The 115,343-nt window shown below is 41.1% G+C and carries 98 protein-coding genes (1 of these 98 running past the window's edge); 40 read left to right on the top strand and 58 right to left on the bottom strand.

The genetic code is table 11. The features are described from left to right. The 7 genes from murA to KSO91_RS00450 all read right to left on the bottom strand — a co-directional run. A protein-coding gene (gene murA, locus KSO91_RS00480; RefSeq protein WP_238740235.1) for a UDP-N-acetylglucosamine 1-carboxyvinyltransferase crosses the window boundary here: on the bottom strand, window positions 1-552 show its 5' portion. 708 nt of this gene lie to the left of the window's left edge; 552 of the gene's 1,260 nt are visible here — the first part of the coding sequence; its start codon is at window positions 550-552; the stop codon falls past the left edge of the window. Window positions 553-572: 20 nt separating this feature from the next. Beyond that, complete coding sequence (locus tag KSO91_RS00475; RefSeq protein WP_238740233.1) at window positions 573-821, bottom strand: BolA family protein; 249 nt, start codon at window positions 819-821, stop codon at window positions 573-575. An 8-nt stretch (window positions 822-829) separates the two neighbouring features. Beyond that, complete coding sequence (locus KSO91_RS00470; protein ID WP_238740231.1) at window positions 830-1,096, bottom strand: hypothetical protein; 267 nt, start codon at window positions 1,094-1,096, stop codon at window positions 830-832. Then, a complete protein-coding gene (locus KSO91_RS00465; RefSeq protein WP_238740229.1) occupies window positions 1,093-1,707 on the bottom strand; it encodes an MlaC/ttg2D family ABC transporter substrate-binding protein in 615 nt (204 codons plus the stop codon). Before KSO91_RS00465 ends, KSO91_RS00470 begins: the two co-directional genes overlap by 4 nt. Window positions 1,708-1,709: 2 nt before the next feature. Beyond that, on the bottom strand, window positions 1,710-2,177 hold the full coding sequence (gene mlaD / locus KSO91_RS00460; RefSeq protein WP_238740227.1) for an outer membrane lipid asymmetry maintenance protein MlaD: 468 nt from the start codon (window positions 2,175-2,177) through the stop codon (window positions 1,710-1,712). Window positions 2,178-2,257: 80 nt separating this feature from the next. After that, window positions 2,258-3,037, bottom strand: coding sequence for a lipid asymmetry maintenance ABC transporter permease subunit MlaE (mlaE, locus tag KSO91_RS00455; RefSeq protein WP_238740225.1), 780 nt, complete (start codon window positions 3,035-3,037; stop codon window positions 2,258-2,260). Beyond that, complete coding sequence (locus tag KSO91_RS00450) at window positions 3,034-3,843, bottom strand: ATP-binding cassette domain-containing protein (protein ID WP_238740223.1); 810 nt, start codon at window positions 3,841-3,843, stop codon at window positions 3,034-3,036. The genes mlaE and KSO91_RS00450 overlap by 4 nt, the downstream gene beginning before the upstream one ends. A 303-nt stretch (window positions 3,844-4,146) precedes the next feature. Here KSO91_RS00450 and kdsC point away from each other — a divergent pair, with 303 nt between their 5' ends. From kdsC to mgtE, 9 genes are all read left to right on the top strand, one after another. Beyond that, entirely contained in the window at window positions 4,147-4,695 is a 549-nt protein-coding gene (gene kdsC, locus KSO91_RS00445; protein ID WP_238740221.1) for a 3-deoxy-manno-octulosonate-8-phosphatase KdsC, read from the top strand. Continuing rightward, entirely contained in the window at window positions 4,696-5,259 is a 564-nt protein-coding gene (gene lptC, locus KSO91_RS00440) for an LPS export ABC transporter periplasmic protein LptC (RefSeq protein ID WP_238740219.1), read from the top strand. Further along, window positions 5,246-5,812 carry a lipopolysaccharide transport periplasmic protein LptA gene (gene lptA / locus KSO91_RS00435; RefSeq protein ID WP_238740217.1) on the top strand — a complete coding sequence of 189 codons (567 nt, stop codon included), beginning with the start codon at window positions 5,246-5,248 and terminating at the stop codon, window positions 5,810-5,812. Before lptC ends, lptA begins: the two co-directional genes overlap by 14 nt. A gap of 1 nt (window position 5,813) precedes the next feature. Next, entirely contained in the window at window positions 5,814-6,539 is a 726-nt protein-coding gene (gene lptB / locus KSO91_RS00430) for an LPS export ABC transporter ATP-binding protein (protein ID WP_238740214.1), read from the top strand. Window positions 6,540-6,597: 58 nt separating this feature from the next. Then, entirely contained in the window at window positions 6,598-8,043 is a 1,446-nt protein-coding gene (locus tag KSO91_RS00425) for an RNA polymerase factor sigma-54 (RefSeq protein WP_238740212.1), read from the top strand. Between the two features lie 101 nt (window positions 8,044-8,144). Then, window positions 8,145-8,591, top strand: coding sequence for a PTS sugar transporter subunit IIA (locus KSO91_RS00420; protein ID WP_238740210.1), 447 nt, complete (start codon window positions 8,145-8,147; stop codon window positions 8,589-8,591). 19 nt (window positions 8,592-8,610) lie between these two features. After that, entirely contained in the window at window positions 8,611-9,453 is an 843-nt protein-coding gene (rapZ, locus tag KSO91_RS00415) for an RNase adapter RapZ (protein WP_238740208.1), read from the top strand. A gap of 7 nt (window positions 9,454-9,460) precedes the next feature. Next, on the top strand, window positions 9,461-9,733 hold the full coding sequence (locus KSO91_RS00410; RefSeq protein WP_238740206.1) for an HPr family phosphocarrier protein: 273 nt from the start codon (window positions 9,461-9,463) through the stop codon (window positions 9,731-9,733). Between the two features lie 44 nt (window positions 9,734-9,777). Further along, complete coding sequence (gene mgtE, locus KSO91_RS00405) at window positions 9,778-11,142, top strand: magnesium transporter (protein WP_238740205.1); 1,365 nt, start codon at window positions 9,778-9,780, stop codon at window positions 11,140-11,142. 9 nt (window positions 11,143-11,151) lie between these two features. Here mgtE and KSO91_RS00400 read toward each other — a convergent pair whose 3' ends face one another. From KSO91_RS00400 to KSO91_RS17580, 5 genes are all read right to left on the bottom strand, one after another. After that, window positions 11,152-11,520, bottom strand: a complete 369-nt coding sequence (locus KSO91_RS00400; RefSeq protein ID WP_238740202.1) for a YacL family protein — start codon at window positions 11,518-11,520, stop codon at window positions 11,152-11,154. A 306-nt stretch (window positions 11,521-11,826) separates the two neighbouring features. Further along, on the bottom strand, window positions 11,827-13,923 hold the full coding sequence (locus tag KSO91_RS00395) for a GGDEF domain-containing protein (RefSeq protein WP_238740200.1): 2,097 nt from the start codon (window positions 13,921-13,923) through the stop codon (window positions 11,827-11,829). A 41-nt stretch (window positions 13,924-13,964) separates the two neighbouring features. After that, window positions 13,965-15,179: a sugar ABC transporter substrate-binding protein gene (locus tag KSO91_RS00390; RefSeq protein WP_238740198.1), complete on the bottom strand. Its 1,215-nt coding sequence runs from the start codon at window positions 15,177-15,179 to the stop codon at window positions 13,965-13,967. A 591-nt stretch (window positions 15,180-15,770) separates the two neighbouring features. Continuing rightward, on the bottom strand, window positions 15,771-16,118 hold the full coding sequence (locus tag KSO91_RS00385; protein ID WP_238740196.1) for a putative quinol monooxygenase: 348 nt from the start codon (window positions 16,116-16,118) through the stop codon (window positions 15,771-15,773). Between the two features lie 1,350 nt (window positions 16,119-17,468). Next, the gene (locus tag KSO91_RS17580; RefSeq protein WP_275113856.1) at window positions 17,469-17,594 is read right to left on the bottom strand and encodes a hypothetical protein; all 126 of its coding nucleotides are present in this window, start codon (window positions 17,592-17,594) and stop codon (window positions 17,469-17,471) included. Window positions 17,595-17,782: 188 nt separating this feature from the next. On the opposite strand from KSO91_RS17580, the gene KSO91_RS00380 reads away from it, so the two are divergent. From KSO91_RS00380 to KSO91_RS00370, 3 genes are all read left to right on the top strand, one after another. Beyond that, window positions 17,783-18,814, top strand: a complete 1,032-nt coding sequence (locus tag KSO91_RS00380; RefSeq protein WP_238740194.1) for a DUF21 domain-containing protein — start codon at window positions 17,783-17,785, stop codon at window positions 18,812-18,814. A gap of 208 nt (window positions 18,815-19,022) precedes the next feature. Next, a complete protein-coding gene (locus KSO91_RS00375; protein ID WP_238740192.1) occupies window positions 19,023-19,853 on the top strand; it encodes a transglutaminase-like domain-containing protein in 831 nt (276 codons plus the stop codon). A gap of 231 nt (window positions 19,854-20,084) precedes the next feature. Continuing rightward, window positions 20,085-20,750 carry a hypothetical protein gene (locus KSO91_RS00370; protein WP_238740190.1) on the top strand — a complete coding sequence of 222 codons (666 nt, stop codon included), beginning with the start codon at window positions 20,085-20,087 and terminating at the stop codon, window positions 20,748-20,750. 814 nt (window positions 20,751-21,564) lie between these two features. On the opposite strand, the gene KSO91_RS00365 is transcribed toward KSO91_RS00370, so the two are convergent. From KSO91_RS00365 to KSO91_RS00330, 8 genes are all read right to left on the bottom strand, one after another. Continuing rightward, window positions 21,565-25,071, bottom strand: a complete 3,507-nt coding sequence (locus KSO91_RS00365) for an alpha-amylase family glycosyl hydrolase (RefSeq protein WP_238740188.1) — start codon at window positions 25,069-25,071, stop codon at window positions 21,565-21,567. Between the two features lie 961 nt (window positions 25,072-26,032). After that, on the bottom strand, window positions 26,033-27,460 hold the full coding sequence (gene lpdA, locus KSO91_RS00360) for a dihydrolipoyl dehydrogenase (protein ID WP_238740186.1): 1,428 nt from the start codon (window positions 27,458-27,460) through the stop codon (window positions 26,033-26,035). A 103-nt stretch (window positions 27,461-27,563) separates the two neighbouring features. Further along, a complete protein-coding gene (gene aceF, locus KSO91_RS00355) occupies window positions 27,564-29,252 on the bottom strand; it encodes a dihydrolipoyllysine-residue acetyltransferase (protein WP_238740184.1) in 1,689 nt (562 codons plus the stop codon). Window positions 29,253-29,320: 68 nt separating this feature from the next. After that, a complete protein-coding gene (gene aceE, locus KSO91_RS00350; RefSeq protein WP_238740182.1) occupies window positions 29,321-31,984 on the bottom strand; it encodes a pyruvate dehydrogenase (acetyl-transferring), homodimeric type in 2,664 nt (887 codons plus the stop codon). A gap of 150 nt (window positions 31,985-32,134) precedes the next feature. Continuing rightward, a complete protein-coding gene (gene pdhR, locus KSO91_RS00345) occupies window positions 32,135-32,884 on the bottom strand; it encodes a pyruvate dehydrogenase complex transcriptional repressor PdhR (RefSeq protein ID WP_238740180.1) in 750 nt (249 codons plus the stop codon). Between the two features lie 545 nt (window positions 32,885-33,429). Continuing rightward, on the bottom strand, window positions 33,430-34,812 hold the full coding sequence (locus tag KSO91_RS00340) for a carbohydrate porin (protein WP_238740178.1): 1,383 nt from the start codon (window positions 34,810-34,812) through the stop codon (window positions 33,430-33,432). A gap of 159 nt (window positions 34,813-34,971) precedes the next feature. After that, the gene (locus KSO91_RS00335; protein ID WP_238740175.1) at window positions 34,972-36,618 is read right to left on the bottom strand and encodes a glycoside hydrolase family 32 protein; all 1,647 of its coding nucleotides are present in this window, start codon (window positions 36,616-36,618) and stop codon (window positions 34,972-34,974) included. A 161-nt stretch (window positions 36,619-36,779) separates the two neighbouring features. Beyond that, entirely contained in the window at window positions 36,780-37,769 is a 990-nt protein-coding gene (locus KSO91_RS00330) for a LacI family DNA-binding transcriptional regulator (RefSeq protein WP_238740173.1), read from the bottom strand. Between the two features lie 231 nt (window positions 37,770-38,000). On the opposite strand from KSO91_RS00330, the gene KSO91_RS00325 reads away from it, so the two are divergent. From KSO91_RS00325 to KSO91_RS00315, 3 genes are all read left to right on the top strand, one after another. Next, window positions 38,001-39,458 (top strand): sucrose-specific PTS transporter subunit IIBC, encoded by a 1,458-nt coding sequence (locus tag KSO91_RS00325; protein WP_238740171.1) that lies wholly within the window; start codon window positions 38,001-38,003, stop codon window positions 39,456-39,458. An 80-nt stretch (window positions 39,459-39,538) separates the two neighbouring features. After that, entirely contained in the window at window positions 39,539-40,471 is a 933-nt protein-coding gene (locus tag KSO91_RS00320; RefSeq protein WP_238740169.1) for an aminoimidazole riboside kinase, read from the top strand. Between the two features lie 42 nt (window positions 40,472-40,513). After that, complete coding sequence (locus tag KSO91_RS00315) at window positions 40,514-41,173, top strand: DUF4328 domain-containing protein (RefSeq protein WP_238740167.1); 660 nt, start codon at window positions 40,514-40,516, stop codon at window positions 41,171-41,173. Window positions 41,174-41,194: 21 nt separating this feature from the next. On the opposite strand, the gene ampD is transcribed toward KSO91_RS00315, so the two are convergent. The 3 genes from ampD to guaB form a co-directional block, all read right to left on the bottom strand. Continuing rightward, window positions 41,195-41,740 (bottom strand): 1,6-anhydro-N-acetylmuramyl-L-alanine amidase AmpD, encoded by a 546-nt coding sequence (ampD, locus tag KSO91_RS00310; RefSeq protein WP_238740165.1) that lies wholly within the window; start codon window positions 41,738-41,740, stop codon window positions 41,195-41,197. Between the two features lie 123 nt (window positions 41,741-41,863). Further along, window positions 41,864-43,444 carry a glutamine-hydrolyzing GMP synthase gene (gene guaA / locus KSO91_RS00305; RefSeq protein WP_238740163.1) on the bottom strand — a complete coding sequence of 527 codons (1,581 nt, stop codon included), beginning with the start codon at window positions 43,442-43,444 and terminating at the stop codon, window positions 41,864-41,866. A gap of 94 nt (window positions 43,445-43,538) precedes the next feature. Next, window positions 43,539-44,999, bottom strand: coding sequence for an IMP dehydrogenase (gene guaB, locus KSO91_RS00300; RefSeq protein ID WP_238740161.1), 1,461 nt, complete (start codon window positions 44,997-44,999; stop codon window positions 43,539-43,541). A gap of 197 nt (window positions 45,000-45,196) precedes the next feature. Between guaB and xseA the strand changes: the two genes are divergently transcribed. Together xseA and KSO91_RS00290 are read left to right on the top strand one after the other, a co-directional pair. Next, window positions 45,197-46,525 (top strand): exodeoxyribonuclease VII large subunit, encoded by a 1,329-nt coding sequence (xseA, locus tag KSO91_RS00295; RefSeq protein WP_238740159.1) that lies wholly within the window; start codon window positions 45,197-45,199, stop codon window positions 46,523-46,525. A gap of 157 nt (window positions 46,526-46,682) precedes the next feature. Continuing rightward, on the top strand, window positions 46,683-50,711 hold the full coding sequence (locus tag KSO91_RS00290; protein WP_238740157.1) for a DUF6701 domain-containing protein: 4,029 nt from the start codon (window positions 46,683-46,685) through the stop codon (window positions 50,709-50,711). Window positions 50,712-50,871: 160 nt separating this feature from the next. On the opposite strand, the gene KSO91_RS00285 is transcribed toward KSO91_RS00290, so the two are convergent. The 11 genes from KSO91_RS00285 to frsA form a co-directional block, all read right to left on the bottom strand. Then, on the bottom strand, window positions 50,872-51,351 hold the full coding sequence (locus tag KSO91_RS00285) for a hypothetical protein (protein ID WP_238740155.1): 480 nt from the start codon (window positions 51,349-51,351) through the stop codon (window positions 50,872-50,874). Beyond that, window positions 51,317-52,105: a PulJ/GspJ family protein gene (locus tag KSO91_RS00280; protein ID WP_238740153.1), complete on the bottom strand. Its 789-nt coding sequence runs from the start codon at window positions 52,103-52,105 to the stop codon at window positions 51,317-51,319. The genes KSO91_RS00285 and KSO91_RS00280 overlap by 35 nt, the downstream gene beginning before the upstream one ends. Then, window positions 52,105-52,668 (bottom strand): type IV pilus modification PilV family protein, encoded by a 564-nt coding sequence (locus KSO91_RS00275; RefSeq protein WP_238740151.1) that lies wholly within the window; start codon window positions 52,666-52,668, stop codon window positions 52,105-52,107. Before KSO91_RS00275 ends, KSO91_RS00280 begins: the two co-directional genes overlap by 1 nt. Beyond that, complete coding sequence (locus tag KSO91_RS00270; protein ID WP_238740353.1) at window positions 52,661-53,188, bottom strand: type II secretion system protein; 528 nt, start codon at window positions 53,186-53,188, stop codon at window positions 52,661-52,663. Before KSO91_RS00270 ends, KSO91_RS00275 begins: the two co-directional genes overlap by 8 nt. Window positions 53,189-53,209: 21 nt before the next feature. After that, a complete protein-coding gene (locus KSO91_RS00265) occupies window positions 53,210-53,740 on the bottom strand; it encodes a type II secretion system protein (RefSeq protein WP_238740149.1) in 531 nt (176 codons plus the stop codon). An 89-nt stretch (window positions 53,741-53,829) separates the two neighbouring features. Further along, complete coding sequence (locus tag KSO91_RS17575) at window positions 53,830-54,264, bottom strand: prepilin-type N-terminal cleavage/methylation domain-containing protein (RefSeq protein WP_275113854.1); 435 nt, start codon at window positions 54,262-54,264, stop codon at window positions 53,830-53,832. A 242-nt stretch (window positions 54,265-54,506) separates the two neighbouring features. After that, entirely contained in the window at window positions 54,507-54,959 is a 453-nt protein-coding gene (locus KSO91_RS17570) for a prepilin-type N-terminal cleavage/methylation domain-containing protein (RefSeq protein ID WP_275113853.1), read from the bottom strand. A 271-nt stretch (window positions 54,960-55,230) separates the two neighbouring features. Beyond that, window positions 55,231-56,478: a glutamate-5-semialdehyde dehydrogenase gene (locus KSO91_RS00250; protein ID WP_238740147.1), complete on the bottom strand. Its 1,248-nt coding sequence runs from the start codon at window positions 56,476-56,478 to the stop codon at window positions 55,231-55,233. A gap of 62 nt (window positions 56,479-56,540) precedes the next feature. Next, window positions 56,541-57,650, bottom strand: coding sequence for a glutamate 5-kinase (gene proB, locus KSO91_RS00245; protein ID WP_238740145.1), 1,110 nt, complete (start codon window positions 57,648-57,650; stop codon window positions 56,541-56,543). A gap of 230 nt (window positions 57,651-57,880) precedes the next feature. Then, on the bottom strand, window positions 57,881-58,276 hold the full coding sequence (crl, locus tag KSO91_RS00240) for a sigma factor-binding protein Crl (protein WP_238740143.1): 396 nt from the start codon (window positions 58,274-58,276) through the stop codon (window positions 57,881-57,883). Window positions 58,277-58,324: 48 nt separating this feature from the next. Next, the gene (frsA, locus tag KSO91_RS00235) at window positions 58,325-59,584 is read right to left on the bottom strand and encodes an esterase FrsA (protein ID WP_238740141.1); all 1,260 of its coding nucleotides are present in this window, start codon (window positions 59,582-59,584) and stop codon (window positions 58,325-58,327) included. A gap of 60 nt (window positions 59,585-59,644) precedes the next feature. On the opposite strand from frsA, the gene KSO91_RS00230 reads away from it, so the two are divergent. Together KSO91_RS00230 and KSO91_RS00225 are read left to right on the top strand one after the other, a co-directional pair. After that, a complete protein-coding gene (locus KSO91_RS00230; RefSeq protein ID WP_238740139.1) occupies window positions 59,645-59,821 on the top strand; it encodes an NnrS family protein in 177 nt (58 codons plus the stop codon). A gap of 432 nt (window positions 59,822-60,253) precedes the next feature. Then, a complete protein-coding gene (locus tag KSO91_RS00225; RefSeq protein ID WP_238740137.1) occupies window positions 60,254-61,198 on the top strand; it encodes a GGDEF domain-containing protein in 945 nt (314 codons plus the stop codon). Between the two features lie 96 nt (window positions 61,199-61,294). Here KSO91_RS00225 and KSO91_RS00220 read toward each other — a convergent pair whose 3' ends face one another. Together KSO91_RS00220 and KSO91_RS00215 are read right to left on the bottom strand one after the other, a co-directional pair. Continuing rightward, window positions 61,295-63,724 (bottom strand): ABC transporter permease, encoded by a 2,430-nt coding sequence (locus tag KSO91_RS00220; protein WP_238740135.1) that lies wholly within the window; start codon window positions 63,722-63,724, stop codon window positions 61,295-61,297. Next, window positions 63,724-64,398 carry an ABC transporter ATP-binding protein gene (locus KSO91_RS00215; protein WP_238740133.1) on the bottom strand — a complete coding sequence of 225 codons (675 nt, stop codon included), beginning with the start codon at window positions 64,396-64,398 and terminating at the stop codon, window positions 63,724-63,726. Before KSO91_RS00215 ends, KSO91_RS00220 begins: the two co-directional genes overlap by 1 nt. Here KSO91_RS00215 and KSO91_RS00210 point away from each other — a divergent pair. Beyond that, window positions 64,397-65,002 (top strand): arylesterase, encoded by a 606-nt coding sequence (locus KSO91_RS00210; RefSeq protein ID WP_238740131.1) that lies wholly within the window; start codon window positions 64,397-64,399, stop codon window positions 65,000-65,002. The two genes, KSO91_RS00215 and KSO91_RS00210, sit on opposite strands and share 2 nt — an antisense overlap. Before the next feature lie 55 nt (window positions 65,003-65,057). Here KSO91_RS00210 and tilS read toward each other — a convergent pair whose 3' ends face one another. From tilS to KSO91_RS00120, 18 genes are all read right to left on the bottom strand, one after another. After that, window positions 65,058-66,422 (bottom strand): tRNA lysidine(34) synthetase TilS, encoded by a 1,365-nt coding sequence (gene tilS / locus KSO91_RS00205; RefSeq protein ID WP_238740130.1) that lies wholly within the window; start codon window positions 66,420-66,422, stop codon window positions 65,058-65,060. A gap of 63 nt (window positions 66,423-66,485) precedes the next feature. Then, window positions 66,486-69,995: a DNA polymerase III subunit alpha gene (gene dnaE, locus KSO91_RS00200; protein WP_238740351.1), complete on the bottom strand. Its 3,510-nt coding sequence runs from the start codon at window positions 69,993-69,995 to the stop codon at window positions 66,486-66,488. A 70-nt stretch (window positions 69,996-70,065) separates the two neighbouring features. Further along, on the bottom strand, window positions 70,066-70,680 hold the full coding sequence (gene rnhB / locus KSO91_RS00195; protein ID WP_238740128.1) for a ribonuclease HII: 615 nt from the start codon (window positions 70,678-70,680) through the stop codon (window positions 70,066-70,068). 14 nt (window positions 70,681-70,694) lie between these two features. Then, window positions 70,695-71,837 (bottom strand): lipid-A-disaccharide synthase, encoded by a 1,143-nt coding sequence (gene lpxB / locus KSO91_RS00190; RefSeq protein WP_238740126.1) that lies wholly within the window; start codon window positions 71,835-71,837, stop codon window positions 70,695-70,697. A gap of 76 nt (window positions 71,838-71,913) precedes the next feature. Further along, entirely contained in the window at window positions 71,914-72,702 is a 789-nt protein-coding gene (lpxA, locus tag KSO91_RS00185) for an acyl-ACP--UDP-N-acetylglucosamine O-acyltransferase (protein WP_238740124.1), read from the bottom strand. Further along, on the bottom strand, window positions 72,702-73,154 hold the full coding sequence (gene fabZ / locus KSO91_RS00180; protein ID WP_238740122.1) for a 3-hydroxyacyl-ACP dehydratase FabZ: 453 nt from the start codon (window positions 73,152-73,154) through the stop codon (window positions 72,702-72,704). Before fabZ ends, lpxA begins: the two co-directional genes overlap by 1 nt. 15 nt (window positions 73,155-73,169) lie before the next feature. Then, window positions 73,170-74,186 (bottom strand): UDP-3-O-(3-hydroxymyristoyl)glucosamine N-acyltransferase, encoded by a 1,017-nt coding sequence (lpxD, locus tag KSO91_RS00175; RefSeq protein WP_238740120.1) that lies wholly within the window; start codon window positions 74,184-74,186, stop codon window positions 73,170-73,172. 8 nt (window positions 74,187-74,194) lie between these two features. After that, on the bottom strand, window positions 74,195-74,707 hold the full coding sequence (locus tag KSO91_RS00170; RefSeq protein WP_238740118.1) for an OmpH/Skp family outer membrane protein: 513 nt from the start codon (window positions 74,705-74,707) through the stop codon (window positions 74,195-74,197). 108 nt (window positions 74,708-74,815) lie between these two features. Beyond that, on the bottom strand, window positions 74,816-77,233 hold the full coding sequence (gene bamA / locus KSO91_RS00165) for an outer membrane protein assembly factor BamA (RefSeq protein ID WP_238740116.1): 2,418 nt from the start codon (window positions 77,231-77,233) through the stop codon (window positions 74,816-74,818). Window positions 77,234-77,437: 204 nt separating this feature from the next. Beyond that, complete coding sequence (gene rseP / locus KSO91_RS00160) at window positions 77,438-78,814, bottom strand: sigma E protease regulator RseP (protein WP_238740114.1); 1,377 nt, start codon at window positions 78,812-78,814, stop codon at window positions 77,438-77,440. Beyond that, window positions 78,808-80,007 carry a 1-deoxy-D-xylulose-5-phosphate reductoisomerase gene (gene ispC, locus KSO91_RS00155; RefSeq protein WP_238740112.1) on the bottom strand — a complete coding sequence of 400 codons (1,200 nt, stop codon included), beginning with the start codon at window positions 80,005-80,007 and terminating at the stop codon, window positions 78,808-78,810. The genes rseP and ispC overlap by 7 nt, the downstream gene beginning before the upstream one ends. 3 nt (window positions 80,008-80,010) lie before the next feature. After that, complete coding sequence (locus KSO91_RS00150) at window positions 80,011-80,862, bottom strand: phosphatidate cytidylyltransferase (RefSeq protein WP_238740109.1); 852 nt, start codon at window positions 80,860-80,862, stop codon at window positions 80,011-80,013. A gap of 31 nt (window positions 80,863-80,893) precedes the next feature. After that, window positions 80,894-81,649 carry a polyprenyl diphosphate synthase gene (gene uppS, locus KSO91_RS00145; protein ID WP_238740107.1) on the bottom strand — a complete coding sequence of 252 codons (756 nt, stop codon included), beginning with the start codon at window positions 81,647-81,649 and terminating at the stop codon, window positions 80,894-80,896. A gap of 79 nt (window positions 81,650-81,728) precedes the next feature. Next, window positions 81,729-82,286: a ribosome recycling factor gene (frr, locus tag KSO91_RS00140; RefSeq protein WP_238740105.1), complete on the bottom strand. Its 558-nt coding sequence runs from the start codon at window positions 82,284-82,286 to the stop codon at window positions 81,729-81,731. 38 nt (window positions 82,287-82,324) lie between these two features. Continuing rightward, a complete protein-coding gene (gene pyrH, locus KSO91_RS00135; RefSeq protein WP_238740103.1) occupies window positions 82,325-83,068 on the bottom strand; it encodes a UMP kinase in 744 nt (247 codons plus the stop codon). Between the two features lie 166 nt (window positions 83,069-83,234). Continuing rightward, the gene (gene tsf / locus KSO91_RS00130) at window positions 83,235-84,110 is read right to left on the bottom strand and encodes a translation elongation factor Ts (RefSeq protein WP_238740349.1); all 876 of its coding nucleotides are present in this window, start codon (window positions 84,108-84,110) and stop codon (window positions 83,235-83,237) included. Window positions 84,111-84,217: 107 nt separating this feature from the next. Continuing rightward, on the bottom strand, window positions 84,218-84,952 hold the full coding sequence (gene rpsB, locus KSO91_RS00125) for a 30S ribosomal protein S2 (protein ID WP_238740101.1): 735 nt from the start codon (window positions 84,950-84,952) through the stop codon (window positions 84,218-84,220). Between the two features lie 948 nt (window positions 84,953-85,900). Beyond that, window positions 85,901-88,147: an alkaline phosphatase gene (locus KSO91_RS00120; RefSeq protein ID WP_238740098.1), complete on the bottom strand. Its 2,247-nt coding sequence runs from the start codon at window positions 88,145-88,147 to the stop codon at window positions 85,901-85,903. Between the two features lie 639 nt (window positions 88,148-88,786). Between KSO91_RS00120 and KSO91_RS00115 the strand changes: the two genes are divergently transcribed. Beyond that, window positions 88,787-89,155, top strand: a complete 369-nt coding sequence (locus tag KSO91_RS00115; RefSeq protein WP_238740096.1) for a hypothetical protein — start codon at window positions 88,787-88,789, stop codon at window positions 89,153-89,155. Here the strand turns inward: KSO91_RS00115 and KSO91_RS00110 are convergent. Both KSO91_RS00110 and KSO91_RS00105 read right to left on the bottom strand, forming a co-directional pair. Further along, window positions 89,127-90,014, bottom strand: a complete 888-nt coding sequence (locus KSO91_RS00110) for a response regulator transcription factor (protein ID WP_238740095.1) — start codon at window positions 90,012-90,014, stop codon at window positions 89,127-89,129. The genes KSO91_RS00115 and KSO91_RS00110 overlap by 29 nt on opposite strands. Beyond that, the gene (locus KSO91_RS00105; RefSeq protein WP_238740093.1) at window positions 90,004-93,369 is read right to left on the bottom strand and encodes an ATP-binding protein; all 3,366 of its coding nucleotides are present in this window, start codon (window positions 93,367-93,369) and stop codon (window positions 90,004-90,006) included. Before KSO91_RS00105 ends, KSO91_RS00110 begins: the two co-directional genes overlap by 11 nt. Window positions 93,370-93,614: 245 nt before the next feature. On the opposite strand from KSO91_RS00105, the gene urtA reads away from it, so the two are divergent. The 14 genes from urtA to KSO91_RS00035 all read left to right on the top strand — a co-directional run bounded on the left by urtA (window position 93,615) and on the right by KSO91_RS00035 (window position 106,641). Beyond that, on the top strand, window positions 93,615-94,892 hold the full coding sequence (urtA, locus tag KSO91_RS00100) for an urea ABC transporter substrate-binding protein (protein ID WP_238740091.1): 1,278 nt from the start codon (window positions 93,615-93,617) through the stop codon (window positions 94,890-94,892). Between the two features lie 62 nt (window positions 94,893-94,954). Then, window positions 94,955-95,533 (top strand): HupE/UreJ family protein, encoded by a 579-nt coding sequence (locus tag KSO91_RS00095; RefSeq protein WP_238740089.1) that lies wholly within the window; start codon window positions 94,955-94,957, stop codon window positions 95,531-95,533. Window positions 95,534-95,619: 86 nt separating this feature from the next. Continuing rightward, window positions 95,620-97,260: an urea ABC transporter permease subunit UrtB gene (urtB, locus tag KSO91_RS00090; RefSeq protein ID WP_238740087.1), complete on the top strand. Its 1,641-nt coding sequence runs from the start codon at window positions 95,620-95,622 to the stop codon at window positions 97,258-97,260. Beyond that, window positions 97,260-98,417 (top strand): urea ABC transporter permease subunit UrtC, encoded by a 1,158-nt coding sequence (urtC, locus tag KSO91_RS00085; RefSeq protein ID WP_238740085.1) that lies wholly within the window; start codon window positions 97,260-97,262, stop codon window positions 98,415-98,417. Before urtB ends, urtC begins: the two co-directional genes overlap by 1 nt. Next, on the top strand, window positions 98,417-99,223 hold the full coding sequence (gene urtD / locus KSO91_RS00080) for an urea ABC transporter ATP-binding protein UrtD (protein ID WP_238740083.1): 807 nt from the start codon (window positions 98,417-98,419) through the stop codon (window positions 99,221-99,223). Before urtC ends, urtD begins: the two co-directional genes overlap by 1 nt. Continuing rightward, entirely contained in the window at window positions 99,220-99,915 is a 696-nt protein-coding gene (gene urtE, locus KSO91_RS00075) for an urea ABC transporter ATP-binding subunit UrtE (protein WP_238740081.1), read from the top strand. Before urtD ends, urtE begins: the two co-directional genes overlap by 4 nt. Window positions 99,916-99,919: 4 nt before the next feature. Continuing rightward, the gene (locus tag KSO91_RS00070; protein WP_238740079.1) at window positions 99,920-100,840 is read left to right on the top strand and encodes an urease accessory protein UreD; all 921 of its coding nucleotides are present in this window, start codon (window positions 99,920-99,922) and stop codon (window positions 100,838-100,840) included. 12 nt (window positions 100,841-100,852) lie between these two features. Then, on the top strand, window positions 100,853-101,155 hold the full coding sequence (locus KSO91_RS00065; protein ID WP_238740077.1) for an urease subunit gamma: 303 nt from the start codon (window positions 100,853-100,855) through the stop codon (window positions 101,153-101,155). Between the two features lie 11 nt (window positions 101,156-101,166). Beyond that, window positions 101,167-101,472 carry an urease subunit beta gene (locus KSO91_RS00060; RefSeq protein WP_238740075.1) on the top strand — a complete coding sequence of 102 codons (306 nt, stop codon included), beginning with the start codon at window positions 101,167-101,169 and terminating at the stop codon, window positions 101,470-101,472. Window positions 101,473-101,474: 2 nt separating this feature from the next. Beyond that, window positions 101,475-103,178 (top strand): urease subunit alpha, encoded by a 1,704-nt coding sequence (ureC, locus tag KSO91_RS00055; RefSeq protein ID WP_238740073.1) that lies wholly within the window; start codon window positions 101,475-101,477, stop codon window positions 103,176-103,178. Window positions 103,179-103,196: 18 nt separating this feature from the next. Next, window positions 103,197-103,649 carry an urease accessory protein UreE gene (locus KSO91_RS00050; RefSeq protein ID WP_238740071.1) on the top strand — a complete coding sequence of 151 codons (453 nt, stop codon included), beginning with the start codon at window positions 103,197-103,199 and terminating at the stop codon, window positions 103,647-103,649. Further along, on the top strand, window positions 103,612-104,334 hold the full coding sequence (locus KSO91_RS00045; RefSeq protein ID WP_238740069.1) for an urease accessory protein UreF: 723 nt from the start codon (window positions 103,612-103,614) through the stop codon (window positions 104,332-104,334). Before KSO91_RS00050 ends, KSO91_RS00045 begins: the two co-directional genes overlap by 38 nt. A gap of 57 nt (window positions 104,335-104,391) precedes the next feature. Then, the gene (ureG, locus tag KSO91_RS00040) at window positions 104,392-105,012 is read left to right on the top strand and encodes an urease accessory protein UreG (protein WP_238740067.1); all 621 of its coding nucleotides are present in this window, start codon (window positions 104,392-104,394) and stop codon (window positions 105,010-105,012) included. Window positions 105,013-105,495: 483 nt separating this feature from the next. Beyond that, window positions 105,496-106,641, top strand: coding sequence for a conjugal transfer protein TraF (locus KSO91_RS00035; protein WP_238740065.1), 1,146 nt, complete (start codon window positions 105,496-105,498; stop codon window positions 106,639-106,641). A 119-nt stretch (window positions 106,642-106,760) separates the two neighbouring features. Here the strand turns inward: KSO91_RS00035 and KSO91_RS00030 are convergent, their stop codons facing one another. Further along, the gene (locus KSO91_RS00030) at window positions 106,761-107,063 is read right to left on the bottom strand and encodes a hypothetical protein (RefSeq protein ID WP_238740063.1); all 303 of its coding nucleotides are present in this window, start codon (window positions 107,061-107,063) and stop codon (window positions 106,761-106,763) included. Window positions 107,064-107,602: 539 nt separating this feature from the next. On the opposite strand from KSO91_RS00030, the gene KSO91_RS00025 reads away from it, so the two are divergent. From KSO91_RS00025 to KSO91_RS00010, 4 genes are all read left to right on the top strand, one after another. Then, window positions 107,603-108,487, top strand: coding sequence for a kinase (locus KSO91_RS00025; protein WP_238740061.1), 885 nt, complete (start codon window positions 107,603-107,605; stop codon window positions 108,485-108,487). 2 nt (window positions 108,488-108,489) lie between these two features. After that, on the top strand, window positions 108,490-109,326 hold the full coding sequence (locus KSO91_RS00020) for an HAD-IIB family hydrolase (protein ID WP_238740059.1): 837 nt from the start codon (window positions 108,490-108,492) through the stop codon (window positions 109,324-109,326). Window positions 109,327-109,339: 13 nt separating this feature from the next. Then, window positions 109,340-110,563, top strand: a complete 1,224-nt coding sequence (locus KSO91_RS00015; protein ID WP_238740057.1) for a glycosyltransferase family protein — start codon at window positions 109,340-109,342, stop codon at window positions 110,561-110,563. A gap of 92 nt (window positions 110,564-110,655) precedes the next feature. After that, window positions 110,656-112,464 (top strand): sugar phosphorylase, encoded by a 1,809-nt coding sequence (locus KSO91_RS00010; protein ID WP_238740055.1) that lies wholly within the window; start codon window positions 110,656-110,658, stop codon window positions 112,462-112,464. 76 nt (window positions 112,465-112,540) lie between these two features. Here KSO91_RS00010 and KSO91_RS18040 read toward each other — a convergent pair whose 3' ends face one another. Then, the gene (locus KSO91_RS18040; RefSeq protein WP_476705447.1) at window positions 112,541-112,678 is read right to left on the bottom strand and encodes a DUF3316 domain-containing protein; all 138 of its coding nucleotides are present in this window, start codon (window positions 112,676-112,678) and stop codon (window positions 112,541-112,543) included. A 233-nt stretch (window positions 112,679-112,911) separates the two neighbouring features. Between KSO91_RS18040 and KSO91_RS00005 the strand changes: the two genes are divergently transcribed. Continuing rightward, a complete protein-coding gene (locus KSO91_RS00005) occupies window positions 112,912-114,810 on the top strand; it encodes a YfaP family protein (protein ID WP_238740053.1) in 1,899 nt (632 codons plus the stop codon). The last annotated feature ends 533 nt before the right edge of the window (window positions 114,811-115,343 follow it).

The raw sequence follows: 115,343 nt of genomic DNA, 5'->3' as shown, positions 1-115,343 counted from the left end.
TTCGATAACGGTGATACCTTCAGCAAGTGCAGCCGCCATCATCAAGTTTCCAGTCCCCGTCACACTAACGAGATCCATATAAAGATGAGCACCTTTTAAACGGCCATCAACACGCGCTTTAATAAAGCCGTCTTCAACTTTAATGGTTGCTCCCATCTGCTCCAATCCACTGATATGTAAATTTACCGGGCGTGCGCCAATAGCACATCCTCCAGGCAATGAAATATCAGCTTCACCAAATCGGGCAACTAACGGTCCTAATGCTAAAATAGAAGCGCGCATACTACGTACCAACTCATAGGACGCAGTATAATTTTTCACGCCAGAAGCATTAATAAACACCTCATGGCCTTTCTGTGACGCCTGCGCGCCCAACTCTTTTAAAAGCTCTAGTGTTGTTGATATATCTTTAAGTAGGGGAACATTAGTTAAATGAACATCACCTTTTGATAATATCGTTGCAAACAGAATTGGTAATGCCGCATTTTTGGCGCCGGAAATGCTGACTTCCCCTTTTAACTGGCAACCACCTTGTATTAAAAACTGACCCATCTAACTATCCTTTCCACTTACTAAATAAAATGTTTTTGCTTTTGCCATTCATCTGGCGTTAATGCTTTAATCGTCAATGCATGAATGGCATTGCTTGCTATATCTTCGGTTAACGGAGCGTAAATAATTTGCTGCTTTTTCACTCGACTTAAACCGCAAAAAACATCGCCAACGACAATTACTTGGAAACTGCCACTTTCCCCTCTCACGATACACTCATCGAGCACCAATGCTTGTTGTAATTTTTCTTTGATTATATCAATATTCATTGAGCACCTTAGGACTTAAAAATAAAACTTACCCCGTATAAATGGGATAAGACTAATGTTTTTTTTGAGACGCCTGTAAAACGTAAATCTGAATAATTACTTTTAATTTGCACTAAATAGGCGAGACCAGCCGAGTCTATATTTATTAATTGCTGTAAATCAACAGTATTAATATTACAATAACGACTGATATCATAAAAACATTTAGCCGATAATTCACTCAACTGTAAGCGACCAGTTAATGCTATTGTCTCGTTATTTACACTGTTAGTCACGAGGAAAACTCACTGTTTTTCTGTTCTAATAATTTAATAACGTGATCAATCCCTTTTTTATGAATCATTTCATTCAGTTCAGACTGCTTAGTACTGAGCATGCTGATCCCCTCTGCTATCACATCAAAGACTTTCCACTCTTCTGTTTTTGAGTTTTTACGCAACTTAAACACTAATTGGGTTAACTTATTATTATGATCGTGGATGTTAACCGAAATTGAGATAATTTTCTTATCTTGAAAATCCTTGTTATCTAATATATCTATCTCTTGCTGTTTATATTCAAGCAATATGTGTCCATAGGCATTTATTAAATACGCTTTAAATGCCTCTACAAATTCATTACGCTGTGCCGCCGACGTTTCTCCTAAATAACGCCCCATCACCATATACGCAGCATACTTATAATCCAAATAGGGAATCAACTCTTCCTCCATGACTACCTTGATATAATCGGGTTCACTTTGTAGGCGAGTCTGATCCGCTTTGATACGCGCAAAGGTATTAATTGAAACAGTATGCATAACTTGATTAGGATCGCTCATATTAATAGTCGCGTTCAAAGTAAAACTAACAAATAGCAGCGTGATAGCGGTAAGTAAAGTACGCATACTTATTCCTTATTGATTGAATAGATAAATTGCCCGATAAGATCTTCAAGTACCAGCGCTGACTTCGTATCTTCAACACGGTCACCATCTGCTAACATGCCGATATCATCATCAATAAAACCAGGTTTAATACCAATATATTGCTCTCCCAATAGACCTGAAGTTAAAATAGCCAATGAAGAGGTCTCGGGATAAAAGCCTTTATTCTCAAACATCGCCAAACGGACACGGGGTGTATAGTTTTTTACATCCAAGGTAATCTCTTCTACTCGCCCGACCACGACACCACCTAGCTTAACAGGAGATCTCTCTTTTAAACCGCCAACATTTGCAAAACTGGCATAAAGTGTATAACTACGCCCTTCTCCACGTAAAGAAAGCCCGGAAACACTAAAAGCTAATATTGCGAAAGCAAGCATTGCAGCGATAACAAATAATCCCACCCATAATTCCAATTTTTTCTGTGACATATTACATTCCAAACATAAAAACAGTTAAAATAAAGTTGACGGTTAAACAATACTAGTCCAGTCATAACAGACTGAAAAAGTTAGCCACCAAACATTAAAACAGTTAAAACAAAATCCATTGCCAATACCAATAAAGATGATACAACAACCGTTTGTGTCGTTGATTGACTGATGCCCTGTGCATTCGGAACCACATAATAACCATTATAAAGTGCAATCCAAGTTATCAAGATGGCAAAAACGACACTTTTAATCACGCCATTAAACACATCTGGCAAATACTCCACACTGCCCTGCATCACCGACCAGTATGCGCCGCCATCAACGCCCTTCCAAGTGACGCCAATAATATACCCACCCCAAATTGCAATCACATTGAATAATAACGTAAGCATAGGCAAAGTAATAATACCGGCAAACAGGCGAGGGGCAATTACCCTTTTGTATGGAGAGACAGCCATCATTTCCATACCAGCAAGTTGCTCTGTGCTTTGCATCAAACCAATTTCAGCGGTTAAGGCCGAGCCAGCACGTCCAGCAAAAAGAAGCGCTGCAACAACCGGCCCTAATTCTCGTAATAAGGATAGTGCAACCATGCTACCTAAGCTATCCTCTGCAGCATAATCAACTAATACATAATACCCCTGCAGACTTAACACCATACCGATAAACAGACCTGCGGTTAAGATAATAGGCAAGGATAATATACCTAGCTGAAAAATTTGCTCAGCAATCAGGGATAACAACTTAGCATGCGGCTTACCCCAGATCGTACGCCAAAGCATCAAGCAGCAGCGACCAATAATGGCCAACAATCGCAAATTAAATTGCCCAACAGAACGCACGTAAGCGCTAATCATTTATTCACCTTTTGTAAGTCCACCGTAAAATCTTCAGCTTGAAAATGAAAAGGCACGGGGCCATCACTTCGACCATGTAGAAACTGCTGCAGTAATGGATTATCCGTTTGTTGCAATAGTAAATCAGCAGGACCCTGCGCTATTATCTTTTTATCGGCTAAAACATAAACATTGTCAGCAATTGATAATACTTCATTAACATCATGAGAAACGATAATAGAAGTCAAACCAAGCGTTTGATTAAGTTGCTTAACTAAATTAAGTAACACATTCATAGAGATAGGATCTTGCCCCGTAAAAGGCTCATCATATAATACCATTTCCGGATCCAATGCGATCGCGCGAGCCAAGGCTACACGCCTTGCCATCCCCCCTGAGAGTTCATTTGGTTTTAAATCCTTAGCGCCGCGCAGCCCCACCGCCTCTAATTTCATTAACACCAAAATGGTAAGCAAAGACTCATCAAGTTGGCTGTGCTCGCGCAGCGGAAACGCTACATTTTCAAAAACTGATAGGTTATTAAACAGTGCGCCGCTTTGGAATAACATGCCCATTTTTTTACGCGCAGCGTATAATTCCTTATTAGAGCAGTTATTAATAACGAGCCCATTAAAGACAATCTCGCCACTATCGGCCGGAAGTTGTCCACCAATTAGCTTCAACAACGTTGTTTTACCGATGCCGCTAGGACCTAAAATAGCAGTTATTTTTCCACGCTCAAACTCAAAAGACAAATTATCAAATAATAATCGATTATTTCTAGCAAAGCTGAGGTTTTTGATCACGAGATGTTCTGATTTTTTCATCAATAATAATTTCTTAATATTGCAAATAAGAACAACAGTGTAAAGTTATGGCCTTTTTTATACAATTTTTTAATAACAGAACAGCCAACTAAATTGACAAAAAGTGAAATATTTACACTTTTTTCTACCAATTGCTTAAAATTCACCCACTACAGTCGGTTAACTCTTTATTTTTTAACGGAGAACCGAGACAATAGATAAACTGACAATCTTAGCTCGCGTTACAGACTGCATTTTGCTATTTTGCCTTACAAACAGTTAACATTTCTAGATTCGCGCCACCCTATTTTGTTAGGAAATAAAATGATCACAACACCTTATGGTGAAATTAGCGCAGAAAACTATCAACGCGCAGAAAAAATAAAATTACTCATTTGCGATGTAGATGGCGTATTTTCAGATGGGCGCATCTATTTAGGAAACCAAGGCGAAGAACTAAAAGCGTTTCACACTAAAGACGGCTTTGGTATTAAAGCCGTTTTAACTCTAGGTCTTGATGTTGCCATTATCACGGGCCGTCAATCAAAGATTGTCGAAAACAGAATGAAAGTGTTGGGTGTTACTCATATTTTTCAAGGCCAAGAAGATAAACTAAGCGTATACCAATCTCTGTTAGCGGCGCTTAAATTAAACGCTCAAGAAGTCGCCTATATCGGCGACGATGTGGTTGACTTGCCCGTTATAGAAGCATGTGGTTTAGGTATAGCAGTAAACGATGCGCATCCTTTGGTTTTACAAAGCGCGGATTTAATCACTCGCACGAAAGGTGGTTTTGGTGCAGTACGCGAAATTTGCGATCTTTTTTTACAATCTCGCCAGCAGCTTAATAACACTCAGGGTAAAAGTGAATAAATGAATAAGCGCCAAACGATCCCATTTATTTTATTACTATGCGCTTTTTTGCTGTGGTTATATTTTAAACCAGCAGTGGTTTTACCTGAATTAGAAAAACAGCAGCCAAATTATATAGCTTATAACGTGAGCAGTACCCATTTTGATGAGATGGGTGCCATTGGACATGAGTTGTTTGCCGACAAAACCACTCACTTTACTGAAAAAGGTATTACTCTTTTTGAAAATCCCAAAGTGATTATTTATATCGAAGATCGACAAACCAAAAGATCGACAACGTGGCAAATAAGCAGTAAAGAGGGGATCCTTTATGAGCAAAACAGATTAATATTAGCCAATGAGGTCCAGGTGAAAAACCTCAGTCTAGATCAGCTTGTACAAACAATGTCGACAGAAAAACTAACCATACTACTGGATAAAAAAGAGATCAGCAGTGACCAATTGGTTACTTGGCAGGGTCCACAAATGCAACAACAAGGGGTTGGTATGTGGGCTTCTCTAATCACAGAAGAATTAATTGTAAAAAATCAAATTAACGCGGTATATCATAATGAAGAAAACTAAAACCAAAATAACACTACTATTCAGCTTATTACTTTTTTCATTTTCAAGTGTTGCGCTTGAGTCTGATTATGACAAACCCATTCACGTGAGTTCAGTCAGCCAGAACGCACAAATGAAAAAGAATACAGTGGTATTTCTAAGCGATGTGTTACTAACACAGGGCTCTATTAAAATAACGGCCGACAAACTTACCGTTATTCGTCAGAAATTACCAAATCATGAAATAATGATAGCGGAAGGGACAGAAGGACGTATTGCCGCCTTTTATCAGACTCAAGATGATGGCAAACCTTTTGATGCACAAGCAGATAATATTAATTATGATATTGGCAAAGGGAAAATAACACTAACAGGTAATGCACAAGTCAAGCAGCTTGATAGCCAAATTAACGGTTCTGTCATTATTTACCTTCTAGACAGTAAAGAGTTGATTGTCAGTACTGGGGACGATGAAGGCGGACGAGTTAATACTGTTTTTTTACCAGCTCAATTTGAAAAAGACAAAACGGAGACGACTCAAAATAATAGCTCCGAAATAAAGAAGAATAATTAAAATGGCTGAATTAATAGCAAAAGATTTAGTAAAAAGCTACAAAGGTCGCACGGTCGTTAATGGTGTCAATTTAACGGTTAAGACAGGCGAAATTGTTGGTTTACTGGGGCCTAATGGGGCAGGTAAAACCACCTCTTTTTACATGGTAGTCGGTTTAGTTAAGCAAGATGAAGGGTCGATTGTTATTGACGGTGAAGATATTTCTCATCATCCAATGCATATTCGCGCGCAAAAAGGAATCGGTTATTTACCACAAGAAGCCTCTATCTTTCGCCGTTTAACGGTCACTGAAAATATCATGGCTATTTTGCAAATTCGCAAGGAATTAACGACTGCACAACGTAATGAAAAATTAGAATCTTTACTTGAAGAGTTCCATATTACTCACATCCGTAATAATAAAGGCATGAGCCTATCCGGTGGAGAACGGCGCCGCGTCGAAATTGCGCGCGCACTTGCAACCGAGCCTAAGTTTATCCTCTTAGATGAACCTTTTGCAGGCGTTGATCCTATCTCTGTTATTGATATTAAAAATATTATTCAGCAACTGCGTGATCGTGGGTTAGGCGTCTTAATTACAGATCACAATGTACGCGAAACATTAGATGTGTGTCAGCATTCCTATATAGTTAACCATGGCGAAATTATTGCAATTGGGACGCAAGACGAAATATTAGCAAACGCTCATGTAAAACAAGTTTATCTAGGTGAAGAATTTAAGTTATAGCGTATAGTTAACCACTTAACATAGTGGCATTGCTTAGCATGAGGAAGAAAGTGTTTTGATGAAACAAGGCTTACAGTTGAAGATGGGTCAGCAACTTTCAATGACCCCACAATTACAACAAGCAATTAGGTTATTGCAACTTTCGACTATTGAATTGCAGCAAGAAATCCAAAATGCACTCGATGAAAACCCATTGCTTGAGCAGGGTGATGACAACACAATGGAAGCTGTTACCACAGAGCAGGATAGCAGCCAAATAGATATCTCTGAAGCGATTACAAAACAAGAATTTTCCGATAATTTGCCCGATGAAAGCAGCTGGGAAGAGTCCTATACTCCACCTCCAACGACCACTATATCCTCAGGTCGCTCTAGTTATGATGGAGAGGACACTGTTTACCAAGGCGAATCTTCAAACACGCTACAAGATCACCTAATTTGGCAAATGCAACTAACCCCCTTTTCGGAAACTGATATACTGATTGCGACTGCTATCATCGACTCAATTGATGAATCGGGTTATTTAACTACGAGCTGTGACTCTATTTTAGAAAGCCTATCCCCTGAAGTCGATGATCTTGAATTAGATGAAATTCTCGTTGTATTAAAGCGCATTCAACATTTTGATCCTGTTGGTATCGCAGCACGTTCAACACAAGAGTGCCTGCAAATTCAGCTTCGCCAATTGCCTCCACAGACGCCTTGGTTAAATGAGGCATTAATGGTACTTGAACTGCATATGGATCTGCTAGGTAATCGTGATTACCGCACATTGGCACGAAAAACCAAGCTAAAAGAAACGCAATTAGCCGAGGTGATGCGGCTAATTCAAAGCATGGAACCTCGCCCAGGCAACCAAATTGAAGATAGCCAAGCACAATATATAATACCCGATGTGTACGTTAAAAAAATTTCAGGGCAATGGCGTGTCTCCTTAAATCCCGATTGCGATCCTAACCTTTCAGTTAATCAGCACTATGCCGATATGTGCAAAAGTAAAATAAGTAAAACTGATTCACAATTTATTAAAGGCCATTTGCAAGAAGCAAAGTGGTTTATTAAAAGCCTGGAGAGCCGTAACGAAACCTTATTAAAAGTATCAAACTGTATCGTGCAGCAGCAACAAGCCTTTTTTGAATATGGTGATGAAGCGATGAAACCGATGGTTTTAAATGATGTTGCATTTGAAGTGGAAATGCATGAATCCACTATTTCTCGGGTCACCACACAAAAATTTATGCATACCCCCCGGGGTATTTATGAACTTAAATTTTTCTTTTCCAGCCATGTTGCTACAGAGAGTGGTGGCGAATGCTCATCGACAGCAATTCGAGCCTTGATTAAAAAACTCGTCAATGCAGAGGTGGCGACAAAACCCTTAAGTGACAATAAGATAACCCTATTACTTGAGGAGCAAGGGATTCAAGTTGCGCGCCGAACTATTGCCAAATACCGCGAGTCATTAGGTATCCCACCATCAAATCAACGTAAACAGTTGCTTTAATATTTGATTAACATTAAGAAATAGTGATTTCTTGATAGTTATTCACGAGCAAACTGCTACACTCGCGCGATTCTTTTACACTGACTTAAATAGAATAAAATATGAAAATATCGACTTTATTAACTCAAGACTCTGTTTTTAGCAAAGTTAATTGCACCAGTAAAAAAGGCGCATTAGAAAAAATAAGCCATATTGCAGGTGAAAAATTAAATATTGATCCTCAGATTTTATTTACTAATTTAATCGCACGTGAAAAAATAGGCTCTACAGGGGTAGGTGCAGGTATTGCTATCCCGCATGTAAAAATTGATAGTAGCTTACCCGCTACCGCTGTTTTTATTCAATGTGAGACTGCGATTGATTACGATTCATATGATGGTAACAAAGTAGATCTATTATTCGCTATTTTTGTGCCTGAAGACCTTTGTCAGCAATATCTTGTCGCGCTGTCGGAGATCAGTAAAAAACTATTAGATAAACCTTTTTTACGTCAATTAAGAAACGCGGAAAGTGATCTCGCTCTTTTTAAGTTATTACAGGCTGAATAGAACATCAATTGGAATTGCAATGAAATTAATCATCATTAGTGGACGCTCTGGATCGGGAAAAACAATCGCGCTGCACGTGCTTGAAGATTTAGGTTATAACTGCATTGATGGTGTCCCTTTCCAGCTACTTGAAGAACTGATAGATACCGTTGATGCTAAGCATAATAAAGTAGCAATCAGTTTAGATATCCGTAATCTACCGACCAAATCTGCTGATATTGAGCAACTGCTGAGTGACATAAAGCGTAAAGTTGAGATTGAAATCATTTATCTGGATGCAATTAGCAGCGAATTAATCCGCCGCTATAGCGAAACAAGACGACTTCACCCCCTCTCCAAACAGAAATTATCTTTATCTCAAGCGCTTGAACTTGAAAATGAACTACTGCAACCAATCCGTGACTGTGCAGCGCTAACCATAGACACAACAACACTTTCAATTCATAACTTAAATGAACGTTTAAAAATACATCTACAAGGGTCAACAAAAAGCAACTTACTGATTATATTTCAATCTTTTGGGTTTAAATATGCACATCCAGAGGATGCTGATTATATTTTCGATGTGCGCTTTTTACCTAATCCACATTGGGTGGCAGAGCTACAGCCCTATACAGGTTTAGATCAGCCAGTAAAAGAGTACCTCGATTCACACCACTTAGTGAAGCAGACAATTAGCCAAATTGAATACCTTTTCCAGTCTTGGTTACCTCACCTTGAAACCAATAACCGCAACTATGTTACTATTGCAATTGGTTGTACTGGAGGTAAACACCGCTCGGTTTATGTCACAGAACAGCTAGCAGCACGCTTTAAGGCTAAATACCAAGTGCAGATTGAACATAAGTGTTTAAAAAGGTAACAAACAGATGGATATCATCAAACAAACAATTACAATACAGAACAAATTAGGGTTGCATACACGTGCAACGATTAAGCTTGTTGAATTGGTAAACTCTTTTGATGCAACGATTACAATACGTCACCAAAATAAACAAGCAGATGCCGATAGTGTGCTCGGTTTGCTGGTTTTAGAAACCTGTTTTGGCCAAGAAATTGAAATACTAGCAAAGGGTAATGAGGCTCAGAAAGCGATGTCTGCCGTCACTAAACTGATAGAAGATAAATTCTTTGAAGAGTAACTTTTAAAATAGCACTATTAAAATAGAACCAAGGGAGTCACCCTATGCTGGAAAATACCGATCTGCAAAATGCCCAGCAACGCCTCCAAGAAGTCAATAAAGCCCTATCAAGTGGACTGTTTGTTCGTGCTCGTAGTATTCTTGAAAAAATGCCTGCTTGTGATGTTGCCCTGCTGCTGGAATCATCCCCCCCTGCTAATCGTAAAGTCCTATGGAATTTAACCGATCACGATCAGCAAGGAGAAATTCTTGAAGAACTAAATGAAGATGCAAAAGATGGCATCATCAACTTAATGGGGGCAGCAAATTTAGTCGCCGCTACAGAAGGAATGGATACCGATGATCTTGCCTATATTTTACGTGGTATTCCAGATAGTCTTTATCAAGCCGCGCTACAACAAATGGATGAGCAAGATAGACATCGTGTAGAGCAAGCACTCGCTTATCCCGAAAACACCGCTGGCTCGATGATGAATACCGACACCATCACCCTACGCCCAGATGTCTCTATCGATGTTGTACTGCGTTACTTACGTTTAAAAGGTGAGTTACCAGAAGCAACCGATACCCTGTATGTGCTCAATGAAAATGATCAATTAATTGGTGATGTTCCCCTTGCAACACTGCTAACGGTTGATCCATCACTGTCCATTGAGCAGGTAATGAATAATAGGACAGAAACCCTACGCGCTGAAATGGACGAAGGTGAAATAGCCAAATTATTTGAACGCCATGATTGGATCTCTGCGCCTGTCGTTGATGAAAACAACCATCTACTAGGGCGGATAACCATTGATGATGCGGTTGATATTATACGTGAAAATGCCGAACACTCGATGATGGGTATGGCAGGTATGGATGATGATGAAGATACTTTTGCCCCTATCCTACCGAGTGCCAAACGCCGTACTGTTTGGCTGTCAATAAATTTAATTGCGGCATTTATTGCCGCATCTGTGACTAATATGTTTGAGGCCACATTAGATCAAATGGCGACATTGGCGGTGCTCATGACCATCGTACCAAGCATGGGCGGCATTGCAGGCAATCAAACACTCGCGCTGGTTATTCGAGGCCTTGCGGTTGGCCACATAGGCAGCAGTAATACGAAATGGTTAATCGGCAAAGAAGCTGCCATCGGTGTATTGAACGGTTTAGTTTGGGCACTGTTGGTGGCAACCGCTGTTACCCTATGGAAGGGTGATATAACTGTTGGTTACATTATCGCTGGGGCGATGTTTATCAATCTCTCTGCAGCAGGGATAGCGGGTGTTACCATCCCGCTAATTATGCATAAATATAAAATAGATCCCGCGCTGGCCGGTGGTATGGCATTAACCACCGTCACTGATGTCATTGGTTTATTTTCTTTCTTGGGGATGGCAACACTCGTATTACGCTTAGAGTAGCGCGCAAAATTAACTTTGTATAAAGGCTAACCAAGACTCAATGAGATTCAAAAAATCTTCTAATCCGCAAGATGCTTGAATCTCTAAGTCATAAAACTGTAAATCACCTTGCAAATCGATGTCATCCTGATTATTGAGCAAGCTGTGGTTCATCACCTGCGCTTCCTCCTGATTAATTAACAGTGAAAACTCACTGCCGACCAATCGACGTTCCATAATGCTCCGTTGTTGCAGTAACCCAATGGTGTCAAGCAAGGCCTCTATGGATGCGACAGACTGCCCCTCTTGTTCCAACCAGGTCGCAAATGCCTCATGCCCCATCGATAGCTTAGCCGTTGCTTGGTCGCTAATAAAATCTTTTCTAAATTCAAATTCCATAGTTGCTCAAAATAAGTAATAAAATTAACAGCTCAAATTAAGGTTTAGTATATACCCGTTATCATTAAAGATGCAAAATCACCTTGAGGCCTCATGGCAATAAATACATGTAACCTTGGCTCGAGCTAAGCAAATTGATACTGTGCAACTAGTTCCAAAAATTCTGTGTGGTGAATTGCTAGCATGCGACTTAGTTTTTCCCTCGTTAAAGAAGGTAGTGAAGCAAGAGCGAAGTTTGCAGCGTTCTCCGCTTAGCCATGCTCTTCGGTGAAGAAGAGAAAACCAGCTATTTGCGCTTTCTAGATTTTACCGATCCCCCTTCCTTCTTCGGTAATGATTTCCTTTATCTATATACATTTTACTGTCAGCCGATTTATAAAGCATAGAAAAAGCGCATTCTGCAGTTGACGCATAACCAAATGAGAAGCTTACTTTCGCCTCGTTGCGCTGAGCCGCAAGCTGCTGCTGGGTTAAGTTATCGGTCAGTTTATCTATAAAAGCAAACTTATCTTCAGTGACGATTATTGCAAATTCATCACCACCAATGCGGAAAACCTGCTGGCTAATGTCTTGCGCACATCTATTTAATACGCTAGCAGCCTCTTTGATTAAGATGTCCCCCTGTTCATGGCCTTGCTCGTCATTTACAGCTTTCAAACCATTAATGTCAATAATATATAAGGCAACATTTGAACCTGATTGGGTTTCCAACTTAGCCAATAAGTAATCAAAAGCTTTACGGTTTTTCAACTCAGTTAAGGAATCAGTATTCGCTAACATATCGAGATCTTCATTTAATGTGCGCATCATAAAATAACTGCGGAGCTCGGTGATAAAAAGCATTAGCCAACTGTTATTTTCTGATTCATCAGCTTGGTTTTTTATCATCAGCCAACCAGATTGATCAATTCCCACACTAAAACAGGTCACATATGCAGGCTTTCCGTCGATAATTATTTTTTTATCCTCGATAGCCTTATTTTTACAAGAAATAAGTTGTTCATTCACGGCTGAAAAGTCTATCTGTTGCATATTATAACAATTTGAGATACTTCGGTGCTTAAGTTGCTTAGGAAGAAACACGGCCATCGAACCCCCAGGTAAGCAGACGTCAATGCTATTAAATATCGTTTCAGCAACCGCTCTGTTACCAGCGCAAGACTCGAGCAGCCTGCGGAATAAGATTAATTGCTCAAAAACAAAATGGCTGTGTTCAACCTTACTCAAAGTATTTGCCAATTCACTCGTACGTAACTGCACCTGCTGCTCAAGCCCAGCATTAAGGTCTCTCACTTCTGCCAAATATTTTTCTCGGAGTAGATTGACACGAAGCAACTCGCCATTTTTATCCTCTAATACACGCATCTGCTGGTTAATCGTTTTTTGCAAACGACGTAACAGGCTATTTACATTCTTGAATTCCAATATAAAAAAGGGCTTAGAAGAGATTATTGCACCAAGCTCAAAGCGGCGCAGGAGCCTATTTAATTGATTAAAAGCATTAGAAAAAAGATGCGCAATAACAATCGCAACCAAGATTAAAACCACTAAGATAAATGCCCCCGTGGAGAGTACTGGTGACATTGCGTTATGGATGCTTGTTATTATTGCTTTTCTTGATTGCGCAACATTCAAATCTAACCATAATATATTTCTATATTTACTACTGCTAAAGCCGATTCGGCTACTTTTAATAACAGCATCATCATCACTACTCATCAGATCGCCGGCAATCACTTTGCCTTGCACTGAAAAATTAACTCTTTCCTGATCTGTTTTTACTTTCGCGGCTAATGCAACCATTTTAGAGACCGGCATAATCGCCAACAGGTAGCCATGTACCTCAACAGCACTCAACTTTACGGCAGAAGCAATTGGAACCACAAAAGCAATACCGTGAGCATCATTTTTAAGTAAATCAGGATTTTCGAAATATTTAATCCAAGGATTAGCCACAAACGTTTGCAACGCCTGTTTATTTGAGTAGTACAAGGAGCGGTTATCGGGTTCCAGCTTAATCAATGGCGACGCTTCTAAGGCTAAAATATTACCAGCGTAAGACTCCACAACAAAGCCGTCATTAGAGATCAGGTAAAGCGATTCGATCAATGGGTTATTTTCCCCAAAATTATTTAAGATACTCAATATCTGCTCAGAATAGAGCAAATTATCAATACCTAAACGCATCAGCTTTTGCTCAGATAACAGATTAAGGCCCGTTGTTAGCAACTCAACTTGGTGTAAAACATCGCTATTTATCTGTTTAGCAACTCTTTCTAATTTTTGCTCAACCGCCATTTCAACTAGCTGATATACTTTTTGATAAATAACCAATGAAAGTATCAAACTTGGAACTAGAGCAATAGTTGTTAATAAAATAAAGCTTAAAGTTCGTAAACGCAAAGCAATCTCCCCCGTATTAATGTCAGTTAATTTATCGATATTTATTTATCGCTCGGATTGGAAACCTTTTTACGTCGTTTTACTTCCCTATCGGCCACTCGCTGCATGAGTTGCACACTTTGCTGAACAGTATAATTATGATCCATTAGGCGGTTAAAACCTTTACTCATAGCTGACCATGCGATACTCATATTGGGACTGGTAGGCATCGTTTTAGTTGAGCGCATCTGCTTTATCACTACTTTGTTATTCTCAGTTGTTGCCCGTGCATCTTGCGTCAACGCTTGATTGTTCACTGGCATCAATCCACCTTGATCGCGGATTATCTCTTGAGCCTGCTTGCTCTGAGCAAACTGCGTAAATTTCTTAAGCATCTCAAATTTAAGACTGTCTTTAGATAAGTTTGGATATGCCAACACATAGCTACTAAACATAGGACGCATAACTTTATCCCCTATTTTAGGCAGCATTGCTATGCCAAGTTTATCCCCCATCGCTTTTTCAAGATCGCGAATAACCCAATCTCCATTTATCATATAAACTGACTTGCCTGCTTTAAACCGCTCGACACTGCAATCATGATCACAGTTAGTATCGACCACGTTGTCATTAGCGAGGGCTTTATAAAAAGTCAGTGCCTGTTGCATTTGTGGCGTATCAAGCGTTATTTTATCCCCCTCTAATGGCCACGATCCAAATGCAGACATAAATGGCACCAGCCAGTACATCTCTCTATAGTTCCAAGTAATAGGGTATTGCATATCAGCAGGAAAATCTTTCATTTGAGTTTTTAATTCCCCCCAAGTCGCTATCGGTTTTTCTACCAGTGAGCGATTGTAGAAGAGCATCAGATGATTCCCTTGAAATAAGGGCACACCATAATAGTTACCATCCACTTTACCCGCATCTCGCACCCGTGGTTCAATATCCGTGTTCTGCCAGTCAGCGGGAACAGGCGTTAGGTTAATCTCTCGATAGAGTCCAACAAAATCACCAGGGACATAAAGTAGATCAGGCAACTGATTGGTTCTAGCTTGTGTTAACACCTCATCTCTGAGCTTAGGAGAAAGAAATTGATAAAGCTCAACTTCAATAGCAGATGATTTTTGAAATTCCTCAACCAGCTTCACCACATAATTAGCATGCTGATGAGCATTCCAGAAAATTATTTTTGGAGTAGCCCATAATTGCGTAGAAAAAAACAGATTTACAACAAAGGGAATAATAAATAATGTGCATTGGGTCAATTTTTTCATATCAAATAAATCCATTTATATAAATATTTACGCAGCGGTATTGCCTGCAAAAAATCTCCGACCTTAGCGACGAAGGACTGATAAGTTTATGTCAGAGGGCGAATAAAAGACGAGTAATCCATTATTTCATGCTCACTCAGTATTTAATTTAAGTCGAGCTGTCTTCACGTCCCCCCCCCTTGATTAGTATATTCTAATTTATAGGTTACCATCTCTCAATCTACAACATAGGCGGCTGTCGACAAACAAGCCGAAAAGCTGAATATTTTTTCTTATTTATGAACAAGATCTAGCTTTAAGCATTGACTTGATTGGCATGTGAAAAGATAAATCAGCCACTTATTCGTGCATATTGACTTTAACATCGGCAAAAAAATAACAGCGTCACCAGACTGCTGAGAATATATCCTCAACAATATAACTAATATAGTGATCTATCACGGCGCTATTAAGTGTAGATATAGATAATCATTTTTTCCCTGTTTCGTTAATTTCTACTTTGTTCGCCATCACTTAAACTCGGGGGCTAAATAATGAAAGTGCAATATCTTTTGCCATTAAAACAACTTAAATCGCTCTAAAGCTTTTCTTTTATAATACAGGTTGATCGTAATATTGTGGCTGATCGCTGTAGACACAAACATTGTAATCTTCAACTAAACCGGTTTCTGCAACACAATGCGTTTCAAAAAAAGCAACAATCTCTTTACGCTGACAGTGTGCATCAAAAGCTGCTTTATCACGCCAGACTTCATTAAATACAATAGGAAAACTTGTACCCGGTGCAAAATCATTTTTAATATGGCGTGTGACTAAATATTGAATGCATCCATCCTCACGTTGTGAATTTGGTTCAAGTGCTTGTAATACTTTAAACAACTCGTCTACTTTTCCTGTTTTAGGTTGAAACATTGCGATACAGTATATTTTTTGAGACATAGTAACCTTGCTAAATTTAATGGATTAAAGGTGTGTATAAATAATGATCTGCGTATTTTAATTAAAGACAGACGCCGTCTTATATCTAATTGAATCATCATATTAAGACAAACATTTTACGCGACTTTGGCAAAAATTAACATCAAACTATATCGCTCTGCGTGATGAAATGTGCGCAAACCTGCCCGTTACTCATTTCTATATAGACCACAACAGCATTTTGGAATTCAAGCATTAAATGTTTATGAGCATGCGAGATAATACTCAGCGTAATACAATTAGCTAAAATACCGCTCAATAAATGATTCATAATAAAGTGTGTTAACTGCTAATTTATTAATTGAGGGCTATCTTGGGAGGCGTTGTGAGGAGCTGAACTTTAGCAGAGCTTGCCGCATTCCATTACTTTCAAAAGGTTTTATTTGCATATAAAAAAGCGGAAGAAAATTCCTCCGCTTTTGCACTACTGTTTAAAGTTTGATTTTTTCTAATCTCAGACTCTTTCATTATTTTCTGAAGAAAGTTGGGTCAAAATCGCGTCTATCAAGTTCATTGGTTTTAAATATTGAAAAGTTACGACCTGCATAAAAAAATAAAATATCCATGATAATTTCCTATTTGTTGTTTGTTACCCGTCCCTATTGGACAAAACAAATGTAACCTAGATCACACTTGCAAACAAGCCCAAAGAGAAATAAAAAAACATAAAAAACAACAAAAAACCCACAAAAAGAAGATGCACATCACGAAAAGACACAAAAAGTGTAGCTTTATTACACACCGTTCACTAATTTGAAAATATTTATTTAAAGATAAAATTTTTAAATGTTACTTTTAAGCCCTGAAAACCCCCAACCTTAATTTTGACTTAACGTTTGCTTTTATATTAGGTAAAGAATAATTGAGAGTGCTGTAAATCGTTTCCCTCGCCAATCTCAGTCCTTACATTCAGGCATGACTTCACTCTCAGAGATCAATCACCGCAATGGCATTTTTTCCCTGCAAACTCACATAAACTTTAGTAACTGATTTATTCCCCGCAATATATTCCGGCTCTAAATCTGGCTCAATACTGGCATTAAAGCCATTTAACACTAACTGTTTAGGAAGCTCATGGAAACGAGGACCGGCATCAAAACCAACGTGTGTAACATCGGTGGTGAATGCTTTTCCCTGCCCGTCGGTATCGATAATCGCGACTTCTCAGCGCAGAATTCATATCGGAAGGCTCCCCCCCTCAATAGCGACTAATAACAGCTTTCCATCCGTGGTAAAGGTTACCATATCGGGTAATGATCCCACATAAAGCGCCTTAATAAAGGTCAGACTTTGTGTATTATAAAAAGCGACCTAACCCGCATCCGTTTTTATTTTCGCTTCAATTGCAACGGCAAGTACCCCATCAAAGGCATCCACACTATTTTTAGCGCCTGCTGCACCTTTAATATGCAGCAGGAGATCTTCACTTACATTCAAACGGTTAAACAGAGTTGATTTTAATGCTCTAGCTTGAAATAGTTTGCGGTCACTTTTATGGTTGATATTTCGCTCTGATGGCGTGATATGTGCAACTTAAATAGCATAAAACAGATAAACACTTTGTTATTACTATTGTTTTTCAGAGTATAATACTGACCATTCGATGATTAGTTAAGGGCTCAGCAATGACGTTAGACCTTCTTATTTGGTTGGGCATTATATTTTGTATCACCCAATCTGCTATCTTTTCTGGGCTAAACTTAGCTTTTTTTAGTATTAGTCGCTTACAATTAGAAGTCGAGGCTAAGCGAGGTAGTAAAGAGGCGCAGGTTATTTTAAATATGCGTGAGGACTCTAATTTTTTATTATCGACCATACTATGGGGTAATGTTTCCATTAATGTATTACTGACATTATTATCAGATTCAGTGCTGGCCGGTGTTTATTCTTTTTTGTTTTCCACTGTGGCCATTACTTTTTTAGGGGAAATATTTCCACAAGCCTACTTTTCTCGTAACGCCCTCAAAGTAGCTTCAAGACTCACACCCGTTATCCGTATTTATCAGGTATTACTTTTCCCCGTAGCTAAATTGTCTGCATTAATTTTAGATGGTTGGTTGGGTAGAGAAGGCATTACCTATTTCCGAGAGAAAGAACTTAAAGCTATTATCACAGCACATATAGACGCAGATGAAGCTGAAGTGCAGCATGTAGAGGGAATCGGGGCGATTAATTTCTTACAAATTGACGATATCCCAATCACCAGTGAAGGAGAAGAGCTAGATCCTCAAAGTTTAATTCAATTACCTTGTAAACTCGACTTACCTATTATTCCAGAGCGAGGCAGTGAACCTTTCAAACAGTTTATCCAGGATGTGAATGCTTCTGGTCATAAATGGGTAATTTTAGCCAATGCTCTGCAACAACCTTTGTTAGTGATAGATGCGGATGGTTTTATTCGTTCAGTATTAACCGATGAATTAAATACCGACCCTTACCAGTATTGCCATCGTCCGTTAATCATACACCATGCGAACTGCACCTTAGGACAAGCGATGCAAAAATTGAAAGAAGCTCAGGGGACAGCGGTGGAGACCGATGAAGTCTTAGATCATGATGTTATTTTAGTCTGGACTGATATGCCACGCATCATCACAGGAGCAGATATTCTAGGACGTTTGCTAAAAGGCATCGGGAAAAATCAAGAATCTAAGTAATAGGGATTAAATGGACGTCCCTCCTCTGCGCTTTTGGGCCACTGTTTATCTTTGTAAACGAGCACTTATCAGGACTATATTCGCTAGGATCTGTCTATTATGCTACACATACTAATGCGCGAGTACGTGGCTTTGAATTAAGGAGGAAGCGCGTCAGGCGTATTTATTGATCGCTACGACTATCATCAGTTATTACAGGGCATCGATTATGTATTTTGTGAAAATATCATCAGAGCTTATTTACACTATTGATTCGGCTGCAAGCTTTGTTTTTAACATTGCAGCGGCCAATACTGACCATCAACAAACGGTAGAAGAAAATCTCACTATATCACCCTCTATTGATAGTGAGTGGTGTCCGCTTAATGACTTTGGTTGCCGTGGTCTGCGCTTAAAAGTGGAGCCGTGCGAATTGAGCATTAGATACAGCGCGACAGTGCTATTATCACCAGAAATCGAGCAGATCAGGTATTTAAATGAAGTTGAGCATAAAAGATTACCGACATCGGTACTGCCATTTTTAAACCCTAGTCGGTACTGTGAATCTGACCGTCTCGGACGGTTTGCCTGGAAAGAATTTGGCCAGTTACAAAGAGGATACTCGCGAGTTAATGAGATTTGTAATTGGGTAAATGCGCATATTGATTACGTTGCGGGTAGCACCGATACGTCTTCCAGTGCTTGTGATGTATTAATCCAGCGTGCTGGCGTCTGTCGGGACTTTGCTCATGTGAGCATCGCGCTATGTCGTGCTTTGGGCATTCCTGCTCGTTATGTTTCGGGCTATGCCGTTGGGTTAGAGCCACCAGACTTTCATGGATTTTTTGAAGTTTATTTAGAAGATCGCTGGTATCTTTTTGATGCCACTCGAATGGCCCCCGTAAGTGGGTTGGTGAGAATTGGTATTGGCCGTGATGCGGCAGACACTTCATTTGCCAATATTGTCGGTCAAGCTACGATGCAGTTTATTAAAGTGGAGGCGACATCGGCTGATTCTAACCTTCTATACAATAATGGGGCTCCCGTATCAACCGCTTAGCTCATTAATAATTCCTAAACAAACTTAATATTGAGGGTAAATAAACAATCACCGCCGAATAGTGCTAGCGAACCGTTAGCCATATGAGCTAAAAGAGGGATGCTATAAAAATTAAAAACAAAACAGCACCTACTTCATATTGATTTAAATAGCCAAGTACACTCAACAAAATATTTTGATATACTCAATAATAAATAACGGCACTGATTTTCACTTGTTTCAAGGATATAAATGTTCACAAACACCACTAAGCATTCATTTGTTCCCACAGATAAAACACAAAAAAAAATTCAGAGCGAGCTTACTACGTCAGTGAATAACACCTTATTAGCGAACCGAATTCCTGCCTCAGTAACAGATAAGTTATCTAATCAAGTCGTCACTAATATCGATTTATTGATGCTTTATAAAATAATCGCACAAGATATTCAAGATCAGCGTTTTCCTAAGCAACGTATTTTAGATAGAACCATTGTTCATATGTTCGAGATTTTATATCGAATCATTAACACTCAAGATGAAAATAGAAATAAAGCTAATGTAAATGAATTTTTTTCGATTGTACCGCGTGGTGAGTGTTTAGATCTTTTTTTGCAGTTAGTCAAAGAGTATTGCATGGGGGATGAAGAAATTGAACGTCACACTTATAAAATGGGACCACTTATTGAGGCGTATCGTAATGACACCATCATCAATTGGTATGAACTATATAAAAGTGAGCAATTTAAAGACTACCTCACTGGCTTATTAACTTTAATTTTGACACACCTTCGTGAAGACCCCAAACCTATTCCAGCTTTAGAGAATAAAATCCCGATTCGCTATCAACCCTACCGCATTAATTCTTTTTTGAATCAAATTTGTAAATTAAAACAAACAGGGCTTTTAAGCTTATAAGAATAAGTAATGAAAGCGGCAGTTGGATTTGTTACTTTAACCTCGACTAAGGATGATGAAAGCTAAATTATCTTTAAAATCAGCCCCCTGAAGTTAGTATTATAAATATATCGATGCTTTTGTGGTCTAAATCCACTCCTGCTCTTTTTAGACAAATCAACGAGGCTAAGATCTTCGTCGCCTATTTTATTTTCAGCTCAAAAAGCATGCAACCTTACTTGTCGGTAAGGGCTAAACTGCAACAATGAAAATTATAACAATCCGTTAATAAAATGCTCACAGTTGGTGTAGGATAATAATTACACATGCTTATGCACTTAACTCAGGTAAAAATGGGGAAAGATAAAAACAAGTCAAAAAATCGCACCACAGAGTAAAATGAGGGAAAACATAGAAAAACATAAAAAATAATAATTATCTTATATTTTAGTCTATTAGTTTTTTCTCTGTGTAGCGCGCAGCGCCTCTGTTAATGAATGCGAACCGAAACGCAGTTTAGCAGTCGCATGAAGTGTGCGTGGTAGTGGTTTTAATCTTTTTACAAAAAACAACCTGAGTCATCTACATAAGCATGTAATTAAATAAAGGCAACCGGTGAGTAATTACTAGTTATTACGATTGAGCGTAGCGTCGGGATTGGCATTACAAAAACGATTAGAGCGGAAACTTACATCGCTAGAAAATTAGCTTGCAGCAGACAAACGCAAAGATAAATTAAAGAAAAGCAAAAAGAATTTCAAGGCAGAAATACTGAGATGCCAGAAAAAGGCTGCAATCAGATTGCAGCCTCCAAATATAACGCCTAAGGGAACGATTATTTAATATAATCGCCTGTTAACCCTTCAATTTTCTCACCGTTCATCACATAAACTCTGATGTTACCTTGCCCTTGTGCAGATGCGTTGACGGTCGTACCGACTTGGGTATCACCTGTGACCAGGTCGACCCAATGCGCATTAGGTAAGCCACTAAAAGTTGCATTACCCGAAATAACCACAAGTGCCATGCTATCTACACCATCCTGAGTATATCTTCTGACAAATTTATAGGGGCCAAACTGTTTATATTGCCCCATTTGCAGTGCAGGAACTGCTCTTCTGATGCGGTTTAGTGCGCGAATATGTTTAGCAAGCGGGTATTCAAGCGATGCTTTCATATTGCCAGTTGCTGATGAGTACTCACCAAATTCACTGACATTCACAGACCCTTCTAAGTGGTCTCCGAAATAAGCGCGACCGGTTGTTGATAATGGTGCATTTGGACCCACATCAATAGGAGCTCCTTTCATAAACTCTATCTCAGAGCCGTAATACAGTGTTGGAATACCGCGGAAAGTAAAAATCAATGATAATTTCTCAGCCCAGTCAGACTGACTACCGGCGTAACGCTGATTTTCAGGCGCGCCATCTGGCGCGTAATCATGGGAATCGACATAAGTGACATTCCAAGTTGCGTCGTTATATGTATGATCGCCACCAACCGCCATTGCCCATGCATCTTGGGTGTTCTTAAACGCCCAATGCATAGGGAAGTCAATGACGTCCATACCGGATCTCATGCTCCAATCAGGCGTATGATAATCATAGCCATTTAATGCATGGTTATCACTTGATGGTTGAGTATTAGGATCTAAATTATCATTATAATGCTGCAGAGCTGATGCTGTATTACTAGCCATATTACCCCAAGGGTAACTTTGGCTCTCTTTCCATGTGTAAAATGGTGCAGAGATAGCGGGTTTACCATCATTCCAGACACTTCTATAACGCGTTGCTACTTCACCAAAGATAAAGAAGTTTTCACCACCACGCTCTTTAAATGCAGGCACAAACTCTTTATTAAAGGTCAACCTAGAGATATGTTTAACCGTATCAACGCGGAAGGCATCCACGCCCATATCAATATATCGATTGAAAGAATCAACAATATACTCACTCACTTGCGGATTTTCTGTATTGAGATCCTGGCAGTCGCCAGCAATGGAGCCTATCTGAACTTCATAGGTTTCCCAACCACCTTTAAAATCATGGTTATGATAGTGAACATCAACATCTAAAGGCGCACGCATCGCACGAATTCGCGATTGGAATTGTAAACCCGGTCGAGTATTAAGATCACCTAATGTATTGTAATTGGCAGGCAACATACCTGCGGGTGCAATATTACTGATCGCTATTTCCGGTATTTCATTTAACTCAGTACCCGATTCGCGTTTAAACAGCGGGTGTAAGTTTTCTTCACCAAAGTTGCCTGAATGGTTAAATACAACATCCTGAATAATTTTCATACCACGCGCATGCACCGCATCAATGAGCTCTTGATACTCATCCATCGCACTACCATCACCATTGCTATCAAATCTTGGATCTATTTGCTGAAAATTTGAAGCATGATAACCATGGTAATCATAACCACTAATATTAGTCACAGGTGGCGTAATCCAAACAGCAGAAAAGCCTAATGCTTTTAAATAATCTAATTTTTCAATTAAACCTTTAAAATCGCCTCGCCAGCAAGGATCTTGATCTGGATTACCCGCTTGAGCATCATCCCAGCAATGCACATTGTTACTACTATCACCATCATAAAAGCGGGTCGTCATCGCAAAGTAGATAGTTTCTTTACGGAAATCAGTACGCTCTGGCGTGCTGCCAATATAGTAGTTAAAGGCGTAAATTTTCTCATTGCCTAATGCATCAACGGCTAATATGCGTATCTGCGTATACCCATCGTCCAGCGTGATCGATTGACTGTTATACAGAGGCTGAATGGTGACAGGCAGGCTACCGTCTTTAGTTAAATACATAACCGCTGAACCATCAACATTGTTATCAGTAACGCTAAAGGTGACTGTTTGAGATGTAGTGTAACTGCCTTTTGGCAAGCTAGCGGTGACAACTGGCGCAGTGATATCTGTATTGAGTCGGTACATAAACTCAGCCACTTCCGATTGATTTGCTTTGTTATCGATGGCGATAACTTTAATCACAGCATCATCAACGCTGCCCATATCGGTTATGATAATCGCATGAGTGTAGAGCGCTGAATTGATCGTTGGTGTACTTCCGTCAAGCGTGTAATAGAGACTCGCATTCGGATCTCGGTCTTCAGCTAGAAGATCGATGCTCAGGCTAATCTCTTCATAATTACCCGCAGCAGGGGATGCGGAGACAACAGGTGCTTTTTTATCTTCAATTTCACACAGATCCATGCTTACCCAATTGTTATTCTGGTAACAGGGTGTTGCGGGATCTAATATTAAATCAGCAGTTTGTCCGGCGCTGCCGTTAAAGATAATATTGGCGCTCACTATTGTTTGTGTAAAATCAAACTTGTACCAGCCATCAGCGACTAATTCAAGTGCTTCTCCTGGCCAAACTGTTGGCGTTAAAGCGGGCACAACAGCCCAGTAATGAAGATAAGGTACACTGTGGTTTGCGCTGTTTTGATAATAAATCACTGTGTTTTCAGATGGTTCATCCGTTGTAATGTTGTAATCAAAGCTGGCTAACGCGCTATTACCTGAAGCATCAATCATAAATACTTTTAATAGTAGATCTGAACCTGTTGCGCTAACGTCTGCCGCTGTAAATATTTGTTCATTGCAGTTAGCAGACAGAGCTGAAGGTATTGTTCCATCAGTTGTACAATACAACTGTGGCGCACTGTCTTGGTTATCAATCACACTCAACGTCACAGTCTGCGGGCTGCTATAACTACCCGCCGCAGGTGTAACATTCACTACCGGCGCTTGCGTATCAGTCTCCGCCACAACAACAGCCGTCACCTCTTTAGTAACAGCGTTAATACATACGTTATAGGTGGTATTTGCATTAACAATAAAGTCTGTTACTGGATAATTTTCCGACCAATCTCCAAAATGATCAATCTTAAAACGAGGGCTAGCATCTGCAAAATGTTGCTCAGTACAGAAATTTAGATTGTCACTACTCTCCATCGGGGTTGCCACCCAATCATTGGCAGTGCCTCGAAAATACCAATTGTCTGCAACAACCACGACACCACAATCACTTACTTGAGTTGCTGTTATATTGTGAGTATCACTGTTAAACATTATCTGATAACTTTTATCAGGGGAAACGGTGTAATCACCAGCAGGGTAATTTTCGCTCCAATCACCAAAGCGATCTATTTTAAATCGGGGATTATCGGAGCCGAAAGTCTGGCAGGTTTGGAAATTGTTACCGGAAACATTCTCCAGCGAGGTAGAGACCCAGCCATTGGCTGTGCCCCTAAAATTCCAATCAGCTTGGGCACTAATAGAAACTAACGCCAAGCCAATAAAAATTGCTTTTTTCATTTAATGTCGTCCTTGTGCATGCGCGAAAGCGCACCTCGCAGTGTTAATTTCAGTATTTAAATGAAATCAATAACAATTTAAGCGACAACAAGTCGACAGGTGGTAACAAACAGAAAAGTTTGTTATCTCGTTGCTATGTGTAGAATCCATTCTTCACTAAGTTAAATTAGAAACATTCCAATATAACTTTAAGTCGCTTTAAAGTGCGAGTCTTTAAAACCTCTTATTTTGCCACTAGCAACCAACAATCTTCATCCTGAAAATTAATATAGCTAATAATAGAAAATTAATAACTCCGAGATCGACACGCTGTGCTTTGACGCTTCGCGAATAGCTGACACATCAATATCGTTTATATGGGAACTCGGATTAAAATCTGTTAGCAATGATCACACAAGGCTAAATTTTGCGCAAGTTGATGCTTTAACATACAACGATAAGTCTGGGCTAGGTCATACTTACAGCCTTCAAAAGCAGGTGCTAAGCCGATCCACAAGATAGATACACCGTTATCTATCTCGATTGTGATATTAAGTTAACTATGTTTATTTTCGAAAAGGAATAACCTAGCAATGTGGCTTGCGGCTTTCTTCCTTCCTATCATAAGTTTATCTTGTACTTAGCAATAAAAAGGATGCAACTAATGCGCTGGCTAAGTTATATCTCTGCATCGTGTTACTAAAAACGCTCTTTACTTTACCTTGGGTTTTCTTGCTGTTAAGCGCGTATATTTCTGCCACTGTGAAACTGTGTATCGCTTACTCATCATTCCCCACCAGTAAAGGCTGAAATCCAACCTTAAAAGTTAAAGCCCAAAACAACAAGCGAAAGCTTTCCTAGATAAAACAGATCTAAAAGCGGGGAGAGCTAGAAGTAACAAATACAAGCGTAAAACGGCAAAAATGAGCATAAAAAAAGGCGCTTTAAAAGCGCCTTATAAATATCTACGACAACCGTAATATTACTTGCGTTTTACCGCTTTAGCATTGGGCATGTCTGTAATCGACCCTTCATAAACTTCAGCCGCTAAGCCTACTGATTCATGTAGTGTCGGATGCGCATGAATAGTTAATGCAATATCTTCAGCATCACAGCCCATTTCAATTGCCAGACCAATTTCACCTAATAATTCACCTGCATTGGTGCCCACCACTGCGCCGCCAATAACGCGATGCGTCTCTTTATCAAAGAGTAATTTAGTTAATCCATCAGAACAATCAGAGGCAATCGCGCGGCCCGAAGCTGACCAAGGAAATACCGATTTTTCATAATTAATCCCCTGCTCTTTAGCTTCTTTTTCAGTTAAACCTACCCATGCTATTTCTGGCTCAGTGTAAGCAACTGAAGGAATTGTTTTTGGATCAAAGTAATGTTTTTTACCCGCTATCACTTCCGCGGCAACATGGCCTTCATGCACACCTTTATGCGCAAGCATCGGCTGACCGACAATATCGCCGATAGCATGGATATGTGCCACATTAGTCAGCATCTGCTTATCAACTTCGATAAAACCTCGGTCAGTAACCGTAATACCCGCTTTTTCTGCATCAAGTGAAAGACCGTTAGGCACGCGCCCAACTGCAACTAATACGGCATCATAGGCTTTTGCTTCGGCCGGCGCATTAGCACCTTCAAAAGTAACATAAAGTGCATCTTCGCGCGCATCAACCGCGGTCACTTTAGTGGATAACATTATATTGAATTTATTTTTTACTTTCTTAGTGTAAATCTGCACAATATCTTTATCTGCTGCAGGCACCAGCTGATCAGCAAATTCCACAACATCAACATCTGATCCCAACGATTTGTACACTGTACCCATCTCCAGACCGATGATGCCGCCACCTAAAATAAGCAAACGTTTTGGCACACAACGCAGTTCTAAGGCATCCGTTGAATCCCATACACGGTGGTCATCATGCGGAATAAAAGGTAATTTAACGGGACGCGATCCTGCGGCGATAATGGCATGATCAAAGTTAACAGTCGTTTTTTCATCATCACCCTGCACCACAATCGTATTTGGCCCAGTAAACTTACCGAAACCATTAACGACGGTGACTTTACGCATTTTAGCCATGCCTTGCAGGCCACCCGTTAATTGTGAAACCACTTTATCTTTCCAGATACGTATTTTATCAACATCTGTTGATGGCTCACCAAAAAGTACACCATGCTCAGAAAGTGCTTTTGCTTCTTCAATCACTTTTGATACATGTAACAATGCTTTTGATGGGATACATCCCACGTTTAGACAAACGCCACCTAGCGTATTATATTTTTCAATTAATACTGTTTCTAACCCTAAATCTGCAGCGCGAAATGCTGCGGAGTAACCTGCAGGGCCTGAGCCGAGTACCACAACTTGTGCTTTAATTTCTTTACTCATGTAAACCTCTATCAAAGTGTTTCATCAAAAACTGTTTTGAGTCTATTAAATTGCTAAGCAATTGCAAAACAAAAGGCCGACAAATGCCGACCTGCTAACATTATTATAGAATCAACGTACGTAGATCAGATAAGTAATGGTTAATCGCGGTAATAAAGCGCGCCCCATCAGCACCGTCAATCACACGGTGATCATATGAAAGAGCCAGTGGCACCATTAAGCGAGGAGTAAACTCTTTACCATTCCATAACGGTTTCATTGCTGATTTTGATACGCCTAAAATAGCCACTTCAGGTGCATTAACGATAGGCGTAAACTGCGTTCCGCCGATACCGCCAAGACTAGAGATAGTCATACTGCCACCCTGCATATCTTTAGCCGTCAATTTACCTGCGCGTGCTTTTTTAGATATTTCCCCTATCTCACGTGAAATAGCGTAAATACCTTTATTTAATACATCATTCACAACCGGTACAACCAAGCCGTTCGGCGTGTCTACGGCGATACCAATATTGAAGTATTTTTTAAGGATCAAACTTTCGCCATCTACAGATAATGAAGAATTAAAGTTAGGGTATTGCTGTAGTGCTTTAGCTACCGCTTTCATCATAAATACCAGCGGGCTAATTTTAACACCAAGCTCCTGCTTCACTGCAAGTGCATTTTGTTCTTGACGGAATGCTTCCAGATCAGTGATATCCACTTCATCAAATTGCGTAACATGAGGAATAGTCACCCAGTTACGATGCAATGTAGGACCGGAGATCTTTTGAATACGTGAAAGTGGTTTTTCCTCTATTTCACCAAATTTAGAAAAATCAATTTGTGGTGAAGCAATAACTTGCAGACCATTTCCGCCACCGGTTACGGTTGACGCTGTTGCCTTAGGACGTGACAATTCATATTTAACAAACTGCTGCACGTCCTCTTTTAAGATGCGTTTTTTACGCCCTGTACCGGTTACTTTACTTAAGTCAACACCAAACTCTCGTGATAAACGGCGCACTGAAGGGGAAGCATGAATCGCGCCGCCACTCGTTTGCTCGTTGCTTGCCGGGTGATACGATACTGGCGGTGCTTTTGCAGCAACCGCAGCGACAGGCGCAGCAGGTGCAGCCTCTTTTACAGCAGCAACTGCTGCCGCCGGTGCAGCCTCTTTTACAGCAGCAACTGCTGCCGCCGGTGCAGCAGCACCTTCACTCGCGGTTTCAACAAGCAATATTAAAGTCCCTTCCGAAACTTTATCACCGACTGCGATTTTAATCTCTTTAACAATGCCCGCGAACGGCGCGGGTACATCCATCGACGCTTTGTCACCTTCAACGCTAAGAATATCTTGCTCAGCTTCAATGCTATCACCCACAGAGACTAAGACTTCTGTAACTTCAACTTCATCACCACCGATATCAGGAACACAAACTTCTTTGAGTTCTCTAATCCCAGCAGCGGGTGCAGCAACAGCCTCGGAAGCGGGTGTTTGTTCAACAACAGTGGCCACTTCAGGCGATGCAGCGGGTGCTTCAGCAGGAGTATCAACAACCACTTCACCTTCGGCTTCGGCTTCAACAATTAAAACAAGGTTGCCTTCAGAAACACTGTCACCAACCTTTACTTTGATCTCTTTAACCACACCGGCGACGGAAGACGGAACATCCATCGCCGCTTTATCACCTTCAATCGAAAGAATATCTTGATCGATGGTAATCGTGTCGCCGACAGAAACCAATATCTCAGTGATATCGGCTGCATCGGAGCCAATATCAGGCAGTAAAAATTCTTTTAATTCAGACATAATTATTTTTCCTAATCAATAAAAACAGTGAAGCCATGCGCTAAGGCATGGCTATTACTTTTTCTTATTTACGCAAATAGTGGGTTAATTTTATCGGTATCAATAGCAAATTTAGCGATTGCCTGAGTCACGACAGAACGTTCAATTTCGCCTGTTTTAGCCAATTCATGTAGTGTCGCCACCACAACATAACTTGCATTAACCTCAAAATGACGGCGCAAGTTATCGCGACTATCGCTGCGTCCGAAACCATCTGTGCCTAATACACGATAAGGTCCTGGTACATAAGCACGAACTTGCTCTGCATAAGATTTCATATAATCGGTACAAGCAACCGTTAAGATCTTTTCTTCAAGCTGCTCGGTAATATAGGCCTTAACTTCCGGCGCTTCTGGATGCAACATGTTGATACGATCAACGTTTTGTCCATCACGCGCTAATTCGTTAAACGATGTGGTACTGAACACCGTTGAACTAATACCATAATCATCGCTAAGGATCTGTGCGGCTTTGCGTACTTCAAGCATAATAGTACCTGAGCTAAGTAGCTGTACTTTAATTTTGCCCGAGGCTTTAACTTCATCAAGTTTGTAGATACCTTTACGAATGCCCTCTTCGACACCCACCGGCATTTCCGGTTGTACGTAGTTTTCATTCATAACGGTTAGGTAGTAGAAGACATCTTCTTGGTCTTCATACATACGTTTCATACCATCTTGTACGATAACGGCGACTTCATAACCATAAGTCGGATCATAAGTAATACAGTTAGGGATAACGCCTGCTTGGATATGGCTGTGACCATCTTCATGTTGCAGACCTTCACCGTTAAGTGTGGTGCGTCCGGCTGTGCCACCGATCATAAAGCCACGGGCACGTTGATCGCCAGCAGCCCATGCCATATCGCCAACACGTTGGAAACCAAACATTGAGTAATAGATATAGAAAGGAATCATTGGCATATCGTTCGTGCTGTATGATGTTGCCGCAGCGACCCAATCACTCATTGCACCAAGCTCATTGATCCCCTCTTGCAATACCTGCCCCTGTTTATCTTCGCGATAGTAAGCAACTTGCTCTCTATCTTGAGGTGTGTATTTTTGACCTTCACGTGAGTAAATACCCACTTGACGGAACAGACCTTCCATACCGAAAGTACGCGCTTCATCTGGAATAATAGGGACGATATGTTTACCAATCGCTTTATCTTTAAGCAACGCGGTTAATACGCGTACAAAGGCCATCGTCGTTGAGATTTCACGACCATTTGACCCTGCAAGTAACGCTTTAAACAAACTTAGCTTTGGAATGTCTAACTCAACGCTGGTCTGCATACGACGTTTTGGTAGAAAACCGCCTAATGCTTCACGACGCGCAGTCATGTATTTAACTTCTTCAGATTCAGGCCCTGGATTATAATAAGGAAGTGATGCAAGATCTTCATCCGCTACCGGAATATTGAAACGATCACGATAATGTTTAATCGCTTCTATTTCCATTTTCTTAACACCATGAGCGATATTCTTACCTTCGCCTGCATCTCCCATACCGTAACCTTTAACCGTTTTAACAAGTAAAACACTTGGACGGCCTTTGGTTTCAGCGGCTTTTTTATAAGCAGCATAGACTTTAAATGGATCATGACCACCACGGTTTAGACGCCATATATCATCATCTGACATATTGGCGACCATCGCAGCCGTTTCCGGATATTTGCCAAAGAAGTGTTTACGCGTGTAAGCCCCCCCTTTAGATTTACAGTTCTGGTATTCACCATCAACCGTTTCTTCCATCAACTGTAATAATTTACCCGTTGTATCTTGGGCAAGTAAAGCATCCCAGTAACGACCCCAAATAACTTTAATGACTTCCCAGCCAGCACCACGGAATGTGCCTTCAAGTTCTTGAATGATTTTACCGTTACCACGAACAGGACCATCTAAGCGTTGCAGGTTACAGTTAACAACAAACACTAAATTATCCAGTCTTTCGCGAGAAGCCATGCCGATAGCACCTAATGCTTCCGGCTCATCAACTTCACCATCACCTAAATAAGCGTAAACTTTCTGTTGTGAACAGTCTTTAATACCGCGATCCGTTAAATATTTAAGAAAGCGAGCCTGATAAAGCGCGGCAATGGGGCCAAGTCCCATAGAAACGGTTGGGAACTGCCAGTATTCAGGCAATAGTTTTGGATGTGGATAAGAAGGGATCCCCTTACCATCAACTTCTTGACGGAAATTATCGAGCTGTTCTTGTGATATCCGTCCTTCAAGAAAAGATCGCGCATAGATCCCAGGAGAAATATGGCCTTGGAAATAAACTAAGTCACCGCCATCAATATCACTTGGTCCACGGAAGAAATGGTTAAAAGCAACATCATAAATTGTCGCAGAAGAAGCAAAACTTGAGATATGACCACCCAGATCCAAATTTTTCTTAGAGGCACGCAATACAGTGACCAAGGCATTCCAACGGATAATAGAGCGGATACGTTGCTCTAAAGGTAAGTCACCAGGAAAATGTGGTTCTTGTCCCGGCGTTATCGTGTTGATGTAAGCTGTCGTTGAATTAAATGGTAAGTGACCACCACTACGACGCGTTTTATCAATTAATTTTTCGAGTAAAAAATGCGCACGATCAGTACCCTCTTCTTCAATAATCGCCTCAAGCGCTTCAAGCCACTCCGACGTTTCCTGCGCATCAATATCACTTTTTAACATGTCAGTCATGACACTTTCCTTCTATATCACTGGGTGATCTCAGCTGTTAAGCCAAGCGTTTAACGTCATAACTATTTAGATTAATCCACTACCCGTGGTTTATGCCATTGCGGCAATAAATAATCTAAAGAGCTAATCGCTGCAGTTAATTTTAAAAAGTTAAAAACGCCCTAATTCGCGTTTAAATACACTTTCTTCACGTAACATAACCAGACGTGTTTCTTCTATATAAATTAAATTTTTTGCAGATGCTTCTTGCGCCTTTTTCGGCTCTTTACAGAGAATGGCATCAAGTAATTGCACGCGGTGCTGATGAATTTTTTTGGCCACTTCAGGATAAGAGTAGAGTAGTTGTACATTATCTGAAATATTCTTTTCAAGTAGGGGTTTAATACCGCGTGCAAGATGCAAAAAAACCACATTATGTGACGCTTCAATCACAGACAGATAAAAAAGTGCAACATTCTGTATCTCCTGCTCGATGTTATTCGCCTGTTGCGCTTCTTCAATTGCATCAAAACTCTCTTTTATCATCCTAAAATCTTTAGCGTTACCGCGCAGTGCTGCATAATATGCAGAAATCCCTTCCAATGCATAGCGAAATTCAAGCAAATCATATTGAGATTCGGGATGTGTATTTAAGAGTTCAAAGAAGGGGTCGGTTAACTGCGCGCGTAATTCATCATTGACATAAGTGCCACCACCTTGCCGACGAGTCAACAGTCCTTTCGACTCGAGTCGTTGAATCGCTTCACGCAGTGACGGACGAGAGACATCAAACTGGATCGCCAATTCACGCTCAGGAGGTAGCTTTTCGCCCAACTCTAAGGTGCCCTCGAGAATCATACTTTCAATACGACATTCAATCATATCGGCAAGTTTAGGTTGTTTGATTTTTGCGTAAGCCATAGCGCCCTTAGTAAACAGAAATTAAATCGTCCTACAAATGGTATGACCAATTTACTTTTGAGTATTAAAATTAACAATTATTTAAACAACTGTCTAGCTCTTATTGATCTGTATCAAGAATAAATTAGGGAGAGATCCTGTTTATCGCTATTTTAGCGGTTTTTTATTTATAGAGGGTGCAAATATTGCATTTATGTTAATTAAATGTGACTTGGTGATTTTGTTATTATAGAAAAAGTAGTCGCCCTTTTATGGCTCGCATGAGAGGACAGTCCATCAAAACAAATCGTGTATCAATTTACCCCGAGAGGGTCGATAGCAAATCTAGTGATTATCTGTTTATTTATGCTTGTCAAAATAGATACTTGTTAAAGGCAACTAAAATTGGAATGAGATCGCTTTTATTGTTGAGCAGAAATAGCACGTTACAGAAAAGAAAAGGGGTGGCACTAGGCCACCCCTTATGAGTGTAACACGCACTCCCGGAGAGTTATTATGTTAAGGGCGACGATGGCGGCAAACTGCAGCCATCGTAAATGTAACGCTTAGAACCAAGTTTCCATCTGCATGCCGACGATAAATTCACCACCTTCCCCCATCGTGTTAGCATCAACCGCCGTACTCACTGCATAATTATCCAGATCAGAGCTCCAGTCCACATACGAACCCGTCACACGAATTTCAGGACGTTCGAAGAAACCAGCAGCGGTGTCTAATTTGAAGGTCGGTGCAAGCGTCAGTTTGTAGTAACCGCCATCAGCCTGCGAGGTACCGTTATCAAGATCCATATATTGGTATGAACCTTCGTAAACCATCTCAAAGTTTTTAGTTAGCTCTTGTGCCATGCGTACATTAGCTGTCGCCCACAAAAACTCATCACCATCAACGATTCTATCTTGGCTATATTCAGCTAAAAACGAAGGGGCGATGCGCCAGTTTTCAGCAAAACGTGTTGCACCGAAACTAAATACGCGCACCGCATTGGCATCTTTATAAAGCCCACCATTTGATCCAATACCTTTAAGCTCAGCTCCTAACCCAGTACCGACTAGTACCCCCGTTTTAGAGAAACCGTCACTCATACCGTAAAAACTGCTCGCATGGTAAGCCAGCATCGCATGGAAACCATTATCAGCGCGATCCGCACTTCTGTCTTCATTATCAGCTGCAGTCATGCCACTCAACATCAACTGCCACGGTCCCATATAATTATTCATGGTAACAATATAGTTCTCAATATCAGTATTATCGCTGTCGATTGCGCCAAAATCACGCCCATAGATAGAGAAGTTTGCTTTCCAATCATCGCTAAGCTGGACATCGTAAAGGCCGATACCTGTACCCGATAGAAAAACAATATCGCTGTCCATAAAATGGATATCGAAGTTATCACGGTCAAAACGTTTACCCGCCCAGATAGATGCATTTTCAAATGCGCCTGTGAATGAAGATAAATTACCGATCTCAGCAAAGACTTGACGCACATTCAGCTGTGATTCTGAGCCAGTCCATTCATTATTGGTTTCAACACTGTCAGCCAACATAATACGGTATTTTGACCAAGATCCATCTTCATTAACGCTCTTATGATCGAGCACCGTTTCAACATAGTTATCATCTTCTAGACCTAAACGACCAACTGCGCCGCCTAGCCCCCCTGCTGCAGTCATATAGGGACCCGTCCCAGTTGCGCCGTTAAGATTATCATTCATTAACAGACCAGCACGTGCATAGCCGTGGAATTCAAAAGCGGATGCTTTTTTATCAGCCGTTTTTGCCACTTCTTCTGCTTTTACCAAGCGTTCTTCTAATTTAGTGATTCTTTGCTCTAAATCAGTGACGTCATCTTGTGCCCAGACAGAGCATGAGGCGCTAACAGCAAAACCCACTGCTAGTGATAATAAGCTTTTTTTCATGATATTTTTCATCGTTCCATTCTCCTAATTACGAGGTATGCCTGGTTAAGTCAGGCGTTTTTTTACATCCAGTAAAAATTTTTTACACACACTGGTTTACAAACACCAAAGTGAATAAAGGGACAGGTTTACGTTCAAATCTAAGTTTTAAATAAACCAGCCATTTCTGTTTTATTCTTGCGAATTAACAAACGGTGATGCTGCACTATGCAATAACCAGCATGCGTCAATATCGACTTGACCTGCACGGCTAATTGCGGTTGCATTTTCAGACGTAAAAATACGTGCCGACATAACGGCTGCGCCATTATTGATAAATAGTTCTAGCGATGAGTTATCTGACAATATGTGCAACTGCACAGATTCAGACGTATCAAGAGACAGTTCTCTAACGGTATCCCCCTCACGGATCAGGGTATTAGATCTATCTAAATAGAGTTTTTTGCTTTCTTTATCTAAGCGTATTTCACAATATCCCGATTCGGATTGATGTACCTGCAATGAACTTCCCCACTGCATAGTGACTTTTAATTCGAATGCTTTGCTTTGTAGATCAAAAACCCCCTCACCTGCAGGTATACTGATAATTTCACCGCGCAGTGACTGCAGCTCTGTGATCGGCCGCTGTATTAACTGGCCATTTTCATAAGATAATTGGCGCAGCGTGGTTAATTGATGCATCCAGCCGTTATCAACGCTTGGGTGATTGGCTTCATCGGGCAAACCCATCCAAGCACACATCACACGTCGTCCATCAACAGTTTGTAATGACTGCGGCGCATAAAAGTCAAAGCCATGATCGAGCGGCTGTGGATCGCAAAGCTGTACTTTTCCGTCACTGTCCAGCGCCGCTTTAAGAATGCAGTTATGATGTGGAACAGTGTGGCTCGGGTACGCGGATTTAATCCCCTGCGGGCAAATAACAATAAAATCTTGATTATTTAAAGTAAAGAAATCAGGGCATTCCCACATATAACCAAAATCACCGAGCTCGTCACCACACAAGGCAACAAAGGTCCATTTCTTAAGATCATCTGATTGATAGATAGCTAAACGGCCAATTTCATCTTCACGCTGCGCGCCAAGTAACATTAACCAGCGATCATTGTGACGAATAACCTTAGGATCGCGGCAATGTGGTGTTACGCCAGGCGGCAATTCACTGATAACAGGGCCTTGCTTAGTAAATGTAATTCCATCTTTTGAGGTCGCTAAACATTGCGTGGTATGTCTGTCTCGTTGCTCATCAATACGCACATTCCCGGTATAAAAAAGCATTAGCTCATCGCCCTGACTGACGGCATGACCTGAGAAAACACCATGACTGTCAAACCAATCAGAAGGGGTAAGCGTCAGTGATTGTGATTGCCACTGCCAGTTAACTAAATCTTTACTGGCCAGATGGACCCAGTGCTTATCTTTATGCTCACAGGCATAAGGGTATAACTGATAAAACAGATGATACTGCCCCTGATGATAGATAAAACCATTGGGATCGTTGAGTAACCCCTGTGGCGGAGAGATATGCCAATTAGGACGATGCGGACACTGAACGGGCACAAGATAATCCTGTGCAGCCGCTAACTGCTGCTGTGCAATCAACTTGCCAACTTGCAGTAACTGCTGTTCAAGCTCAACGTCATCAGCATCTTTACAATAAGTCACTTGCTTCAACGCGGAATGGTAGCTGCTCCGCACCAATTGAGCAGATAACAAGCCGCAATCTCGGACTTCTACGATAATTCGGGTATCTGGACTTAAAATGCGCACAACATTTTCAAGGCCACCACACTCATCAATAATTGATAATAACGACATACACCACCTTTATTTCTGGGAACGTTTGCAAAGGTAGCGATAAAGATTTCTTTTTGCAAGGAATAGACAAGGGCCGTTGTAAAAAATCGGAGCAAGATCTCGTTTACAGAACGAAAACGGAGGAGGAAAGTGCCCTATCAAGGCACATTAAAAGGCTTATTTCAGCAGCTTTGGCGATCAATCAGATCGAAGCTAAGCACTAATTTACTGACATCAGCGTGCTTGTTTTCAATCAAATCAAGCAGCATAGAAGATGATTTTTTCCCTGATAATTCAAAGGCATAGTTAAATGTTGATAAGCTAGGCGTACAAACCTGACCTAACTCGTCATTGCCTACACCCAGCACTTTAATATCTTTCCCGGGTACTTTACCCGACTCAGTAATAGCTTTCATTGCACCTATTGCAATTCTATCCGTTGCACAAAACAAAGCATCTAATTGCGGCCACTCAAGGAGTAATTTTTTAGTCTGCTGGTAGCCAGATTCAATGGTAAATTCACCACGACTGTGAAAAAGGGGGGAAATCTGCTTAGCATGTTGCAAAGATTGTTGCAGTCCCTGAAATCGATGTTGGTCAACCGCAATATCTTGACTATTAACACCGATAAAACCAATATTTAGCGCGCCAGACTCAATAAGTCGCATCCCAGCACTAAAGCCAACGCGAATATCATCATGAATCACACTGGGGATATTAAACAGTGAACCATCCTGACCAATTAACACAATAGGCACTGTTGACTGGTTAATCGCTTCAATCAAAGGCGCATCTAAGTGGGTTGCATAAAGCAATATCCCCTCAACGCGGCGTTGATTAAAACGGATGATATACTCAATCTCTTTGCCATTATCCTGCTTACTGTTGGCCAGTAAAATATGTTTTCCGGCCTCTTCAAAGACTCCGCTAATTCCTTCCAGACCTTGCGCCACGGCGTTTGAGGAGATCCTTGGCGTAATCACACCTATCAAGTGCGTCTTTTGTGATTTCAGATCGCGGGCCACTTGATTGGCCATATAACCGCATTCAGCTATCGCTTTTTGGACTTTTTCTTTGGTAGTTGTTTTTACGCCGTATTCATTGTTAATAACACGGGATACCGTCGATTTTGAGACACCGGCTAATTTTGCCACGGCATGCAATCCTGACATGGTTTTCTCCTATAATTTTAAATAGTTACAATAAATAATAAGCAAAATGATGGCGACCAAAAAAATCAGGCCAAACTATCATTTATACAGATAAAAAGATCGAAATCACATTTATTCGATAAACCGCTTGAAAAAAAAACCACCTTGGCCAAGAATTAATCTTGCAAACGTTCCCGGAAGTTAATTAACCAATTTCTTAACTAACACACAAATGATAACACGGAGTAAGTTATGGATTATCCTAAAATTGCAGCCGAGCTTGTAGAAATGCTCGGCGGCAAAAATAATATTAAAGCATTGGCACATTGTGCCACCCGCTTACGTCTTGCGATTGAAGACGAATCGCTAATTGATGAACAAGCTATTGACTCACTTGACGGCGTTAAAGGGCAGTTTAAAGTCGCCGGTCAATATCAGGTTATCTTCGGCTCAGGCATCGTTAACCAAGTCTATGCGCAAATGGCCAAACAAACGGGTCTGGAAGAGATGAGCACTAAAGAGGTGGCATCTGCCGGTGCTGAAAAACAAAATATTATTCAGCAAGCCGTTAAGGGGTTATCAGATATATTTGTACCTATTATCCCTGCTATTGTTGCTGGCGGTCTGTTGATGGGGATCTTTAACGTATTAGTCGCACCTGGGTTAATTGTTGATGGTCAATCACTGATTGAAGCCTATCCTGGGTTAGCCGATCTTGCATCGATGATTAATACTTTTGCTAATGCGCCTTTTGTCTTCTTGCCTATTCTTATCGCCTTTTCGGCCAGTAAAAAATTCGGTGGGAACCCTTACTTAGGAGCGGCACTGGGTATGCTGATGGTGCATCCAGATCTGCTTAATGGTTGGGGCTTTGCTGGTGCAGCTGTTTCTGGCGATATCCCTGTTTGGAATATCCTCGGTTTGGAAATAGAAAAAGTAGGTTACCAAGGTTCAGTATTACCCGTCTTAGTGGCGACCTATATTTTAGCAAAAGTTGAAAATGGTCTGCGTCAGTTTATCCCATCAGTATTAGATAACCTGTTAACACCGCTGCTTGCACTCTTTATTACCGGTGTGCTTACCTTTACCGTTGTCGGTCCCTTCACGCGTGATATCGGCTTCCTACTAGGTGACGGTTTAAACTGGTTATATGATTCTGCTGGCTTTATCGGTGGCGCAGTATTTGGGTTCATGTATGCACCCTTTGTCATTACAGGTATGCATCACAGCTTTATCGCCATTGAAATACAACTTCTTGCAGATGTTGCGGTGACCGGCGGTACCTTTATCTTCCCTATTGCTGCAATGTCTAATATTGCCCAAGGCGGTGCTGCATTAGCAGTAGGCTTTACAACTAAAGATATCAAACTCAAAGGTATTGCCATTCCATCAGGTGTAACGGCGCTATTAGGTATTACTGAGCCGGCTATGTTTGGTGTGAACTTAAAACTGCGCTACCCGTTTATTGCCGCAATTTGCGCGGCAGCCTTATCAAGTGCTTTTTTGACATTATATAATGTCAAAGCAAGTGCACTCGGCGCAGCAGGTCTACCGGGTATCATCTCTATCCGTACGGGTGATGTTACCCCTTATGTTATTGGTATGTTGATCTCTTTTGCTATCGCATTTGGCCTAACTATCGTACTCGGTGCAAAAGCTAAAGCGAAACAAGCTAAGCAAGCTGTGGCAAAAGAAATGCAGACAGCATAATTTCAGCGAATAATCATTCACGTAAAAAACCAGTATTGCCTTTTTGATACTGGTTTTTTGTACATAAAAAATAAGAGGTTATGATGAATAGAGTTTGGGTTAGCGGCGATGCCGTTGTAGATTTAATTCCAGAGGGCGCAACAACTTACCTAAAATGTCCGGGCGGTGCCCCCGCTAATGTGGCGGTTGCCGTATCCCGTTTAGGTGGCGACAGCGCTTTTTTTGGCCGTGTCGGTGAAGATCCCCTCGGACGGTTTATGAAACAAACGCTAAGTAGTGAAGGCGTTAATACTGAATTTATGGTTCTTGCTCAAGCACAGCGCACCTCAACCGTAGTCGTTGACTTAGATGAAAGCGGTGAGCGCAGTTTCACTTTTATGGTTAAACCCAGTGCAGATCAGTTTATGCAGCCCTCTGATATCCCGGTTTTTTCAGAAAATCAATGGTTACATATTTGCTCTATTGCACTGGCTAATGAGCCCAGCCGTAGCAGCACGTTTCTAGCCATGCGCCAAATCAAAGACGCGGGTGGATTTGTCAGTTTTGATCCCAACTTGCGTGATGATGTATGGACAGATCAAAGTGAAATCAGATCGGTTGTATTAGATGCGGTTGCCATGGCGGATGTGGTTAAATTCTCCGATGATGAGTTACTGTTTTTAACCAAAACTGATACCTTAGAAGCGGGATTGGCTGTAATTAAAAAGTATCACAATAAGTTGGTTTTAATTACGCAAGGGGCAAAAGGCGCTCTGCTCATTACCGAAAATCATCAGCAACTGATTGCAGGAAAAGCGGTCAAACCTGTTGATACGACAGGTGCTGGTGACGCGTTTGTGGGCGGCCTTATCACCTATCTTGCACAAAGTGATTGCTGGAGTGATATTGAACAGATTCGTCAAGCAGTAAAATGGGCAAACGGGTGCGGTGCATTAGCGACAACTCAAAAAGGAGCTATGACCGCGCTACCATTACGCGGCGAGCTGAATCAATATCTGCTTAGTTTAGCGTAAAAAAGTTGCATCGTTGGATCGTTCCTGTGAGGAGAATAGAGTATGAGTGTAAAGGAAAGATTGCTAGGGTCAGAGCGTCTAGTTAAGTGGATAAAGTATGTACTTTATACTCAGATAGTTATTGCCGTTTTAGCAATTATATTGGGGCTGATAGAGCACCACTCATTATCGTCTTATCAGAACGGCATTTACAATTCTCTAGAGGAAGCGTTTGACGATATACAGTTAGCCATTACTTTGTTACAAGGCGTGGGGATACTTTCTCTCCTCGCTTTTATCGCTTCGGCACTATTGATTGTGCCATGGATATATAGAGCGAATGATAATGCCCGTCAGCTTGGCGCGCAGAATATGAGTTATACGCCCGCTTGGTCGATAGCCTATTATGTTATTCCTATTTTTAATCTCTGGAAACCTTATCAGGCAATGAAAGAGATCTGGATAAGCAGTCACAACTCAAGTCATTGGCACGCTGGCAAAACACCGCTCATTTTGCCGCTCTGGTGGGGGTTATGGATTATTTCTAATCTGCTGGGTCAGTCTATTTTCCGTTTATCAGCAACGGCTGAATCACTGCCTGAACTGTATAATCTCAACCTACTCTCGCAACTTTCCAATATTGTAGATATTCCACTGGCGTTAGTGACGCTGGCAATGATAACGGCTATTCAACGGATGCAGTGCAAGCGCGTTAACGATTAACAAACGTGTTGCGTACAAAAATCAGTCCGCTAATAACTGCAGATAGTAACACCAGTCAAAACCGCTGCCGGGATCGCTCTTGCGCCCCGGTGCGATATCGCTATGCCCCACAATACGTTGCTTAGTTATCGCCGGATACCGCTGTTGCAGCTCAGCGGTCAGTGTAGCCAGCGCCTGATACTGCGCCTGTGTATAGGCAGAGCTGTCCGTTCCTTCAAGCTCTATCCCAATGGAATAATCATTGCAGGCAGCAATCCCCTCAAAACTCGACACACCCGCATGCCAAGCGCGCTGCTCAAAAGGGACATATTGTTCGATATTACCATCACGGCGAATAACGCAGTGCGCAGACACTTCTAAACCCACTAATTCAGCAAAGCTAAGGTGTGCATGGCAATCTAAGCAGCCACTGAAAAGTTGCTCAATAGCCTTGCCGCCATACTCGCCCTCAGGCAAGCTGATGCAATGGATCACCAATAAACTGATTAAGGTATCAGCAGGACGTTCATTACAAAAAGGGCTTGGGATTTGTTTGGCTGGCAAATAGCAGCCTAATTTATTGATCACAATGAACAGGTCCTTTCACAGATGAGGGACAGCTGTAAGCTATCGGCTAATCCTTATCTTAACGTAAAATTAAAACAAAAAAAAAGGCGCTTAACGCGCCTTCTTGCAATTATTAAATAAAGATTATTCCCATTCAATAGTCGCAGGTGGTTTACCTGACACATCATATACAACGCGAGATATGCCATCAATCTCATTAATGATACGGTTAGAAACATGACCGATCAGCTCATAAGGAAGATGTGACCAACGTGCAGTCATAAAATCGATAGTTTCAACGCAACGTAATGAAACCACCCAATCGTATTTGCGGCAATCGCCCATTACACCTACTGAGCGTACGGGTAAAAAAACCACAAATGCTTGGCTTACTTTATGGTAAAGATCAGCTTTATGCAGCTCTTCAATAAAGATAGCATCCGCTCGACGCAACAGATCACAATATTCTTTCTTTACTTCACCAAGTACACGCACACCCAAACCAGGTCCTGGGAACGGATGGCGGTAAAGCATATTGTACGGCAGACCCAATTCTAAACCGATTTTGCGTACTTCATCTTTAAACAACTCTCTCAATGGCTCAACCAATCCCATCGCCATATCAGCAGGCAATCCACCGACATTATGGTGCGATTTAATCACATGCGCTTTACCCGTTTTAGAGGCAGCCGATTCGATAACATCGGGGTAGATAGTGCCTTGTGCTAGCCATTTTGCATTGGCTAATTTTTTCGATTCTTCATCAAAAATTTCCACAAATACACGGCCGATTATTTTACGCTTAGCTTCCGGCTCGCTCTCACCCGCCATCTGCTCTAAAAAACGATGCTCAGCATTTACATGAATAATGTTTAATCCAAAACGATCGCCAAACATATCCATCACCTGCTGCCCTTCGTTTAAACGCAGTAAGCCGTTATCAACAAATACACAGGTCAGTTTATCGCCAATCGCACGTTGCAATAACATTGCAACAACGGAAGAATCAACGCCACCAGAAAGACCGAGAATCACTTCATCGTCACCAATCTGCGCTTTCATTCGTGCAACGGCATCTTCGATAATAGAAGAAGCTGTCCAAAGCGTCGCACAACCACAAATATCCACTGCAAAGTGGCGTAGCATACGTTCACCTTGACGTGTATGGGTAACTTCAGGGTGAAACTGCACACCGTAAAAGCGTTTTTCTTCGTTGGCAATGGCTGCAAACTGGCAAGTTGCAGTATTGGCGATAGTTACAAAACCATCAGGAATTGCAGAGACTTTATCACCATGGCTCATCCACACATCTAATAGTGCGTTACCATTATCAGCCACTGCATCTTCAATTAGCTTAAACAACTCGCTAGGGGCTTGCACTTCAATTTTTGCATAGCCAAACTCGCCTTCCCCTTCCCCTTTAATAACCGCCCCGCCAAGTTGCTCAGACATAGTTTGCATGCCATAGCAGATACCTAAAACAGGTACGCCAGCATTAAACACATATTCAGGTGCTCGGGGCGAACCACCCGCAGTTACACTTTCAGGGCCACCAGCAAGAATAATACCGTTAGGATTAAACTCTTTAATATCTTGCTCATCAACATCCCAGCTCCAAAGCTCACAGTAAACACCTATTTCACGAATGCGACGTGCAATTAATTGTGTATATTGAGAACCGAAATCTAAAATCAGAATTCGCTGCTCATGAATGTTTTTGCTCATTGAATTATCCTTTTTAAAGCATAAAAGAGGGCTAGGCCCTCTTTGAAATAGTTTTTTGACCTTGCTTAACTAATAAGCAATTGATTAGTATTGACTAAGAGCGGTAGTTCGGCGCTTCTTTAGTAATAGCAACATCATGCACGTGGCTTTCGCTCATACCCGCACTGGTAATTTTAACAAACATCGCCTTAGTGTTCATATCATGGATTGTCGCACAGCCTGTTAAACCCATAGATGAACGGACACCGCCCATTTGCTGATGAATAATTTCTTTGACTTTACCTTTATAAGCAACACGCCCTTCAATACCTTCCGGTACCAGTTTATCTGCCGCATTATCTGATTGGAAATAGCGATCAGATGAACCTTGTGACATCGCGGCTAATGAGCCCATACCACGATAAGACTTATATGAACGACCTTGATAGAGAATAATCTCACCCGGAGCTTCTTCTGTGCCTGCAAACATACTGCCTACCATTACACATGACGCGCCAGCTGCTAATGCTTTGGCTATATCACCAGAGAAGCGGATACCACCATCAGCAATAACGGGAATACCCGTCCCCTCAAGTGCTTCGACTGCATCAGAAATAGCGGTTATCTGTGGCACACCAACACCCGTAACAATACGTGTTGTACAGATAGACCCTGGGCCGATGCCAACCTTAACCGCACTACAGCCTGCTTCAACAAGCGCCAAAGCCCCTTCACCCGTGGCAATATTACCACCGATAATTTGTAAATCAGGGTAGCGAGAACGGGTCGCTTTAATGCGATCTAATACACCTTGAGAATGGCCATGTGAAGAGTCAATTAACAACACATCGACTCCAGCATCGACTAAAGCATCGATCCGCTCTTCATTGCCCGCACCAGCACCAACAGCAGCACCAACACGCAGACGACCTAATTCATCTTTACACGCATTCGGTTTACGTTCCGCTTTACGGAAATCTTTAACGGTGATCATGCCTTTCAATTTAAAATGATCATCAGTTAATAATACTTTTTCAATACGGTGAGCATGCATTAATGCTTCAATTTCATCACGTGGAGTATTTGGTTTTGCTGTTACTAAATCCGCTTTAACGGTCATTACAGCTGATACAAGTTTATTTAAATCAGTTTCAAATAAAACGTCACGGCCAGTAATAATACCGACTAATTCACCAGAGGCTTCAACAACAGGGTAACCTGCAAAACCATTTTTTTCGGTTAACTGCTTAATTTGCCCTAAAGTGGTTTCTGGTGACACGGTTACCGGGTTTGCAACAACACCACTTTCATGGATTTTAACTAAACGGACTTCTTCAGCTTGCAGCGCAATAGACATATTTTTATGAATAAAACCAATGCCACCTTCCTGCGCTAAAGCAATAGCGAAACGCGCTTCGGTTACCGTGTCCATCGCGGCAGAAACCACGGGAATGTTTAATGATATAGTTGCAGTTAGTTGGGTTTTTAAATCTGCAGTATTTGGAAGTACAGTCGAGTGACTTGGTACTAATAATACATCATCAAATGTTAATGCATCTTTGGCAATTCGTAACATTGCAATATCTCACTTATAGTTGGGAGGGTTTTTCACTATACTCAAATTTCTGAGTACGATATTGCGATGGGATTTTAATCGTTATCTGTGCTAACTACAATTAAAAGTTAACTTGTTTAGCAACTCTTTTTATCATTGCTTAGAAAATGCTAAGATCTAGCTCAATTTTCACTGTTAACAGATTGCGATAATCCATAATGATCTCACAAAATAAGAATATTTATAGTGTCAGCAGCCTCAACCGTGCGGCCAAATCTCTTTTAGAAACGGGCCTTGGGGTGATCTGGTTATCCGGTGAAATTTCCAATTTAACAATCGCCGTGTCAGGCCATTGGTATTTCACCCTTAAAGACCACAGTGCACAAGTACGCTGCGCAATGTTTAAGGGCAATAACTACCGTAGCGGTTTTACGCCTAAGCATGGACAACAAGTGCTTATTCGCGGAAAATTAAGTCTTTATGAAGCACGTGGTGATTACCAGCTTATTATAGAAAGCATGGCACCCGAAGGTGATGGCCTATTAAAACAGCAATTTGAAGCATTAAAATGCCAACTTGCTGGCGAAGGTCTATTTGCTGAAAACCATAAAAAACAGTTACCACAAATACTGAAACGGATAGGGATTATTACATCGTCAACCGGCGCGGCTCTACATGATATTTTAAGTGTACTAAAACGCCGAGATCCACGCCTACAGGTCATTATTTACCCAAGTCAAGTACAAGGAGTCGGTAGCGCTGAGTCCGTCGCCGCGCAAATTCAACTTGCTAATGCACGTAATGAGTGTGACGTCCTAATAGTCGGACGCGGAGGTGGTTCACTGGAAGATTTATGGTGTTTTAATGAAGCGATAGTCGCTTATGCGATTTTTAATAGCCGATTACCTATTATCAGTGCCGTCGGTCATGAAATTGATGTCACCATCAGCGACTTTGTGGCCGATATACGCGCCGCGACCCCCTCAGCCGCAGCAGAGCTAGTTAGTCAAAGCAAAGTGTTTGTAGAAACACAGTTACAGAACTTGCTGACACGTTTAAAAGGCGCCATGTCAGGCCGTCTGCAATTAAATACACATCAGCAGAATTTATTAAAACAGAAATTACTGCAGCACGATCCTAAACATAAGCTGCAGCAACAAAACATGCAATTAGATGAACTATCACGGCGACTGCTCCATGGAATGGGTAAAATACTCGATCAAGAGACACACAAACAGCAACAGCAACAAAACAGGTTATTGCAGTTTAGCCCGGAGCAGACAGTTAATATTGCACTGCAAAAACAACAACAACTTAAAACCCGTTTACAGACAGCAATGTTAAGTAAACTCAAGCAAAGTGAGCGAAATTTACAGAGTAACATAGCACAATTAAATACGGTTAGTCCGCTGGCCACACTGGCACGCGGTTATGCTATTGTTAAAGATAAAAAAGGCAAAGTCACCACAGATGCCGCGTCACTCGCGGTGGGGGATGAAATAAACGTGCGTCTGCATGAAGGTGAGATTAAGGCGCAGGTGTTGTAATAATTGGCTTACCTATAAAGCTTTTATTTATTAAGTTGCGGGGCTAAGGTTATTCCTGAGCAGGGAAACAGCCTCGACTCCAGTTAATAAGGTCGTTATGAGTCGAATATTGTCGATTGACTCAGTGCAAGAGAACTACTACTAAATGATGAAAAATATGATAAATATAAGTTTACAAAGTCTAAAAGTGGCCACTACGAGTCTACTGTTCTTCGTTTCGATCAATACAATGGCAGCGAGTTGCCTTGATGTTTTTCCAACAGTTTTGTCATCTTCCGCAAGTAATGGGAAAGCTGAATTCGAGCAGAGTGTTGTTCTGAATGGGACAAATGGTAGTATCGATATTGAAGTTAAAAAAGATGCGACAACCAATAGTAACCCCAGCTGTGTTTCTCAAAAATGCGTAGACTCAACTAACAGAGCAAAAGCTTTCATATTACCTCCATTTCAGCAATCTAATTCAAGAGAAGACCACACGATTAATAATGGTAACACACTCAGTTTAGATCAAGGTTCGTATGATAAAATAAAGTTAAATTATCAAGCGACTGTACGCTTTACGCAAAATAACGAAGTTACATTTATCAAAAAATTAGAAGCAAATACAGAAACAACTATTATTTTTGAAGCAGGTGTTTATTGGATTGATAATTTTAATATTGACTACAAAACCAATGTCGTCATTAATGGAAGCGATAAAGTAACGTTAATAATTAACTCTTCCAATTTTAATAATGCAACAGAGGTTTCTTTTAATGTTAGCGGGACACCTGAGCAGTTAGTATTAATTGCATATGAAAATCTTAAATTTGCATATAAGGCGGGCTTTAAAGGATTCATTTATGCTAACAAAAACATCGAGCTTGCAAACGAAAGTAATTTCGAAGGAGCAATAAATGCAGATGATATTAAGTTAAAGTATAAAGCCGCCATTACCTATGCCCCTAATAGTATTGAATCTGCTAACTTCAACAGTTTCTGCACTGTGAGTTCAGCGTCTGACTTAACCGGTAACTTGAATGTTGATAATACCTTTGAGGCTTATCTTTCAACCAATGATTCCGTGCAAGGCACTTTTCTTACATCGGGAACTGATTGGCCTACAACCTATGTTCTGGCCAGTTCATTAACAGCCGGACAGGATTATTATTTGCATATAAAAGGGACTGATTTAGGAGGGGTAGCAGGCTTTCTAGGTGATTTTGAAATAACAGGGACAGATCATACATTTTCAAATGGTCTTACTACTCTTACTACCAATAAAAGTGATTGGGTTGTGAGTACAGTAGGCTGGAATAATTATAAGCCAGCATCGACCTATGGCGTTAACGGCGTTGCCCCTTGGGGAACCAGATCTGATGTCGATGCTAGTGCGCAATGGATTTGGTCATCAAATAATAATGCCCATAACGAAAACTACTTTTCCACTAAGATTATTTCGCCAAATATCTGTAGCAATACGCTAAATGCCGTCGGCATTAAAATTGGCGGTGAATGGTGGCATGACAGGTCACTAGGCAACACAAGTGAAGCGCTAGCCATTTATGCTGCTTGGCTTGATGCAGGTTCACCAGCCTCTGGTTCAATAGATAATAACACTTATTATGTAACTGCAAGTGGTTCAAGCTCAGTTGACCGCATAGACTTTGGCGGCTCAGAACACGATTTCACCGGAACATTACCCTACCCAGGTGTTAGTGGTGAAGACTTTTTAGTGCATACATCAGGAACGCTCAGTTTGCCCGCAGGTGACTACACCATTTATGTTGAGAGTGATGATGGTTTTAGTTTTGTTATGAATACGCTTTCTGGCGACACGGTTTCATTCAACAAGTTTGGCAATTCAAACAGCGGCGATAGTAATGAGTTGAGATATGAAAGACCAACCAGCAATTCAAATACGGGTGGCTCTTTCACCTTAAGTCAAGACTCTGTATTTGACATCGCGGCGATATTTTTTGAACGTGGCGGCCAAGACTTTTTAGAAATATCCATTGCCAATGACATACGTACTAATGCCGCACCTAATGGTTATCAAATTCTACGTGACGGTGCTCTTAACGGCAAAGTGAAATTTGGAGAATGCTCAACGCCCTCTCAAATCGATCATTATGAAATAAGTCATGATGGTAATGGGGTAACCTGTGCTGCTTCTTTAATTACGGTGACCGCTCATGACGCTAACCATGCTCCTGTTAATGTTCTTAACGATACCAGCCTCACTGTCACAACTAATCCATCAGTTGATAGTATTATCTCATCTCCGGTAATCATTTCTGCTGGTACCTCTTCGGCATCCTTTTATCTTAATCAGGGGAGTCCATTAAGTAATATTGATATTGATGTTACGGATGGCGCAGCCAGTGACCCTGATGATGCGGGGACAGAAGATCCAGTCATAAATTTTTTGGATACCGCCTTTAGATTCTATGTAAATGGGAGTCATACCGATAGCACCGCAATAGGAACTCAGATAGCAGGAAAGCCTTCTGGGACAGCACCAGGAAATCAAACACTCACGTTAGGCGCCGTTCGAACGAATACGGATACGGGTGCTTGTGAAGCAGCATTAGAAGGCACGACAGCAGTTGAACTCGCCTATGAATGCAACGATCCAACTACCTGTACTGCCAGCGATCTACTATCATTAACGGGTGTAAACACGGCGACGATTAGTCGAAATGATAATGCTGTCACACCTAAAAGCTATAGTAGTGTCAATATGAAATTTGATGCGAATGGTATTGCTCCATTTTCATTTAATTTTAGTGATGCGGGGAAAATCACTTTGTATGCTCGAAAAACGGTTGCTGCCAAATCGCCACAACCTAGCTTTACTTTACTGGGTCAAAGCAATAAATTTGTGACTCGACCTTTTGCTTTTCATATTGACGTTCCGGATAATCCAAGCGCCACTAACGCAAATGAAGGAAAATTTAAAAAAGCGGGGGAAAGCTTTACTACTACGCTGACAGCCAAACTGTGGCAAGCGAGTGATGACAACAATAATGATGGGAAGCCTGACAGCAATAATGCATTAAGCGACAATAGTGTAACGCCAAATTTTGGCAATGAGGTCACCCCTGCAACAGCCAATCTTACACATACCCTTGTTTTACCGATCTCTGGAAATAATCCCCCCTTGCTTAATAATAGTTTCAGTAACTTTAACAGTGGCATCAGCAGTCGTAGCGATCTAAGCTGGGCTGAAGTTGGCATTATAGAATTTAATGCAGAACTGAGTAATAACAATTATCTTGGTGCGACTGATGTAACAGGTAATGTACCTTACGTCGGCAGATTTACCCCCGACCATTTTACTTTGTCATCGAGCAGTGTTTCCTATGCAAGTAGTGGCCTTATGGATATGAGTTATATGGATCAGCCAAATCTTCTGCTGTCTTATACACTTGAAGCGCGAAATGCTAATGATGTTATAACGAAGAATTATCAAGGAGTGTTCGCTAAAGCGACAGTAGGCATACAAGCTGAAAATAATAACGATGGCACAAACTTATCAACTCGATTATCCGGTGGCGGGAGCAACTGGATTGGCGGTATTTATTCTCAAGCTAACGCCACTTGGACTTTCCATCGCGCAGCAGTAGAGGATGGTCCTTATGATAATCTTCTGCTTGCCATCAGTATCAGTGATACGATCGATAATGTGCCACTAGAAGGTCTTAATATCAATGTAAATACAGCGGATCCAAACTGTGCTCCTAATTGCACTGCAAAAGTACTTAATAGTACAAAAAGTATCGTTCGATTTGGCCGTTGGATTCTGGAAAATAGTTACGGGCCGGAAACCATCGCTCTGCGTGTACCGATGCAAACTCAATACTGGGATGGCAATGCCTTTGTCACTAATAACGCGGATAGCTTTACAACCTTTAGTTCATCTTCAGCCAGTATAAGTAATAACGCATTAATTCCTTCACCAGTCGCTAATCCTACTATTTCTGGCAATGGAACGTTTAATAATGGAGAAAGTAAACAATTGATACTTTCCTCTCCTGGAGCAGGCAAGCATGGGTCGGTAGACGTAACCTTTGATGTGCCTAATTGGCTTAAATTCGATTGGAATAATGGGGGGTTATATAATGAAAATCCTTCTGCGCAGGTCAATTTTGGACTTTATCGCGGCAATGATCGCATAATCTACCGCAGGGAAGTTTTTGAGTGATATTGCGGAAAGCATTTTTCAGTTCTGTACATTTGGGGCGTGGACTTTAGTCCACCTGTTAGCAAACCAAGCGGACTAAAGTCCGCGCCCCAGTTTTGTCTTTTCAAGACAAGGTGCTGAAAAGTAATCAAAGTGATAAAATTGATTAAAGCCTAAGCGTTTATAAACTGCTCGCCTCGACGGTTATTTGACGGCGGGTATTAATTTGGCTATTTTTACAAGTTGCCTCGCTGACCACTGTATAAATGGTGGGAATACCAGCAGAAGCGGCTCTCGAAGTACAGCTATAATCAGCGCTACAACCATGAAAACCAACTGTATCCGGAAGGATGGCCGTTGTTTTTGAAGCTTCACACTTTGTGCCTACAGCACCTGATATTTGTAAAGGAAAAATCTGTGCCAACCCAATTTCACTAGCGGAATAGGCAGACAGATAAGCACGAGCCGCATACACCTCGTAACTTGTACTCTCGGCACTATCACGTTGTAACGACATTAGTCCTGCCCCTAATAGAGAAATAACAATAATCACAAAGATAGCGATAATAATCGCACTGCCCGACTGTTTTTTTATTGAGTAAGCATTTTTTTTACGGATATTAGCTTTATGGTACATTGTTGATATGCACGGTTTGTTCAACTGGCATCCTCTCTCCATTAGGGTCTAATAAGAACTTAGCTTGTACTAACCCATTGCGTTGCAGTGTGGCATCCTTTACTGAAAAACTACCACTTATATTCTCTGCCATCAGCACACCATCAGCACACTGACTTCCACGGCGTAGTTCATTATTGCTATTAAAATAATAGCTAATATTATTGCGGATAATATAAAGTCGTTTAGCCGGAGATGCTAACAGGAAGCTCGCATCACCGGTAAAGGTCAGGATATCTTGACTCGCATTAATTCCATCAATAGCCCAAACATTATTAGTATTAATCCCGCTAATAGCCTGCACCGTATTGCTCGCATTTAATTCACTTTGCTCGAGCAGATAAACAACGGCTTTATCTTCTGCTTCTACAGTGTAGTCTGAAATTGTCGCTATACTTCCGCTACTTTTACTTAATGGAAAAATAGGGAAATCCCCTGCATAGATAGAACTAGCAACTATCGGAGTGAAAGTTAAACACCACCCGTCATTGTCTGTCACATTGTATTTTTCTATAGTGGCGCTATTGGGTAGCGCATTAGATACTTCTCTACGTAGGCGTTCCATCATAAAACGGGCGCTGTTCAAAGATTTGTCTCGATCGGTAATATCCGTATAAAGATCGACCCCAGTGGTGATATAACGGCTGGTCGCTATGCCTAATGCGGAGAGGATAATAATCACAGTGACCAATTCAATTAGCGTAAAGCCTTTTTGTAAAAATAATGGAGTCCTTGCCATTAATAATTCCCCTTTAACGCAGAAAAACGTATCTGTTCATTACTGGGGGTTTTGATACTCACATCGATACACTTCATTGTCACGCCACTCACTGTCTCTGCAGCAACCGCGATTTTTACAGAGTAATTTTCATATTGCTGAGGTAAATCCTTAGCCAATACATCCCCATAAATACGCACATTAACAAAACCGACGGTAATGAAATCATCGACATCATTGAATTCTGCGTGCTTCCTTTCTTGATCAGAGCCTATTTCGTCACCTTCTGGTCCATAACTTATAGCACTAGTACAACTGACTAGTTGCGCAGGCGATAATATATCCCAAATTTCACCACAGCGATAATAGCCGCCGTTATGATCGGAATTCTGATCATAAGCGCGCGATAGTATATCTTGCATAATACTCTGTCCGAGCTGCGAAGCGCGCAGGCGGTATAAGGGTTCTAGCGCATCTTTGCTTTGTGATATCAGCATCGTATTCATTACCATCATAGCGATTGCCAATACGACAATCCCCACTACTAGCTCAACCAATGTAAAGCCGTGGGTTCTATTAGTCACAGTTTTGCTCTCCATGAATATAGCCCTCCGACTCGATCTCAACACATAACCCGTTATCACCGTAGAGACGAATAGGGCTGACAGCTGAATCGGAACTTAATGTGCCATTCTTGATATTAAACCGGTATTCAGCGGGCGTTAACATGCCTTTAGGAAAAGTGACGCTATTATATCGATTGTAACTCTCGTCACTACAATAATTGGAGACAGGTGTTACACAGGAATTAGCATTTCTCGCCGTCTGTTCATGATAAAAGCAACTATCCTTCACCACCAGCCAGTAACAGCGATTATCCGCTAGACCATCGGTCGGGTCAGCATTCATACCTTGCAGCTGCACTAAACGCAGGCGGGCTATCAATTGATCGCGTACAGTATAATCTTCAAATCCTGACTTACTAGTCAATTTGGGAATAACGGTAACAGACAAAATGCCAAGCACAATAATCACTATCACCAGCTCAATGAATGTAAAGCCGGCCTGTTGAGTTAGTTTTTTATTAGCAAGCAATAATCGCATTTTCACTTTATATAAGCCCTTTTAACAACCTGTTTCATTAATAATGATTGTCGGATTATCACCCTCTTTCTGAGCACCTTGGTATGAAATATTACAGTTTGCAATAGATCCAGGTCCCTCTTTGCTCCAAAGGTAAAGCATAGCAAGGCTTGCCGATGAAGCGGGGCGATTAAAATAAAACCACTGTGCTGGATCCAATTCAGTAATTTGCATTATATCTTCCCAAGCTCCCTGTGGATAACCATAACGTGTGCTAACTGTAAAAGGCTTGCTATTCCTCTTTTCTACACTAAATGGATTGTCTAAATTAATCGATATAGTGCCCGACACTTGATTATCAACGCCCATTATCAGTGCTTTAGCATAAACCAAGTTCGTAGCCCCCTCTAGAGACAGTTTAGTGCCTTTTAATACCAAAATATGGGCAGCATGCCGCATCTCAATATATTTATGCAGCACAAACGCACTTAAGATACCGATTAAAGTCACAACGAGGAGCAGTTCCGGTAAAGAGACGCGAGATTTTCCATGCCGATATTTTAATTGGCGCATATTATTGTTCAGCCTTAACGTAGTTGGACGTTGATTTTAGCGCTAACAAAATAACCAGACAAAGTTGATTAGCAACCAAAGAATAACTATTATGGGCAGCCCGAAATGCGAATATCTGGCCGCTCGCCTTTGGCCGCTTGCGTATATACAAGCTGGCAACCACTGTCATCACCTTTAAGTAGAAAGGTTATAACGCCGTTACTACCATTAAGTTCCCAGTCATCTTTATTATTTATATTAATAACTCGCTTTAAATTATTTTGTAATCCCTGCGGATACCCGTATCGCACTTTTATGCCTGATAATAGTACTTTATTCGCTAGCGTCTCTTTAGCTTCAATAACAGCCTTGCTATAAGTGAACCTTGATGCTGTTTCTAAGGATGCTTTTAACCCACTCATTGCGCTTTGACGTGCATCGTTTTGCAAGTCGATAAATTTAGGTACTGCTATTGCAGATAAAATCCCTAATATGATAATAACAATCACTAATTCAATTAATGTAAAACCCGATTTTTTTTTCATGTGGGTTCCTGTAGCGAGAAATCACTGCCAACTGTATTGACTGACTGACTGAATTTATTTACATGCGTATATGCATTACCACGCAGAGCGTGGGAACGAGATATATGCATTACCACGCAGAGCGTAGGAACGAGATAATTGTTATATGCATTACCACACAGAGCGTGGGAACGAGATAAACAAGGTAAAAAAATCCCACAATAAAGTGGGATTTAAAATTCATGATGCAAATAAGTTAAAAATTAACAATCGTCATCATTAACAGTAATAACAGGGCGCTCTCCAGCAACTGCATCATTGTAAGTAACAGTACAAGTTGATGTTTGTGTCGCTCCTGATGCAACAACACTAGTAATAGTTACGATGTTAGTTCCTGGAGTTGCAGTCCAATCATCTGCACTTAACTCAATGGCATCTATAATTCCGTCTGCAGTTGCTGCTGGGTAACCATTTACAAGTTGAACATTAGTCGTAGTGGCTGCGGCGGTAGATGCTTTTTCAACCCCTTCAATTGCTGCACGCGAATAAGATAAAGTAGCAGCCCCTTCCATCGCTGCTTTAACACCTTTTATCGCTGATGCACGTGCATCACCCTGTAGGTCGATAAATTTAGGCACCGCGGTTGCTGCCAAAATACCCAAAATAATAATGACAATAACTAACTCAATTAACGTAAAGCCCGACTGTTTTTGCATAATATAACTTTCCTTTGTTGAGAATATGATCTGACATTTATGTTCGACCATCGATAATTTAAAATATTAAACTTCTTTGTATTTGATAAGAGAAGTTTAACCTAAAATAAAGCGCTCTGTGTAATAAAAGTTTACCTCATATCACGTTATGACTTTAAAGCTGGCTCAATAAATAAAGCAATTGTTATGCCACTACCAAGCAAGCCGGCAATTAACAGCCTAACGAACTGAATATTAACAACCTAACTGACTTGGCAATATTTTATTAAGGCTAAATTCTAACCAAGTATTCACTAACACCGATCCACTTATAAGTTGTTAGCTCCTGTAAACCCATTGGGCCTCTAGCGTGTAATTTTTGCGTAGAAACAGCGACTTCAGCACCTAAACCGAATTGGCTACCATCAGTAAAACGCGTGCTTGTATTCACATAAACAGCAGCGGAGTTAACGCCATTCACAAATTTATTAGCAAGAGTAAAATCGTTAGTCAAAATACCGTCAGAGTGACCAGAGCTATGGGCGCGAATGTGCGCCATGGCTTCATTTACATCGTCAACCACTTTGACACCTAAATGCAACGATAACCATTCACGAGAAAAATCGCCTTCCTGTGCCAGTGTTGCTTTTTCTCCTAAAATTGCTTTAGCTTTACTTTCCGCCACTAAAGTAACCCCCGATGGTGTTAAGTGCGCGGCTAATTTAGGTAAAAAATCAGCGGCAATTCTTTTATCGACCAGCAGTGTATCAAGCGTATTACAGACACTTGGACGCTGCACTTTGGAATTTTCGATAATAGCTAATGACTTTTCTATATCGGCACTTTGTTCAATAAACAGATGACAGATACCGATACCGCCAATAATCACCGGAATATTGCTGTTTTCTTTACAGAACTGCTGTAGACCCGCATTACCTCTCGGGATAATCATATCCACATACTGATCCATTTTTAATAACTCGCCGACTAATGCGCGGTCAGTATTTTCAATATATTGTACCGCCGTTTTCGGTAAGCCCGCTTTTTCCAGTGCAGATTGAATCACTTTCACTAATACCAGATTTGAATTAATGGTTTCTTTACCACCGCGTAAAATACTGGCATTACCTGTTTTCAAACAAAGTGCAGCAATATCGATCGTGACATTGGGACGCGCTTCGTAAATAACACCAATCACGCCAACCGGCACACGGCGTTTGCTGAGCTTAAGACCATTTTCAAGCAACTTGCTATCAAACTCTTCCCCCACGGGATCGGCTAATGTAGCGACATTACGTAAATCGCTGATAATGCCTGCTAAACGCGTTTCATCAAGCAATAAGCGATCTAATAATGCCTCCGTTAATCCCGCATCAATTCCCGCTTGAATATCTAGCTTATTAGCTTTAACAATCTCACTTTCATTAGCTTGCAACGCCACTGCAATCGCTTCTAACGCGGCATTTTTTTGTTTGCTATCGGCGATGGCAAGTTCATAACTTGCTTCTTTTGCGAGTTTTCCTATCATTTGTAAATTCATTTTTTTTCCTTATTTGATTACCTGTCGGCAATGTTCATGTTATCTATCAATGCGAGTGTTATTTATAACAACACTAAATCATCACGATGGATCACCACGCGACCATGCTCAAAGCCTAAACAGCCTTCTATTTTATCAGAATGTAACCCTTTGATTTTCTCGATTTCAGTACGTTGGTATCTTGCAATACCCCGCGCAAGCTCTTTACCCCTTTGATTGGTAATAGCAACCACATCACCACGTAAGAAATTAGCGGTTGTGCCCGTTATCCCTTTTGCTAATAAGCTACTGCCACAATCAATAATTGCTCGCTCTGCACCGGCATCAACAATAATAGAGCCGGCAATACGCGATCCTGCAAAAATCCAATTTTTACGCGCCTCTAAAGGACATTTAGACGAGGCAAAACGAGTGCCAACCGATTTATTGTTGGCGGCATCAATAATCACATTCGGCCTATACCCCGAAGCAATGACGACTTCGACCCCTCCTCGATGCGCAACCGTGGCGGATTCAATTTTAGTCGTCATTCCGCCGGTTCCCAGTCCACTCACACTGCCGCCAGCAAGTGCATGAATCTCATCAGTAATGACGTCGATTTCAGACAATAACCGGGCATCTGGATAATGACGAGGATCGGCTGAAAACAGCCCCGCTTGGTCGGTTAGCAGTAATAACTGATCCGCACCAGCAAGTAATGCCACTAACGCAGAAAGATTATCATTATCGCCTACTTTTATTTCATTCGTTGCGACTGCATCATTTTCATTTACCAAGGGGATAATGTGATGTTTCAGCAACGTTTTGATGGTATCGCGTGCATTTAGGTAGCGCGCATGATCATCTAAATCAGCTCGCGTTAACAACATCTGTCCAACATGCAAACCGTAAATTCTAAAGAGGCTTTCCCACTCACGTACCAATTGACCTTGACCCACAGCCGCCAGCATTTGTTTGTTGGCAATAGTCGGTTCAATGTCAGGCATATTTAAATGCTCTCTGCCTGCCGCTATGGCGCCTGATGTCACTACGATAATTTGATGCCCCAGCTTTTGCAACTGCGCGCATTGACGCACGATTTCAACCATGTGGGCACGATCTAATTTTGCTGTGCCATTGGTTAGCACGCTGGTTCCTAGCTTAACAACAATTGTCTTTATATTCGTTTTCATGCTTATTTCATTTTGAATTAGGAGTTATAGCAAATCTACTCATTATCTATTCATTTAATGAGTGAAATTGCTATTAAAAATATAAATTCCCATGCAGCGCATAGGAACTGCAAAATATCGAACGCTCTAAAATAAAAAACAGCAACGAGTTTATCGCTACTGTTTTAGTATATCATTATTCATTTGCAGTTCACACGTTACGGATAACAACTCCCCGACTAGATAAATTGCTATACCTCTGTTAACTCAGCTTGTTTCTGAGGCTCCAGCTTGATACCTGTTTCAATCTCAATGAGAGCCTGCAGTCGTTGTATAAAAAGAGCAAATGAATTATCAATTTGCACAATATCTTTTTTACAAAGCGATTCAGCAACCCAAGTTCCGGCTAAATTATAAAGGCCATCAAATCGTTGGTAATAAAATGCATTTTCCTCTTTGCTCACAACCAGCCACCAACCATAAAACTCTCTTTGTTCAGGCACGATCTCCGGATCCACACACACCTCTAAGCAGTCAAAAAAGAACACGCTCTCTGTTGATTTTAATTTGCGAAAATAAGGACCTAAGTCAGTAAACAATTTAATTAATCTACCATGAGTAGGTGTTTTCTTTGTTAAAAAAGTCATAAAAATATATTTCCAATACAAGGATGTACATAAATATTAACTTACCACTCACTCAGCCAGATGTCTTGTTAACCACTGCGCAGAATAGCTTAAAGATTTCATATATGATTCAAAAATGGGAGGTTTATCAATAATATGAGACTCTCCATCGCAACTTGCACCGGCAATAAGTCGTAAATCCTGTTCGGTACACATAATATCGTCCTTATGGCCGATACTCAGGAGCGGTGTATTAATACGTTTACGCGCAAGTAACCCTTGTTTTATGAGGGAAAAGGGTACGCAATAGTGATATAAAATATCCACGCTAGAGCTCTTAACCTGCATCCTTGAAGCAAGGCAATCTAATAACATGGGCGGTAAACGTTTAAAGTTTTCCTCCTTATCAAAGAGACTACCGACCGCCGCCCCGACACAAACGACAGATTTAACATATTTGGGCTCTAAAAAAGCCAATCGTGCCGCAATATTACCACCAAAGCGCATCCCCATTAGTGCAATCCGGTCATGGTCAACCCAAGGCACTTCCATTAAATGGTGAATAATGGCCTGATGCAGGTTCGAGGAGTCCTGCTCTAATTTGATATGATTGGAATAACCAGTACCCGGCAGATCAACGGTCAACATCGCAATACCTGCTGGCGCAAGATCTTTTTCAAAAAGAGGCAGGAGTTCACATTGCAGCGTGTCCAGCCCACCACTCACAATAACCACCGGATGGATTGTTTCGCTATCAGGGAGATGTAAAAAACAGCTCACTTCTTTACCTTTAAAGGGAACTTTTATTTCCTTTAATAGGCAACTGTCATTGTATTTAAATGATTCACGATAACTATGAAATGCTAACGCCTGCGCCTGAAGGCTCAATTCATCCCCTTTCAAGTTGGGGTAGCTGGCAACACTGTAAAACTGAGAAGCACAATAATAGGCTTTTTGGGCCTCTTTTCGTTCTCCCAATTTGGCAAAGTTATTACCTTTTTTTTGATATCGCATTCCCAGCTGTGTCCATTCATAACTCCAATTACCTGAACGAAAACCGATAACACTGTCGAGAGTTCCTTCATCACTGCGTTTATTCGTGGAAGCTGAAATATGAGAAAGAACGTCGTAACAGTCGATAAGATCTAGCCCTTGCCATGACCAAAGCATAAATTTTAATAAACGATACCAGCCATTATGCTTTTCACCATCCATAATAACATCATCTAAAACATGGTTTTTTTTTGTTGATGAATTAGGGATAATTGTTGAAGTTTCTTGTACATTAAATTTAGGGGTAAAAAGTGTTTTAGATAAATTTTCTGACATAAGTTACTCGTCTTATAAAATCAGCGCGTATTTTAAGCGCAATATAATTAGGAACCAATAATGTTACAGATTACCGACAATGCAACAGAACAGCAATTATTGTCATTATTTCGTTTTGCTTTTCGTCCATTTTTTTTAGCTGGCACCACTTTTTCACTTTTATCCATGTTATTGTGGGTTGTTAATTTCTGCAAAAATAATACTCCCCTCACTATTACCCGCCACACTTTGGCATAGCCATAAGATGCTATTTGGTTTTGCTGGCGCGATTATTATTGGCATTGAAAGCAACAAAGTATTCATCCATTTTAACCACTAAGATTGATCAGATAGTTATGCCGATTGCTATAACAGCAAACATTCTTCTTTATTGAAAAAGATCTCGCCACCCTTTTATCGTAAAGTGATTCGCTTAGTGCTATTCTTATTTGCCGCTATATTGACACCTTTTGTTAAATCCGCTTTTTATTGTCAAAAAAACCACTTTAGAGAGGAAAGTACAGACCATAAGTCATTCATTTTTATTGTCTAAACATCCCCCTTCCCCTTTATATAAAAGCGACTTATTTGCACAGCAAAGCAGACACCTAAAGCATAGCCAGGCCACTGGCCCATCACTATGATGAAATCCACCACACTACGTTATAAAGTTAACATTTGGCATGAAATGTGCTTATTTTAAGAAAAGGAAGTCAAATATCAACTAAGGGGGTTACTATCGAAACAACAATACAAGCAGGGATCGCAAATTATCCTATGAACAATAGCCTGTTTACGGTATTTTCAAATGATCCTACATTAACTCCTGAAAACAAAATACTTTGCCTCGAGCAATTACAAACTTCACTCGATCTAAAAGAGATGATGACTGATTTTGCCGCTTTAGTGGCAAAGTTTATCCGCCCCTTTAATATACGTTTTCAATCCGCCCATGGTTTTTTTAGTCTTCAAAATGACGCTAAATTCCATTGCAGTGACAGTTTTAATTTGTCAATGACATCAACAAGCGCAAGAATCGGAGCTATCACATATCAAAGTAGCAACCCCATTACTTCGCAAGAAAATAAATTACTCAACGAATTACACCAATTACTGTTACCCAGTTTAAGACACGCACTAAAATTTTCAGAATTAAACGCGATGGTATTTAAAGATCATCTAACTAATATTGGTAACCGTGCTTACTATGATGAAAGTTTGGCAAGAGCGATACTGCAAAGCAGTCGCAGCGATCAAGCGTTATCATTATTAATATTAGATATTAACGACTTTAAAATGATCAATGATACTTTTGGGCATCTAAAGGGCGATCAAGTATTACAACACTTTGCGGGTATTCTGATTAAAAGCGTGCGTACCTCTGATATGGTATTTCGTTTAGGGGGTGATGAATTTGCAATTATATTGCAGCCAGGAGACCAAAATTCAGTTAATAAAGTGATTGCACGCATGCATCATGAAATTAAGAATAATAGTTTCTTAAGTAAGTTAAATTTTTCAAGCAGTGTTGGTTTTGGTCACTGGCAGATAGGGTTAAGCGCTAACGAGCTATTTTCCATCGCCGATCAAAGCCTCTATCTGAATAAAGTTGTTAATAAAAAGTCGAATAAATAAGAGGTGAGACCTAAGTACAGATTGAAATAGGGGGCCGTGCGGCGTGTAATCTGATGTCGAATAAATAGACAGCAAAGGATAACGCCGCTTAACTCGCTACTGCAATGGTTGCAGTAATTGCTTAATTGCACTCATTAAACTGGCAAAAACAAGCAATAGTGCCAACAAAGGGACAATAAACCACATCTCAATATGCACACTCGGCGTTAATTTAAGGCCCCACTTCATCAAGCTGAATTCAATCGACTCTGCCCCTATCGCCGCCACAAATCCAGCAACAACAGCCATCACGCCATATTCGCACCACAATGTTTGGCTGATCCGCCTTCTACTTGCACCCAAGGTGCGATAAAGTGTAATTTCTCGCTGTCGCTGCGTTAAACTCAAACGCAATAAAGTGAAGATCAATAAGATACCACTGACGACACCAAGCCCGGCCAATACACTTAAAGACCAGACTACCTGCGCCAGAAGCTGCTGAATTTTCTCCCCTATAATCCGAAAATCTAGCAAACTCACCGTTGGATAATTACGACCAAGCTCATTCAATAAGGGGGTTTGCGAGTCATCAATACGAAAACTGACCAACCAAGTAGCGGGTAGCTGTGCAATAACATCTGGCGTGAAAATAAAATAGAAATTAGGCTTCATACTCTGCCAGTTTACTGCTCGAATAGAGTTAACCGTAGCAACAACAGTTTGGTTGTTGACCGTGAAATCGAGACTATCTCCGATACCAATCTGCAGATCCTTTGCCACGCTTTGTTCGACGGAGACCCCGCCTTTATCTGTCCATGCTCCCTCTAAAACCTCATTATAGTCAGGTAACTGCTTAGCCCAAGTAAAATTAATTTCGCGATGTAGCACATTTATATCTTGCTTCTCTGGTGCGACTGTATCTTTGATTTTTCCACCATTAATGGCTGTTAATCGCCCGCGAATGATTGCATAAGCGGGAGAGCGCGTTATATTGTTTTTATCCAATTCCTGTAGATAGGCTTGCTGCTGTGCTGGGGCAATATTAAGTGCAAAGACGTTCGCTGTTTCCGCGGGCAATGTCTGCTGCCAATCACCCAAGAGATCGCTACGCAGCAACCAGATCAGAGTCACCAACAGCAGCGATCCAGAGAGCGCAGCTAACTGCATTATAGTTATCTTTTGGGAGCGCTTAATACGACTTAAAGCAAGGCTCATTGCAGCCCCCCATTTATAACGGCTAAGCAAAAATAACAAAGCATAACTGCTATTGGCTAAGACAAAAAATAGTACGATAAGCCCACTTAATACCATCCACACCAAGGAATTATTGCCATAAAAAAATATAAATGCAGCAATCGGTAGAATATTCAGCCACCAGCCTTTTTTAGAAGGCGTCGGCTGTTGTGCCTGCAACACGACAATCGCCGAGGTATCTAATAAACGAATTAGCGGTATGCCCAACGCAGGTAATCCAATCAACAACGCGACTAACGTTGCAAAGACAAAAGGTAGGTAACCGTAACCGGGTAATTGCTCAGGTAAAATATGTTGCAAAGGCAGACGCAAAAGTAACTCTAATAAGATCCCTACTAAGGAGCCTAGCAACAAACCGGCAGTAAACATCAATCCCACTTGCACCAATAACCATCGGCGCAACCAGCCTTTACTCGCCCCCATACTTTTAAGCATCGCCACCGTATCGATCCGACTGCGGGCATAATGCTGGCAGGTCAATATTAAGGTCACCGATGCCATCAGAATCACCATCACAATAGTGAGTGATAAATACTGTTTGGACTTGCTAATTAAATCAGCGCTGCGGCCATTATTATCCTCACTTATCCAACGTTGTGAAGCCTGCAATTGATAGTTTTGCTGTAACTGCGTTAAAGCACTTTTTTCGCCTTTAAAAAAGGTCCGGTACTGTACCCGGCTACCTACCTGAATAGCCCCCGTTTTAGGCAGATCAGATTCATGGATAAGGACACTGGGCATGGTTCTAAAGGGGTTAAAAGTCACCTCCGGCTGCGCTATAATTTTACCTGATATAGTTAATTCTGCATCACCAATAGCTAACTTATCACCTATATTCACCGCTAATAACGACAAGAGTTGCTCATCAATCCATAATTCACTGGCTTGTACCGAATGGCTAACCTTTTCAGTCTCGCCCATTAAAATCAATTCGCCGCGCAGCGGATAACTACTTTCAACCGATTTAACAGTGACTAACTGCATATTATTATCACTAAATGCCATGGTTTGAAAACGCGTTTGTGAAGAGCTGGTCAAGCCTAAATTTTGCGCATCAGAGAGCAATGATGGTGTTGCTGTGGCAGAGTTAAAAACTAAATCGGCGGCGATCATCGCACGCCCCTGCGAAGTGAGCACTGCATCTACGCGAATCGCCAATGCCGATAGCGCCACAACACAGGCGACGATTAAAGTAAGCGCAGCCATCACAGGCCAAAGTTGACCTTGCCAGATCTCGCGCAGACTCCAGCGTAGCAGCATTTTATTGCCTGATGAGACATTGCTAGTTTGCATTACAGCTCCTGCAGTTCGCCTGCGTGAATAGTGAGTATGCGATCGCATCGTTCAGCAAGATTGCTATCATGGGTGATTAAGACTAAGGTTGTGCCATATTCACGATTCATTTCAAATAACAGTTCAATGATATTTTGTGCCGTTTTCTCATCTAGATTGCCCGTTGGCTCATCAGCAAATAAAATTTTGGGTTGCGTCATAAACGCGCGCGCCAGTGCAACACGCTGCTGCTCACCTCCGGATAACTGCGCGGGTAAATGTGTTTCGCGCCCAGACAAACCGACGGAATGAAGTAATTGCTGCGCTTTGACGATATCTTCGCCCTCCCCCCGTAAAATAGCGGGTAAGGTGACATTTTCTAATGCCGTTAATGAAGGTATTAATAAAAAATTTTGAAACACAAAACCGATCGACTCGCTGCGTATTTTTGCACGCTGCTCGTCATCTAATTGCGATAGAGGCTGCCCAAGTAGTTCTATTTCACCCGAGCTTGGGCTATCTAGCCCCGCTAATAATCCCATTAGGGTTGATTTACCTGCCCCTGATGTGCCAATAATAGCGACACGCTCACGCGCAAAGATTTCAAATGAAATATCGTTTAGAATAGACAGCTGAGCCTCATTCGAACTGACTGATTTACAGACAGATACTGTTTTAATAATGGATAATGACATGAGAATATTTTTTTCCTTCTTTTTTATACTGCTCGTTTGTGCACCAACAAACGGTGCTACGCTGCTTATTCTCGGTGACAGTTTAAGTGCCGGTTATAATATGCCCATTGCGCAGAGTTGGCCGACGTTGCTCGATGGGCAGCTTAATCACAAAGGCAAACCCATCACGGTGATTAACGCCAGCACTTCCGGCGATACAACGGGCAATGGCTTAGCAAAATTGCCCGCCTTGCTTGCACAATATAAACCCACCACCGTATTAATTGAATTAGGCGCAAATGACGGTTTACGTGGTTTTTCAATACAAACTGTCAGTGCTAATATTGCGCAGATAATAACCTTAAGTAAAGCACAAAATAGTCAGGTTATTTTAATGCAGATCCAAATCCCACCTAACTATGGTAAACGTTATACGCAAGCCTTTAGATCACTTTATCCTAAATTAAGTGAGCAATATGGCGTCCCTTTAGTGCCTTTCTTTCTCGAACCTCTGATGCTGCAGAAACCTCAATGGATAATGAATGATGGACTGCATCCAACAGTGCAAGCGCAACCCTGGATTGCACAGTTTATGGCAAAGACGTTATCCCCGTATCTCGACTAACCTCTACAGAGGTTAAATAAGGAATCAGTAAATAGATGAAAATGAAGGCTTAACATTAAGCAAATACGATGCTTAGGTTATGCACACCGATTTCACTTCGTGACGTTTGGCATTGCCATAAACCAATAGCGGCTCGTAATTCGCCATCAATAACAATAAAGGGGATCAAATCACGTAACCACGGTGGCACATGATATTCATGTAACAATTTTTTAAGACTGCGCGAGCCGTTACGGCCGATCGGCTGGCAAGTTAATTGGGCCGGCAAATGCTGGCGAAAGCAGATCTCAATTTTGGCATTTTCTTGGTATTTAAAAATATCACTACGGTTATGATTGTCCGCATCTTGAATGAACAATAATTTTACCCGCCCATCCGCTAAGCTTATTTGTTGCTCTCCTTGCCAAGTAACTGACTCTCCTCTGTTTACTGCGATATCCAAATCTTTTAACAGATAAAGATGTTTACGGTAGCGACGAATAGAATAACCTTTAAACTGCATAACCGGTAGTGCATCATCTGTTGCTAAAACCACATCCGTCCAAATGACGTGTAATTGCGCAGCAGAGGGATAATCCAAGCAATTATCTTTAAACCAAAAACGTAACAAATTATTGCGACGCCCAGTGCTTAATTGTTTTAGTTGCTCAAATTTTAAAGCTTGTTGATTTAAAAAATAAAATACGCTGGCAGAGAAATCTTGTGCGGCGATTTCATCTAATATCTGTTGCTGCTCTTGGCAAATAGTCGCAGTGCGAGCCACCGATTTAGCTATCCCAGGCCAACGATTTTTAAGTAGGGGGGTGATCGAATGACGAATAAAATTACGATCAAAAAGTTGATCATGGTTACTTTCATCTTCAATCCAATGCAGCTCAAAGCAAGTCGCATAATCCGCTAACTGTGCCCGTGAAAAATTTAATAAAGGACGGATAAGATAGCCCAATTTTAGTTTCTGCTGATGATGGATTCCCTGCAGCCCAGTATTACCCGCCCCCCGTTTGAGCGCCAATAAGAGCGTTTCCAATTGATCATCTTGATGATGAGCCGTCACTAAATAGCTATTTTCAGACAAGCTTTGTGTTAAACAATGATAACGTTTCTCTCTCGCAAGCGCTTCTAAACTAGTACGAGTTTGTCTATTTAAGTGTACCTTTGAGCAGGTAAAATCAATCTTCAGTGTCACACATAAGGCGGCACAAAAATCCATCCAGCAATCGCCATTTTCACTTAAACCATGATGAATATGATGCGCATTCAAGGTTAAATTCGCCCCCCTTTCTCGTAATCGGGCAAAAAGGTGCAGCAACACAACAGAATCTAAACCGCCACTTAAGGCGATATGAAAATTAGCCGCTGGAGGCACCGATAGTAACTCCAGCTGTTTGCCAAATGAGTCTAATAAATCCTGCTTTTGCATAAAACAACAAACCTTACGAGACTAACGTCTCAGCTGCTACAGAAATAACTAACATGATCAAAGCTAACTGACATGTTCAAAGTGCAATGTCACATTCTCTTTGCCGAGTAAAGCAGACAATGCAAACAGCAAATCGTCACAGGGAGTAACAGACCAAGCCCGCCCTAATGACAATTCAGTTTGTGCGTATTTATTTTTATATTCAATAAAAACGGGGCATAAGCCGCCCATCGCCGGCTGCAAGGCGTCATTTAATAAAGTTTGAAAATCCTCACCGACCTGCTCGTAACTGATTGTAAGACGTAATTTAGAAGCAAAGCGTTCGCGCGCCTGATCAATGCTCATCACTTCGCGGGCATTCATTTTTAGACCGCCATTAAAGTAATCTTCACTGACCTGTCCCTGTAACACGATTACACTGTCAGCGACTAATAACGTTTCATACTGATCCAGTAGATCTGCAAAAACGGTAATCTCCATGCGTGAGCTTTTGTCATCAAGAGTGATAATGCCCATACGTTTGCCCGCTTTGGTCACCATTACACGCATACTTAAGATCAGACCGGCAACACGGCTATTTTGACCACGACGATTGGCCACAAGATCAGCCAATTTAGTGCAATAGAAAGCTTTAAGATGAGGCTCATATTGATTAATAGGATGGCCCGTTAGATATAAACCAAGGGTTTCTTTTTCACCTGCAAGCCATTTCTTTTCTGGCCATGGCAGTACACAAGCAAATTTATCAGCAATCTCTTCACTGTCAGTGGTTAATACTCCAAATAGATCAGATTGCCCAAACGCTTCCGCTTTTTTGTACTGCACAGCCGACTGCAGTGCGACCGGTAAGGTTTCCATGAGCGCCGCACGATGCGGCCCTAATTTATCTAAGGCACCGGATAAAATAAGTTTTTCCAAAATGCGCTTATTACAACGTTTAAGATCGATCCTGTTACAAAAATCAAACAGATCTTTAAACTTGCCCCCCGCCGTTCGAGCTTCGATTATTGCATCAACAGGACCTTCGCCAACACCTTTTACAGCGCCAATACCGTAAACAATGCGCAGATCCATATCCACATTAAATTTAAACAGTCCCTCATTTACATCCGGCGGACCAAGCACCAATCCCATGCTTTGACATTCAGCCACTAAGACAACAATTTTCTCAGTATTATCCATATCCGCGGACATCACCGCAGCCATAAAATAAGAAGGATAAAAAGTTTTCATCCACAACGTCTGATAAGAAACTAATGCATAGGCAGCGGAATGCGACTTATTAAATCCGTAACCGGCAAACTTCTCCACCAGATCAAAAATCTTCATCGCCAGTTCGCCATCAATGCCGTTGCCAACAGCACCTTCTTCAAAGGCAGCACGTTGTTTAGCCATCTCTTCTGGTTTTTTCTTACCCATTGCACGGCGTAGCATGTCGGCGCCGCCTAGGGTATAACCAGACAAGACTTGCGCTATCTGCATAACCTGTTCTTGATACAAAATAATGCCGTAAGTGGGCGCTAAAATCTCTTTTAACGAATCATGCTGCCATTTTTCATCAGGGTAGGAAACCGCTTCACGGCCATGTTTACGCTCGATAAAGTTATCGACCATGCCGGATTGCAATGGACCGGGTCGAAATAAGGCCACCAACGCGATCATATCTTCAAAAGAATCGGGCTGTAATCGGCGGATCAGATCCTTCATACCACGCGACTCTAACTGGAATACAGCCGTCGTTTCATAGCGTTTTAATAATTCAAAACAGGCCGGCTCGGTAAGATCGATTCTTTCAATAAAAATAGGCTCTTCGTTGCGTATTTTCTTATGTGCATTGGCCATATCCAGCGCCCACTGAATAATAGTCAGTGTGCGCAGTCCTAAGAAGTCAAATTTAACCAACCCAGCATATTCAACATCATTTTTATCAAACTGAGTCACCGGATTGTTGCCTGTTTCATCACAATAAAGCGGTGCAAAGTCAGTAATAGTGGTCGGCGAGATAACCACACCACCAGCATGTTTACCCGCATTACGAATAGTACCTTCTAGCGTGCGGCACATATCAATTAATGCGCGTACCTCTTCACTGCCATTATAACGGTCGTGAAGCCTAGGTTCCTCTTCAAACGCTTTTGCGAGAGTCATGCCTGGCGTTGGTGGTACCAATTTGGAAATACCGTCAACAAAACCGTAGGGATGCCCTAATACACGGCCAACATCGCGAATAACCGCTTTGGCAGCCATGGTCCCAAAAGTGATGATCTGTGAAACCGCTTCGCGTCCATATAACTGGGCAACGTGATCGATTACTTCATCACGTCTATCCATGCAGAAATCGATATCAAAATCGGGCATTGAGACACGCTCAGGATTCAAAAAACGTTCGAACAGTAGTTCCAATTCAAGCGGATCCAGGTCGGTTATTTTTAACGCATAAGCGACTAATGATCCCGCACCTGAGCCACGGCCGGGTCCAACCGGAATATTGTTATCTTTGCTCCACTGGATAAATTCCATCACGATCAAGAAATACCCAGGAAATCCCATGCTATTAATGACATCTAATTCTATCTGCAAGCGCTCGTCATAGGGTTGACGGATAGCAGTAAAATCGGGAGAGTTTTTATCAAACAGAAATTCTAAGCGCGCCTCTAACCCTTCACGCGAAGCCGTGCAGAAAAAATCATTAATCGACATATCACCGGTAGGAAAGTCCGGTAAAAAATATTCGCCTAAACGCAGTGTGACATTACAGCGTTTAGCTATTTCAACACTGTTTTCCAGTGCTTCAGGGATATCTGAAAAGAGTTCGCACATCTCCTGCTCACTACGAAGATACTGCTCTGGACTGTACTCTTTAGCACGACGATCATCACCTAAGGTAAATCCTTGATTAATGCAAACTCGGATTTCGTGAGCATCGAACATAGTTTTATCGGCAAAAACAACCTGGTTGGTGGCCACAACAGGTAACTGATATTTTTGCGCCCAGCTGAGCGCAAAATGTAGGTAGTTTTCTTCATCCGGTCGATTGGTACGGATCAATTCCAGATAGTAACGCTGAGGGAAATGCAATTGGTAGAAAGCGGTGATATCTTCCGCGAGCTGATGATGGCCTTTTAATAAGGCGTTACCCAAATCCCCTTCTTTTGCGCCCGAAAGTAATAATACGCCTTTATTATGTTCGATTAACCACGCCTGATCGATAATCGCACGACCACTAATATGGCCACGTAAATAAGCTTTAGAAATTAATTCGGTTACATTTTTATAACCATCATTATCCATTGCCAGTGCAGTTAAGCGGTACTGCTCACCTTCCACACGTTCACTCTGCATCCAAAAATCAGCACCAACAATCGGTTTTATGCCAGCGCCATGGGCGGCACCATAAAACTTAACCAGACCGCAAAAATTAGTTTGATCCGTGATGGCCAATGCGGGCATTTGCATTGCTGCAGTTTTAGCAATTAACCCCTTTATCTTAGTTAAACCATCCACCATGGAATAATCAGTATGCACCCGTAGATGGATAAACTTGGGGGTTGACGCTGTTTTAATCTGTTGCATTTCAGGCATAGGATCTCAATTAATAATTACTGACTATCTTACTTTTTTGTTCATCTTTTTTGGCGAATTTTTATAACATCCCCAATACTTTCTTAACGGGTTTAAAACTTTTACGATGCTCCGGGATAGCGCCATACTTTTGTAATGCATCAAAATGTGCTTTTGTCGGATAGCCCTTGTGTTGGGCAAACCCATAATGGGGATATTTTTTATCCAATACAAGCATCTCGCGATCACGCGTCACTTTAGCAATAATTGAGGCGGCGCTGATTTCAGCAACACGTAAGTCGCCTTTAACAACGGCTTCACATGGCATAACGAGTGTAGGACAGCGGTTGCCATCGATAAAAACAAATTCCGGAACAATGGCAAGCTTATCAACTGCGCGCTGCATTGCCAGCATAGTGGCATGCAATATATTAAGCTTATCAATTTCTTCTGGCGAAGCGCGTCCCACCGCAACACAAAGCGCTTTTTCATGAATCTGCTCAAATAGAAACTCGCGTTTTTTTTCACTGAGTTTTTTTGAATCGGTTAGCCCTTCGATGGGATTATTTGCATCTAAAATTACCGCGGCAGTGACCACATCCCCCACCAAAGGACCACGCCCAACTTCATCTACACCCGCGATTAAATCAAAATCGGGATAAATTATATCTGCAAAATCACTTTTTAACTTACTCATTATCTCTTTCTCATTTAACGGGATTCTAATAAATCAACAACAGCTTGGGCGGCTTTGCTATCGGCATCGCATTTTATCAGCTGATGCAACTCGGTAAAGGTCTTAATAATTTCGTTATTATCTTCGCCTAATAACCGTTTTAACTCTGTCACTATATTGTCGACCGTGCAATCATTCTGGTTAAGTTCTTTAACGACCTCTTTATTAGCAATTAAATTAGGTAATGAAGTGTATTTTATATTGGACAGTGATTTAGCAATAATGTAAGTAATTGGCTTCACTTTATAGGCCACCACCATCGGTGCTTTTGCCAACATAGCTTCAAGCGCAGCGGTACCAGATGCCAAAAGCACAGTATCGGCAGACTGTAAAACAGCGCTTGCTTCGCCATCAAAAACGAGCAAAGGCAGATTCGGCGCATACTGTTGTTGCTGGGCTAAAAACTGTTTTTTACGCGCCTTATTGACCATCGGGACAATAAATTTTAGGGTGGGATATTGCTCACTGATAATAGCGGCGGCTTGCAAAAAGATCGGTCCCAGCATCTCAACTTCCGCTTTACGGCTGCCGGGTAATACGGCTAACAGTTTATCCCCCAACGGCAGCCCTAATTTCTGACGCGCAACTGACTTTTCAGGCACTAATGGCAATTGATCCGCCAGTGTATGACCAACAAACTGGCAAGGTACATTAAATTTATCATAAAACGCTTTTTCAAATGGCAGAAACGCTAGCACTAGGTCGGTCGCACGAGCTATTTTATGAATGCGCCACTGCTTCCAGGCCCAGACTGAAGGACTGACATAATGGATCGTTTTTATATTATGCTGTTTTAATTTAAGTTCAACAGTGATATTAAAATCCGGCGCATCAATACCTATAAAAATATCCGGGGGAGTCGCAATAAAATGCTTAACAATAGCGCGCCGAATACGTAATATACTGCGTAACTTGCCGATTACTTCGGCAAACCCCATCACCGACAAAGCTTCAAGCGGGTACAACGCATGGCAGCCTTGCGCTATCATCTTAGGCCCAGCTATGCCTTCAAAGATGGCATCTGGATAATGCAGCTTTAAAGCTTTAATCAACCCTTCACCCAAAATATCGCCGGATGCTTCACCAGCAATCAGGCCAATTCTTAATGGTTTATTCATCTCTAATTTGCCTTAAAAAAAAAGGCTCTAATGAGCCTTTTTTAAATAAAATTAATTGACTATGCGCAAACTACCTCTACCGGACAATGCCGCGGTTATCTGCACAGATAAAATCATATAGTATTTGTAATTCAGGAGCGTCTGCAATTTTTTCTGCAATCTCCTGTTTAGCTTCTTCAAGTGTATTACCCTGACGGCAAATTACTTTATAAGCTCGTTTAATTTCCATAATCGCCGCACTACTGAATCCGTGACGTTTTAAACCCACAGAATTAATGCCTTGTGCCTGCGCATAATTGCCTGTTGCCAAGAAATAAGGTGGAATATCTTTATTGACCGCCGAGCAACCGCCCACCATTGCATACTCACCAACTCGGGTGAACTGGTGTAGCGCAGAAAGACCGCCAATAATGACGTGATTGGCCAGCTTGGTATGTCCAGCTAAGGTGGCATTATTTGACAAGATAATATGGTCACCAAGAATACAATCATGTGCAACATGCACATAGGCCATCAGTAAGTTATTATTACCGATGCGTGTTGTTCCCTGATCCTGTGCGGTGCCACGATGGATCGTACAGCTCTCACGAAAAACGTTATTGTCACCAATGACCAAAAAAGTTTCTTCACCATTATATTTAAGATCTTGGCAATCTTCACCAATTGAGGAGAATTGATAAATCTTATTACCTTTACCCATTTTAGTGGGGCCTTTGATAACAACATGTGGTGCGATCCAACAGTTATCACCAATTTCTACTCGATCGCCGATGACGGTATAGGGACCAATTTCTACATTTTCACCTATCAGCGCATTTTCATGCACTATTGCGGTTGGGTGAATCCGAGCTGTTGAATTCGTCATTAAATCTCTCTTCTTGCGCACATAATCATCGCCTGACAAGCTATTTCCCCGTCTATTTTCGCCACACACTCAAATTTACCCATGCCGCGACGCTCTTTTAAATAGATAACTTCAAGGTGCAACACGTCACCCGGTACTACCGGTTTACGAAAACGGACTTTATCGATAGAGGCCAAAAAATAAAGTTCATTTTCGGCGGGCTTTCCGTAGGTTGCGAACGCCAAAATACCAGTAGCTTGTGCCAATGCTTCAATAATCATCACACCAGGAAAAACCGGTGTGCCCGGAAAATGACCTTGAAATTGCGGCTCATTAAAGGAAATATTCTTAACTGCATGCAAGGTTTTACCTGGAACATAATCTAATACACGATCGACTAATAAAAATGGGTAGCGATGTGGTAAGAGATCCATGATCTCTTTAATATCTAATGAATTTAATTCGTTACTCACGATCTGTTCCTTTATTTAATCTTTAAGTTGTTTTTCGAGTTCTTTAACACGTTTGAATAAATCACTTATTTTTAACGTGAGTGCAGTTGTTTTACGCCAAGCTCGGTTTTTTTGTGCTGGTACACCAGACGAATAAACACCTGCTTTATCAATGCTGCGCATCACCATACTATCGCCAGTGATAACGACATTATCAGTGATAGTTAAGTGGCCGTTCATTGCCACTGAGCCGCCAATAATACAATGCGTACCAATTTGTGTGCTGCCCGCAATATTAGAACCGCCAGCAATCGCTGTATGCGCACCGATAGTGACATTATGCGCAATTTGACACTGGTTATCAATTTTCACGCCATCAGCAATAATAGTGTCTGCTATTGCACCGCGGTCAATCGTAGTTGATGAGCCAATTTCAACATCATCACCAATTTGGACTCGACCTATTTGTGGTATTTTCACCCAAGTCCCTTGATAAGGCGCATTACCAAAACCATCTGACCCAATCACACTATTTGCATGGACAATGCAACGTTTGCCTATTTGACAGTGATGATAGACAGTGACATTTGGATAAATTTTGGACTGCTCTCCAACCCTTGAATTTTCTCCAATCACTACGTTCGCTAAGATCTGACAGTTAGCAGCGATTTTAACACCCGCTCCGATAACGACATGCGCCGCAATGGCGACATTTTCACCAATTTCGGCTGTTTCATGGATCACAGCCGAAGTCGCAATACCGGCAGATAGATTCGGTGTATTATCAAAAATTTTTGCTAATAATGCATAACCAACATAAGGGTTGTCCATAAACAGCGCATTGCCTTGATAACTCGTTTGCAAAGCAGTGGGCAAAACAATAGCACTTGCATTACAATCGGCCAACTGGGTGAGTAATTTTTTATCAGAAACAAAAGTAATATCACCCGGTCCGGCCTGAGAAAATGTAGCCAAACGTTGTAAAACAAGATTTTTATCGCCCATTAGTTGGGCGTTTAATTGTTCAGCTAACTGAGATAAAGTGTATGTCATTTTTTAATCTACTTTTTACTGATTTCTTTAATGACAATATCAGATATATCTAATGCTGGTTTTGAATAAACAATTTGCTCTCCATTTAAAACAACATCGTATCCTTCTTCTAAGGCAACGGCGTTAATCACTTCACGTAGTGTTATGAATGCTTTTTGCTGCTCTTCACTTTGACGACGACGTTGATCTTCTTGAAATGCTTTACCTTTTAATTTGTACTCAGATAGTTTAACTTCGATTTTACGTTTTAAACTGGTTACATCCCCCTGCGCCATCATTTCGCCATCGCGTTCAAGTGTCGCCTGCATTTTAGTTATCTCTTTTTCCAATCCTTGTATTTCTTCATAACGCGGTTTGAATTCATTTTCTAATTTTTTTATGGTTTTTTCACGCTGTGGTGACTGTTGTATAATTTTAGTTGGGAACACCACGCCTATTTTTTGTGCTTCTTGCGCCGCATTTGCTGTAGAAAGCGAGACTAATGCAACTGTAAGTGTAACTACTTTAAACAAGGTCTTCATTTTGTAACTCCATAATATAAAAGGTAATGTGTTAATAAAGTTGCTAAACGCTAAACATAGTTAATATACTAATGCTGTTTAACTGCTGGTAATTGTATCTATAAAAAATCAGAATGTTTGACCAATATTAAATGAGAACACCTCCGTAACATCCCCTTCGTACTCTTTTAACGGCAGCGCGAGGGTAAAAATCAGAGGTCCCATCGGCGAGACCCAAGTAATTTGTGTGCCTACTGAAGCACGTATTCTACCTGGTTTTGAGTAATCACCAAAATATTCACAATTATATGAACACCCCATTTGGCTGTAATTATTATAATTAAATTCGGTATCCCATACTTCACCCGCATCAATAAATATACTGCTACGAACTTGCCTTGTATAGGCCTCATCTAAAAATGGCACAGGGAAAATCAACTCTCCACTGAGCGTGTATTTTGCGTTTCCGCCTACCGCGCTATTGGTTAGTGCCATACTACTATTACCAGCATCACTAACATACATAGCGCGAGGACCAACAGTATTACTTGCAAAACCTCGTATCGTACGGTAACCGCCTGCATAGTAATTTTCAAAGAAAGGCAAGATTTGATCATTGCCTTCAAATTGACCATAACCATTCCCATAACCAGCAGAAGCTCTGATCAAGGTAGTCCAATCACCATCATCTGTAATACGTTGATAATTCATAAAATCAAAATTTACTTTGAAGTATTGTAAATCGGAACCTGGGATGGTCACTTTTGTCCACAGTGTATGTTTCATACCTTGTGTCGCTAACTGCCCCTTATCAAGATTGTTTTTTGTCCACTTTAAAGATATATCAAAGTTTTGGAAATCGACCGAACCAGAAGAGTCTAATTGCGAAGCGTAAATCCGCCAGAACTGTTTTAACTGCTCATAGGATTTAAGTTGTGAAATACCGTTGTTTTCCCACCCCAGACTAAACCCTAAACGGTTTGTTTCGTTGACAGGAAATCCGACATCTAAACGCAACCCATAAGTGGTGTTAGTGTAATCGACAATGTTTGCTTGGCCCGCTTCAAATTTATCATAAAAAATTCGCCCGCCGCCGCTCACTCCATCTTTAGTTAAATAAGGGGTGGTATAGTTGATATTTGCACTTAAGCTATATTGGTTAGTTTTCGCTTCAAAACCGACTTTATCACCTGAACCGAGGAAGTTATTTTGCTGAATTCCCGCCGTCAAGCTGAGTCCTGATTCGGTACCAAATCCTACGCCGGCATTAAATGATCCGGAAGCTTGCTCTTCAACGTTAACATTTATATCCACTAAATCATCACTGATTCTTTCAGTCGTCAGATCAACTTTCGAGAAAAAACCTAAACGATTTAAACGTTCCTTAGAGGTTTCAATGCTTTCGCTTGATAACCATCCACCTTCCATTTGCCGCATTTCTCGGCGTAAGACAACATCTTTAGTTGTAGTATTACCTGAAATATTGATGTTGCGAACATACCCACGTTGCCCTGGATCAATGGAGAAATTAACCATTACAGTCTTGCTTTCATCATCAATTTCTGGATAAGTAACTATCTCTGGATAGGCATAACCTAAGCGACCAAAGAATTTGCGAATATTTTGCTCAGTAGCCGCTATGTCTGATGCAGCATAAATATCACCACTTGCAAAAGGGACCAAGGAAGCTATTTCAGCATCATTATCTAAGAGGTTACCGATAAATTTCACATCGCCTATTTTATAGATCCCCCCCTCTTCTACATTAACCGTAACATAAACCGCTTTTTTATTCGGTGTTAATGAAACTTGTGTATCTGCAATTTTGAAACGAATATAACCGCGATCTAAGTAATAACTTTTGATCACTTCTAAATCAGCCGCTAATTTTTGTTTTTGATAGTTATCATCCGCAAAAAAGTCCCACCAGCCACCCGAATCGGCAAGTGTTAATCGTTTTAACAGTTGCTGATCTGAAAAAACGTTATTCCCAATAATATTTATCTGTTCAATTTTTGCCGTCAAGCCTTCATGAAAAACAAACTGAATAGAAGCACGGTTACGAGGTAGGGTTGTAACAATAGTTTCAACTTGGGCGCTATATTTACCGACACTATGGTAAAAGTTTTCTAAATTTTTACCAATACCGGCGAGGGTTGTTCTGTCTAAGGTTTCACCCGCTTGTATTGAGGAAGATTTTAAAGAGTCAAGGATCTGCTCGTCAGTTAATTTTTTGTTACCCACCAAGGTAACATTGCTAATCGTTGCTCGCTCTTTAACTTTAAAGATTAAAACATCACCTTTTCTAACCAATTCGATTGATTCAAAATGGCTGCTGGCATAAAGTTTTTTGATGGCTTTTGACAATTCATAATCATCAACACTATCGCCTTCTCGAATGGGTAAGCTTAACAAGGCAGCGCCTAAAGTAACACGCTGTAAACCTTCAAACTGTAAATCAGAAATCGTAAATGGCTGTGCAGTCGCAAACGCTGGGAAGCAGCCGCCGATTATCAGGGCAGAGGTAAGTAGACATTGCTTAATCATTATATTTATTAATCCTTTCAACACTTATCGTGATTTATGTTTTTTTATTTAGCCCGCTAAGTGCCATTTTGGTCTATGCGCATGTTTTAGCCGATTCGCAAAACGCGACGCGATTAAGGTATCTTTATTCCACTAGGTACGAGTTTATAAGCTTGTAAATACACTTTCAACACAATACGTTAACAACTGCGGATCCGCCGCAATCTATAATAAATTAAAATCGTTAAAAATAGCGAGGGTCATTAGTACCATTAAAATAGCGCCTCCGATTTTAAACCCTACCTCTTGAATTTTTTCCGGAATAGGTTTTCCAGTTAACAACTCGACAAAGTAATAAAGCAGGTGCCCCCCGTCCAACACGGGTAATGGTATTAAATTCATCAAACCTAAATTAACGCTAATTAAGGCTAAAAACCCAAGGAAATAGGCAGCACCGTAATCAGCACTCATGCCTGCGCCTTTAGCAATCGAAACAGGTCCACTTAGGTTTTTAACCGAAATATCCCCGGTGACCAATTTGATTAAGGTATCAAAGGTTAATTTGCTTAACTGTGCCGTTTTTTCAACGCCTTTTATAAAGGCATTAATCGGTGAAAACTGCAATTTAACACGAAATGCTTCTGGATACGGATCAACAACTGGAGCGACGCCAATATAACCTCGAATTATCTCAGCATCCAGAGTCCTTGCTTCGGGTGTTAATTCAATCGTTGTGGCTATTGTGCCTCTTTCAATTTCAAGTTGCAGTGGTTGATTGGCATTTTTCTGGATCAGCTCAACAAATCCCTGCCAATTGCTTAATTTAACACCATCAATAGTACGCAGCTTATCGCCGCTCTGCAGTCCCGCTTTATCACCGGCTCCCCCTTTAACCACATCAGCTACTTCTAGGTGGATCTCCGGCCTATAAGGTAGCAGTCCTAAACCGGTTATAATTGATTCTTTTTTAGGATCAAATTGCCAATTATTCAATGAGACAGTAAAAGTTTTTGTTGGTTCAAGGCGCAGACTATTTTTATCAGCCATTAAGGGTGCAATAGTAATATTGAATCCACTTTCACCCATTTGACTGACCAAAGCCAGATTAAGGGCTTCCCAATCTCCCACCTGTTGATCATTAATCGCGGTCACTTGAAAAAGACCATCACTTTTAATAATACTCATCGGTGTATCACTGACAGTTGTACTTATGATGGGTTTAGCACTTTCCACGCCGATCATATACATCAAAAAGAAGGCAACCACAGCCAATAAAAAATTAGCCAAAGGTCCTGCGGCAACGATAGCTATACGTTGCCAAACTGTTTTCTTATCAAAAGCATAGGGCTCATCACTAGGAGATAAAGGCTCAACACGCCCATCCAACATTTTCACATATCCGCCCAATGGAATGGCTGCAATAGCAAATTCTGTGCCTTGCTTATCTGTATATTTAAAAAGAACTTTACCAAAACCAATGGAAAAACGGTGCACTTTTACACCACAACGTCTGGCTACCCAAAAATGTCCAAATTCATGAATCGCAACCAAAATGCTCAGTGCGACAATGAAGGCACCTAAATTCCATAATGTAGTTAACATAATAAATCTCGTTTAATGATTTGCCGTGCGAGTGCTTTAGACTCACTATCAATTTCTAATAAATGCTCAATCGAGTTAATTGGCTGAGTATCAGTGTTGGTCAATACACGCTCAACCAGCTGTGAAATTTGCGTAAATTTTATCTGCTGATTTAAAAAAGCATCAACGGCCACTTCATTTGCTGCATTCAAGCTGGTAGTTGCTTGCTGCCCTTGGTAGCACGCGTCGATCGCTAATTTCAAGCACGGATAACGGCCAAAATCAGGTTCAGAGAAGTTAAAGTTAACACCCGAAAAAAAGTCTAACGTTGCAGCGCCACTGTCGATCCGCTGGCCACCGCCCATCACATGTGCTATTGGAATGCGCATATCAGGATTACCCATTTGCGCAATCACACTACCGTCTTTATATTGCACCATAGAATGAATGACGGACTGCGGATGAATGACAACTTGCAGCTGCTCACGAGAGGCATTAAATAACCAACGCGCCTCAATATACTCCAGCCCTTTATTCATCATTGTGGCTGAATCAATAGATATTTTTTGGCCCATTGACCAATTGGGATGTTTCACAGCTTGAGCTGCTGTTATTGTTGCAAAATCGCTGAGTTTTTTTTCTAAAAAAGGACCACCGGATCCCGTCAGTAATATTTTTGCAACGCCTTGTCCGTGCAGATCACAAGCGCCAATATTGTTTTGCAGATTTGGCGACAAGGCTTGATAAATAGCATTATGCTCACTATCAACAGGCCATAACTTAGCCCCCGACTTTATCACCGCATCGATAAACAGTGCACCGGACATCACTAATGCCTCTTTGTTGGCAAGAAAAATCTCCTTGCCCGCATTAACGGCCGCTAATGTCGTTGTTAACCCAGCTCCCCCGACGATAGCTGCCATCACACTATCAACTTCATTACTACCCAGTAATTGTAATAACTCAGTTTGATCCTTAAGCAACTGACAAGGCAAAGCGGCCTGTTTTAGGCGTTCAGCTAAAAGTACGCGGCTATTTTTATCGCTCATGGAAACATATAACGGCGAAAACTCTTGGCACAGTAAAAACATTTTATCGACACTACTAGCCGCTGCTAATAAAGTGATTTGATATAAGTCGGGATTCGCACGGCAAACACTTAATGTGCTAGCACCGATTGATCCTGTTGCGCCTAAAATGGCTAATTTTTTCATTTTCTAATTGAGCCAGAAAAGATATAAAACAGCGAAAACAGGGACCGCAGCAGTTAAACTGTCAATCCTGTCTAAAATACCCCCATGGCCTGGTAATAAATTACCACTATCTTTAAGTCCGGCTTCACGCTTGAAAATACTTTCATTCAGATCGCCCAATGCAGACACGAGATTAGTGGCAAAAGCAGCAATAAAGAAGAAAACGATTTTATCTGCGGGAATGGCAAAAAAGAGACTGCCCACAAAAGCCACCAGCAGAGAACTCAACAATCCACCGAGGAAACCTTCAATGGTTTTACCGGGGCTAACATTGGCAGCTAGTTTATGCTTACCAAATTTTTTACCGCAAAAATAGGCGCCTGTATCTGCTGCCCACACCAATAAAAATACAAACATTAATAGTTGTGCACCATAATAAAAATCAAGCTGGATATTCACAGAGCGCAATAACACCATCCCCCAGAAGAAAGGGATCAACGTGAACAAACCACACAAACTCTTGAGTATTTTGCTATTTTGCCAGATAGACGCCGTTTTTGGATAAGTAATGACCATCAACAAGGATAAGCACCACCAACCAGTCGCCATCATCAAACCAGACTGAAGCAGAGGATTGACCTGCCCACTTAGCCAAATCTGCTGCGAGGGCATCAACAGCAGTGTCATGCCAAGTACTGCGGCAAACAGATAAAGCACTAAACTCGATGGTTTCTTAGCCACAAACCCACTCCACTCTTTACTTGCTAATAAAAATAGAGCGGCACAAAAAAGCATAAAAAATTTAAGCGGTAAGAAAAAAATAGCGGCAATTGCCAGTGGCGCTATAATCAAAGCGGTTATAATTCGTTGTTTCACAGAGATGTCCTGTTAAATTCAATGGTAGCTTTCAATTTGACTCAGTATTTTTCAAACTAACTTGCTCACTGGTTTGTCCAAAGCGACGTTCTTTACCCGAAAACAGATCCAGCGCATGCTGAAAAGAGAGGGCATCAAAATCGGGCCATAATACATCGGTAAAATAGAGTTCAGCATAAGCCAGTTGCCATAATAAAAAGTTACTTATTCGGTGATCACCACCAGTACGAATCATTAAATCTACGGCGGGAAGTTTATGCAATGTAATTGCTTTACTTACCAATTCTTCATCGATATCGTTGCAGTCTAACTCACCAGCCGCAACTAATTTTGCTATTTTTTTAGTCGCCTGAGTGATATCCCAACGCCCGCCATAATTAGCGGCAACATTAAGTACTAATCCAGTATTATCTTCGGTCATTTTCTCCGCCTCAAATACCTTTTTTTGTAAACGTGTGCTAAAGCCGGTTAATTCACCAATAATCTTTAATTTAATATTGTGTTTATGCAGTTTTTTGATTTCGCTGCCAAGCACAGTAAAAAACAGTTCCATCAGCATATTCACCTCTTGCGCAGGTCGCTGCCAATTTTCACTACTAAAAGCAAAGATGGTTAATGCTTGAATTCTTTTTTCGCTGGCAAACGCAATTGCTTTACGTAGAGACTTAACACCATGTTTATGTCCAAAAACACGATGCTTTCCTCTCGCTTGTGCCCAACGACCATTACCATCCATTATAATGGCAACATGCTGAGGTATTTTCGTTTGTTGGTTTAACGTTATCACATTCAGCCTTAATAAATAGCACTAATGGCAATACCATCCACCTAGGTGGTGACCATCCACCACCTTGATTTGAAGGGTATTAAACCTCTAACAGCTCTTTTTCTTTTACCGCTAAAAGGTCATCAATCTGCTTAACAAACTCATCAGTTGTTTTTTGAACACCATCTTCACCGACTCTTTGCTCATCTTCGCTGATATCTTTGTCTTTTTCTAATGTTTTCAGGTCATTATTGGCATCACGGCGGATATTACGAATCGCCATCCGGTTATTTTCAGCTTCACCACGTACCACTTTAATCAAATCTTTACGGCGCTCTTCCGTTAATGGTGGTAATGGAATGCGAATAACAGTTCCGGCTGACATCGGATTTAAACCTAGATTTGATCCCATGATCGCTTTTTCAACGGCTTTAATCAGACTCGCATCAAAGACAGTGACTGTTAATGTGCGCGCATCTTCAGTTGAAATATTACCCACTTGACGAAGCGGTGTATTGCTTCCGTAATATGGCACCATAATCCCGTCTAATAAACTAGGGTGTGCACGGCCAGTACGAATTTTTGCAAGTTGGTTTCTAAATGATTCAACAGTTTTGCCCATGCGAGTCTGTGCATCATTTTTTACTTCATTAATCATAACAACTTCCTTAATTTAAATTTTAATATTTTTTTAGTTTATTTCTCTACAGGAGCACAATGTGTGATGGTTGTGCCTTCAGGCTCGCCCGATACCACGCGACTTAATGCGCCCGGCTTATTCATATTAAAGACTCGGATAGGCAGACTGTGATCTCGAGCGAGTGTGAAGGCGGCTAAATCCATCACTTGTAGCTCTTTTTCCAAGACAACTTGGTAATCAATCTCTGCATATAATTTTGCATCCGGATTTTTAATCGGATCAGAATCATAAACCCCATCAACCTTAGTGCCTTTTAATACCGCGTCGGCTTCAATCTCGATACCACGCAGACAAGCAGCGGAATCCGTTGTGAAAAAAGGATTACCCGTACCCGCAGCAAAAATGACAACGGTGCCTAATTTAAGGTGTTTGATCGCCTCAGCCCAGTTATAATCATCGCAAACACCATTTAATGGAATTGCGGACATTAAACGCGAGCTGACATGTGCACGATGCAGTGCATCACGCATTGCCAGACCATTCATTACCGTTGCCAGCATTCCCATATGGTCGCCAACGACACGGTTCATACCTGCTTTAGCTAAACCTGCACCACGGAAAATATTACCACCACCGATAACGAGACCAACTTGCACCCCAGCTTCTATAAGAGACTTTATTTCAAGCGCCATTCGGTCAAGTACTTTAGGGTCAATACCAAAGCCTTCTTCACCGACTAAGGCTTCACCACTTAATTTTAGTAAAATGCGACGATATGCAGACTTAGGATTGGTACTCATAATATTAATTCCTCAATGTAGACGTAATAGTGATTGCATTAAGCAGCTGTTTTATTGTTAAACAATTTATTAAGGAAATCACTATATTCTTAATATAAAAGAACCGCAGTCATGGCCGCGGTTCTTTTTTTGTACAATATGCAAGACTCATTCTTTACTAAAACAATTATTTAGTAGAAGCAGCCATTGTCGCAGCAACTTCAGCAGCGAAATCTTCAACTTTCTTCTCGATGCCTTCACCCACTTCTAAACGGATGAATGACTCAACAGAAGCACTAGCATCTTTAAGAAGCTTAGCAACAGTCATTGAAGGGTCTTTAATAAACGCTTGACCAGTCAGGCTGACTTCGCCAGTGAATTTAGCCATACGACCGGAGACCATTTTTTCAGCGATAGCTTCCGGTTTGCCACTTTCAACAGCAATAGCAAGCTGGATCTCTTTCTCTTTAGCAACTACATCAGCAGGTACATCTGCAGGAGTAACAAACTGAGGAGCGGCAGCTGCAACGTGCATTGCAAGATCTTTAGCCAGTTCCGCATCACCACCTTTAAGTACAGTGATTACACCGATTTTACCACTGTGTACGTAAGCGCCAAGGTTTTCACCTTCAACGATTTGTAAACGACGTACAGAAATATTTTCACCAATTTTAGCAATCAATGTTGCACGTGCATCTTCAACAGTTGAGTTAGCATCGAATGCAAATTGACCTAATGCTTCAATAGATGTAATTTTGTTTGCCAACGCAATATCAGCGACCGCATTAGCGAATGCAAGGAAGCTTTTATCCATTGCCACAAAATCTGTTTCACAGTTAACTTCTGCAATAACAGCAACTGAACCCGTTGTTTTAGCTAGAATAACACCTTCAGCTGCAATACGGCCGGCTTTTTTAGCGGCTTTAACTGCACCTGATTTACGCATATTTTCAATTGCAAGCTCGATGTCACCTTCAGCTTCAACGAGCGCTTTCTTACAATCCATCATACCCGCAGCGGTGCGGTCACGAAGTTCTTTAACTTGCTTAGCTGTAATAGTAATAGCCATTGTCGAATTCCTATTTTTTTCAATTAAAAAGGGGGTCATTAAGACCCCCGATAATCAATCATAGACTGATTAATAAGAGATTTTTAGCTTAGAAGTAATTATTATTCAGTTACTTCTTCAACAAAACCGTCTTCTTCAACTTGTACGATAGCATCTTGCTCACGACCTTCTTTAATCGTTTGCGCAGCGGCTCCTAAGTACAATTTGATAGCACGGATAGCATCATCATTACCAGGAACAACGAAATCGATGTTGTCTGGGCATGAGTTAGTATCAACAATAGAAATAACTGGAATACCGAGGTTATTTGCTTCTTTAATAGCGATGTGCTCGTGATCTGCATCGATAACGAAGATTACATCAGGGATACCGCCCATGTTTTTGATACCACCAAGCGTTTTTTCAAGTTTCTCTAATTCACGAGTACGCATTAGCGCTTCTTTTTTAGTTAACTTGTCAAAAGTGCCGTCTTGGCTTTGAACTTCAAGGTCTTTCAGACGTTTGATCGATTGACGAACTGTTTTCCAGTTAGTCAACATACCACCTAACCAACGGTGATCAACATAAAACTGATCACAGCTAATTGCTGCTTCTTTAACCGCTTCTGAAGCTGCACGTTTAGTGCCAACAAATAGTACTTTACCTTTTTTAGACGCTTTTGCTTCTAAAAAGTTAAGTGCACTGTTGAACATCGGAACCGTTTTTTCAAGGTTAATGATATGAACTTTATTACGCGCACCAAAAATGAAAGGCTTCATTTTTGGATTCCAGTAACGAGTTTGGTGACCGAAGTGAACGCCAGCTTGTAGCATATCGCGCATTGATACATTTGCCATTTGAATTTCCTTAATAGGGGTTAGGCCTCCACACATCCCTAGACTCGACCAATATTCAAACAAATTGAATAACAGGCACCCCGAGCGTGGTGATGATGTGTGTGTGTTTTATATAATTTAAATTTTATAGCGCACTTTCAGAAGATAAAAGGGCTAACAATAAAACCAAATAAGTTAAATGAAATCTGTGACAAAAAATGAAGTCACATTCTCGCTGCGCTTTATACCATAAAACTATTTCTAACTCAACATGTGTACTGTAAAGTAATTATCAAACTGTCAAAAAATGACCTCGGTATTGCGCATTTTCCTCGAGTTTACACTCGCCGTGGTAATGCAAATACCACACAGGTTATTTGTAAGCTTTCGCTTCTGGCGTTTGCTTTAACTTTCTTTGCTGAAGTTTTTCCCTTGACGGCGACTTTACTTTTCTTCTATTTTTGTTCGCCATTCTAGAGATGTTTAGTCGAGAACCTCAATGAGTTTTTAACCTAACTGATTTGATTGGTTTGTAAGCTTTCACTTGGAGGCTAATGGTTAAACATTTGTTGTTGGTCTTCCGCCTTTGACGGTGTGTAGACGATGAGAAACTGAAACGCAGTTTCGCAGTTTGAGGGAGTCCTGCTTCTCAACAGCAAGAAAAAATAGGGTTAAGAGAGTTTTGTTCGTGACACTATGCTGGCGCATAACTCACAATGCCGTTCCGAGACGTTTTTTATTCTTGTACTGCCCAAGCAGTTTTAACATACCACCTCAGACATTACGCCCCTGTACTGGCTGAGGTTAGAGAAAACATCCATGTTTTCCCTTTGCTAAAGCGCTTGTTCAGCACCAGAAAAACGTACGGAAATTTCCGTAGCCGCACTGGTCTGGCACTCTAATATATTGAATTACTTGTACAATAAAAATAGTTTTTCTTTCTTTTTATTGTAAGACACTTTGTTTTACTTATTGAGCATCTAAGGCGCCACGCATTACATTGTAAATGGCCGTATTTTCTACTGTACGCCCGACAAAAGCATGCGAGTTAATACCCCACGAAGCAATTGGAACATCGACATTGGTATGGCTTCCCCATAACCAAGTCACTTCAGGTACCTTACCTACCCCGTTGGATTTTTGAAGCTCTAGCCCCCCGGTTTCATGATCAGCAGTAGCGATAACCATTGTCTCTCCGCTATTTTCAGCCCAAAGAGCAACTGCTTCAACCGTTTTATCAAAGGCAAGAGTTTCATGAATCATGCGTTCTTCATCATTATTATGCCCAGCGAAGTCGATTTGCGAACCTTCTACCATCAGAACAAAACCATTAGGATTTTTCGATAAAATCTCGATTGCAGCATCAGTCATTTCATTAAGCTGCGGGATATCTTGCATTTCATAACTTTTCTGCTCACCTAGCGGTAACACAAAAGGAATTTCGTCTTCACCAAAAATACCTGCAAAGTAGATACCAGTACCGTCATCACTCGCAGGTAAAGCGGCTACCGCAGAGATTAAATCCGTTTTGGTTTTAACCACAGTGTAACCCACTTTAGTTGCTTCAGCGCTAATCACATCCACTCCGTCCACTTGCTTGCTACCACATAGTGTTACGTTAGGTTTCACCACGCCATACATACTTTTAGATAGTGCAGCAAAATCATTTCTGGTTGGACCATGCGCCGCAAAGCTAGCTGGCGTTGCGTGCACACAATGTGACGTTGCGACAATACCTACCGATTTACCTAGGCTTTGTGCATATTCCAAAATAGTTTTCAAATCAGATGCATTACCTGGGTATGCCTGAGAAATAGTACCAGTAAGAACCTTACGTCCAGTCGCCATTGCCGTACCTGCAGAAGCTGAATCCGTGTAGTAGTTACCACCAACATTAGGTAGATCTTCGTAGCCTAATGTATCAGCATTCGCAGTTTTAATTTCACCACGATGTTTACCTGATTCAAGAAATAGCGCCTCTCCTTTATACGCCCTAGTGACTGCAATTTGCCCATACCCCATGCCGTCGCCAATCATCATTATAATGTTTTTTGCTTTTTCAATTTCAATGACATCCACATCATGGCTAGCGCTAGACTCGGAAGCAAGACCTTGGTTGGTAGTCAGGGTCACGGTATATCGACCTAAGCTCTCTGCACTGGCTAATTGCCGTTTAGTCACTGGCATTTGAGTATTATCATCACTCAAAATCACGTCCATCTCACCTGTAGTAGCCCAATCGAAAGAACTCGCAAAGCGACTCCCGTCAGCTGTCAAGTTAGTGGCTACATTTATAGCGGTAATCGTATCGTGACCTGCAACTGCTTTTACTTTGGCAATAGAGAGTGGGATCGCTAACTGCCCGTCACCGAGTGCCGATAAAGAAAATACATATGTGCCCGCTTCTATCTGAGCAGACATTTTACCACCAGGGTAAGTTGTCAGTGATGATACACCTTCAGTTAAAGTAATTGGTTTATTATCTAAAGAGCCATAAACAAGTGGATCAGTGATGCCTTGGTGTACGTTAAAGCTGACTGTCCCCGCTTTTTCAAAGGTCACTTGTACTTGATAATTACCAGCACCAGTATAAGAAAAAACGTCACTTTCCGAAGCAGTCCAATCATTAAACGTACCGACTAAATACATGGATTTAGTCAGATTATCAGCATCGGATGCTGTGATGTTTTGAATTTTTAAGGTTGGATTATTAATACCCTCTGAAGAATCTAAGGTAAAACGATACACTTGGTCTTCATCATTAGCGACTGTAATATTCATATTCTGGTTAGAAAAATCATCGTATTTACGTTGCAGCTCCATCGCTGCATCAAATACCACTTCAGCATTAGCATCTGGGCCAATTGCCAAATCGCGTTCAGCACTCCAATTTGGATCAGATATCTTAAATGAGTAATCACCTGGTTTCATACTAAACAAGGCAATGTATTCTCCATCACCTTGATAATGCAATTGCGCTTCAGGACGAGATGACCAACTATTCATTGAACCTTTAATGTACAAACGACAATCTTTAGCAGCATCTTCTGCTAATTCTGCATCTGTACATTTAAATGGACCTAAATCGATATGCTCCGCAATTGACGGAGTAATTGGTGTCGGTACATAAATAAGCTCACTGTCGTTATTGCAGCCACTCACTGCCGAAACAAGAAGTACGCTCGATAACACTTTAATAACATTCCTAATTTGCATTTTATTTCCTTATATATTGATTTACTGAATAAGTTTCATAATTTAAATAGGTAAAAAAGTTAGTTTAGTTAGTTTTTATTTCGGAGAATAAAGAGTAAAAACATAGTAAATAATCGCCCCATTAATGACATAAAAGATATTCCATCAGTAAATTTACGGACTGTAAAAAGTAAAGTTAATATCAATAAACAACTAATATATTGATTGTTAAACTCTACAATACAGACATGACAAAAATATGAAGATGCGATGACAAAGAAGTTAATAGCAAGAAGAGGAAATGAGCACCCAAACCTTTTAGAAAAAGCAGCCAGAACGTCGATATAAATCGGTAGAAGATCGAATTCGGGGGACATCCAAACCTATTCGGCTAGCGTCTTACCTTCCGTTTACGTTTTCTTGTCTGAGAAATTACTTTAGCAAAGGAAATCATGGATGATTTCATTAGGCTTGGCTCAGCACAGGGATGTGCTGTCCAAGCCGGTGCGTTAAAAAGGAATTGAGCAGTCAAGAATAAAAAAACGTTCGGAACGGCACTGAGAGTTATGCGCCAGCATAGTGTCACGAACAAAACTATCATTACCCTATTTTCTTGCTGTTGAGAAAAAGTAACACGCCGTCAAGGGCGGAATAGCAACAATGAAAGTTACAGCACGCGCTCACAAGCGAAAGCTGACGAGAACTCAAAACGGCATCAACATTACCACGCAGAGCGTGGGAACGAAAAAAACGCATCAGGGCGGAATAGCAACAATGAAAGTTACAGCAAGCGCTCACAAGCAAAAGCTGACGAGAACTCAAAGCGGCATCAACATTACCTCGCAGAACGTGGGAACGAGAAATACCAACAATGAAAGTTACAGCAAGCACTCACAAGCGAAAGCTGACGAGAACTCAAAGCGGCATCAACATTACCTCGCAGAGCGTAGAAACGAAAAATTCACCCCGTGCCCTTTTAATGGGTGGATAATAAAAGACTTTAAGCTTCCAATATACGAATTGAGATAGCAGCTGCTGAGGTGCGGTTATCAACCCCCAATTTCCTATAAATTTGCTCTAGATGTTTATTCACCGTTCGTGGACTCATCGCTAGAATGAGTGAAATTTCCCAACTTGTTTTACCGTAAGAGACCCAATATAAAACTTCTGATTCGCGTTTTGTTATGGGCAGATTATCCTTCAGATCTTGCGGATTTTTTTGCTGCACTTTCTGCACAATACGCAGCAAATGCATATTTTCTTGCTTGTCTTCGTAAAACACCTCTATCGACTCTGAAAAACAATCTATTTTTAAATTCTCAGTAGTATCTGTTTTTAGCCAGATGGCGATTAATCCAGCCATGCTTGCCCAAGGACTTGCATCCCCTTTTGAGCATTGATCAATTAAGGCATGTACATAGGGCGTAGCCCAAGACAAACGGCCCAAGTCACTCACACAAAACATATTTTTGCCTGCATGATCAAGCGCATCTTGCGCACTTAGCGCTAATTTAGCCGTTTCAATATGCCGTTTAATACGCACAATCACTTCATCGGGTGAAATAGGCTTAGTCACATAATCGACACCCCCTGCATCGAAGCCTTTAACAATATCTTCAACATCAGTTAATCCCGTCATAAAAATAATGGGTGTATTAGGGAGTATCAGCTTCAACTTTCGACAGGTTTCAAAACCATCCATTTCCGGCATCATCGCATCCAATAACACAACATCCGGAGGGACTTTTTCAGCAATGGCTAACGCTTGCATACCACTGAGCGCAACTAACGCAGTATATCCCTGACTATTTAGCGCAACATTAAGCATACCCAATGATTCTGGTGAATCATCAACTACTAACACTACATCACGATTTTCATGCGTCATGATTTAACTCACTTAAATATTCAATAATTTTCGGGAAATTACACACTTCAACATAGTTTTTGATTTGCGCTTCAACCTCTTCTGGATAACGGTATTGTGTTTCTATTTCGGCAAATTTATCTTTAAAACCAGAAAGATAACCAATTTCAGCTAAAGCGATTAGCGCTTGATATTGCACCATTGTTGCCAAAGGTCTAGCTTGCTCCTGACGAGTTGGTGCAACTACTTTTACGGTGTTTTTATAATGCCACTGCAGATCCAATAACTGCGCAATTTTCCCCAACAAAGCATCTAAATTAACGGGTTTTGCAATATAACCGTTATGGTAGCCTTCTGCTTGCAAATTATATTCTGCATCACGGGCATTGGCCGACACCATCAGTACTGGCATACCATAATGTGCTTCCCGCAACAGTTTAACCATTGTCCAACCATCCATTTCTGGCATACGCACATCTAATAAAATAAGATCAATATCACGTGTATCCAAAAGCGTGAAACCTGTCTTCGCGCTTTCGGCCTGTAATACTTCAAAGCCAATAGGCGTTAACAACTCATCGATAAGATCGCGTTGATTGCTATCATCATCAACGACTAATACGGTTTGTTTTTTCCCGCTATAGCCAATAGCATGTAATTGAGTAAATTCTGGCTCTTTAGGGTCTTTATGCAATTTAAATAACATAAGCCGAAAATTAAAAGTTGAACCTTGCCCTAATGTGCTAGTTACACTTATTTCGCCTCCCATTAATTCAGCCAACGAACGCGAAATAGTTAATCCCAATCCGGTCCCTGAAATAGCTTGGCTATGTGTCGAGCGGATCTGTTCAAAAGGTTTGAAAATAAGTTCTTGGTCGCTTTTGGAAATACCAACACCGCTATCAATAATACTAAAATGAGCCACTTCACTGCGATATGCAACTTTAAACGTGATCTCTCCCTGCTGCGTATATTTAATCGCATTAGAAATTAAATTAATTAAAATTTGGCGAAAGCGTTGCTTATCTGTAGCTACATAATCGGGAAGATTAGGGCTGGTAATATAATGAAACTTCAACCCTTTTTTGCTGGCCTGCATCTGAAACATATCCACCAGTTGCTGCAAAATCGCTTTTAAATTAAATTCATCTCGCTGCAGATTAACTCGGCCAGCCTCAATTTTTGAAATTTCTAATAGGCCCTCAATCAGATCCGCTAAATGTTCGCCATTACGTTTAACAATCGCTATCGTTTCACGCTGCTTTATGGGTAACGCCTGATCTCGACTGAGCAACTGTGCATAACCGAGTAGTACATTGAGCGGTGTGCGCAATTCATGACTTAACCCTGCCAAGTAACGGCTTTTAGCTTCATTGGCGGCTTCTGCAACCTCTTTTGCGGTTTGCAACGCATCGGCGGTTTTCTCATGAGCCGATATCTCTTTAGCCAGTGCGTTCGTTTGTGATCTTAACTCTTTTAACGCCCGTTGATTACCGCTTCGCGCTAAAATAAAGAGCCAGCTCACCACCCCTATCGTAATCAGTAAAAGAAAGAATATTTTCACGAGAGTACTCGCAAACAGCTGTTTAACAACAGGATCATTAAGCGGAACTTGCAGATGGATTAAATACAAAATGGACGCGCCAATAAAACTCAATGCACAGGTCAGAGCAATAAACTGGCTTAGAGGATTCGTCATTTTACGCAGCAGCTTGGTACTTAAAAAACGAGAGAAAAAGTCATGTGATTGCTGCGAAAGCGTTGCATGAGGACGGCATTGATCTCCGCAGCGCACATCCAAACTACAACATAATGAGCAGATCGCTTTTCCGTAGGCTGGACAAAAAGTCATGTCTTCAGGATCAAAGTCATTTTCACAAATGTGACAGCGCGTTATTACGTTAATCTCACTTTTATCAGCCTCTACTAAATAGAACTTTCCTTTAGTTAACCAAGCGATTAATGGCGCGGTTATAAAAGGCAAAAAACAGGCAACAAATGAAGCCAGCGCTCTTGCTGTTTCGCCATAGAACCCCAGATGCGCAGTCAACCCAGCAAAAGAAGCGATCAACATTGAACCAACACCGACCGGGTTAATATCATATAAGTGTGAGCGTTTAAATTCGATATGCTTAGGACTGAAACCAAGCGGTTTATTAATAATAAGATCAGCAACAACAGAACTTAACCAAGCCAGTACCAGCACCGAATAAACCGATAACATACTGGCAATCGTTTGATAAATACCTAATTCCATTAGCAATAAAGCAATGGCAACATTAAATAGCATCCACACAACTCGCCCAGGATGATTTTGGGTTACGCGAGAAAAAAAGTTTGACCAAGCCAAGGAACCTGCATAAGCATTCGCTACATTAATTTTCAGTTGTGAGATAACCACAAATACGCAAGCAACGGTAAGTGCAATTTGTTTATTTTCAAATACATAGCCATAAGCAAGCTGATACATATGTGCTGGATCACCCGCAAAATCACTGCTAATCCCTTGCTGCAATGCAAAATAGGCTAAAAAAGAGCCTAAAAAAAGTTTTAGTGCACCAAAAATAATCCAACCCGGGCCGCCCGCGATTAATGCAATCCACCAACGCAACGCCCCCTGCTGAGGTTTTTCAGGTAAAAAACGTAAAAAATCAACTTGCTCACCAATTTGCGCCACTAAAGAAAGCAATACAGCGGAGGCCGCACCAAATAGCAATAGGTTAAATGAAGCCCCCTCCTCTGCCGCGGCGCCAGTAAAGCTTAGCCAGCCACTTAATTGGCTATCTGCGTGACTAAAAACAAAAAATAGCGGCAGTAATTGTAGTGCAATCCACAAAGGTTGGCTCCAGACCTGAAACCGACTTATATAGGTAATGCCGTGCGTTACTAATGGCACCACCAGTAAAGCACTTATGATATAGCCGAGCGAAAGAGGTAAATCAAACAGGATCTGTAGCGCCATCGACATGATAGAGGCTTCAAGAGCAAAAAAGATAAAGGTAAAAGAAGCATAGATAAGCGAAGCGATGGTCGAACCAATATAACCAAATCCTGCACCACGGCTAAGTAAGTCTATATCCACGCCATATTTTGCAGCGTAATAACTGATCGGTAAACCCGTGAAAAAAATAATAAAAGTAACCGCTAAAATGGCCCATGCCGAATTTTCAAAGCCATAATTAAGGGTGATAGCCCCACCAATCGCTTCTAATACTAAAAAGGAAATAGTCCCTAATGCGGTTACCGAAATACGGTTTAAGGACCACTTTCTCGCCCGTTTTGCGGTAAAACGCAGAGCGAAATCTTCCATCATCTCGTTAGCCACAAGCTTATTATAGGTTCTACGTGCTTTAATTATTTTCTGATTAGAGATCATAAGATGCGACTTGTTTAATGGAGTTATTAGTGAAATTTCATTCAATTACGGGCAAATATTTATTTATTTTACACTGATAAAGCACGTAATTATATGCGCATATTTGCGTACTTGATTGCGCGCTTTTACGCATTTAATGCTTGCATTGATTAAGAGATACTAGCTTCACTTGAAATAAGGTTAGATTAAGCTTTACCCCGCAGAGCAAGGCTCGAGAACCATTAATAGAGAAAAGGAAACTCATAATGAAATTTAAAAAACTGATAGTTGCAAGTTCGATTGTTGCAAGCACGATGATATCCAATTTTGCTTTTGCCGCAGAAAACATCAAAGTAGGTGTTTTACATTCACTCTCAGGCACCATGGCAATCAGTGAAACGACGCTAAAAGACACCGTACTAATGATGATAGCGGATCAAAACGCCAAAGGTGGCTTATTAGGTAAAAAAATCGAAGCGGTGGTTGTTGATCCTGCATCAAACTGGCCACTTTTTGCTGAAAAAGGACGTGAATTACTAGCCAAAGATAAAGTTGATGTTATTTTCGGAAGCTGGACTTCAGTTTCACGTAAATCAGTTTTACCCGTGCTTGAAGAATTGGACGGCTTAATGTTTTACCCTGTTCAATATGAAGGTGAAGAATCATCGCGCAATATATTTTACACTGGTGCCGCGCCAAATCAGCAAGCTATCCCCGCGGTTGATTACCTAATGAATGATATCGGTGCGAAACGTTGGGTATTATTAGGTACAGATTATGTCTATCCACGTACAACCAATAAAATTCTAGAAGCTTATCTATTATCTAAAGGCGTGAAACCTGAAGATATTATGGTGAACTACACTCCATTTGGCCATTCTGATTGGCAAAACATTGTTGCTGATGTGAAGAAATTTGGTTCTACAGGCAAAAAAACAGCGGTCGTTTCAACCATTAATGGTGATGCAAATATTCCTTTCTACAAAGAGCTCGGCAATCAAGGGGTTTCTGCTGAAGATATCCCAGTTATCGCGTTTTCTGTAGGTGAAGAAGAACTATCTGGTTTTGATACAACACCATTAGTCGGACATATGGCTGCTTGGAACTACTTTCAAAGCATTGATACAGAAGAAAATGAAGAATTTATCGCGAACTGGAAAAAATATATTGGTGATGACAAACGTGTCACAAATGATCCTATGGAAGCGACCTACATTGGTTTCAAAATGTGGGTAAAAGCAGTTGAGAAAGCGGGTACTACAGATGTTGATGCAGTAGAACAAGCGATGATTGGCATAGCAATACCTAACTTAACAGGTGGAATTGCCGTTATGAACAGCAACCATCATTTATCTAAACCTGTCTTTATCGGTGAAATTCAAGCGGACGGTCAGTTTGAAGTAGTTTGGTCGACACCCGACACGGTGATTGGTGATGCTTGGTCTAACTATCTACCAAGCTCGAAAGACCTTATCTCAGATTGGACGGCTCCGGTTAGCTGTGGCAACTTTAATATCAAAACAGCTAAATGTTCAGGTAAATAATAACAAATAGCTAATTGATTCAGTGGGCTTAGGCCCACTTTTTCATAACAGGAGAAAGGTTGATGAGTAAAAAAATATATTTAAAGACAGCTGCATTATTGCTGCTACTCCCAACAGCCGCAATGGCACATACCGGTGTTGCTGAACCAACCAGCTTTATGCATGGACTAAACCATCCCATAAGTGGCATGGATCACCTACTCGCCATGCTAGCTGTTGGACTTTGGGCCGTGCAACTCGGTGGAAAAGCGTTATGGGCAGTGCCTAGCAGCTTTGTTATTTTGATGGTAATCGGCGGTCTAATCGGTTTTTCAGGGGTGCAGATTCCTTTTATCGAGGTCGGTATATTAGCTTCTGTCTTGGTGCTCGGTGCTTTAATCGCAAGCGCATACAAATTACCCGTTACCTATAGTGCGTTGCTGGTCGGTATTTTTGCAATTTTCCACGGTGCAGCACACGGCGCTGAAATGCCAATTGAGGCTGCCGCGATGACTTATACGATTGGATTTGTACTTGCCACAGTATTACTCCACAGCACAGGTATCGCCTTTGGACAATTCTTTCAAAAAATAGCATTACACAAATTCAGCCGTTTTGCAGGCGGAGCCATTGCACTTGGCGGTCTTTACCTTGCCGTTTAAGACGACCAATAAAGTGCTCAATCAATAACTGGGAGATAAATATTCGCAGTTATTATGAATAATAAACACCTATTAAGGAAACTCCCATGTTGCGACTTTTTTCTCTATTGGTTTTCTGCTTAATGTCGTGGCATGTTGCAGCTGATGACCATCTTGCAACGGCAGGTAATGAGCAACAAGCTGAAACCACGCTAGCCAGCCTACTCAAACAATTACCAAACACAAAATTAAATAAGATGGCGCCTTTAATTAAAAAAATAGCAGCCACCTCAGCACCACAAGTACCGGCCATTTTAGAAACGTTACAAGCCGGCGAACTGTACTACTTAAAAGCTAATAAACAACTGGTACATGCACAACGAACCCAACACAAAAAATATGACTTAACCGATTTACTAAGTAATGCGCCACTGCCATCAGTAACGAGTTCAGCCATTAAAAAAGTTAGAACTAATAACAGAATTCGTAGACAAATAGGCGATCTGTTGTCCAATATGGAATTGAATGCAAAAGATCCCGCTATACGCTTAGAGGCGGTCAAACAACTATTAGACAGTCCCAACAAAGTCGGCATTAAAAGCGTTACCCTATTACACGATAACGAACCACAAAGTAAAATACGTGAACTAATGTCTGTCGTGTTAGCTGTTGAGCAGTTAAAAGCCGGCACCGAAGCTGAAAAACTAGCGGCAGTGAGCATATTAACAGGGCGTTTGGAGCCTGCAGTTAAAAACGCACTAGTGAAAGCGTTAGACAACTCAACCGCCTTATCAGATAAGAGCGAACTAACACGAGCATTAAGCCATGCTATCGATAAAATTGAACAGCAAGGCGATCTCTATCAAATAGCTGATCACCTCTTTTTTGGTTTAAGTTTAGGTTCGGTATTACTATTATCAGCCATTGGACTTGCAATTACTTTCGGCGTAATGGGTGTTATCAATATGGCACACGGCGAAATGATGATGCTCGGAGCCTATACGACTTATGTCATTCAGCAAACCTTCCCGACCCTAATTGAATATTCATTATTAATGGCTATTCCAGCAGCTTTTGTTGTCTCTGGCTTAGTCGGAATAATAATTGAACGTGGCGTGATACGGTTTCTAAAAGGTCGTCCTTTAGAAACACTATTAGCTACTTTTGGTATTAGTCTTATTTTGCAACAACTCGTTCGTACCATATTTTCTCCCTTAAATCGTCAAGTTGAGGCGCCTCAGTGGATGAGTGGATCACTGGACATAAACCCGATTTTTTCATTAACCTATAACCGTTTATATATTATTTTATTTGCCCTGATGGTGTTTTTCTCACTATTAATGATTTTAAAAAAATCCTCACTGGGCCTACACGTTCGCGCCGTTTCACAAAACCGCGATATGGCCCGCGCCTTAAGCATCAAAAGCTCATGGGTCGATGCGATAACCTTCGGTTTAGGCTCCGGTATTGCAGGTATTGCTGGTGTAGCCTTAAGTCAATTAACCAATGTTGGCCCTAACTTAGGACAGGCTTATATTATCGACTCCTTCCTGGTAGTGGTATTTGGTGGCGTAGGCAACTTATGGGGCACGTTGGTCGCGGCAATGACACTCGGTACCTTTAATAAATTCTTAGAACCCTCAATGGGCCCCGTTCTAGCCAATATTATTGTTCTAGTCGGCTTGATCCTGTTTATTCAAAAACGACCTAAGGGATTATTTCCGCAAAAAGGGAGAGCAGCAGAATAATGAATACTTTACTTAACTACCCGGTTTTAAAAAAACTCAGCAGCCTGCATTGGGTGATCGCAATTTTATTTGCCTCAACCCTTTATGTCACTGTCTGTAACCTGTTTTTTGCTGAAGGCACCCTGCTCCATGTCAGCGATTACACAGTCAGCCTATTAGGTAAATATCTCTGTTATGCCTTGCTCGCATTAGCTGTTGACTTAGTGTGGGGCTATTGCGGCATTCTTAGCCTTGGCCATGGTGCGTTTTTTGCACTCGGCGGTTATGCGATGGGTATGTATCTAATGCGTCAAATCGGTGATCGTGGGGTCTACGGAAACCCTGAATTGCCTGATTTTATGGTCTTTCTTAACTGGACGGAACTGCCATGGTACTGGGCAGGCTCAAATAACGTGCTATTTATGATAGTAATGGTATTTGTTGGCCCAGGATTGCTCGCCTATCTATTCGGTAGTTTAGCTTTCCGCTCACGGGTCAGCGGTGTCTATTTATCGATAATGACACAAGCGATGACCTATGCGCTGCTTCTCTCCTTCTTCCGAAATGAGATGGGCTTTGGCGGCAATAATGGCCTAACCGATTTTAAAGAAATATTTGCTTACTCCTTACAATCACCCGATACCAAATTAGCACTGTTTGTTGCCACCGCCATAGCACTGGCGGCGGGCTATGCAGTCAGTCACTTTATTATGAACTCCAAAATGGGCCGCGTGATCACCGCCATCCGCGACGCTGAAGACCGCGTTCGCTTTGTCGGTTACCAGCCAGCCCATTTTAAAGTATGGATTTTTGTTGTGTCGGCAATGCTTGCCGGTCTTGCTGGTGCACTCTATGTACCCCAAGTAGGCATTATTAATCCCGGTGAATTCTCCCCTCTTAACTCCATTGAAATTGTCATTTGGGTCGCAGTAGGTGGGCGTGGCACTCTTTATGGCGCACTTATTGGTGCAGTCGTCGTGAGCTATGCAAAAACGCGTTTTACCGCCATTATGCCCGAAGCTTGGTTATTTGCGTTGGGCGGATTATTTGTCTTATCCACACTATTGCTGCCTAAAGGTTTGGCTGGCCTGCTCGATAAATTACTTAATCAAATATCACCTAGGCAAACAGAGACAACTGCAAATGCAGAGAAGCCTGCCGCTGTGGAGGTTAAATAATGATAGTAGATAGCAAAGGCGCGCTACTAAGCTCTCAAGACTTAAATACTAAACATGGCATGATCTTATATGTTGAAGGTGTGAGCGTCAGCTTTGACGGTTTTAAAGCATTAAACGATCTCAATCTCTATATTAAAGATGGCGAATTACGTTGCCTGATTGGCGCTAATGGCGCAGGTAAAACCACCCTAATGGATGTGATCACAGGTAAAACACGGCCCGATAAGGGCAAAGTGAATTTTGGACAACAGATTGATCTTTTAACACTTAACGAATCCGAAATAGCCCGTGCCGGAATTGGCCGTAAATTTCAAAAACCCACGGTGTTTGAAGCGCTTAGCGTCTTCGAGAATATTGAACTTAGCCTATCAGGTGATAAAGGAATTTATAGCACGCTGTTTCATAAATTAAGCGGGGCACAAAAAGATAAAATAGAAGAGGTACTTTATACTATCGGGTTAATTGCAGAACGAAACTATCCGGCTGGGCGTCTTTCTCATGGACAAAAACAATGGTTAGAAATAGGTATGCTACTGGCTGCGGAACCACGCTTACTGTTGGTTGATGAACCCGTTGCCGGTATGACAGCACAAGAGACGGAACGTACCGCTGAACTATTAACATCATTAGCAGGCAAACACTCCGTGGTGGTCGTTGAACATGATATGGCTTTTGTGCGTTCAATTGCGCGCAAGGTCACTGTATTGCATGAGGGATCGGTTTTAGCAGAAGGCAGCATGGATGAAATCCAAGAAAATAGAGCTGTCCGAGAAGTTTATTTGGGTGAGGAGCAAGCTGAATTATGATTGAATTGAAATCAGTTGATCAAAAATATGGTGGCACACAGATCTTATGGGATCTTTCACTTAATATAAAAAAGGGATCGCGAACTTGTATTATGGGCCGTAACGGCGTTGGTAAAACAACGCTGCTAAAAACCATTATGGGATTGTTACCCATCAGTTCAGGCAGCTTAGTCATTAACGATCAAGATATGAGCAAAAGTCCGGTCGAAAAACGCCCTGAAATTGGTGTTGGGTATGTACCACAGGGTCGTCACATTTTCCCGCAACTGACCGTTGAGGAAAATTTAAAAATCAGTTTAAACTGCTTACGACAAAGCAGTAAAACAATTCCAGAGCATATTTATGATCTTTTCCCTGTATTAAAGGAGATGCTACATCGGCTTGGCGGTGATCTTTCTGGCGGACAACAACAACAACTTGCTATCGCTCGCGCCTTAGTGCTTAACCCTGATATCCTTATTTTAGATGAGCCCAATGAAGGGATCCAACCCAATATTGTGCAGTTGATACGTGATGTGTTACTCAAATTAAATAAAGAACAGGGCATGACCATTGTACTCGTTGAGCAAAAACTCCCCTTTGCCCGCGCGGTTGGCGAACAGTTCCATCTAATGCAAAAAGGGCAAGTAATCGCATCGGGTGAGATGCACGAATTAAGCGATCAACTTATTAGCCAATATCTCGCGGTCTAAGCAAATGACAAATACAATATTAACGACAAAGATAAACCCAGAAACGCGAATAAAACCACTGAAAAATCATTGGTTGGCTAATTTATCCTTAGAGTTTAGTGATACTCCTGTCGGTACACAACTTACCCGCACTCAACGTAAAGGGCCGTTATCAGTTCAGAAAGCCTTTTATCCAGAAGGCAAGGATTGCGCCCATATATACCTGCTGCATCCCCCCGCGGGGATTGTCTCTGGAGATGAACTACGCATTAGCGTCATGGTTAAAAAAAATGCCCATCTTTTATTTACAACCCCAGGTGCAGGCCGTTTTTATCGAGCCCGTCAGGATTTAAGCATTGGCGATTCTAAACAGACTCAAATTACCCAATTTGATCTTGCCGCGCAGGCTACATGTGAAAATTTCCCACAAGAAACCATCGTTTACGAAGGTGCCGATGGCTTTAATAGTGTCGATATCCACTTAACCAGTAGCACGGTTTATCTCGGCTGGGATATTACCTGCCTTGGGTTACCCGATTCGGCACAACCCTTTAGTCAGGGTAAATACAGCCAATTAAACCGCCTATTTTGTGACAACAAACTTATTTACCATGATCGCATCGCGCTCTCTCCAGAAAATCAGCTATTAAACAGTCCCGCCGGATTGGCTGGCAACACTGTTTTTGCAACATTTTTAGCCTATGCTCCCGCTCAGTTAACCGACATTGCGATGCGCAAAAAATTAGTTGAACAGCTTCGCGAGCAGATAAGCCAAGCTGAAGCGAGTGATAAAATCAGTATTACAGAGATCAACGGTTTATTGGTTATCCGTTATTTAGGGCAACATGCACAGCAATGCAAACGGCTATTTATCAGATTATGGCAATTATTGCGGCCGCAACTGATTAACAAAACGGCTATTCAACCCAGAATTTGGCACACCTAAAAAGGGAATATTATGGATCTGTTACCTAGAGAAAAAGACAAACTACTTATTTTTACAGCTGCATTATTAGCTGAACGGCGACTAAAGCGCGGCGTAAAACTTAATTATCCCGAAGCGATGGCTTATATTTCCATGGAAATTATGGAGGGGGCACGTGACGGTAAAAGTGTTGCCGAGATGATGGATTATGGGCGCACGCTGCTAACACGCGATCAAGTGATGGACGGCATCGCTGAACTGATTCCAGAAGTACAAGTAGAAGCGACCTTTGTTGATGGCACAAAACTAGTTACTGTCCATAACCCTATAATTTAATGGAGCAAGTTATGATCCCTGGGGAAATAAAAACAGATTCAGGTCTGCGCGAATTAAATGTTGGCTGCGCGCAATTTACTATCACCGTGGCCAATTCCGGTGATCGCCCTATTCAAGTTGGATCTCATTACCATTTTTATGAGGTCAACCCCGCCTTAAAATTTGATCGCGCTGCCTGTAAAGGCTATCGCCTAGATATCACATCAGGTACTGCGGTGCGATTTGAACCGGGACAACAAAGAGAAGTAACTTTAATCGCTTACCGAGGTAAGCGCCGCGTATTTGGCTTTCGCGCAGAAATTCAAGGGGATTTATAATTATGGCAACTATCGATAAACATGCTTATGCACATATGTTTGGTCCTACCGTTGGCGATCGGGTTCGTTTAGGTGACACTGATTTATGGCTAGAAGTTGAAAAAGATCACACTCAATATGGGGAAGAAGTTAAATTTGGCGGTGGGAAAGTGATCCGTGATGGCATGGGACAGAGCCAAGGCTCTTGCTATACAACGGTTGATACGGTGATCACCAATGCCCTTATTTTAGATCACTGGGGCATCGTTAAAGCCGATTTGGGGATTAAAGATGGCCGAATAGCGGTGATTGGTAAAGCGGGCAATCCCGATATTCAGGATAATATCGATATCGAAATTGGCCCCGGCACAGAAATAATCGCTGGTGAAGGACAAATTTTAACCGCTGGCGGCATTGATGCGCATATCCATTTTATCTGTCCTCAGCAAATCGAAGAAGCACTAATGTCCGGCGTTACCACCATGATAGGCGGCGGCACAGGACCGGCAACAGGTACTAAAGCGACCACTTGTACTCCCGGGCCTTGGCATATTCATAAGATGATTCAGGCGACCAACGATTTTGCCATGAACTTTGGCTTTTTAGGTAAAGGTAACACCAGTTTACCGTTAGCTTTAGAAGAACAAATTGAAGCCGGTGTTTGTGGCTTAAAACTGCATGAAGATTGGGGCACAACACCCGCGGCGATAGATAACTGTTTATCAGTTGCCGAGCGTTACGATGTACAAGTAGCAATTCATACGGACACCTTGAATGAATCGGGTTTTGTGGAAGATACCATGGGCGCATTTAAAGGACGTACGATTCATACCTACCACACTGAAGGTGCTGGCGGCGGTCATTCACCCGATATTATCCGCGCTTGTGGGGAGCCTAATGTACTACCCTCTTCAACTAATCCAACCCGCCCCTATACGGTTAATACCATCGATGAGCATCTAGATATGCTGATGGTCTGTCACCATTTGGATCCCTCAATTCCGGAAGATGTTGCCTTTGCCGATTCGCGTATTCGTAAAGAAAGTATTGCCGCTGAAGATATTCTCCATGACCTAGGAGCAATCAGCATGATCGCATCAGACTCACAGGCAATGGGCCGCGTTGGAGAGATGATCACCCGCACTTGGCAAACGGCTCATAAAATGAAACAGCAGCGAGGTCCATTAGCCCCCGATACCGAGCGCAATGATAACTTCAGATTAAAACGTTATATTGCCAAATACACCATCAATCCGGCTATCAGCCATGGTATCAGTCATGAAGTCGGATCCATTGAAGTGGGCAAACTTGCTGATCTAGTCTTATGGAAACCTGCTTTTTTTGGCATTAAACCTGCGATGATCATAAAATCAGGTTTTATCGCTGCCGCCCCCATGGGGGATGCAAATGCATCGATTCCAACACCGCAGCCGGTTTATTATCGTCCGATGTTTGGCTCCTTTGGTTTAGCAGCAGCAAAAACATCCATGACCTTTTTACCGCAAGTTGCCATTGATAAAAAAGTACCTGAACAAATCGGCATGACGCGTATGATCGGCGTTTGTAAAAATACCCGTGATATTGGTAAAAAAGATATGATCCACAATAACTGGCAACCCAAAATTGAAGTGGATGCTCAGACTTATGAAGTACGCGCCAATGGCGAACTATTAACCTGTGAACCAGCGGCTGAACTACCGTTAGCACAACGTTATTGCTTATTTTAGAAAACAGAGGTAGAAGATATGTTGCAGGTTTTTGAAAGACTTTCTCATACACACGACACAATCAATGATTCCATCACCTTAGATCACGATACGCGTAAAAAGTCGCGTATTAAAGGATGTACCGATCAAGGGGCTGATATCGCTATTTTTGTTGAACGTGGTCACCCACTACTGGTGGGTGAAATATTAAAAACAGAATGTGGCTTACTGATCGCAGTAAAAGGGGCAAAAGAAGCGGTTTCAACCGCGGTGGCGAACGATTGGCTAGCTTTTAGTAAAATTTGTTATCACTTGGGTAACCGCCATACAGCATTGCAAATCGGTGAACTATGGGTGCGTTTTAAGCCCGATCATGTTTTAGAAGCACTCGCTGAAAAATATGGATTGTCGATCAATCAAACGCCGGCTGTATTTGAACCTGAAAATGGCGCCTATGGGACATCAAAATCAGGCCATAGCCATGCCCATTAGTCACAGTGATCCGGTTAAACTTAATCGTTTATTACAGCTCTGCAGTGCTAACTTACCGGTTGGTGGCTTTTCATTTTCCCAAGGGCTGGAATATGCCGTTGAAATGGGCTGGATCAACGATCCAATAAGTTGCTTTAATTGGACATCACTCAATTTAAGCGAGTCGCTTGCCCGTACTGATATTGCCATTTTAAAACGTCTTTATAGTGCGCTGCAGCAAAATGAATTAGAAGAGTTTGCCTACTGGAACCAGCATCTGATCGCCTGTCGCGAAAGCAGCGAACTGCGCCTTGCGGATTTAGCCATGGGTAAAGCGATGGTTAGGCTATTAAGACAGTTAAACAATGTCGATAGCACAGCGTACAGTGAACTGTTTGCGCTAACTGAAATCAGTTTTGTCAGCGTTTTCGCAATCAGTGCTTATCTTTGTAAGCTTGATTTAAAGAGTGCTCAAAGTGGCTTCTGTTGGACCTATATAGATAATCAGGTCGCGGCTGCAACAAAACTTGTGCCCTTAGGGCAAACGCAAGCACAAAACCTATTATTTGATTTAAGCGAAAAAGTGGGTGAACTGATTGAGTTTGCCAATCAACTCGATAATAGTGAATTAGGCGGTAGTTTACCACGTCTTGCAATGGCGAGCGCTTGGCATGAAACTCAATACACGCGCTTATTTCGCTCTTAAAAGATGATTGATGTTCACTATTTATAATTTAGAAAATCTAACAAAAAGAGATCTATCATGAGAAAAAAACAACTGTTAAGAATTGGCGTCGGCGGCCCAGTCGGTTCAGGTAAAACCGCCCTACTCAGCGAATTATGCTTAGCGCTACGCAATAAATACGATATGGCGGTGGTCACTAATGATATTTATACTTATGAAGATGCTCAGTTTTTAACTCGCAACGGAGCACTCAGTGAAGATCGCATTATAGGCGTGGAAACAGGCGGTTGCCCACATACCGCTATTCGTGAAGATGCGTCAATGAATCTCGCTGCCATTGATGAGCTGCATGCGCGTCATCCTGGCCTAGACTTTGTTTTAGTTGAAAGCGGTGGTGATAACCTTAGCGCCACGTTTAGTCCGGAACTCTCCGACTTAACGTTATATGTGATTGATGTGTCTGCTGGCGATAAAATTCCACGTAAAGGCGGTCCCGGTATTACCAAATCAGATCTATTGATTATCAACAAGATTGATGTTGCAGATCTGGTCGGTGCATCACTAGACGTGATGGACAGAGATGCAAAAAAAATGCGTGGCGACAAGCCTTTTGTCTTTAGTAATATGAAAAGCAAACAGGGACTCGCTGATATTATTGCCTTTATTGAAAGCGAAGGGATGTTAACGATTGAGGGGTAATCACAGTAGATCATAGCAAACTTTTATGCCCCTAAAATATTTTTTAGTGGCACAGTTCCGTTAAACTGGCGGCTAATATTAGTGAGCCGCTCAACTAGCGAATCAGTCAATACACCTTAATTTATTTTTTTGGCGCTGTCTACGACAGCCTTTTTGCAAACAGAATCCTTTACTAAGGGGCTAAGGGCCGGCGATAAAGTAACGAGGCAAATGGAAGGTAGCGACAGTTATGATATCGAACAACGTTTATGAATTGAAAAAGAGCAAGATTATCGAGATGCGACTAGCACGGCAATGAGTATTGTCTCGCAAAAGAAATTCATTGATGAGTTATTTGAAATGTTAGAATAATGAATAAAACAGCCCCTGAGGGTGTCAATAAATTACTTTTTGTTGTAGATCTAAATATTTTCATTCTAAATCACATACTATCCATCACAGTAACTCAATTCATCTTCACTAAATTAAAAAGAGATTTTGCATATGAATAAGAAAGCCCTTTTGGCCTTAAGTATTAGCAGCGCATTATTAACCTCTTCTGTAAATGCGGCCAACAAAATAGCGGATGCCCGTGGTAATGCAATGGGCAATACAGGCGTTGCTTCGGCTGATTATCTGACAGCACCATTTTATAACCCCGCTCTAGGTGCCAGCTTTAGAGATGACGATGACTTTGCCATACTTGTCCCCGCTGTAGCCGCTTCTATCTATGATGTTGATGATAGTTTAACCACGCTTGATGATCTACAAACCGCGATTGAAGATTTTGAAAGTTCAGGTTCAACAAACGTCAATGCACTTAACCGGATCGATGGATACCTTGATGAGCTACAAGGCAATGCAGATCTAACCGTTACTGTGGGTCTTGGATTTGCTATCGCATTGCCAACCAAAGCCGTATCCACTAACTTATTTGCCCGTGGTTATATGGAAGTTGTGGCTGATATGGATATATCCGGCGATGTAAACCCCGTCAACCGTTACACTGACTCTACTGTGGATATGCTTGCATTTGGATATGCTGAAATGGGTTTATCTTTAGCCAAAGAATTCACCATTGCCAATGAAAAAGTCTCTTTCGGCATTACGCCTAAATACCAAAAAATGACAACCTATGCACAACGTGCCAGCGTGGAAGATTTTGATATTGAAGATTATGATAAAAGTGAAATAACAAAGAGTGCATTCAACGTGGACTTAGGTGCTATGTGGTATAAAGGTAATGTCCGGGCTGGCTTAGCAGTTAAAGATCTGTTCGCGCAAGAAATTGAAGCAAATAATAATAGAGGTTTAACGGATACTTATAAGTTAGACACACAAGTGACACTCGGTCTTGCTTATGTATCTGATTACTTTACTGCTGCGTTTGATGCTGATTTAACTAAGCAAACTCGTTTCCAAAATAGAGATGATGACACACAATTTCTCCGTGCTGGTATAGAAGGTAATGCATGGGGTTGGGCTCAGTTACGTGCAGGTTACGAAATTGATATGGAAGATACGCTTGATAACTCAATCACTGCCGGCATTGGTATCAGCCCATTTGATGTAGTAAGCCTTGATCTCGCAGGCGCTTATGCGGGAGATAATCAGTTTGCTGCTTCGGCTAATTTAGCGTTTACCTTTTAGTTAACTGAAAAAGTTCACAAGATGGGACTCTAAAGGTTTACCACTCAAGTCATACACGCAAGATTTGCTATTTGAGCAAAGGAACAAGGCCCTTTGCTCAAATAAACGACAAAGAGAATTTATTCTTTAAGATCTTCAATGGCAGACTCGGCATCCTTCATTGTTTCTTCAGTCTTTTTCTTGATATTCTGACCCAGCTCAGCGGCATCATCTGCCATCTCTGCACCTGCATCTTTGGCGTCTTCGACCAATTCTCCCACGCCGTCGCCAACCTCATCCGCAGCCTTAGTGGCAGCTTCTTTAGTAGAACTCATTGTATCAGATATCGCACTTTCCATTTTTTCAACGTCAGTCTTTTTATCAGCCTGCCCACAAGCAGCCAGTCCCAAAATAATGGCTGAAACGCCTACCAATTTAATCAAATTCATCACATGTTCCTTCTGAGTTATTAAAAAATACAATCGATGCTTATGTTAGTTTTCAAGTGTTCCCTCATTTTAAAACCGGGTATTTAAATCTATTATCTGAGCAACATCTTAATGACAACTAAAAACTTATTATCACTAATACTCGCTCAATAGCCCGTCCGCTTTCAAAAAGATAACCCAAGCAGAGTAATTTAGCATATTGCACGATGCCAATATACACAAGAAAAAAGATAAAACATAAGGTAAAAAAAGATAAAATAAAAATATAACGTTTGCTTGGGGATTACGGGTAGTGCATTTCCTATCCGTCATGTTGCTCGTCGTAATAGGTTTTATATTGCACCAAATTGATCCACAGCTTACGATTATCTAAATTAATTATGATTAAACTCTGACTAGTTATCCATGAAAATGGAGTTTTAACCTTTTAATAACAACACATTAAAATCACACAGTGGCTACTGGCAGGTTGTTTTTAGATTGGTCTGATTATTGCTTTATATAAATAAATACGTTGTCGAGGAGAGTATTTAATGTTCGCATCATTTATTAACAGGCATCAACTCGCTCACGATTTCATCACGGTAGCGAAAACACACTTTGTTCCTCTTGCTGAAACCATTATCGAGCAGCAGAGCCAACAGCTAAAAAGCCCGTTTTTTGTTGCTATAAATGGCTGTCAGGGCTCTGGAAAGTCAACTTTATCTGACTTTATTTGTGATTATATTAGCCATTACACTGATTTGAATATCATTGTGCTGTCTCTTGATGATTTTTATTTCTCACAGAAAATTCGCTCAGAATTAGCAAATACTATCCATCCTCTTCTAGCAACCCGTGGAGTGCCTGGCACTCACGATACCCAACATATCCAACAAATATTCACTCAGTTAGCAGAAGACCGTGGCACAGTTGCACTTCCCCGTTTTAATAAAGTAACAGATAACCCGTTCCCCATTGAGCAATGGCCAAAAGTTAATTTGCCTGTAGATATCGTTCTCTTTGAAGGATGGTGCTGGGGAGTCACGCCACAGGATGAACAAGCGTTAATTAAACCAGTAAATGACCTAGAGCAAGAGTTTGATACGCAAGGTTTATGGCGTAGCTTTGTTAACCAGACATTATCGACTGATTATCTCCCGCTCTATGACGAGATGGACTTCTGGGTATTACTGCAAGCCCCTTCATTTACTTGCGTTTATCAATGGCGTCTTGAACAAGAGCATAAACTAACCCTAAAAACAGACATTAAGGATCGCGATAGCCTAATGTCTGATCAACAAGTATTACAATTTATTCAATATTACCAACGCTTAACAGAGCATTGTTTAGCAACAATGGGCGAAGGTTGCGATCTCGTTTATTACCTAAATAAAGATCGCCAGATAGAACGAACCGTAACTAAAAAAAAGGACTAAAGATGCAAAAAAAAGCAATCGTCTTTACCGATTTAGATGGCACGTTACTTGACCATTATACTTATCAAACCGATGCGGCAGACGAAACGATCACCACACTTAAATTTAATAATATCCCGATTATTCCAAATAGTAGTAAAACTCAGCAAGAGATATTATTAATTCGAAAACAATTAAATTTGAATTCCCCCTTTATTATTGAAAATGGCGCCGCTGTTTATATCCCAGTAAATTATTTTAAAGTACCGCCTCAAGACACGCACTTAGAAAATGGTTTTTGGGTTAAATCATTCACTCAACCAAAAGAGCATTGGTTATCATTATTAAAGCAGCATGCTCAACATTTTCAGAATGATTTTCAAGGATTTTCACAATTAAGTGACACACAATTATCGGCGCTTACCGGGCTAAGTATTGATAAAGCAGCAATGGCAAAAATGCGTCAATACAGTGAACCACTTAACTGGCTAGGTTCCGCACAATCGCAAGTAGAATTTACTCAAAAAATGCGCGCATTAGGCGCGAATATTCTCCAAGGTGGTCGGTTCTTACATGTCAGTGGAAACTGCGACAAAGGTCAAGCTCAGCGCTGGTTAAGCGAGCAATATCAAAAAGAACACCCGCAAAAAGAGATCATAACAATCGCACTTGGTGATAGCAAAAATGACAATGCGATGCTTGAAGAAGCTACTATTGCTATCCAGATCCATTCTCCAGTGCATGATTTCCCTCGTTTAAAAAGGGAACATCAAGTATACCAGAGTCGCCAGGATGGCCCGGCAGGCTGGGCAGAATCACTACATAAAATTTTATTATCACCCTTAATTAATAAACTATAAAGGATACTTTCTTATGGCTGACTTTTATCAGAACGGTATTGTTACAACAATGCATAACTTGTCGCAACGTAGTAATAAAGATCTTGAACAAGAGTTACAACAATTTTCTAAAGCACGACCAATGGGACTGATTTTACCCTCGTTATTTTCAGAATTAGAGGGTGAGGCATTGCCTGCTATTGTCGATCATTTATGTGAAGTCCCCTACCTAACAGAAATTGTTATTGGGTTAGATCGAGCGACTGAAGCACAATTTCGTCATGCCTTGAAATTTTTCAAAAAACTGCCACAAAATCATCGCGTCTTATGGAATGAAGGCCCAAGATTACAAGCTTTAGATGCCAAACTGCAAAAACTCGGCGTCGCGCCTAAAGAACTCGGTAAAGGACGAAATGTTTGGTATTGCATGGGTTATACATTGGCATCAGGTAAAACTGAATCCGTCGCATTGCACGATTGCGACATTGTCACCTACGATCGTTCATTATTAGCTCGACTGATTTATCCAGTAGCCAACCCGCATTTCAACTACGAATTTTGTAAAGGATACTACGCACGTATCGCAGGTGGAAAAATAAATGGCCGAGTATCTCGCCTATTGGTTACGCCACTGGTTAAGGCATTAAAGAAAACCATCGGTCATAATGAATATTTAGAATTTATCGATAGCTTTCTCTACCCACTAGCAGGCGAGTTTTCCTTTAGAAAAGATGTGCTAACTGATTTACGCATTCCAAGTGATTGGGGGCTAGAAATTGGCGTTCTTTCGGAGATGCATCGTAACTATGCAAGTAATCGAACATGTCAGGTAGATATTGCTGATGCTTACGATCATAAACATCAAGATTTGTCTCTAGAAAATGTGGAAGCAGGTTTATCTAAAATGTCGGTTGATATTACCAAAGCATTTATTCGTAAATTGGCCACTCAGGGCGAAACCTTTACCAGCGAAACCATCCGTACTCTCAAGGCTACTTATTATCGTATCGCCCTTGATTATATAGAAATGTATCGCTGTGATGCCATGATGAACGGTTTGCAACTAGACATTCATAATGAAGAAAAAGCAGTTGAGATGTTTGCTGAAAATATCATGACGGCCGGTCAAATATTTTTAGATAAACCAATGGATACACCCTTTATTCCATCATGGAATCGGGTTATCAGTGCGATGCCAGATGTACTCGAACAACTTAAAGAAGCAGTCGAGCTAGATTACCAAGAGTTTAGTGAATAACGGACAAACTTATTTAACAACCTAGCCATCCCAATATAAATATTGTTCACACGATGGGATAGTTAGGTTATAAAAATAGTTAAGGGATAATTATGGTCGATTTAAATAAAACAAGTGAAGAGTTACAAGCATTACAAGCTAAATTGACTCAGCAGATTGAGTTGCAAGCATTGCAAGCAAAATTGACCCAGCAGATTGATTTCATTTATAAAGATGTTGATTCAAGCATTGATAGCACAGCGCTTGGCAATGAGTTAATTAAACTGATGCGTCTTAATGAAACGCTTTACAAACCCACCCCTTATGAAAACCATTGGTCTGAGAAAGACGTTATCATGATCACCTATGCTGACAGCGTCATGCAGCAACAGCAGAAACCCTTAGTGACTTTGCAAAATTTTATCGATACCTATATTGGTGAAAGCATTAATAGCGTGCATATACTGCCATTTTTTCCCTATAGCTCCGATGATGGCTTCTCGGTTATCGATTATTCCAGTGTCAATGAATCTGTTGGTGGTTGGCCGGAGATTAACGAAATTGCCAAGCATCGACGCTTAATGTCGGATCTTGTCATCAACCACTGTTCAAGTCGCAGTGCGTGGTTTCAGAATTTTATTAAAGGAGAAGGAATTGGCCATGACTTTTTCTACACGGCTTCACCTGATGATGATACGACTGATGTAGTGCGTCCAAGAACCTCTGCTTTGTTAAAAGAAACACCAACAGGCAAAGGCACGCAATATGTGTGGTGTACTTTTAGCCATGATCAAGTTGATTTTGATTTTAGAAATCCTGACGTACTGAAAAGTTTTGTGTCTATTATTCGCTTATACCTTGATATGGGAGTAAGTATATTTCGCTTTGATGCTGTTGCGTTTTTATGGAAAACCATTGGTAGCAGCTGCATTAACCTGCCACAAACCCACGAGGTGGTTCGCTTATTGAGAACCCTGATTGAACATGCCCAATCTGATGCCATTATTATTACCGAAACCAATGTCCCTAACACCCAAAATTTGACCTATTTTGGTAATGCTAATGAAGCGCATTCTATTTATAATTTCTCGTTGCCGCCTTTATTGATCAACACCTTAGTTACGGGTAACTGCTTATACCTAAAACGTTGGTTAATGAGCATGCCCCCTGCTCAGAATGGCACCTGTTATTTTAATTTCATTGCCTCCCATGACGGCATTGGTTTAAGACCAGCTGAAGGCTTACTCGATGATCAAGAACTAACCACTTTGGTTGAGACGATGCAAGCGTTTGGCGCTAAAATATCATGGCGTAGCGGCGAGTCTAACAAACAAAAAGCCTATGAAATTAATATCGCCTTATATGACGCCCTACAAGGTACGACCGCAGGTAAAGATAATCTCGGATTGCAACGATTTATTTGTGCTCATGCAATTATGTTTGCCCTTGAAGGCATTCCCGGTATTTATATTCATAGCCTGTTAGGTACGCGCAATGATTATGAAAAATATGAAAATAGCCAACAAAACAGAGCGATCAACCGCCACCGTTGGGATTATGATTTATTGCAGGAAAATCTTGGCGATCAAAATAACCATCACCATATCGTCTTATCATCACTTAAAAAGCTTCTGAGTATTCGCATCAGGCAACCCGCTTTTCATCCCAATGCAACTCAGTTTACGCTTCATTTAGGTTTACAACTTTTTGGTTTTTGGCGCCAAAGCATGGCTAGAAAACAAAGTATATTTTGTATCAGCAATATTACCAACGAAGACGTTGATCTATCACTTAATGGGCTAAACTTAGTATTGACAGATAGTTGGTTTGAATTGATTTCGGGTATAACCGTTGATCCTTTACAAGAAATGTTAACACTGCTTCCTTACCAAACGGTATGGATCAGTAATATACAATCTTGAGGCCATCAAAGATAAGAAGATAAAGATAAAATACTGAGATTTATATTCTCAGTATTTCTATTATTAGAAACTTTATTTAGTTACTGTTGTTTGTGTCAAAATGGTAAGTCACATTCACCACTGCGCGGTATTGAATATCATCACGAGATAGCGCAAATTTTTCAGCTTTTATTCCAGTTTGATCAACATCAATTAAATCCTTCTGCAATCCCATACCCCGCATTTAACGCTTCAGTTTTAGTGCTGTAATCGGCAGAGGAAAGCTTTACAGGATCCATTGTCGGCCCCTATTGGTGATTAATAAACAGTACAAATGGCAAGGTCAAAATAAAGAATCACCGATGCAACATATCCCCCCCCCTAAAGTTCAAATTTTATGTTTTATGTTTTATGTTTTATTGCTATTATCTCGCCATTATTAAATTATAATCAAAAAATGGACTTTACATGCGTAATTTAACAAAAGCGGCTTCCCTTACTTCCATGTTGTTATTAACGGGTTGTTGGGGAGGCTCCGACTCTTCTACAATACCCCCTGAATCTTCTTCCAATAAGGGCCCTGTCTTAGCGCAAATTACAACAAAACAGATCGAATCAGGTGATAGTTTTTCTTATCAACTTGTTGTTTCTGATCCCGATAATTCTTTCCCAAGCGATTTTACATTTGAAGTGATTAAAGGCCCTGAAGGCTTATCTATAGATGAAAACGGTGTGCTTTCATTTATTTCTTCGGCAACTGCATCGAAGAATAATTTGGTCACAATACAAGTTAAAGATGGTGGTGAAAATAATGCACAGCCAAGCCAAGTAACTTTTTCTTTACATGAATTATTTTACCTGACCGCTTCGGGTAACTTAATTAATTATTACACCAATCAAGCGATTAGCAATGGAGAGGTACAGTTATCAATAAATGGCGTGGTAATTAATAAAACAGTGTCTCAAGAAAATGGTGAGTTTTCATTAAAGTATTTAGATACATTAACTTACAGTAATGCCGTTATCTCTGCAGATGCACCGGGTTATGCAGAAGCATCAATCAGTTTGATTGGCTCTGAAATTGATAATACCGCTAATTTATACCTTCCTCCGATTCAAGCAGAAGTGATATTTAATGCCGCCGTGGAGAATGTGCTTAAAGTTAATGGATTCCCGTTGATTTTCCTCCCTGAAAATAGTTTTGTTGATGCCAATGGCGAAGTCGTCAGCGGCAATATAACCTCAGAATTATTTATTATTGACCCAACATTAGATATCGATCTGATGCCGGGTGAAATGATCACTCAAAGTGCCGAAGATCCAACTCAATCGGTACCCATTGAGTCTTTTGGTGCTATTGCAGCAACCTTTACCAATGAAACGGGTGAAACTTTACAACTTGGAGCGGATAAAACGGCTGAAATTCATATCCCTGTTTCAGGGGTAAATCCACCGAACACTATTCCACTATATTATTATGATGATATTAATGGTGTTTGGGTTGAAGAGGGAGAGGCTACGCTTATCAGTGATATAAGCGGTGATTATTACCTTGGTAAGGTTTCTCACTTTAGCACTTGGAATGCAGATCGTGTTTATGAAACGGTTAATATTAATGGCTGTGTTGAAGATATTGATGGTACAAGAATTGTCGATGCTCGCATTAGTACAGAAGGGCATGACTATAACGGCCGCTCAAATGCATTTTCTGATATTGGCGGTTATTTTACGGTGCCCGTAAAAACAAACAGCAGCATGTTTATTTCAGCAAGTAATAACCACCAGAGCCGAACTATCACCGTTACTACAGCCGCCACCAATTTTACAATGAATGAGTGCTTAGTTTTAGATAAAGCAACGTCTAAAATTGAATTAAAATGGGGGCTATCACCTACGGATTTAGATTCTCACTTTTACGGACCCAGTGCGAATGGTGAACGTTTTCATATAGCATATTACAACGACAGTGAAATTGTGAATGGTGTCAATATGTACCTTGATGTTGATGATATTAATAGTTATGGACCCGAAGTGATCACTATTCCAAAATATAACCTACCGGGCACGTATCAATACTTTGTTCACAACTTTTCTGGCGATGCTGATATTCAGCCTGCAGAAACACGAGTTGAGCTGATTATAAATGAACAACGAACTTCATTTACGCCACCTGATGGTGTAGCGCAAATTTGGTGGCATGTTTTTGATATTGAAGTGCAAGAAAGTGGAAGCATGACAGTAAATACGGTTAATACTTGGTCTCTTGAGCCAGATGATGGTGGCTCATTGGCGATAAGTTCACGCAACAAATATGTCAAAACAAGTATTAACGCATCAAAGCTGCACAGTAAATATTACGCTAAGTAAAGAAGCAAGCACCGAGTAATATCATGGCGATCGCACATATCTCTTGCTGCGATCGTTTTTTATCTGCAAAGAAGTCGATTACTCTCTTCCTTTATGCCTATTTTCTGGTGTTGAATAAGTACTTTTACAATAAAATAAAAACGCATGTAAAATTACATGCTTATGTAGATGACTCAGGTTATTTTTTGTAAAAAGATTAAAACCACTACCACGCACACTTCATGCGACTGCGAAACTGCGTTTCGGTTCGCATTCATTAACAGAGGCGCTACGCGCTACACAGAGAAAAAACTAAGAGACTAAAATATAAGATAATTATGTTTTTCTCTGTTTTCCCTCATTTTACTCTGCGGTGCAATTTTTTGACGTGTTTTCATCTTTTCCCATTTTTACCTGAGTTAAGTACATAACTCAAGTTTCGGGATTCAAAACAAACAATAAAACCCAAATAACTCGATGATTTTAAAGAGGTTGATGTCTCATTGTGGTAAAATACTTGTTAACTAGACAAAGGATAATACAACAAGAGACAT

Source organism: Psychromonas antarctica (genome assembly GCF_022267535.1).
In the GTDB taxonomy this organism is placed as follows: domain Bacteria; phylum Pseudomonadota; class Gammaproteobacteria; order Enterobacterales; family Psychromonadaceae; genus Psychromonas; species Psychromonas antarctica.
Note: the sequence above shows the minus strand (reverse complement) of the source record. Positions and strands in the feature narration are given on the sequence as shown.

What these genes read in the sequence shown, in the direction of transcription:
- tilS (WP_238740130.1), bottom strand. Translation starts at nt 66,422, where the DNA reads ATGCAAAAGCAGGATTTATTAGACTCATTTGGCAAACAGCTGGAGTTA.
- KSO91_RS00325 (WP_238740171.1), top strand. Translation starts at nt 38,001, where the DNA reads ATGGATTATCCTAAAATTGCAGCCGAGCTTGTAGAAATGCTCGGCGGC.
- KSO91_RS00050 (WP_238740071.1), top strand. Translation starts at nt 103,197, where the DNA reads ATGTTGCAGGTTTTTGAAAGACTTTCTCATACACACGACACAATCAAT.
- lptA (WP_238740217.1), top strand. Translation starts at nt 5,246, where the DNA reads ATGAAGAAAACTAAAACCAAAATAACACTACTATTCAGCTTATTACTT.
- KSO91_RS00330 (WP_238740173.1), bottom strand. Translation starts at nt 37,769, where the DNA reads ATGTCAGGATTGCATGCCGTGGCAAAATTAGCCGGTGTCTCAAAATCG.
- ispC (WP_238740112.1), bottom strand. Translation starts at nt 80,007, where the DNA reads ATGAAAAAATTAGCCATTTTAGGCGCAACAGGATCAATCGGTGCTAGC.
- KSO91_RS00370 (WP_238740190.1), top strand. Translation starts at nt 20,085, where the DNA reads ATGTTCACAAACACCACTAAGCATTCATTTGTTCCCACAGATAAAACA.
- KSO91_RS00020 (WP_238740059.1), top strand. Translation starts at nt 108,490, where the DNA reads ATGCAAAAAAAAGCAATCGTCTTTACCGATTTAGATGGCACGTTACTT.
- KSO91_RS00270 (WP_238740353.1), bottom strand. Translation starts at nt 53,188, where the DNA reads ATGCGATTATTGCTTGCTAATAAAAAACTAACTCAACAGGCCGGCTTT.
- lptB (WP_238740214.1), top strand. Translation starts at nt 5,814, where the DNA reads ATGGCTGAATTAATAGCAAAAGATTTAGTAAAAAGCTACAAAGGTCGC.
- KSO91_RS00070 (WP_238740079.1), top strand. Translation starts at nt 99,920, where the DNA reads ATGACAAATACAATATTAACGACAAAGATAAACCCAGAAACGCGAATA.
- KSO91_RS00280 (WP_238740153.1), bottom strand. Translation starts at nt 52,105, where the DNA reads ATGGCAAGGACTCCATTATTTTTACAAAAAGGCTTTACGCTAATTGAA.
- KSO91_RS17570 (WP_275113853.1), bottom strand. Translation starts at nt 54,959, where the DNA reads ATGCAAAAACAGTCGGGCTTTACGTTAATTGAGTTAGTTATTGTCATT.
- urtA (WP_238740091.1), top strand. Translation starts at nt 93,615, where the DNA reads ATGAAATTTAAAAAACTGATAGTTGCAAGTTCGATTGTTGCAAGCACG.
- KSO91_RS00210 (WP_238740131.1), top strand. Translation starts at nt 64,397, where the DNA reads ATGAGAATATTTTTTTCCTTCTTTTTTATACTGCTCGTTTGTGCACCA.
- rnhB (WP_238740128.1), bottom strand. Translation starts at nt 70,680, where the DNA reads ATGAGTAAGTTAAAAAGTGATTTTGCAGATATAATTTATCCCGATTTT.
- KSO91_RS00105 (WP_238740093.1), bottom strand. Translation starts at nt 93,369, where the DNA reads ATGATCTCTAATCAGAAAATAATTAAAGCACGTAGAACCTATAATAAG.
- guaA (WP_238740163.1), bottom strand. Translation starts at nt 43,444, where the DNA reads ATGAGCAAAAACATTCATGAGCAGCGAATTCTGATTTTAGATTTCGGT.
- KSO91_RS00110 (WP_238740095.1), bottom strand. Translation starts at nt 90,014, where the DNA reads ATGACGCATGAAAATCGTGATGTAGTGTTAGTAGTTGATGATTCACCA.
- lptC (WP_238740219.1), top strand. Translation starts at nt 4,696, where the DNA reads ATGAATAAGCGCCAAACGATCCCATTTATTTTATTACTATGCGCTTTT.
- KSO91_RS00025 (WP_238740061.1), top strand. Translation starts at nt 107,603, where the DNA reads ATGTTCGCATCATTTATTAACAGGCATCAACTCGCTCACGATTTCATC.
- KSO91_RS00220 (WP_238740135.1), bottom strand. Translation starts at nt 63,724, where the DNA reads ATGCAAACTAGCAATGTCTCATCAGGCAATAAAATGCTGCTACGCTGG.
- KSO91_RS00425 (WP_238740212.1), top strand. Translation starts at nt 6,598, where the DNA reads ATGAAACAAGGCTTACAGTTGAAGATGGGTCAGCAACTTTCAATGACC.
- KSO91_RS00290 (WP_238740157.1), top strand. Translation starts at nt 46,683, where the DNA reads ATGATAAATATAAGTTTACAAAGTCTAAAAGTGGCCACTACGAGTCTA.
- aceE (WP_238740182.1), bottom strand. Translation starts at nt 31,984, where the DNA reads ATGACTGACATGTTAAAAAGTGATATTGATGCGCAGGAAACGTCGGAG.
- KSO91_RS00120 (WP_238740098.1), bottom strand. Translation starts at nt 88,147, where the DNA reads ATGCAAATTAGGAATGTTATTAAAGTGTTATCGAGCGTACTTCTTGTT.
- lpxA (WP_238740124.1), bottom strand. Translation starts at nt 72,702, where the DNA reads ATGACGAATTCAACAGCTCGGATTCACCCAACCGCAATAGTGCATGAA.
- urtE (WP_238740081.1), top strand. Translation starts at nt 99,220, where the DNA reads ATGATTGAATTGAAATCAGTTGATCAAAAATATGGTGGCACACAGATC.
- KSO91_RS00465 (WP_238740229.1), bottom strand. Translation starts at nt 1,707, where the DNA reads ATGCGTACTTTACTTACCGCTATCACGCTGCTATTTGTTAGTTTTACT.
- proB (WP_238740145.1), bottom strand. Translation starts at nt 57,650, where the DNA reads ATGAAAACGAATATAAAGACAATTGTTGTTAAGCTAGGAACCAGCGTG.
- urtD (WP_238740083.1), top strand. Translation starts at nt 98,417, where the DNA reads ATGATAGTAGATAGCAAAGGCGCGCTACTAAGCTCTCAAGACTTAAAT.
- frr (WP_238740105.1), bottom strand. Translation starts at nt 82,286, where the DNA reads ATGATTAATGAAGTAAAAAATGATGCACAGACTCGCATGGGCAAAACT.
- urtB (WP_238740087.1), top strand. Translation starts at nt 95,620, where the DNA reads ATGTTGCGACTTTTTTCTCTATTGGTTTTCTGCTTAATGTCGTGGCAT.
- KSO91_RS00340 (WP_238740178.1), bottom strand. Translation starts at nt 34,812, where the DNA reads ATGAAAAATATCATGAAAAAAAGCTTATTATCACTAGCAGTGGGTTTT.
- xseA (WP_238740159.1), top strand. Translation starts at nt 45,197, where the DNA reads ATGATCTCACAAAATAAGAATATTTATAGTGTCAGCAGCCTCAACCGT.
- KSO91_RS00065 (WP_238740077.1), top strand. Translation starts at nt 100,853, where the DNA reads ATGGATCTGTTACCTAGAGAAAAAGACAAACTACTTATTTTTACAGCT.
- dnaE (WP_238740351.1), bottom strand. Translation starts at nt 69,995, where the DNA reads ATGCAACAGATTAAAACAGCGTCAACCCCCAAGTTTATCCATCTACGG.
- guaB (WP_238740161.1), bottom strand. Translation starts at nt 44,999, where the DNA reads ATGTTACGAATTGCCAAAGATGCATTAACATTTGATGATGTATTATTA.
- KSO91_RS00320 (WP_238740169.1), top strand. Translation starts at nt 39,539, where the DNA reads ATGATGAATAGAGTTTGGGTTAGCGGCGATGCCGTTGTAGATTTAATT.
- KSO91_RS00475 (WP_238740233.1), bottom strand. Translation starts at nt 821, where the DNA reads ATGAATATTGATATAATCAAAGAAAAATTACAACAAGCATTGGTGCTC.
- KSO91_RS00215 (WP_238740133.1), bottom strand. Translation starts at nt 64,398, where the DNA reads ATGTCATTATCCATTATTAAAACAGTATCTGTCTGTAAATCAGTCAGT.
- KSO91_RS00005 (WP_238740053.1), top strand. Translation starts at nt 112,912, where the DNA reads ATGCGTAATTTAACAAAAGCGGCTTCCCTTACTTCCATGTTGTTATTA.
- rapZ (WP_238740208.1), top strand. Translation starts at nt 8,611, where the DNA reads ATGAAATTAATCATCATTAGTGGACGCTCTGGATCGGGAAAAACAATC.
- mlaE (WP_238740225.1), bottom strand. Translation starts at nt 3,037, where the DNA reads ATGATTAGCGCTTACGTGCGTTCTGTTGGGCAATTTAATTTGCGATTG.
- KSO91_RS00315 (WP_238740167.1), top strand. Translation starts at nt 40,514, where the DNA reads ATGAGTGTAAAGGAAAGATTGCTAGGGTCAGAGCGTCTAGTTAAGTGG.
- KSO91_RS00380 (WP_238740194.1), top strand. Translation starts at nt 17,783, where the DNA reads ATGACGTTAGACCTTCTTATTTGGTTGGGCATTATATTTTGTATCACC.
- KSO91_RS17575 (WP_275113854.1), bottom strand. Translation starts at nt 54,264, where the DNA reads ATGAAAAAAAAATCGGGTTTTACATTAATTGAATTAGTGATTGTTATT.
- rseP (WP_238740114.1), bottom strand. Translation starts at nt 78,814, where the DNA reads ATGTTAACTACATTATGGAATTTAGGTGCCTTCATTGTCGCACTGAGC.
- lpxD (WP_238740120.1), bottom strand. Translation starts at nt 74,186, where the DNA reads ATGACATACACTTTATCTCAGTTAGCTGAACAATTAAACGCCCAACTA.
- KSO91_RS00230 (WP_238740139.1), top strand. Translation starts at nt 59,645, where the DNA reads ATGTTACAGATTACCGACAATGCAACAGAACAGCAATTATTGTCATTA.
- KSO91_RS00365 (WP_238740188.1), bottom strand. Translation starts at nt 25,071, where the DNA reads ATGAAAAAAGCAATTTTTATTGGCTTGGCGTTAGTTTCTATTAGTGCC.
- KSO91_RS00420 (WP_238740210.1), top strand. Translation starts at nt 8,145, where the DNA reads ATGAAAATATCGACTTTATTAACTCAAGACTCTGTTTTTAGCAAAGTT.
- lpxB (WP_238740126.1), bottom strand. Translation starts at nt 71,837, where the DNA reads ATGAATAAACCATTAAGAATTGGCCTGATTGCTGGTGAAGCATCCGGC.
- KSO91_RS00335 (WP_238740175.1), bottom strand. Translation starts at nt 36,618, where the DNA reads ATGTCGTTATTATCAATTATTGATGAGTGTGGTGGCCTTGAAAATGTT.
- KSO91_RS18040 (WP_476705447.1), bottom strand. Translation starts at nt 112,678, where the DNA reads ATGGGATTGCAGAAGGATTTAATTGATGTTGATCAAACTGGAATAAAA.
- lpdA (WP_238740186.1), bottom strand. Translation starts at nt 27,460, where the DNA reads ATGAGTAAAGAAATTAAAGCACAAGTTGTGGTACTCGGCTCAGGCCCT.
- KSO91_RS00045 (WP_238740069.1), top strand. Translation starts at nt 103,612, where the DNA reads ATGGGACATCAAAATCAGGCCATAGCCATGCCCATTAGTCACAGTGAT.
- KSO91_RS00015 (WP_238740057.1), top strand. Translation starts at nt 109,340, where the DNA reads ATGGCTGACTTTTATCAGAACGGTATTGTTACAACAATGCATAACTTG.
- KSO91_RS00390 (WP_238740198.1), bottom strand. Translation starts at nt 15,179, where the DNA reads ATGAAAAAATTGACCCAATGCACATTATTTATTATTCCCTTTGTTGTA.
- aceF (WP_238740184.1), bottom strand. Translation starts at nt 29,252, where the DNA reads ATGTCTGAATTAAAAGAATTTTTACTGCCTGATATTGGCTCCGATGCA.
- KSO91_RS00410 (WP_238740206.1), top strand. Translation starts at nt 9,461, where the DNA reads ATGGATATCATCAAACAAACAATTACAATACAGAACAAATTAGGGTTG.
- KSO91_RS00375 (WP_238740192.1), top strand. Translation starts at nt 19,023, where the DNA reads ATGTATTTTGTGAAAATATCATCAGAGCTTATTTACACTATTGATTCG.
- KSO91_RS00170 (WP_238740118.1), bottom strand. Translation starts at nt 74,707, where the DNA reads ATGAAGACCTTGTTTAAAGTAGTTACACTTACAGTTGCATTAGTCTCG.
- KSO91_RS00095 (WP_238740089.1), top strand. Translation starts at nt 94,955, where the DNA reads ATGAGTAAAAAAATATATTTAAAGACAGCTGCATTATTGCTGCTACTC.
- ureC (WP_238740073.1), top strand. Translation starts at nt 101,475, where the DNA reads ATGGCAACTATCGATAAACATGCTTATGCACATATGTTTGGTCCTACC.
- kdsC (WP_238740221.1), top strand. Translation starts at nt 4,147, where the DNA reads ATGATCACAACACCTTATGGTGAAATTAGCGCAGAAAACTATCAACGC.
- pdhR (WP_238740180.1), bottom strand. Translation starts at nt 32,884, where the DNA reads ATGGCTTACGCAAAAATCAAACAACCTAAACTTGCCGATATGATTGAA.
- frsA (WP_238740141.1), bottom strand. Translation starts at nt 59,584, where the DNA reads ATGTCAGAAAATTTATCTAAAACACTTTTTACCCCTAAATTTAATGTA.
- KSO91_RS00010 (WP_238740055.1), top strand. Translation starts at nt 110,656, where the DNA reads ATGGTCGATTTAAATAAAACAAGTGAAGAGTTACAAGCATTACAAGCT.
- KSO91_RS00450 (WP_238740223.1), bottom strand. Translation starts at nt 3,843, where the DNA reads ATGAAAAAATCAGAACATCTCGTGATCAAAAACCTCAGCTTTGCTAGA.
- bamA (WP_238740116.1), bottom strand. Translation starts at nt 77,233, where the DNA reads ATGATTAAGCAATGTCTACTTACCTCTGCCCTGATAATCGGCGGCTGC.
- mgtE (WP_238740205.1), top strand. Translation starts at nt 9,778, where the DNA reads ATGCTGGAAAATACCGATCTGCAAAATGCCCAGCAACGCCTCCAAGAA.
- KSO91_RS00265 (WP_238740149.1), bottom strand. Translation starts at nt 53,740, where the DNA reads ATGCGCCAATTAAAATATCGGCATGGAAAATCTCGCGTCTCTTTACCG.
- KSO91_RS00035 (WP_238740065.1), top strand. Translation starts at nt 105,496, where the DNA reads ATGAATAAGAAAGCCCTTTTGGCCTTAAGTATTAGCAGCGCATTATTA.
- KSO91_RS00060 (WP_238740075.1), top strand. Translation starts at nt 101,167, where the DNA reads ATGATCCCTGGGGAAATAAAAACAGATTCAGGTCTGCGCGAATTAAAT.
- KSO91_RS00400 (WP_238740202.1), bottom strand. Translation starts at nt 11,520, where the DNA reads ATGGAATTTGAATTTAGAAAAGATTTTATTAGCGACCAAGCAACGGCT.
- KSO91_RS00250 (WP_238740147.1), bottom strand. Translation starts at nt 56,478, where the DNA reads ATGAATTTACAAATGATAGGAAAACTCGCAAAAGAAGCAAGTTATGAA.
- rpsB (WP_238740101.1), bottom strand. Translation starts at nt 84,952, where the DNA reads ATGGCAAATGTATCAATGCGCGATATGCTACAAGCTGGCGTTCACTTC.
- urtC (WP_238740085.1), top strand. Translation starts at nt 97,260, where the DNA reads ATGAATACTTTACTTAACTACCCGGTTTTAAAAAAACTCAGCAGCCTG.
- ureG (WP_238740067.1), top strand. Translation starts at nt 104,392, where the DNA reads ATGAGAAAAAAACAACTGTTAAGAATTGGCGTCGGCGGCCCAGTCGGT.
- mlaD (WP_238740227.1), bottom strand. Translation starts at nt 2,177, where the DNA reads ATGTCACAGAAAAAATTGGAATTATGGGTGGGATTATTTGTTATCGCT.
- KSO91_RS00385 (WP_238740196.1), bottom strand. Translation starts at nt 16,118, where the DNA reads ATGTCTCAAAAAATATACTGTATCGCAATGTTTCAACCTAAAACAGGA.
- pyrH (WP_238740103.1), bottom strand. Translation starts at nt 83,068, where the DNA reads ATGAGTACCAATCCTAAGTCTGCATATCGTCGCATTTTACTAAAATTA.
- crl (WP_238740143.1), bottom strand. Translation starts at nt 58,276, where the DNA reads ATGACTTTTTTAACAAAGAAAACACCTACTCATGGTAGATTAATTAAA.
- KSO91_RS00115 (WP_238740096.1), top strand. Translation starts at nt 88,787, where the DNA reads ATGAAAGTTACAGCACGCGCTCACAAGCGAAAGCTGACGAGAACTCAA.